General features: G+C 33.0%; 77 protein-coding genes (1 of these 77 cut by a window edge). 41 read left to right on the top strand and 36 right to left on the bottom strand.

The annotated features are described in order from the left end of the window. Positions 1-3,389, top strand: a 3,389-nt coding sequence (locus FEF17_RS09545; RefSeq protein ID WP_139002097.1) for a fibronectin type III domain-containing protein, incomplete at its 5' end; no start/stop codon positions are given. 48 nt (positions 3,390-3,437) lie between these two features. On the opposite strand, the gene hisS is transcribed toward FEF17_RS09545, so the two are convergent. The 6 genes from hisS to rpsF form a co-directional block, all read right to left on the bottom strand. Continuing rightward, entirely contained in the window at positions 3,438-4,808 is a 1,371-nt protein-coding gene (gene hisS, locus FEF17_RS09540) for a histidine--tRNA ligase (RefSeq protein ID WP_139002096.1), read from the bottom strand. 142 nt (positions 4,809-4,950) lie between these two features. Beyond that, positions 4,951-5,421 (bottom strand): DUF6495 family protein, encoded by a 471-nt coding sequence (locus tag FEF17_RS09535; RefSeq protein ID WP_139002095.1) that lies wholly within the window; start codon positions 5,419-5,421, stop codon positions 4,951-4,953. A 55-nt stretch (positions 5,422-5,476) separates the two neighbouring features. Further along, positions 5,477-8,647 (bottom strand): outer membrane beta-barrel protein, encoded by a 3,171-nt coding sequence (locus FEF17_RS09530; protein ID WP_139002094.1) that lies wholly within the window; start codon positions 8,645-8,647, stop codon positions 5,477-5,479. A gap of 133 nt (positions 8,648-8,780) precedes the next feature. Continuing rightward, positions 8,781-9,227 (bottom strand): 50S ribosomal protein L9, encoded by a 447-nt coding sequence (rplI, locus tag FEF17_RS09525; RefSeq protein ID WP_139002093.1) that lies wholly within the window; start codon positions 9,225-9,227, stop codon positions 8,781-8,783. A gap of 13 nt (positions 9,228-9,240) precedes the next feature. Further along, positions 9,241-9,540, bottom strand: coding sequence for a 30S ribosomal protein S18 (gene rpsR, locus FEF17_RS09520; RefSeq protein ID WP_204244201.1), 300 nt, complete (start codon positions 9,538-9,540; stop codon positions 9,241-9,243). After that, a complete protein-coding gene (gene rpsF, locus FEF17_RS09515) occupies positions 9,540-9,878 on the bottom strand; it encodes a 30S ribosomal protein S6 (RefSeq protein ID WP_139002092.1) in 339 nt (112 codons plus the stop codon). Before rpsF ends, rpsR begins: the two co-directional genes overlap by 1 nt. Positions 9,879-10,073: 195 nt before the next feature. Between rpsF and FEF17_RS09510 the strand changes: the two genes are divergently transcribed. Further along, positions 10,074-10,769, top strand: coding sequence for a LytR/AlgR family response regulator transcription factor (locus FEF17_RS09510; RefSeq protein ID WP_139002091.1), 696 nt, complete (start codon positions 10,074-10,076; stop codon positions 10,767-10,769). 18 nt (positions 10,770-10,787) lie between these two features. Here the strand turns inward: FEF17_RS09510 and priA are convergent, their stop codons facing one another. The 3 genes from priA to nadC form a co-directional block, all read right to left on the bottom strand. Next, positions 10,788-13,241 carry a replication restart helicase PriA gene (priA, locus tag FEF17_RS09505; RefSeq protein ID WP_139002090.1) on the bottom strand — a complete coding sequence of 818 codons (2,454 nt, stop codon included), beginning with the start codon at positions 13,239-13,241 and terminating at the stop codon, positions 10,788-10,790. A gap of 22 nt (positions 13,242-13,263) precedes the next feature. Beyond that, entirely contained in the window at positions 13,264-14,217 is a 954-nt protein-coding gene (locus tag FEF17_RS09500) for a YihY/virulence factor BrkB family protein (protein WP_139002089.1), read from the bottom strand. An 81-nt stretch (positions 14,218-14,298) separates the two neighbouring features. Next, entirely contained in the window at positions 14,299-15,159 is an 861-nt protein-coding gene (gene nadC / locus FEF17_RS09495; protein ID WP_139002088.1) for a carboxylating nicotinate-nucleotide diphosphorylase, read from the bottom strand. Between the two features lie 125 nt (positions 15,160-15,284). Between nadC and rlmH the strand changes: the two genes are divergently transcribed. Further along, positions 15,285-15,758: a 23S rRNA (pseudouridine(1915)-N(3))-methyltransferase RlmH gene (gene rlmH, locus FEF17_RS09490; RefSeq protein WP_139002087.1), complete on the top strand. Its 474-nt coding sequence runs from the start codon at positions 15,285-15,287 to the stop codon at positions 15,756-15,758. On the opposite strand, the gene FEF17_RS09485 is transcribed toward rlmH, so the two are convergent. Further along, positions 15,755-16,054 (bottom strand): HPF/RaiA family ribosome-associated protein, encoded by a 300-nt coding sequence (locus tag FEF17_RS09485; RefSeq protein WP_139002086.1) that lies wholly within the window; start codon positions 16,052-16,054, stop codon positions 15,755-15,757. The genes rlmH and FEF17_RS09485 overlap by 4 nt on opposite strands. Positions 16,055-16,163: 109 nt before the next feature. Next, positions 16,164-17,723, bottom strand: a complete 1,560-nt coding sequence (locus FEF17_RS09480; RefSeq protein ID WP_139002085.1) for a tetratricopeptide repeat protein — start codon at positions 17,721-17,723, stop codon at positions 16,164-16,166. A 157-nt stretch (positions 17,724-17,880) separates the two neighbouring features. On the opposite strand from FEF17_RS09480, the gene FEF17_RS09475 reads away from it, so the two are divergent. The 11 genes from FEF17_RS09475 to FEF17_RS09425 all read left to right on the top strand — a co-directional run bounded on the left by FEF17_RS09475 (position 17,881) and on the right by FEF17_RS09425 (position 31,986). Next, positions 17,881-18,453, top strand: a complete 573-nt coding sequence (locus FEF17_RS09475; RefSeq protein ID WP_139002084.1) for a non-canonical purine NTP diphosphatase — start codon at positions 17,881-17,883, stop codon at positions 18,451-18,453. A 64-nt stretch (positions 18,454-18,517) separates the two neighbouring features. After that, positions 18,518-20,737, top strand: coding sequence for a RelA/SpoT family protein (locus FEF17_RS09470; RefSeq protein ID WP_139002083.1), 2,220 nt, complete (start codon positions 18,518-18,520; stop codon positions 20,735-20,737). Between the two features lie 26 nt (positions 20,738-20,763). Next, positions 20,764-21,216 carry a Fur family transcriptional regulator gene (locus FEF17_RS09465; RefSeq protein ID WP_139002082.1) on the top strand — a complete coding sequence of 151 codons (453 nt, stop codon included), beginning with the start codon at positions 20,764-20,766 and terminating at the stop codon, positions 21,214-21,216. 12 nt (positions 21,217-21,228) lie between these two features. Next, on the top strand, positions 21,229-22,503 hold the full coding sequence (locus FEF17_RS09460; protein ID WP_139002081.1) for an adenylosuccinate synthase: 1,275 nt from the start codon (positions 21,229-21,231) through the stop codon (positions 22,501-22,503). Between the two features lie 108 nt (positions 22,504-22,611). Next, the gene (locus FEF17_RS09455; protein WP_246046822.1) at positions 22,612-24,414 is read left to right on the top strand and encodes an OstA-like protein; all 1,803 of its coding nucleotides are present in this window, start codon (positions 22,612-22,614) and stop codon (positions 24,412-24,414) included. A 5-nt stretch (positions 24,415-24,419) separates the two neighbouring features. Further along, positions 24,420-25,622 (top strand): aspartate aminotransferase family protein, encoded by a 1,203-nt coding sequence (locus FEF17_RS09450; RefSeq protein ID WP_139002079.1) that lies wholly within the window; start codon positions 24,420-24,422, stop codon positions 25,620-25,622. Positions 25,623-25,749: 127 nt separating this feature from the next. After that, a complete protein-coding gene (locus tag FEF17_RS09445) occupies positions 25,750-27,138 on the top strand; it encodes a tetratricopeptide repeat protein (RefSeq protein WP_139002078.1) in 1,389 nt (462 codons plus the stop codon). A 51-nt stretch (positions 27,139-27,189) separates the two neighbouring features. Next, positions 27,190-28,113, top strand: coding sequence for a polyprenyl-phosphate transporter (locus FEF17_RS09440; RefSeq protein ID WP_139002077.1), 924 nt, complete (start codon positions 27,190-27,192; stop codon positions 28,111-28,113). Further along, complete coding sequence (locus FEF17_RS09435) at positions 28,113-29,129, top strand: DUF368 domain-containing protein (RefSeq protein WP_139002076.1); 1,017 nt, start codon at positions 28,113-28,115, stop codon at positions 29,127-29,129. Before FEF17_RS09440 ends, FEF17_RS09435 begins: the two co-directional genes overlap by 1 nt. Next, positions 29,098-29,862, top strand: a complete 765-nt coding sequence (locus FEF17_RS09430; RefSeq protein WP_246046821.1) for a shikimate dehydrogenase family protein — start codon at positions 29,098-29,100, stop codon at positions 29,860-29,862. Before FEF17_RS09435 ends, FEF17_RS09430 begins: the two co-directional genes overlap by 32 nt. 111 nt (positions 29,863-29,973) lie before the next feature. After that, complete coding sequence (locus tag FEF17_RS09425) at positions 29,974-31,986, top strand: DUF349 domain-containing protein (RefSeq protein WP_139002075.1); 2,013 nt, start codon at positions 29,974-29,976, stop codon at positions 31,984-31,986. 8 nt (positions 31,987-31,994) lie between these two features. Here FEF17_RS09425 and mazG read toward each other — a convergent pair whose 3' ends face one another. After that, positions 31,995-32,768: a nucleoside triphosphate pyrophosphohydrolase gene (gene mazG / locus FEF17_RS09420; protein WP_139002074.1), complete on the bottom strand. Its 774-nt coding sequence runs from the start codon at positions 32,766-32,768 to the stop codon at positions 31,995-31,997. A 120-nt stretch (positions 32,769-32,888) separates the two neighbouring features. Between mazG and FEF17_RS09415 the strand changes: the two genes are divergently transcribed. Further along, positions 32,889-33,416: a hypothetical protein gene (locus tag FEF17_RS09415; protein ID WP_139002073.1), complete on the top strand. Its 528-nt coding sequence runs from the start codon at positions 32,889-32,891 to the stop codon at positions 33,414-33,416. Between the two features lie 109 nt (positions 33,417-33,525). Here FEF17_RS09415 and FEF17_RS09410 read toward each other — a convergent pair whose 3' ends face one another. The 3 genes from FEF17_RS09410 to FEF17_RS09400 all read right to left on the bottom strand — a co-directional run bounded on the left by FEF17_RS09410 (position 33,526) and on the right by FEF17_RS09400 (position 38,248). Continuing rightward, entirely contained in the window at positions 33,526-35,793 is a 2,268-nt protein-coding gene (locus FEF17_RS09410; protein ID WP_139002072.1) for an aconitate hydratase, read from the bottom strand. Between the two features lie 180 nt (positions 35,794-35,973). After that, complete coding sequence (locus FEF17_RS09405) at positions 35,974-37,119, bottom strand: acyltransferase family protein (RefSeq protein ID WP_139002071.1); 1,146 nt, start codon at positions 37,117-37,119, stop codon at positions 35,974-35,976. Between the two features lie 4 nt (positions 37,120-37,123). After that, on the bottom strand, positions 37,124-38,248 hold the full coding sequence (locus FEF17_RS09400; protein ID WP_139002070.1) for an acyltransferase family protein: 1,125 nt from the start codon (positions 38,246-38,248) through the stop codon (positions 37,124-37,126). 37 nt (positions 38,249-38,285) lie between these two features. Between FEF17_RS09400 and FEF17_RS09395 the strand changes: the two genes are divergently transcribed. Beyond that, positions 38,286-39,434, top strand: coding sequence for a hypothetical protein (locus tag FEF17_RS09395; protein ID WP_139002069.1), 1,149 nt, complete (start codon positions 38,286-38,288; stop codon positions 39,432-39,434). A 113-nt stretch (positions 39,435-39,547) separates the two neighbouring features. Here the strand turns inward: FEF17_RS09395 and FEF17_RS09390 are convergent, their stop codons facing one another. From FEF17_RS09390 to FEF17_RS09375, 4 genes are read right to left on the bottom strand one after another with little or no spacing between them, the layout of a single operon-like run. Further along, positions 39,548-40,501, bottom strand: coding sequence for an AAA family ATPase (locus FEF17_RS09390; RefSeq protein WP_139002068.1), 954 nt, complete (start codon positions 40,499-40,501; stop codon positions 39,548-39,550). Between the two features lie 4 nt (positions 40,502-40,505). Next, positions 40,506-41,963: a peptidylprolyl isomerase gene (locus FEF17_RS09385; protein ID WP_139002067.1), complete on the bottom strand. Its 1,458-nt coding sequence runs from the start codon at positions 41,961-41,963 to the stop codon at positions 40,506-40,508. Next, the gene (locus FEF17_RS09380; protein WP_246046820.1) at positions 41,926-42,777 is read right to left on the bottom strand and encodes a peptidyl-prolyl cis-trans isomerase; all 852 of its coding nucleotides are present in this window, start codon (positions 42,775-42,777) and stop codon (positions 41,926-41,928) included. Before FEF17_RS09380 ends, FEF17_RS09385 begins: the two co-directional genes overlap by 38 nt. Further along, complete coding sequence (locus tag FEF17_RS09375) at positions 42,777-44,732, bottom strand: peptidylprolyl isomerase (protein WP_139002066.1); 1,956 nt, start codon at positions 44,730-44,732, stop codon at positions 42,777-42,779. Before FEF17_RS09375 ends, FEF17_RS09380 begins: the two co-directional genes overlap by 1 nt. A gap of 191 nt (positions 44,733-44,923) precedes the next feature. Here FEF17_RS09375 and FEF17_RS09370 point away from each other — a divergent pair, with 191 nt between their 5' ends. The 6 genes from FEF17_RS09370 to FEF17_RS09345 all read left to right on the top strand — a co-directional run bounded on the left by FEF17_RS09370 (position 44,924) and on the right by FEF17_RS09345 (position 52,971). Then, on the top strand, positions 44,924-45,163 hold the full coding sequence (locus tag FEF17_RS09370) for a hypothetical protein (RefSeq protein ID WP_139002065.1): 240 nt from the start codon (positions 44,924-44,926) through the stop codon (positions 45,161-45,163). Positions 45,164-45,301: 138 nt separating this feature from the next. Beyond that, positions 45,302-48,385: a SpoIIE family protein phosphatase gene (locus FEF17_RS09365; RefSeq protein ID WP_139002064.1), complete on the top strand. Its 3,084-nt coding sequence runs from the start codon at positions 45,302-45,304 to the stop codon at positions 48,383-48,385. Between the two features lie 6 nt (positions 48,386-48,391). Further along, complete coding sequence (locus tag FEF17_RS09360; protein ID WP_139002063.1) at positions 48,392-48,724, top strand: STAS domain-containing protein; 333 nt, start codon at positions 48,392-48,394, stop codon at positions 48,722-48,724. A gap of 114 nt (positions 48,725-48,838) precedes the next feature. Beyond that, on the top strand, positions 48,839-51,172 hold the full coding sequence (locus tag FEF17_RS09355) for a phosphatase domain-containing putative toxin (RefSeq protein WP_139002062.1): 2,334 nt from the start codon (positions 48,839-48,841) through the stop codon (positions 51,170-51,172). A gap of 4 nt (positions 51,173-51,176) precedes the next feature. Further along, complete coding sequence (locus FEF17_RS09350) at positions 51,177-52,526, top strand: ion transporter (protein WP_139002061.1); 1,350 nt, start codon at positions 51,177-51,179, stop codon at positions 52,524-52,526. A gap of 52 nt (positions 52,527-52,578) precedes the next feature. Then, positions 52,579-52,971 carry a hypothetical protein gene (locus tag FEF17_RS09345; protein WP_139002060.1) on the top strand — a complete coding sequence of 131 codons (393 nt, stop codon included), beginning with the start codon at positions 52,579-52,581 and terminating at the stop codon, positions 52,969-52,971. A 281-nt stretch (positions 52,972-53,252) separates the two neighbouring features. Here the strand turns inward: FEF17_RS09345 and FEF17_RS09340 are convergent, their stop codons facing one another. Further along, the gene (locus FEF17_RS09340; protein ID WP_139002059.1) at positions 53,253-54,818 is read right to left on the bottom strand and encodes a helix-turn-helix domain-containing protein; all 1,566 of its coding nucleotides are present in this window, start codon (positions 54,816-54,818) and stop codon (positions 53,253-53,255) included. 169 nt (positions 54,819-54,987) lie between these two features. Here FEF17_RS09340 and FEF17_RS09335 point away from each other — a divergent pair, with 169 nt between their 5' ends. Both FEF17_RS09335 and FEF17_RS09330 read left to right on the top strand, forming a co-directional pair. Then, positions 54,988-57,225, top strand: a complete 2,238-nt coding sequence (locus FEF17_RS09335; protein ID WP_139002058.1) for a fibronectin type III domain-containing protein — start codon at positions 54,988-54,990, stop codon at positions 57,223-57,225. A 199-nt stretch (positions 57,226-57,424) separates the two neighbouring features. Continuing rightward, the gene (locus FEF17_RS09330; protein ID WP_246046819.1) at positions 57,425-59,380 is read left to right on the top strand and encodes a glycoside hydrolase family 3 protein; all 1,956 of its coding nucleotides are present in this window, start codon (positions 57,425-57,427) and stop codon (positions 59,378-59,380) included. Between the two features lie 88 nt (positions 59,381-59,468). Here FEF17_RS09330 and guaB read toward each other — a convergent pair whose 3' ends face one another. After that, positions 59,469-60,941 (bottom strand): IMP dehydrogenase, encoded by a 1,473-nt coding sequence (guaB, locus tag FEF17_RS09325; RefSeq protein ID WP_139002057.1) that lies wholly within the window; start codon positions 60,939-60,941, stop codon positions 59,469-59,471. A gap of 230 nt (positions 60,942-61,171) precedes the next feature. Between guaB and FEF17_RS09320 the strand changes: the two genes are divergently transcribed. After that, positions 61,172-63,394, top strand: a complete 2,223-nt coding sequence (locus FEF17_RS09320; protein WP_139002056.1) for a TonB-dependent receptor family protein — start codon at positions 61,172-61,174, stop codon at positions 63,392-63,394. A 54-nt stretch (positions 63,395-63,448) separates the two neighbouring features. On the opposite strand, the gene FEF17_RS09315 is transcribed toward FEF17_RS09320, so the two are convergent. Next, the gene (locus tag FEF17_RS09315) at positions 63,449-64,312 is read right to left on the bottom strand and encodes a hydroxymethylglutaryl-CoA lyase (RefSeq protein WP_139002055.1); all 864 of its coding nucleotides are present in this window, start codon (positions 64,310-64,312) and stop codon (positions 63,449-63,451) included. A gap of 90 nt (positions 64,313-64,402) precedes the next feature. Between FEF17_RS09315 and FEF17_RS09310 the strand changes: the two genes are divergently transcribed. After that, complete coding sequence (locus tag FEF17_RS09310) at positions 64,403-65,098, top strand: spondin domain-containing protein (RefSeq protein ID WP_139002054.1); 696 nt, start codon at positions 64,403-64,405, stop codon at positions 65,096-65,098. On the opposite strand, the gene FEF17_RS09305 is transcribed toward FEF17_RS09310, so the two are convergent. Continuing rightward, positions 65,087-66,100, bottom strand: a complete 1,014-nt coding sequence (locus FEF17_RS09305; protein WP_139002053.1) for a quinone-dependent dihydroorotate dehydrogenase — start codon at positions 66,098-66,100, stop codon at positions 65,087-65,089. The genes FEF17_RS09310 and FEF17_RS09305 overlap by 12 nt on opposite strands. Positions 66,101-66,201: 101 nt before the next feature. On the opposite strand from FEF17_RS09305, the gene pepT reads away from it, so the two are divergent. Both pepT and FEF17_RS09295 read left to right on the top strand, forming a co-directional pair. Next, on the top strand, positions 66,202-67,437 hold the full coding sequence (pepT, locus tag FEF17_RS09300) for a peptidase T (RefSeq protein WP_139002052.1): 1,236 nt from the start codon (positions 66,202-66,204) through the stop codon (positions 67,435-67,437). A gap of 5 nt (positions 67,438-67,442) precedes the next feature. Continuing rightward, positions 67,443-68,042 (top strand): YdeI/OmpD-associated family protein, encoded by a 600-nt coding sequence (locus FEF17_RS09295; protein ID WP_139002051.1) that lies wholly within the window; start codon positions 67,443-67,445, stop codon positions 68,040-68,042. Positions 68,043-68,096: 54 nt separating this feature from the next. On the opposite strand, the gene yajC is transcribed toward FEF17_RS09295, so the two are convergent. The 3 genes from yajC to nusB form a co-directional block, all read right to left on the bottom strand. Further along, positions 68,097-68,384, bottom strand: a complete 288-nt coding sequence (yajC, locus tag FEF17_RS09290) for a preprotein translocase subunit YajC (RefSeq protein ID WP_139002050.1) — start codon at positions 68,382-68,384, stop codon at positions 68,097-68,099. Between the two features lie 12 nt (positions 68,385-68,396). Then, complete coding sequence (locus tag FEF17_RS09285) at positions 68,397-68,876, bottom strand: DUF1573 domain-containing protein (RefSeq protein ID WP_139002049.1); 480 nt, start codon at positions 68,874-68,876, stop codon at positions 68,397-68,399. Between the two features lie 83 nt (positions 68,877-68,959). Beyond that, positions 68,960-69,904, bottom strand: coding sequence for a transcription antitermination factor NusB (nusB, locus tag FEF17_RS09280; protein WP_246046818.1), 945 nt, complete (start codon positions 69,902-69,904; stop codon positions 68,960-68,962). 216 nt (positions 69,905-70,120) lie between these two features. Between nusB and FEF17_RS09275 the strand changes: the two genes are divergently transcribed. Next, positions 70,121-71,884: an ABC transporter ATP-binding protein gene (locus tag FEF17_RS09275; RefSeq protein ID WP_139002048.1), complete on the top strand. Its 1,764-nt coding sequence runs from the start codon at positions 70,121-70,123 to the stop codon at positions 71,882-71,884. Between the two features lie 154 nt (positions 71,885-72,038). After that, positions 72,039-72,422 carry a PUR family DNA/RNA-binding protein gene (locus FEF17_RS09270; protein WP_139002047.1) on the top strand — a complete coding sequence of 128 codons (384 nt, stop codon included), beginning with the start codon at positions 72,039-72,041 and terminating at the stop codon, positions 72,420-72,422. Between the two features lie 53 nt (positions 72,423-72,475). On the opposite strand, the gene FEF17_RS09265 is transcribed toward FEF17_RS09270, so the two are convergent. The 3 genes from FEF17_RS09265 to FEF17_RS09255 are packed head-to-tail and all read right to left on the bottom strand — an operon-like array spanning position 72,476 to position 74,752. Beyond that, complete coding sequence (locus FEF17_RS09265; protein WP_139002046.1) at positions 72,476-73,465, bottom strand: lysophospholipid acyltransferase family protein; 990 nt, start codon at positions 73,463-73,465, stop codon at positions 72,476-72,478. 57 nt (positions 73,466-73,522) lie between these two features. Continuing rightward, on the bottom strand, positions 73,523-74,413 hold the full coding sequence (locus FEF17_RS09260; protein ID WP_139002045.1) for a bile acid:sodium symporter family protein: 891 nt from the start codon (positions 74,411-74,413) through the stop codon (positions 73,523-73,525). Positions 74,414-74,416: 3 nt separating this feature from the next. Then, positions 74,417-74,752, bottom strand: a complete 336-nt coding sequence (locus FEF17_RS09255; RefSeq protein WP_139002044.1) for a tRNA-binding protein — start codon at positions 74,750-74,752, stop codon at positions 74,417-74,419. Positions 74,753-74,798: 46 nt separating this feature from the next. On the opposite strand from FEF17_RS09255, the gene FEF17_RS09250 reads away from it, so the two are divergent. Further along, the gene (locus tag FEF17_RS09250) at positions 74,799-75,356 is read left to right on the top strand and encodes a thioredoxin family protein (RefSeq protein ID WP_139002043.1); all 558 of its coding nucleotides are present in this window, start codon (positions 74,799-74,801) and stop codon (positions 75,354-75,356) included. Here FEF17_RS09250 and FEF17_RS09245 read toward each other — a convergent pair. Further along, positions 75,353-75,838 carry a GNAT family N-acetyltransferase gene (locus FEF17_RS09245; protein WP_139002042.1) on the bottom strand — a complete coding sequence of 162 codons (486 nt, stop codon included), beginning with the start codon at positions 75,836-75,838 and terminating at the stop codon, positions 75,353-75,355. The two genes, FEF17_RS09250 and FEF17_RS09245, sit on opposite strands and share 4 nt — an antisense overlap. Before the next feature lies 1 nt (position 75,839). Next, the gene (locus tag FEF17_RS09240; RefSeq protein ID WP_139002041.1) at positions 75,840-76,385 is read right to left on the bottom strand and encodes a YfiT family bacillithiol transferase; all 546 of its coding nucleotides are present in this window, start codon (positions 76,383-76,385) and stop codon (positions 75,840-75,842) included. Between the two features lie 136 nt (positions 76,386-76,521). On the opposite strand from FEF17_RS09240, the gene FEF17_RS09235 reads away from it, so the two are divergent. After that, on the top strand, positions 76,522-77,469 hold the full coding sequence (locus tag FEF17_RS09235) for an alpha/beta hydrolase family protein (RefSeq protein ID WP_139002040.1): 948 nt from the start codon (positions 76,522-76,524) through the stop codon (positions 77,467-77,469). A gap of 164 nt (positions 77,470-77,633) precedes the next feature. Here the strand turns inward: FEF17_RS09235 and FEF17_RS09230 are convergent, their stop codons facing one another. After that, entirely contained in the window at positions 77,634-78,566 is a 933-nt protein-coding gene (locus FEF17_RS09230; RefSeq protein WP_139002039.1) for a peptidylprolyl isomerase, read from the bottom strand. 114 nt (positions 78,567-78,680) lie between these two features. Between FEF17_RS09230 and FEF17_RS09225 the strand changes: the two genes are divergently transcribed. Continuing rightward, the gene (locus tag FEF17_RS09225; protein WP_170180989.1) at positions 78,681-79,199 is read left to right on the top strand and encodes a GNAT family N-acetyltransferase; all 519 of its coding nucleotides are present in this window, start codon (positions 78,681-78,683) and stop codon (positions 79,197-79,199) included. Here FEF17_RS09225 and FEF17_RS09220 read toward each other — a convergent pair. Further along, positions 79,196-81,400 (bottom strand): ATP-dependent DNA helicase RecQ, encoded by a 2,205-nt coding sequence (locus FEF17_RS09220; RefSeq protein ID WP_139002037.1) that lies wholly within the window; start codon positions 81,398-81,400, stop codon positions 79,196-79,198. The two genes, FEF17_RS09225 and FEF17_RS09220, sit on opposite strands and share 4 nt — an antisense overlap. Before the next feature lie 250 nt (positions 81,401-81,650). Between FEF17_RS09220 and FEF17_RS09215 the strand changes: the two genes are divergently transcribed. From FEF17_RS09215 to FEF17_RS09190, 6 genes are all read left to right on the top strand, one after another. Continuing rightward, complete coding sequence (locus tag FEF17_RS09215; protein WP_139002172.1) at positions 81,651-82,568, top strand: KpsF/GutQ family sugar-phosphate isomerase; 918 nt, start codon at positions 81,651-81,653, stop codon at positions 82,566-82,568. Next, the gene (tatC, locus tag FEF17_RS09210) at positions 82,568-83,392 is read left to right on the top strand and encodes a twin-arginine translocase subunit TatC (RefSeq protein ID WP_139002036.1); all 825 of its coding nucleotides are present in this window, start codon (positions 82,568-82,570) and stop codon (positions 83,390-83,392) included. Before FEF17_RS09215 ends, tatC begins: the two co-directional genes overlap by 1 nt. After that, a complete protein-coding gene (locus FEF17_RS09205) occupies positions 83,385-83,732 on the top strand; it encodes a carboxymuconolactone decarboxylase family protein (RefSeq protein WP_139002035.1) in 348 nt (115 codons plus the stop codon). The genes tatC and FEF17_RS09205 overlap by 8 nt, the downstream gene beginning before the upstream one ends. A gap of 90 nt (positions 83,733-83,822) precedes the next feature. After that, a complete protein-coding gene (gene lptB, locus FEF17_RS09200; RefSeq protein ID WP_139002034.1) occupies positions 83,823-84,563 on the top strand; it encodes an LPS export ABC transporter ATP-binding protein in 741 nt (246 codons plus the stop codon). A 356-nt stretch (positions 84,564-84,919) separates the two neighbouring features. Continuing rightward, positions 84,920-85,780, top strand: coding sequence for an SPFH domain-containing protein (locus FEF17_RS09195; protein WP_139002033.1), 861 nt, complete (start codon positions 84,920-84,922; stop codon positions 85,778-85,780). A gap of 33 nt (positions 85,781-85,813) precedes the next feature. Further along, positions 85,814-85,978: a type II toxin-antitoxin system antitoxin gene (locus FEF17_RS09190; protein ID WP_139002032.1), complete on the top strand. Its 165-nt coding sequence runs from the start codon at positions 85,814-85,816 to the stop codon at positions 85,976-85,978. Between the two features lie 21 nt (positions 85,979-85,999). Here the strand turns inward: FEF17_RS09190 and FEF17_RS09185 are convergent, their stop codons facing one another. Both FEF17_RS09185 and FEF17_RS09180 read right to left on the bottom strand, forming a co-directional pair. After that, positions 86,000-86,884, bottom strand: a complete 885-nt coding sequence (locus tag FEF17_RS09185; RefSeq protein WP_139002031.1) for a DUF808 domain-containing protein — start codon at positions 86,882-86,884, stop codon at positions 86,000-86,002. Positions 86,885-86,896: 12 nt separating this feature from the next. Next, entirely contained in the window at positions 86,897-87,622 is a 726-nt protein-coding gene (locus tag FEF17_RS09180) for a CDP-alcohol phosphatidyltransferase family protein (protein WP_139002030.1), read from the bottom strand. A gap of 177 nt (positions 87,623-87,799) precedes the next feature. Here FEF17_RS09180 and FEF17_RS09175 point away from each other — a divergent pair, with 177 nt between their 5' ends. Then, a complete protein-coding gene (locus FEF17_RS09175) occupies positions 87,800-88,870 on the top strand; it encodes a putative type IX sorting system protein PorV2 (RefSeq protein ID WP_246046816.1) in 1,071 nt (356 codons plus the stop codon). An 11-nt stretch (positions 88,871-88,881) separates the two neighbouring features. Then, a complete protein-coding gene (locus tag FEF17_RS09170; RefSeq protein ID WP_139002029.1) occupies positions 88,882-90,060 on the top strand; it encodes a lipoprotein N-acyltransferase Lnb domain-containing protein in 1,179 nt (392 codons plus the stop codon). Between the two features lie 10 nt (positions 90,061-90,070). On the opposite strand, the gene FEF17_RS09165 is transcribed toward FEF17_RS09170, so the two are convergent. After that, positions 90,071-90,451: the 3' end of an exopolysaccharide biosynthesis polyprenyl glycosylphosphotransferase gene (locus FEF17_RS09165; protein ID WP_139002028.1), read on the bottom strand. It continues 1,011 nt past the right edge of the window; 381 of the gene's 1,392 nt are visible here — the last part of the coding sequence; its start codon lies beyond the right edge, outside the window; its stop codon occupies positions 90,071-90,073.

The raw sequence follows: 90,451 nt of genomic DNA, 5'->3' as shown, positions 1-90,451 counted from the left end.
CTGGACTAACTAGCCCTGGCACACAAACAGGAATGGCAACACTTGAACAACGTATTGTTTCAGCGCCTTATACTCTTGATGGAAGTATTCAACCCAATGATGCTATTGAATTTAAAGTGGCTCTTAGTAATGATGATGGCCTTATTTATGAAGCTAACATTATTAAATACTATACGCCTACAGTGCTTTTTGAAGATGATGAAGAAACCAACGGCATCTCTAACTGGACTGCTTCTGGTGGCTCCTGGGGAACTACCTCTGATGCCTTTTCTGGTAGTGTTGCTATTACAGACTCGCCTTCTGGTGCTTATGCCAATAGTCAAAGTAATACTCTACAACTTAATAACAGTATATCTACTAGCGGACTTGTACAAACAGTGGTTCAGTATAATGCCAAATGGGATTTAGAACGTAGTTTTGATTATGTACAAATCGAGGCATCTACTAACGGCTCTACCTGGGCACCGCTTTGTGGAACCTATACAAAACCTGGAGCTCCTAATGCTAACAACACCTATTCGGGAAAAAGTTCTACTAGTAACAACTTCCAACCTGATGGTGAACAACTATATGATGGGGATACTCAAGATAAATGGGTGATGGAAGAAATTGTTATTTCCAGTTCAGAGAATAGTGCTTTCCACAATCAATCTACCGTGTTTTTAAGGTTTAATTTTAATACAGACTCTACCAATAGACAAGATAGCTACACCACTACTTTTGATGGTTTTGTGTTTGACGATTTTAGAGTTATTACTAACACCACTAATATCCCACAAACAATAACGTTTGACCCTATTAGTGACAAGTTTACTACAGATGTGCCTTTTCAAGTCAATGCAACGGCTTCTTCTGGATTACCAGTGAGCTTTTCTATGGTCTCAGGACCTGCTAGTGTAAGCGGAAACACAGTGACATTATCAGGAACTACAGGAACTGTTACCGTTAGAGCTAGTCAAGCTGGAAATAGTACTTACAACCCTGCTACTGATGTCGATCAAACATTTGACGTACTACCCGCGCCTTGCTTGCAACCTCCTACTGGATTAGCAGCTTCTAATATCGCTCCTTCTTCGGCTACAATTAGTTGGAATAATGTTAGTGGCGCAACTTATAATTATCAATATAGAGAGTTAGGATCTTCTACTTGGATAACACAGAATACGTCAAGCAATTCTATCGTGCTATCAAACCTAACACCTTCTACACAATACGAAGTTCAGGTTAATAGTATTTGTCCAGACACTTCTGAATCATCTTACAGTACACCAATTACATTTACAACAAATAGTATAAACTACTGCGCATCTTCTTCTGGAAGTAATAGCAGTGAATATATTGGACGCGTGCAGTTGAATACTATAAATAATGTATCGGGAGCTACTCTTTATTCAGATTTTACTAATATTTCAACCATTGTTGAAAAAGGTTTACAGTATACAATTACTATAACGCCAGAATGGACTGGACGCTCTAGACGTGAAGGCTACGGTGTTTGGATTGATTATAATTATGATGGAGATTTTAATGATGCTGGAGAACAAATATTATCTCAGGGTCCAACAAAAAGTAGCCAAATAAGCACAAGTTTTACGATACCTCAAACTGCATCTGAAACTTCTTTTAGAATGCGTGTTAGTATGAAGTATAACGGCACACCTACATCATGCGAATCATTTAGTGCTGGAGAAGTTGAAGACTACACCATTACTATTGAAAGCACAGGACCAGATGTTACACCACCTAGTGTACCAAGTAATCTGGTAGCTTCAAATACAACAGACACTTCCACCGATTTATCCTGGAATGCCTCTACAGATAATATTGGAGTAACAGGATATGATGTTTATCAAAATGGCGGTTTAATAGCCAATGTTTCTAATACTTCTTATCAAGTTACTGGTTTATCCCCCAGTACAGCTTATACATTTTATGTTATAGCCAGAGATGCAGCGGGTAATAGTTCAACTCAAAGTAATAATGAAAATATTACTACACTAGATCCTCCTGATACAGAAAACCCCACTGCACCGACCAATCTAGTCGCTGCTAATACAACAGAATTTACTACAGATTTATCTTGGACGGCTTCTACAGATAATGTTGGTGTTATAGGATACGATGTTTATCAAGATGGTAGTTTTTTAACTAATGTTTCGAGCACTACATACATAGTTACTGGTTTGTCTCCATCAACTGCTTACAATTTCTATGTGATAGCGAGAGATGCAGCTGGGAATAGTTCTCCACAAAGTAACGCGGTTAATGTCACTACCAATGAATTTATTGATATAGATCCACCTACCAACCCTAGTGGATTAGCAGCTTCAAATATTACAGATTCTAGTATTGATTTAAGTTGGAACGCATCTACAGATAATGTTGGAGTAACAGGGTATGATATTTATATAGACACTACATTTTTAGTAAATGTATCTAGCACCAATTACCAAGTTACTGGACTTAGTGAAAGTACAATTTACACGTTCTATGTAGTAGCAAGAGATGCTGCAGGCAATAGTTCTGGACAAAGCAATGCCATTAATCCGGCTACATTAGCTTCACCAACTTGTAATGATGGTATCCAAAATGGTGATGAAACAGGAGTTGATTGTGGTGGAACAGCATGTCCTGCCTGCCCTCCTAGTGATGTGATTTTGAACCAAGGATTTTTTGAAACTGGTCTAGACGGTTGGACCGATGGAGGCAATGACTGTGATAGAGTTCAAGATGCCTCAAGATCTTTCGAAAATTCCTTTTCAATAAGATTACGAGACAACTCTGGAGTATCTTCTTCAATGACTTCACCAACTTTTGATTTATCGCCTTATGATGAAGTGGGAATTAGTTTTCATTTTTATGCCAACAGTATGGAAAATGGTGAGGATTTATGGTTGCGTTATAATGATGGATCTGGGTGGTCAACTATTGCTACTTGGGCTAGTGGTTCTGGTTTTACTAATAATAGCTTTAACTTTGTTTCTGTAACTTTAAACAGCAATTTAGTTAATGGTGCCCAATTTAGAATACAATGTGATGCGGGAAATAATGGTGATCAGGTTTTTATTGACGCAGTAGAAATTATTGGATTTGGTGGTAGTGCTGCAGCCAAAGCTGGAGACAATAGTAAATTATTATCAATTCCTGGATCAAATAACAATAATGAACTATTTACCTTGTACCCTAACCCAGTAAAAGGAAGTACTTTAAATTTAAAAATAACTAACGCAGTGCAAGTTTCCTATCGTATTATTAATACTCTTGGGAAGGTTGTAAAAGTTGGATCAACAAGCAAAGAAATTGATGTCAGAAATTTAGAAGCTGGATTATATTTTATTGAAGCCAGAAATGGCAATAATATTGTTGCCAAGAAGTTTATAAAACAATAAGTTAGATAATTGTTATTTTAAAAGAAAGCCTCCTATATGGAGGTTTTCTTATTTTAATTTATGAATAAGTTCATCAATTGAAATTTTAGCTTGCACTCCAGATTGCATATTCTTTAAAGTATATTTTTTGGAATTAATTTCTTCCTCACCTACTAAAATGACGAATGGAATATTGCGCTTATTAGCATAATTCATTTGTTTTTTCATTTTAGCAGCATCTGGATACAATTCGGTATTAATACCATGTGAACGTAATTGCTTAATAGCTTTTAAACTGAAAAGCGCTTCCTTTTCACCAAAATTAATAAAGAGCACTTCAACATTATTTGTAACTGTTTCAGGAAATAAACCTAATTCGTCAAGTACTAAATAAATACGATCTAATCCAAAACTAATACCAACACCACTTACATCATTCAAACCAAAAATACCGGTAAGGTCATCGTAACGACCGCCACCACCAATGGAACCCATCTTAACAGTTTTTGGAGCGGCAACTTCAAAAATAGCTCCAGTATAATAATTTAGTCCTCGCGCTAAGGTAACATCTAGTTCCAAAGCAGCAGTAGATAACCCCAACTCATTAATAGCATTATTTATAAACTCTAATTCTTCAATGCCTTTTTTACCGGCTTCGGAAGTATTAAGTATTCCTTTTAAGTTTTCAATTTGAGAATTAAAAGAACCAGATAGCGCAAATAAAGGTTGTAATTTAGAAATTCCATCATCTGAAATTCCTTTAGAACGCATTTCTTCTTTAACCTTCTCGTCGCCTATTTTATCTAACTTATCAAGTGCAACCGTAAAATCGATTAGCTTATCGCTTGCACCAATAACTTCTGCAATGCCTGAAAGAATCTTTCTATTATTGATTTTTATTGTGATCCCTTCAAGTTTTAAAGCAGAAAAAACCGCATCATATAATTGAATAAACTCCACCTCTTGCCAAAGTGATTTACTACCAACTACATCCGCATCACATTGAAAAAACTCTCTAAAGCGTCCTTTTTGTGGTCTATCCGCTCGCCAAACCGGTTGAATTTGATAACGTTTAAAAGGGAACTCAATTTCGTTTTGGCGCTGTACAACATAACGAGCAAAGGGTACGGTAAGGTCGTAACGTAATGCTTTTTCTGATATTGAAGAGGTCAACTTTGTTGAATCTTTTTCAGAATAAGCCTGCTCATTTGCCTTGGAAAGATAATCACCAGAATTCAAAATCTTAAAAATCAAACGATCTCCTTCATCTCCATATTTCCCCATTAAGGTACTTGAATTCTCAAAGCTAGGGGTTTCAATGGGTTGAAATCCAAAGATTTTAAAAGCGCCACGAATCGTATCGAATATATAATTACGTTTTGCTACTTGTTCTGGATTAAAATCTCTAGTTCCTTTAGGGATGCTTGGTTTTTGAGCCATAATATGCCCGTGAAAACGGGTATCTCTTTAATAATTAATATCTATCCACATCATAACATGACACTAGTGATTGTGTGATGTGGGCAACGCAAAAATAATAGTTTAATTTGAAATAGATTTCTGCCTGCAAAGGAATGACAGATTAATTTATCAACTTATTAAAATAATTATACAATTCACCTTTGGTAATTACAGCGCCTTGTTCAATCATATTAAACTTATCCAAACTTTTATCATCTCCATAATCCTTATCGGCTTGTAAAAACTCCACACTGTCATCCATTAAATTCTCACGCAACCAATTATAACCTTCTTTTGTAGTAATATCAATAGCTTCATTCTTTACATTTATCACTATAGCGTGCATTTTTTGCTCACCTAATTGAAACAAGTACATATGCTGTGATGAAAAATGCTCTAAATACTCAGCTTTATTTAATACACCCTCCCAGATTAAATCACTAAAAACATCCAATTCTGTTTCTGCTAACTCTGGCTTATTGGCTTTTAAATTGGTCCACTCATCATGAGTAATGGATTGGGTAGCCAAAAAGTTGATAAATTCTTGATGCAACTCCTCAAACTGTTCTTTTGTAAGTCTTGAATATTTCATAATAAAAATGCGCTCCTAGTGGAGCGCAAATTTAATAATATATTATGGTTTTTACTTAGAAAATATATCGCAGTCCTACTTGCGCTTGCCATCTTGAAGCTAAACTAGAATCAAAACCGAATGTTTTCGCATTAGGCCCTCCATTGAAGGTATAAACAGGAGTTCCTCCCGAGGTATCAACACTTACCGGCGATAAATTATTTGGTTGCTCAATAACACCCCAATCTGAATTAATTAGATTCCCAAAATTAAGAATATCTAAACTAATCTGTATCGTGTTAGTTTTATCTCCACTAACTATAAAATTATAGTCTTGTAATATTTTAATATCCCAACGACCTCTCCAAGGAGCTAATGCACCATAACGATCAAAATAGCTACCTCTATTATCACTTAAATATTTATCTTGTTGAATAAAACGTTCAAAATCGTCAGCCATAGGTTGTCCACCAGAGAAATTCATTTGCTGAACTTCTGAAGCTGTAGGTATGTATATTAAGTCATTATTTTGAAAAGAGCTATCTCCATTAATGTTACCTGCATACGTATAATTAAAACGACCTCCTTGAGCATATTCGAAAAATGTAGAAATAGTTGTAGCCCATTTATCCTTAGCATAAGTCCATTTTTTACTACCTACACCAATAAATCTGTGTGTATCACCATATTTTGAAAACGATAATACATCATTATTTGCATTTCCTTGATTCGGATTAAAATCAAAGGCATCCCCAGTAATTTCTGCCTCAATTGAGTTTACATCTTTTGAATTTAAGTAATTATATGCAAAACTTGTATAAAATCCATTCTTAAAAGTTTTTTGTGCTTTAAAGGTTGCATTCCAGATACGACCTTTATCAGAATTTGTAAATACATAAGCATTATTACCCGCGTCTCCAGGTAAATAAACTGGACGATTATCACCAGGCGCACCTAAAGTTCCTGAAGGGTTTCTTAATCCCCAGTTTTGAACATGTGCCGCATTTAAGTCCTTTGTAAAAGATAAATCAGCAGTAAGTGTAATGCCATTTTCTAACCTGTGATCTGCACCTATATTAGTACGCCAAACTTGTGGCCATTGGTAATCTGGATCAATAAATTGAAGGAACCCATCATCTGCTCCACTAACTTGATTACCTAACCAAACAAATGGGAAACGTCCGGTAAACAAACCAGTACCTCCTCTTATTTGAGTTTTATTCTCATTATTTACATCCCAATTAAATCCAACTCTGGGTGAAATTAACCAATCATTACTGGGTAATGTTGTGGAATCGAAAGTAACTTCCTGATTTAAATTTGGATTAAAATATGATACTGAATTATCTCTCGTAGCACCATTATCAGTATCAATATATCTTTGAATTAACTCGGCAGTATTAAAATATAATGGCTTATCGAAACGCACACCATAAGTTAATTTAAAAGCATCTGTTATATTCCAGTCATCTTGCACATAAAATGATAATTGTCCAACATTAAGTTCTGCTAATTTCCAACCTCCATCATTACCAGCACCATTGGCATTAGAACTATCAAAAGCATTTTGTGTTGCCGACAAATACTGGTCCACTACACCTCCAGGTTGCGCATTATCCAAAAATGTTTGAACATCTGGATATGGAGCAAATATTCCGAAATAAGGAAAAATTCCGAAATTAAAAGATTCGTAGTTTACTAAATTAAACGAGTTTTTAAATTGGAATTTTTCAAAAGAAAAACCTACTGTGTAAGTATGATTACCCCTAACTATATTCAAATTATTTGTTAATTGAATTACTTTCTGGTCCAATTCATTGTTAATTGAAAAAGGCTCGTGACCAGCAATTATATAATTTGAACCTGCACCATCCTGAATAGTAATTACAGGTGCTGGCCCAGACAATGGATTTCTAAAATCATCAAAATGTGTATAACCAAATTGAAGTTTATTGGAGATATCATTTGGAAGTGTTGAGTTTAACTCAAGCTGAACAGAATTCAATTTGTTATTAATTTGATATCCTGAATTTTCAAATTGTAATGTTTGAAAACTAGGTCCTCTTGAACCCAAAGCAGTTGGATGCGCTGGCTTTTCCTTTGATGCATCTAACCAGTTATAAATAATAGCTAACCTATTATTATCATTGATATTCCAATCTAGTTTAAATATCCCTTTTGTAGATTCAGAATCATAAGTAAATCCTTGATATCTACCAGGGTCGTAACCCAAGGTAGTTAAGGCATTTTGAACCAACATAAAATCACTTGCAGTTACACGTGATTCATTAACTGCTGATATCAAATCTCCATTATTTGGCACCCACCCATTAGTTCCTAAATCCGTTCTTTCATCTTTTTCAAAATTGGCGAAAAAGAATAGTTTGTCTTTTATTATTGGGCCACCAATACTAAATCCGTATTGATTTTGTTCAAGATCTGAAGTTGCAACATCTTCACCATTAACTTCTCCTCCTGTTAAATCTTCATTTCTGAAAAATCCATACACAGTACCATGAAATTCGTTAGTACCACTCTTTGTAACCGCATTTACTGAAGCTCCTGTAAATCCAGATTGTGTTACATCATATGGTGCTAAAGATACCTGAATTTGATCAATGGCATCCAAAGAAATTGGCTGCGCATCTGTTTGCCCACCAGGTGTTGCAGCATCTAATCCGAAAGGATTATTAAAAATAGCGCCATCTAAAGAAAAATTATTAAACTGATCATTTCTACCACCAAATGAATTACCATTTGCAGATGGTTCTAATCTCGTAAAGTCTGAAGCGGACCTAGAAATTGTTGGCAAACGCGTTAGTTCACGTCGTCCGACACTAGTTTCTGCACCAGTTCTATCACTTCCAAATGTCCCTGTACCTCCAGTTCCTTGAATAACTACAGCATCTAATTGAGCCGCATCTTCAGTTAATGATACATCTAAGTTTTGTGTTTTACCAAGTGTTAAGAATACATCGTTAAAACTTTGTGTTTGATAACCTACATAACTAATAGTAATAGTATATGGCCCTCCAATACGTAGGTTTAATAAATTATACCGACCATCTATATTTGTAGCCGCTCCATATTTCGTACCAGTTGGTGTGTGCACAGCTAAAACATTTGCCCCAGGAAGCGGAGCTGCAGCTGTATCTAAAACTAGTCCTTTTATGTTTGATGTAGTGATTTGCGCAAAGCCAATTACTCCAAAAAACAAAAAGAACAATAACATTGAAAATCTTTTCATTTGATAAATTATTTTGAGTTAGTCTATTAATTACTTTGTAAGCATGGTATGTGTATACACAAAAGTAATATAAAAAAAAACCACTCTTATGAGTGGCTTATATTTATTTCGAGCTTTTATTAACTATTGTTAATTAATTTGCCTGTGCAATAACTTCAAATTCTAAATCTACAGATACTTCTCTATGCAAACGAATAACGGCAGTATATTTACCTAAACGTTTAACTGTAGTAACCGTAATAAATTTCTTGTCGATATCCTGACCTTCTTTTTCTAAAGCAGCAGCAACATCAATATTATTTACAGATCCAAATAATTTGTCACCAGTTCCTACTTTAGCAGGTATCTTAATTTCTAATGCCTTTATTGCTTCGGCAGCTTTATTCGCATCATCAACTATTTTCTTTTCTTTAAATGCTCTTTGCTTTAAGTTTTCTGCCAAAACCTTTTTTGCAGATACTGTAGCTAAGATAGCTTGTCCTTGAGGAATTAAAAAGTTTCTACCATAACCGTTCTTAACTGTTACAACATCGTCTTTAAATCCTAAATTTTCAACGTCTTGTTTTAATATAAGTTCCATTGTTATCGGTATTTTATTTTAATAAATCTGCTACGTAAGGCATTAAAGCTAAGTGACGTGCTCTTTTAACTGCAACGGCTACTTTTCTTTGATACTTTAAAGACGTACCTGTTAAACGTCTTGGTAAAATTTTACCTTGCTCGTTTATAAATCGCATTAAAAAATCTGGGTCTTTATAATCTACATACTTGATTCCAGACTTTTGAAACATGCAATACTTCTTAGCCTTGTTTGTATCAATATTTAGCGGTGTTAAATATCTGATTTCACCGTCTTTTTTTCCTTTTGACTGTTGTTCTATTGATGACATAATTAAGCTTTTTGTTTAAGTTTATCTCTTCTTCTCTCTGCCCAAGAAATTGCATGTTTATCCAATTTCACAGTTAAATAACGCATAAAACGCTCATCACGTCTAAACTCAACCTCTAAGGAGTCAATTACTGTACCTGGAACAGTATATTCAAATAAGTGATAAAAACCACTTTTCTTGTTTTGAATTGGATAAGCTAACTTTTTTAGCCCCCAATCTTCTTTTGATATCATCTTAGCTCCGTTAGAAACGAGAAAATCTTCGTACTTCTTTACTGTTTCCTTTATCTGATCTTCAGATAAAACGGGATTTAAGATGAAAACAGTTTCATAATGATTCATAAAAATCTATTTATTGTTAAAAATGGCTGCAAAACTAACCAAATATTTTCTATATTGCAAACATAACCCCGACTTATTAAACGTGCTTTTTAAATGTTAAAATTTTGTTAAATTAAGCACTTTATCGATGATTTTTGGTTTTTACCCGAATTTTTTGTACTATTGTCGATATCTTAACCGAAATATTAAAATGTTATGACTTTAAACTGTGTAGTAGTAGACGACTCAGCAATACAACGTCTCTCGATAGTTAAGTTAGTAGAGAATCACCCCTCTCTCAACTTAATTGCAGAGTACAGTAGTGCTTTAGAAACTAAAAATGGTTTAAATACGCACCAAGTTGACCTAATCTTTCTGGATATTGAAATGCCAGTTCTTAACGGATTCGAACTTTTAGACGTATTAAACAACAAACCCCAAATTATCTTTGTAACCGGTAAAACAGAGTATGCTTTTAAAGCATTTAATTATGATGCTACCGATTACCTTCATAAACCCATTACAAGAGAACGTTTTAACACTTCTGTAGATAAAGCTCTGGAGCAACATAAGTTGAAATTAGACTTTAATGAAGAAGAAGGTGAACACATCTTTGTAAAGAGTAATCTTAAAAAACGTAAAGTTTACATAAAGGACATTAAGTGGATTGAAGCCCTTGGTGATTATGTAAAATTGGTGACAGAAGAAACAAGTCTTGTAGTTTTATCTACAATGAAATCATTTGAAAAAGAATTACCAGAAAATAAATTTTTGAGAATTCATAAATCTTATATTGTTAATCTAGACAAGATTGACAGATTCAATAGTAAAAATGTTGAAGTTGGCGCTTACGAAATTCCTTTAAGTAGAAATAAGAAGACACAACTGGTTGATGCTTTAAATAATATTTAAATCAATCAGCAACTAAATTTAAAAGTTATCGACATTTAAAATTACTTTAACCGACCGAAAATCTTTTACACTAAAGAAGCTATTATTTATTTTAATGATAGCTTCTTTTGTTTTAGCTAAAGATTGCTCCTTAGGAATTTTAACCAAAATGTTTTTATGAAATTGATTTCTAATCCTGGCTATTGGTGGCGATTCTGGACCTAATATATTTTCTTTAAAAACCTGCCTAAGTGATTTAGCATACCAATTAGATGCGGTTTCTACTTTATTATACTCTTTATGCTTTAAAGTGATTTTTATCTGTTTATAAACTGGCGGGTATTTAAAATTATTCCGATCGTTCATTTGTTCGTTAAACATATCGATATAATTATTTGTAGACACTTGTTGTAATATATTATGATGCGGATTATAGGTTTGAATTAAAACCTTACCACGCTCCTCAGTGCGTCCTGCCCTGCCCGATACTTGTAACATCAATTGAAAACTACGCTCGTGAGCTCTAAAGTCTGGAAAGTTTAACATATTATCAGCATTCATAATACCAACTAGCTTTACATTTCTAAAATCTAAACCTTTGGTTAACATTTGGGTTCCCACTAAAATATCAATCTCTTGCTGTTCTAAAGCGTTTATAATTTTTTCATAACCATATTTTCCACGAGTGGTATCTAAATCCATTCGTGCTACTTTAGAATCGGGAAATAACAACTTTACCTCTTCCTCTATTTGCTCTGTACCAAAACCTTTATTATCTAAGTCTTGACTTCCACAAGCTATACAGTCTTGAATCATAGTCGAGTTATAACCACAATAATGACATCGCAATTGATTGCGATACTGATGGTAAGTTAAACTTACATCACAGTTCGGGCATTGTGGTGAATGACCGCAGATATTACATTCTACAATTGGAGAAAACCCACGTCGGTTTTGAAATAAGATGATTTGACACCCATCTTTTAACGTTTCTATCATTTCCTCAATAAGTCTATCGCTAAAATGCCCTTTCATGCGCTTTTTCTTCAGCTTATCTTTAATATCAACCAACTCAATATCGGGCATTAAAACATTATTAAAGCGCTTTGTTATTTCAACAAGACCGTACTTATTTTGTTTGGCATTAAAATAACTTTCTAAACTTGGTGTGGCAGAACCTAAAAGTGTCCTAGCTTGGTGCATATTGGCTAAAACAATTGCCGTATCTCTAGCATGATACCTAGGTGCAGGATCAAACTGCTTAAAGGATTGTTCATGCTCTTCATCAATAATTGTTAACCCCAAATTATTAAAGGGCAGAAATATGGACGAACGCGCACCTAATACTATTTTAGCTTTAGCGGAATTATGCAGCACATTATTCCAAACCTCAACACGCTCGTGAACTGAATATTTAGAATGAAAAATAGCCACTTGCTCACCAAAATAATTTTGAAGTCTTGTTATAAGTTGCGCTGTTAGAGCAATTTCTGGAAGTAAATATAAAACTTGCCTGCCTTCATTTAAAACCTCTTCAATAAGCTTAACATAAATCTCTGTCTTTCCAGAAGAAGTAACACCATGTAATAAACTAACATTATGGTTCTTAAAAGAATCTTTCAATTCTGACAGCGCATTTTCCTGATACGTGTTGAGTTGTTTTGATGCTTCATTATCTTCGCCTGAATACTCAACTCTATCCATTTGAATATAATACTCTTCCAAAACACATTTATCAATTAAAGCTTTTATTATCGATGTAGATGTGTTACTTCTTTTGGATAAATCCGAAACTTTCACGGGTTTTTTAGTCTGAGCCGAAATTGAGAATAAAGTCATCACAGCATCTCTTTGTTTCGGCGCTCGAGTCAAATCATCTAACAAGTTTTGGAGTGAATCTTGTGAAGAATAGTCAGCATGCAATTTTACATATCTAACCAATTTTGGTTTATATTTTTCATACACTTCTTCATGAACCGAAATGGCTTCTTTTTCAATAAGTCTTTTAATTACTGAAAGAACATTCTTCTTATCCAAAATATTAGAAACATCATGTATCTTCAAATTTGATTGATGGTGCAATGCCTCATAAACTAAAAACTCATCATCTTTTAAAATAGACTCATCAATGTTCGTTAAAGAACTTTTTGAAATCACTGTTTCACTTTCCAAGATAAAGGCACTTGGTAAAGCCGCACGCATCACATCGCCTAACGTACACATGTAATACTTTGAAATCCAATCCCAAAGTTGCAGTTGTTTATCATTAACAATAGGAGTTTCGTCTAAAATTTGTTGAATCTCTTTAGCCTCATAAGCAGAAGGGGCATCGTTATGAATATTATATACAATTCCTGTGTAGATTTTAGATTTTCCAAAAGGAACAGCTACCCGCATGCCTCTTTTTAAAAAGTCAGCTTCCGAAAAAGTTATACTGTAAGTAAATAACTTTTGAAGTGGAATAGGAATGATAACATCAATAAAGAAAGACATAATTAAAAGCTGTTTATTAAAATTATTCTTCTTTCTTAGGATACTTTTTCAAAAATTGTAGTGATGCATTTAGCTCATAACCCAACAACAAAATATTGGCATTTAGCCATAAGTAAAATAATAAAACTAATAGGGCTCCAATAGATCCGTAAAGTTTATTGAACTGTCCAAAATTTTCAATATAAATACCAAACAAATATGAGGTAAGCATAATCAGCAAAGTAGTAAATATTGCTCCAATTGAAAAGAATTTAGATTCACGCCCCTCTCTCGTTCCAAAATAGTACAACGTAGCAGTAGCAATGTAGATCATTAAAACAAAAAAGAGATACTTCACTACTCCTGTCCAAAACACCCCACCAGAATCAACTTGAAAACCTCTATCTTCAAGAACATGAAAAAACTCTTGAACCACATATATTTGAATATAACCAAGAACAATAATTGTTATTATTACTAAAAAAGCTAATATTAATGCAATACTTAATGCATATAAATATTGCTTAAACACATTACGTGTGAGTTGTTCGTGGTAAGAATTCTCAAAACCTGAAAAAACAGCATTAACACCATTTGCCATTAATAATATTGACAAAACAAAAACTGATGACAATAAGCCTCCCCGCTCAGTTTGGTCTATATTTTCAAAAATATTTTGAAAGAAAAAATCTGATGTACTTGGAGGCAAAAAAGATTCAAGGAATTGTAAAAACTCCATTTTAAAATCCTCTATAGGTACATAAGGAATAACAATTAAAATGAACAATAAAAAAGGAAAAATGGCAGTAAAGAAACTAAAAGAAATCGCGCTAGCCCGAGTTGTTAAGGCTCCTTTTACAATACCTATGATATAAAGCTCAATTAAATCATAAAACGACAAGCCTTCAAGACCTGGAAGTTTAATTCGCTTTAATAGACGAACCAAAATATTTAGTACAGGAATTTTATCTAGCTTGTCTTCAAGAGGTTTCGTCATTAAAACTTCAATTTGTTTTTCAGAAATTTATACATGCAATTTATATAAAAATCAACTAACAAATAAGCTCAAAAAAATAAATTAATTAACCGCCTTTAAACTCAGGTCCATATTATGAACCGAATGGGTCAATGCCCCACATGAAATATAATTAACGCCACATTCGGCATAATGTCTAATGGTAGTTTCGTTGATATTTCCAGAAGATTCCGTTAGGCATTTATCTCCAATTAATTTTACAGCTTTACGGGTATCTTCGTAGTCAAAATTATCAAGCAAAATCCTATAGACGCCTTCATTCCTTAGAATTTCTTCAACTTCCATCAAATTTCTAGCTTCAACCATTATATCCAAGTTCTTTCCTGTTTCTCTCAAATATTGCTTAGTGGTCTCAATCGCCTTGGTTATTCCCCCTGCAAAATCGATATGATTATCTTTAAGCATGATCATATCATACAACGCAAATCTATGGTTTTCTCCACCACCTATTTTAACTGCCCATTTTTCTAAAACCCTAATACCCGGTGTTGTTTTGCGGGTATCTAAAATTTTCGTCTTTGTTCCTTCAATTAAATCAACAAACATTTTAGTTTTAGTAGCTATGGCACTCATGCGTTGCATCGCATTAAGCACTGTACGCTCTGCCTTTAATATGGATTGCGACGGCCCCTCAACATACATTACAATGTCTCCGAAAGTGACTTCTGTCCCATCTTCTATTCTCACATCCAATTTTAAACTCTTATCGACATAAGCAAAAACTTTTTTTGCAAAATTAACACCACCGATAATCCCTTTATCTTTCACTAAGAGTTTAGCTTTTCCTCTAGCATTATCTGGAATACATGCTAATGAACTATGATCTCCATCCCCAACATCTTCATTTATAGCACTAGCAATTATACGTTTAACTTCAGAATCAAAGATTTCTTGTGTTATCATTTTTGAGAAAATTTGAAACAAAAGTAAGAAATTGATTTACGAAATTAAATTTTACATTTACGAAATTTTTAAATTTTGTTTGTTTAATTGCAATATTGATAAATTGTAAGGACTAAATTTGCTATATGACTATCAAACTGCTAGCTATTGGAAAAACTGATAATAAGGAACTTGTGTCACTAATTGAGGATTATAAAAAAAGATTAGGGTTTTATATCAAATTCACTTTGGAGATAATTCCGGACATAAAAAAAGTTAAGAATTTAAGTCAAGCGCAACAGAAAGAAAAAGAAGGTGAATTAATTTTAAATAAAATTAACACTACGGACGTACTGATTCTTCTTGATGAAAAAGGGAAAGAACTAAATTCAATAAGTTTTTCCAATTACTTACAAAAACACATGAATTCTGGCATTAAGCAACTTGTTTTTGTTATTGGTGGCCCTTATGGTTTTTCTCAAGAGGTATTAAAAAAAGCGAATGGGAAAATATCATTATCTAAAATGACATTTTCCCATCAAATGATTCGCTTATTTTTTGTTGAGCAGCTTTATAGAGGTTTTACAATTTTACGAAATGAACCTTATCATCATCATTAATGCGCTTTATAAACCTGTTTGCGCTTTTTAAGTTGTCTTTCTAAGTCATTAATTGTTTCTCTAACAGACACTTCAAAATTCCGTTCATTTGATGTAGCGAATATTCTTGGTCCGGGTAAGCTCAATTCTATATTACAAATCTTTCCATTAATAGGCTCTTTTTCATCTTTCTTAAAATGAACAGATGCACTTATTAAAAATTCATATTTATTTGATAATTTCTCTAACTTCTTTTCGGTAAAAACTGATAACGTATCGCTTTTATCTACTCCTACATACTGAAAATTCACTGTCATATTTATTAGTTTTAAATTATATACTCAAATTTAATAAACACTTAATCCATCAAAGATGATTTATGTCATTTAAATATAGATTTAACTATAATAATCACATTATTTTACTTTATAAAACCACTTCACTGACTGACTCATTCTTATTTAACATTTTACGAGCCTCTTCTAAACCTGTCAATGCTCTTAATCGTTTTGTTCCTTTCTTTAAAGCTTTTTCAAAATACGTAACAGCTTCTTCTGGTCTGTTTTTTTCCGTTAAATATTGACCATACAATTCGTTTGAAGGTACCATAATGTTTGGTGGTCCATAGCTATAAATTAAAGCATCTTCTAGCTTACATGATTCTAATAATAGCTCTTCTGTTTTTAATTGGTCATTTGTCAATAATGCAGCTAATGCTTGCAACTGCTTACTCATAACTCCGGCTGTCTGAACATCCTTTCTAGTTGGAATTGATCTATCAGCTGATGCACATAAACTAAACCCCTTACTTGCATTGTCAACCAAAAGTGATTCTTTATTTATTTTAGTATTTAATTCAGAAATTACAGAATTTAACTTTTCTAATTTTTTCTTATTATACGCCTTCATACCATCAATAAAATGATTCTGAGCTATAATCATGATATTTGTTCCAGAGGCATCTAGTTCAATATCTGCAATAGGATGATTCCAAAGACCAGTTTCTGCCAAAAATGTTCCTTTTAAAAATACCATATGAACGCGAGCTCTTTTTGATGGGTTTTCGCTGCAATACTTTTTCATATCCCAAACCATTTTTTCAGCTTTATCTACCTCTCCTCTTTGTAAATAGCCATATTGCAACCAATGAAAAGCATGATATCCTCGAGCATTATTATCAAGCTCTTTCTCTTCCATACGCTTAACGCTAGCTTGATAAGAATCAATATTTGAATCTACAACTTGATCCCACATGCCTAGTGCCACATAAATATGAGACGGCATATGCAGCGCATGACTTGCGTCTGGTGCAACCTTAGCATACGCATCAGCGGCATCAAGCGCCAAATGTGCATGTCCAGGGTCGTCATAGGAATGAATTAAATAATGTAAAGCCCCTGGATGTTGTGAGTTATTTTCTAAAACTTTGTTCGCAATTAAAGCCCCGGCACCATAAATAGAATCGTTTCTACCTCCAGATGCAGAACCGAGCAATGATAGGGCGTAAAAAGCAGCTATTTCATTATTATCGGAATAGTTGTCGTATAAATTGCTCATATGCTTCATATAAGCTTTGTCTCTTTCCTTTTTGGGTATTTTTTTGGTATATAAAATTTCAACGGCTTCCACTAGCCCTTCCTCAACAGAAGTCAATTTAATTTTATTTCGAACACCCTTCATTTTTTCTACTACATTCGAAGCTTCTTCAAAGTTTTGCTCACGCCATAAACTATGGTTATAAGTCATTGCTTCTCCCCAATAGGCCATAACCATTTTAGGATCTAATTTTTGAGCTTGCTGAAATGCTTCTCGGGCATCTATATATTCAAAACTGTGCAGTAGCAAAAGTCCCCTTTCAAATTGAGGAATAGCCATTTCCTTTCCGGTTACGTTAAAATCTATCACACCCAAATCTTCAAGCTGAGGTGCTTTCTTTTTACAAGAGAACACCAAAATGATAACTAATAAAACTAAATTTTGCCTCATTTTAAATAAATTTATTTAACAATTCTTGAATATGGAGCTACGTTAAAGATACTAAATATTTTAAGCTTGGTTCGAGAGGGTATGAAAAGAATTAACATAAATATTTTGTTAAAAACAAAATTCACCTATTTTTATTTTTGTTTCCAAAAAAGTTATTATGCATCTCGTATTCGCTACAAATAATCTTAATAAATTAAAAGAGGTTCAAGCTCTAGTTCCAGAATATATTAAACTTTTAAGTCTTGCAGATATTAATTGTAACGAAGATATTCCAGAAACAATGAATACCATTGAAGGTAACGCTATGCAAAAGGCTAATTATATAAAAACACATTACGGTCATGACTGTTTTGCAGACGATACTGGATTAGAGGTAGAAGAGCTCAATGGAGATCCAGGTGTGCATTCTGCACGTTATGCTGGTGTAGAAAGGAATGCCGATGACAATATTAATAAATTATTAAATGAGTTGGGAGATAACACCAATAGAAAAGCACAATTTAAGACTGTAGTAGCATTGACTCGAAATGATAGAATTTACACCTTTACGGGAATATGTTCTGGTGAAATAACAAAAAAGAGATATGGTACTAAAGGATTTGGTTACGACCCAATTTTTAAACCAAATGGACATCATCAAACATTCGCCGAAATGGATCTAAGAACTAAGAATAAAATTGGACACAGAGGTAAAGCAGTATCACAACTTGTGGAATTTCTAAGTAACTAAAATTAAATCTCAAAAAGTTAGACACCATCTTGCTTGTTTATATTCTTTATGGTACTTTTAATTTATGACAGAAGAAGCGATAGAAAAAGAGAACGCGGCAATTACCAAAGCTTATAAAGAGTTATTAAAAGTAAGTTACAGAACGCTTTCTAGTGATGACAAAAAACTTATTCGTAAAGCTTTTGATGTCGCGCTCGATGGGCATAGAGAACAACGCCGAAAATCTGGAGAAGCTTATATTTTCCATCCAATTGCTGTTGCTCGAATTGTAGCTCAAGAGATTGGTTTGGATGCAACTTCAATAGCCGCCGCACTACTTCATGATGTTGTTGAGGACAGTGATGATTATTCCATAGATGATATTGAACAGCTTTTTGGTGAAACCATTGCAAAAATTGTAAACGGACTGACAAAAATTTCCTCACTAAGCAAAGGGCAAGATATGGATGTCTCACTGCAAGCCGAGAATTTCAGAAAAATGCTTCTTACACTTAATGATGATGTTCGTGTTATTATTATCAAAATTGCCGATAGACTTCATAACATGCAAACCATGGATGCTATGCGTCCAGACAAACAGGTAAAAATAGCATCTGAAACCTTATATATTTATGCTCCTCTAGCCCACAGAATTGGACTCTATAATATCAAAACTGAACTTGAAGATTTAGGTTTAAAATATACCGAACCTGAAGTTTATAATGATATTTTAAATAAGATAAAAGAGAGCAAGCAAGAACAAGACAAGTACATTGTTCAGTTTAGTGAAGTTATTGAGAACTCTTTGAATAAAGAGAATATGAGTTACACCATTAAAGGAAGACCCAAATCTATTTTTTCTATTAGAAAAAAAATGTTGAATCAAGGTGTTTCTTTTGATGAAGTCTATGATAAATTCGCGATTCGTATCATATATGAAAGTGATGAGATTAATGAAAAATTCCTAGCATGGAAAATTTATTCCATTGTTACAGATCATTTTAGACCAAACCCAATAAGACTACGTGATTGGATTTCTTCACCTAAATCGACTGGTTATGAAGCATTACACATAACGGTTATGGGGCCTAAGGGACGTTGGGTTGAAGTACAAATTCGTAGTCAGCGTATGAACGAAATTGCAGAAAAAGGTTACGCTGCACATTACAAATACAAACAAAATGGAGAACGTGAGGATAATCTTGAAAGCTGGATTAATCGTTTACAGGAAGCATTGGAAAGTCCACAGCTAAATGCGGTGGATTTTGTTGAACAATTTAAGCTTAATCTTTATTCGCAAGAAATTTTCGTGTTTACTCCAAAAGGCGAACTAAAATCTTTACCTAAAGGTGCTACGGCTTTAGATTTTGCATTTAGTATTCATACCGAAGTAGGAATGAAAACACGAGGCGCAAAAGTCAATGGTAAATTGGTACCATTAAGCCATATACTGCAAAGTGGCGATCAGGTAGATATATTAACTGCAGAATCGGCAAGACCTAATCCCAACTGGCTCGATTATTCAACCACAGCTCGAGCTCGAGCTAAAATAAAATCTGCATTAAAAGAAGATCGTAAAATTGTTGGTGAAGACGGTAAAGAAATCTTAAGAAGAAAACTCAAACAACTTAAAATTGCTTTAAACGAAGAGAGCGTTAACGAGTTAGTGCGTTATTTTAAACTTAAAACAAGCTTAGACCTGTTTTATCGTATTGGTATTGGTTCGATAGATAATAAAATGCTTAAAGATTATGCTTCTTCTAGAAGTAATGCCTTTATGAGTTTTATTAAAAGTAAAATTAACCGAAAAACAACTATTTCTAGGGAAGAACTAGAAAAAGAAGAGGTTACAGCTAATTATGATTCTATTGTTTTTGGTAAAGAAGAAGAAAAATTAGACTACAAACTATCCAACTGTTGTAATCCCATCCCTGGCGATGAAGTTTTTGGTTTTCTAACAGTTGCCGATGGTATTAAGGTGCATAAAAAGAATTGTCCAAATGCTCTAAGCTTACAATCAAACTATGCCTACAGAATCATGCCTGCTAAATGGGTCGATTCCACTCAGCAAGAGTTTTTGGTAAAATTAGAAGTATCGGGTATAGATCATTTAGGCCTTGTAAATGAAATAACACAGATAATTTCTTCAAATATGCATGTTAATATGAAAAGCCTAAGTTTTGAAACCAATGACGGTCTTTTTTCTGGTAAAATTAATGTAATTGTAAAGAACAATACTATGCTAAAAAGACTACAGGAAAAACTTAAGAAAATTAATGGTATTGATAAAGTTACTAGAGTGTAAAAAAAGTGTAAATTTGCGTCGAAATTATGAGTACGAAATCCGATACCAAAAACCAAGACATCGTTAAAAGTGTATTTACTAGCTTTTTAGAAACTAATGGGCATCGTAAAACACCCGAGCGATACGCTATACTTCAAGAAATATACAATAACACTGAACACTTTGATATAGAGTCTCTATATCTTAGTATGAAAAACAAAAAATATCGCGTATCAAGGGCTACACTTTATAATACTATAGAATTACTTCTCGACTGTGGGCTTGTTAGAAAACATCAGTTTGGACAAAATCAAGCGCATTACGAAAAATCTTATTTCGATAGACAGCATGACCATGTTATTTTAACAGATACAGGCGAAGTTATAGAGTTTTGTGACCCTAGAATACAATCCATCAAGAAAACGATTGAAGAAGTTTTTGATATCGAAATTAATAACCACTCACTTTACTTTTACGGAAACAGAAAATCAACCAAATAATTTAATTTTACAATGGCAGTAGATTTACTACTAGGACTACAATGGGGAGACGAAGGCAAGGGGAAAATTGTTGATGTACTAACCAATAATTACAATATTATTGCACGTTTTCAAGGCGGACCAAATGCAGGACATACTCTAGTATTTAATGGAAGAAAACATGTACTTCATACTATCCCATCTGGAATTTTTCATGATGAAGCTACAAATTTAGTGGGTAATGGTGTTGTTATAGACCCTGTTATTTTTAAAGGCGAATTAGATAAACTAGCTGAGCAAAATGTAGACTATAAAAATTCCTTACTTATTTCTCGTAAAGCTCATATCATACTGCCTACACATCGCTTATTAGACGCTGCTAGTGAAGCTTCTAAAGGAAAAGCGAAAATTGGTTCTACACTTAAAGGTATTGGTCCAACGTACATGGATAAAACTGGAAGAAATGGTATTCGTGTTGGAGATTTAGAGTTAGCAAATTGGAAAGAGCGTTATAGAACATTGGCAGATAAGCATGAATCGATGATTGCTTATTATGATGTTGAAATAGAATACGATTTAAAAGAATTAGAAACAGAATTCTTTAAAGCCGTAGAGGTATTAAAATCCTTAAAGTTTATAGATTCTGAAGAGTATATATATCAAGCACAAAAATCTGGTAAGACTATATTGGCTGAAGGAGCTCAAGGTTCATTATTAGATATTGATTTTGGAACATATCCTTTTGTAACATCTAGTAATACAACTGCAGCTGGAGCTTGCACTGGCCTTGGTGTTGCACCAAATCAAATTGGTGATGTTTTTGGGATTTTTAAAGCTTATACAACACGTGTTGGTTCTGGTCCATTCCCTACCGAATTGTTCGATGAAGATGGAGAAACTATGGCAAGAGTTGGTAACGAATTTGGAGCCACAACTGGTCGCCCAAGACGTTGTGGATGGCTAGATCTTGTTGCTTTAAAATATGCCTGTCAAGTAAATGGCGTAACGCAATTAATGATGATGAAAGGTGACGTGCTTTCAGGGTTTAAAACCTTAAAAGTTTGTACTTCATATAAATACAAAGGAAACGTTATAGAACATTTACCTTACAATATAGAGCCAGAAAATGTTGAACCAATTTATTCAGAGTTTAGTGGTTGGAATGAAGACCTAACAGCTATGTCTGAAACATCGCAACTACCGCAGGCTTTAAATCATTACATTGAATTTTTAGAAAAAGAACTAGAAATTCCTATTACTATTGTTTCTGTTGGACCAGACAGAAAACAAACTATTTTCAGAAATTAAGGTTTATAATTTTTATAAACGAACGCTTCAAACTATTTTGGAGCGTTTTTTGTTTCAGAATACTTAAACATTATTTTAATCGTTATTTTTGCTTCAAATCAAAATATATTGAATTCCACTTTTCGCTTATTTACTATACTCATTGTTGCATTATTTTTTGCATTTCATTCTGTAGCTCAAAGCAAAAAAAAGATTGAAATTAAATACTCGGGTTTTTTAAATGTTGATGAAGTTAATTATCCAGGGGCTAAAATATTAACTCGCGATGATTCTGAGCAGGTCCATATTGCACACGAAAGCATAAATATGTGGTGTGATAAAGCTATTCATTACAGCAGTGATAATTTCATTGAAGCTTACGGTAACGTAAAAATGATCCAAGGTGACACCATTAACATGAATTCTAAATATGTTGAATACAGTGGTAAAACCAAACTCGCCTTTGCAAGTGGCGAAGTAATATTAACAGACCCTAATTCAACCATAACATCAGACACCCTCTACTTTGATCGTATTAAACAAGAAGCCTTTTACAGGTCGGGTGGAACCGTTGTAAAAGATTCATCCGGTACGATAACAAGTAAAGTTGGTAGATATTACATGAACTTAAAAAAGTATCAATTTGTTCATGATGTTGTTTTAGTTAATCCAGATGCAACTATAAACTCAAACTATTTCGATTTCTATTCCGATACCGGACATGCTTATTTGTATGGTCCATCAACTATTGTAACAGAAGAAAGTAAAACTTACTGTGAAAAAGGGTTTTATGATACCGAAAACAAGGTTGGTTACGCTGTTAAAAAATCTAGAATTAATTATGATAACAGAATCATAGAAGGTGATAGCCTATACTTTGATAATAATATAAATTTCTCATCTGCTACAAATAATATAAAAGTTACAGATACTATAAACAATAGTGTTGTCAAGGGACATTACGCCGAAGTTTTTAGAGGTGAAGAAAAGGACTCTTTATTCATAACTAAACGCGCATTAGCGATTACTGTTCAAGAAAAAGATTCATTATATATACACGCCGACACATTAATGGTAACGGGGAAGCCTGAAAAACGCATCACCAGAGCTTTTAGAAATGTAAAAATGTACAAGTCAGATATGAGTGGGAAGTCTGATTCTGTTCATGTAGACCATGAAACAGGTTTAATGAAATTTATTAATATTTCTAAATTTTCTTCTCCAGATCAATTTGCAACTGTGAGAAAACCTATTATTTGGAATATAAAAAATCAAATTACTGGTGACACGATTCACTTAAAATCGAATCCTGAAACTGAAAAAATCGATTCACTAATTGTTTTTGAAAATGCGTTTCTTATTAGCCGGGATACGCTAGATGCTGGTTATAACCAAATTTCTGGAAGACGATTAATTGGTTTATTTGATGATAATAATGATTTAAATCAAGTCGATATTATTAAAAATGCTCAATCCATTTACTACTTTAGAAATGACGAAGGTAAGTTGGTAGGAATAGATAAATCTAAATCTGGAAGTATTAAAATATTGCTCAGTGAAAAAGAAATTAATGAAGTGAGAAAACTAAATCAAATTGATGGTGATATTTATCCTGATAATGAGTTTCCCGAAAATCAAAAACTATTAAAAGGCTTCGATTGGCGTGAAGATGAACGTCCATTAGGAGTTGAAGATTTGTTTAGTGACGACCCTCCTTTAGAATTACCTATTATTAAAGGATTAGACGACTACATTCCTCAAGAAGAGTTTTTTGATGAAAATATGCTGGAACGGATTAATAAAGCTGATAAAGAATCAACAAGCAACGAGAAACCAAAAGCATCCAGAAACCTTCCAAAAACAGCTAGAATTAAGAATACGGCCTTGAAAGCTAAAAAAAATAAATTAATAGCACCTAAGACCAGTCAATAGCTAGTATGACCTCCGATTTCTTTAAATATCAGGCGCAAACAACACCACATCCGTTGGCAATGGAAATCTCCCATGCAGAAGGATGTTACATATATGATACCAAAGGAAAAGCACATTTAGATTTTGTCGCGGGCGTTTCAGCATGTCCACTCGGACATAATCATCCTAAAGTTATAAAAGCAATAAAAGACCAGCTTGACAAGTATTTACATGTTATGGTTTATGGTGAGTACATACAAAAACCGGCGGTTGAACTCACCAAACTTCTTTCGAAACACCTTCCCGAGTCATTAAAAAAAACATATTTAACCAATTCTGGCACCGAGGCCATTGAAGGAGCTTTAAAACTAGCAAGACGAGCAACTGGTAGAAGTGAAATAATAGCGGCAAAAAATGCCTATCACGGAAATACCATTGGAGCTTTAAGTATCATGGGGTTTGAAGAACGTAAACAAGCCTTTAGACCATTGTTACCAGATGTACGTTTTATTACATTCAACAATGCAGCAGAATTATCTCTAATAACAAATAAGACTGCCGCAGTTATTTTAGAAACTATTCAAGGTGGAGCTGGATTTATAGAACCAAAAGAAGATTACCTACATAAAGTAAGAGAACAATGTGATAAAGTTGGAGCACTCTTGATTTTAGATGAAATTCAACCTGGAGTTGGACGCACTGGAAAACTCTTTGGCTACGAGCATTATAATTGTATCCCAGATATTTTAGTAACTGGAAAAGGATTAGGCGGGGGAATGCCAATTGGTGCTTTTACAGCATCGCAAGAACTTATGGACTGTCTAATGGAAAACCCAAAATTAGGTCATATAACCACATTTGGGGGACATCCAGTAATAGCGTCTTCAGCACTGGCAACTTTAAAGGAGATAACCGAAAGCAGTTTAATGCAACAGACCTTAGAAAAAGAAAAACTATTGCGCACGCTTCTTGTGCATCCACATATTTCCGAAATTAGAGGAAAAGGACTTATGCTATCTCTAATTATGAATTCATCAGAACTTGCTAATGCTTTAATTCTTCAAACTAAAGAACGAGGTTTAATATTGTTTTGGCTTCTTTTTGAACCAAAAGCAGTAAGAATAACTCCACCACTAACCATTTCAAATGAAGAAATTGAGGAAGGATGTCGTATCATTCTTAGTGTTTTAAATAATATTAAGCAACAAAATTCTACTTCAATCTTCTGACAATCAAATAAAAACAGTTAACACAAGCATATTGTTCATTACTTTGTTAAAAACAATTGCCGAACATACACCAAAAAAAAGAATAGAACCTTAAATTTATTGAAGTAGAAACTTACTTATTGTGCCTATGGAGTTTAGTCATAACGACAACAACAACTTGCCACTTTCTAAATTTGAATCGATGTTAAAAACGAATAATGTTTTATTCTTCGATTCTGAAGAGTTTGAAAACATCATTCATCACTACCTAAATCAAGGTAAAATTGCGCTAGCTAAAAAAGCTATAAAATTAGGACTTAGTCAACATCCTACCTCCATAAATTTACGTCTTTTCAAAGTTGAAGTTTGTGTTTTTGAGGATAAATTAATTGAAGCAAACGAACTTCTAAATGTACTTTACAGTCTTGACCCTATGAATGAGGAAATCTTCATTCAGAAAGCCAATATACTTTCTAAACAAGACGAGCATCTAAAAGCTATTGACGTTTTAAAAAAGGCTCTGGAACTTACCGATGATGTTGTAGATATTTATTCATTAATTGGTATGGAATATCTGTTCTTAGATTCATTTGAAGACGCTAAAACATATTTCATGCGATGTTTAGAAGTAGATATTAAAGACTATTCAGCACTTTATAATATTATTTACTGTTTCGATTTCCTTGAGCAGCATTCAGATGCTATCGATTATTTAAATATATTCTTAGATAAGAATCCATATTGTGAAGTTGCATGGCATCAATTAGGAAAACAGTACTATGAGTTAAAAAAATATGAAAAATCTTTAACCGCTTTTGATTTTGCAATTATTTCAGATGACTCTTTTGTAGGTGCCTATTTAGAGCGCGGAAAAGTTTTAGAAAAACTAAAAAGGTATAATGAGGCGATAGAAAATTATAGTATTACCCTAAAGCTTGATGACCCTACTTCATATGCTTTACTTCGCATTGGCAATTGCTATGAGAAATTACAAAATGATGATTTAGCAGTTCAATATTACTATAAAACCGTGCATGAAGATCCTTTATTGGATAAAGGTTGGATTGCTATTACCAAATTTTACAACCGTAAAAAAAATTACCAAAAAGCGTTATACTATATAAATAAAGCGATTAATATAGATGCCGAGAATGTAATCTATTGGAAACTTTACTCTCAAATTAATCAGCGTTTAAATTTTTATGAAGAAGCCGAACGTGGGTTTAAAAAAACTCTAGAATTAGGTAATTATGAACTCAACACTTGGTTGTCTCGTGGTGATCTTCTAATAAAATTAGGCGAATTAGAAGCAGCTGTTTATAACTTTGAGCAAGCTGTAGAGTTTTATCCAGAAAATGCCGAATTAGAATATCGATTAGCTGGTTTATATTTTGCCCTTAATGAAAGTGACAAAGGCACCTTTCATTTAAAAAATGGCATCCGTTTCAATGAAGATTATGGATTCATTATTGAAGAACTTTTTCCCGAAGTTGCAAACAAAATTCTCGTTAAAAATTTACTAAAAGCAAATCTTTAAGGCAACGTTGTTCTAAAATGTATACCTTTGATTTTCGTTTAAAACCATGATATGCAAAGACGTTTGCTAGATTATATTATAATTTCTTTAAAAGGAGTTGCCATGGGTGCTGCCGATGTCGTTCCAGGAGTTTCTGGCGGAACCATTGCCTTCATTTCTGGTATCTATGAAGAATTAATCACCTCACTAAACAACATCAATTTTTCACTACTTAAAACTTTAAAAAATGATGGATTAAAAGCTGCATGGATTAAATTAAACGGCAACTTTTTATTAGCATTATTTGTTGGCATAGGAATAAGCGTCCTATCCCTTGCCAAGGGATTAGAATGGGTATTACACCATCACCCCATATTAATTTGGTCTTTCTTTTTTGGACTCGTTTTAGCAAGTATTATATTTGTTGGAAAGCAAATTAAAAAATGGACTGTTGCGGTTATTATTGGCTTAATTACTGGAGCATTAGTAGCTTATTATATTACAACAATTCCTTCATTAGCAAGCTCTAATTCTAGTAGCCTATTTTTATTTTTTGCTGGAGCTTTAGCCATTTGTGCCATGATTTTACCTGGTATTTCGGGAGCTTTTATTTTAGTTTTACTTGGTGCATATCAACCAGTTTTAGAAGCTTTGAATAATAAAGACATAAAAACTATTTTAATAATTGGCATGGGAGCCATTGTAGGATTGCTATCTTTTTCAAAACTTTTAAAATGGTTATTCAAAAATTACCATAATCTAACTTTGGCTATTTTAACAGGATTTATTTTAGGATCATTAAACAAAATATGGCCTTGGAAAAGGGTACTTAGTTATCGTACAAATTCAAAAGGTATTAAGGAGCCTTTTTTAGAAGAAAGTATCTCCCCGTTTTCTTTTGATGGTGACCATCAAATTACATTTGCTATAGCTTTAATGGTTGTTGGTTTTTTAACTATTTTTATTCTAGAAAAAATAGGTTCTAAAAAACAGTAATGCAAAGTACACGAACATTTACCGATAAACTTTTTTTAATTTTAAAGGGGTTAGGCATGGGAGCTGCCAATAAAGTTCCAGGAGTCTCTGGTGGTGTTGTGGCTTTTGTTGCCGGGTTTTACGAGGAATTTATTTACTCACTTCAAAAGGTTAACGGAAAAGCCTTCAAACTCCTCATTAACAGGCGTTTTAAAAGTTTTTTCTACTACATAAATGGTCGTTTTTTGAGTTTGCTTTTCTTCGGAATGATAGTGAGCTATTTTAGTGTTTCTAAAATTTTAGATTACTTAATTGAGCATTACGAATTATTTGTTTGGAGCGTTTTCTTCGGAATGATTATAGGCTCAATTTATTACATTAATAAAGATTTTAAAGATTGGAACTCAAAAACATTATTAGTTTTAGTAATAGGTATTATTATAGGTGTGGGAATTAGTTTTTTAGACCCTGCTAAGGAAAATGACAACCTCTGGTTTGTGTTCTTTTGTGGAATTATAAGTGTTTCGGGAATGACACTACCTGGTTTTTCAGGCTCTTTCATCCTCATTCTTTTGGGTAATTACGTATTATTACTTGTAGACTCAGTGAATGCTTTGTTTGATACTTTTTCAGATCTTTTACGTGGTGATTTCAGTTTTACAGCAAATTCAGAACGCTTAAGAATGATAAAGGTTTTAGTCGTTTTCACCTTAGGTTCTGTAACTGGTTTGGTAACATTTTCACATGTTTTAAATTATATTTTGAAACATTACAAAAACATCACGCTTTCAGCTATTATCGGCTTTATTATTGGTTCCTTAGGTGTAGTTTGGCCCTGGAAGAAAACCATTTATAAAAAGGATGAAGGTATTTATTTATTAGATTCAACGGGTGAAAAAATCATAGAAAACTACCAAAGGTATGTACCAAAATTAGAATTGGAAACTTTCTATGCCATAGCTTTTATTTTACTTGGAATTGTTATTGTTCTAGCATTAGAAGCTTATGGAAAAAATACAAGAAAACAGCATGCATAAATTAGGACTTTTAGGTAAAAACATATCTTATTCTTTTTCAAAAGATTACTTTAAAAAGAAATTTATTAATGAAGGCATTAAGGACGTAACCTATCAGAATTTCGATATAGAAGACATTTCATTATTCCCTTCTATAATAAGAAATACTAAAGATTTAAAAGGCATGAACGTTACTATACCTTATAAAGAATCCGTTATTCCTTATTTAGACAAATTAAATCAAAAAGCAAAAGCAATTGGAGCAGTTAATACTATAAAAATTACTAACAAAGGTAAATTGGTTGGCTATAATACCGATTGTTATGGATTTAAAAATTCTATCCAGCCTTACTTATCCAAAATGCATAAATCTGCATTAATTCTAGGAACTGGCGGAGCTAGTAAAGCTGTAATTTACACTTTACAAAAACTCGGTATTAAATGCAATTACGTATCTAGAACCAAATCTTCAAAAGTATGTTTTACTTATTCAGATTTAAATGAAGACGTCATTAAAGAACATCTTGTTATTGTAAATTGTACACCGGTCGGTACCTTCCCAAATATTAATGACTGTCCTGATATTCCATACGAAGCCATTACCTCAAATCATATTTTATATGATTTAATTTACAATCCAAATCAAACAAAATTTTTAAAGTATGGCACAGAGAAAAAAGCAATAACTATAAACGGTTTGAATATGTTAAAGCTTCAAGCCGAAAAGGCATGGTCTATTTGGAATATTGCATAAAAAACCCTCAATAAAAAGATTTAAACCGCTTCTCCGCTTTGTAAATATTGGAGTTGTTAGTATCTTTAGACTTTATAGCGCACATTTTTAACGACCCTAAACATTTTTATAATGTCTGAGATTGATAACCTGCAAAAAGCAGAAGGAGAACAAAAAGAATTAAATACAGATTTAAATAAACCAGAAAATCAAGAACTTACTGGCGACACTAATTTAGATTTGAAGAACACATCAGAAATTGAAGAGAGCCCTCAACCGGATACTGATGAGTCGACAATTACTACCGAAGATTCAAATAATTCTGATGATTTAGAAGACAACCAAGAATCAGATGAAGTTATTGATGAAATAGAAGCTTCAAATGCCGAGGATGCTGAAGATGAAGGTAACAAAGACCGCCATAAAATTGAAGTAAAGGAATACGATAAAATGTCGTTAGAGTCCTTAGCAATTGAGCTAGAGAAGCTTTTAAAGTCTGAAAAAATTCAAGCTATAAGATCACATGTTGATAATATCAATAGTGAATTCAAAACTAAATTTCAAGCATTAATTGACGAAAAAAAAGCCGATTTCTTAGCTGATGGCGGTAATGAAATTGATTTTTACTACTCCTCTCCTGTTCAAAAAAGATATAAAACTGCTTACAGAGAATACCGAAACAAATTAAACGAGCACTATAAAAGTCTTGAGAAAAATTTAAAAGAAAATTTAGCCAACAAACTTGAGATTATTGAGGAGTTAAAAGGATTAATAAATGTAGAAGAAAATATAAACACTACATACAAACATTTTAAAGAACTACAAGAACGTTGGAGAAACACAGGTGCAATTCCGCGAGACAAGTACAACAACGCATGGAATAGTTATCATCATCATGTAGAAATATTTTACGATTTTTTACATTTAAACAGAGACCTTCGCGATTTAGATTTTAAGCATAACTTAGAAAAAAAGCTTAAAATTATTGAACGTGCGGAAGAGTTAGCACAAAGTGATAATATCCCTAGTACCTTTAGGGAACTTCAAGAACTTCACAAAATGTGGAAAGAAGAACTTGGTCCTGTTGGAAAGGAACATCGTGAAGTTATATGGGAACGGTTTAAAGCGGCAACAAAATTAATTAATGATAAACGTCAACTCTATTTTAAAGAAATAGATAAAGTTTACGAGAAAAATCTAGAGAAAAAAGAAGAGATTATTTCTAAAATTAATGAAATAGCTGCAGAAAAAGTAAACTCGCATGGTGCATGGCAAAAAAAGATTAAAGAAATAGAATCCTTAAGAAACGATTTTTTCAATGCAGGCAAAGTTCCAATAAAAGTAAATGAAGCAACTTGGGCAAAATTTAAAGATGCGGTTAGAGCCTTTAACAGAAACAAAAATGCCTTCTACAAGGGATTAAAAAAAGAACAATATCAAAACCTTCAGAAAAAATTAGAATTAATTAAAATTGCTGAAGATAACAAAGACAGTGAAGATATAGAGGTAACCACTGCTTTAATGAAAAAAATACAAAGTGATTGGAAAAAAATTGGTCATGTTCCTCGAAAAGACAGCGATAAAATCTGGAAGCAATTTAAAGCTGCATGTAACCATTATTTTGATAAACTTCATACAGAACGTAATGCTTCCAATAAGGTTGAGTTAGACGCCTTTAACAGTAAGTACGAATTGTTAGATTCTTTGAAATCCTTAAAACTATCTGGTGATAAAATTAAAGATTTAGAAACCATAAATGCTCAGGTTACATCTTGGAAATCGATTGGTCGCGTACCTTATAACAAACGTTATATTGAAGGTAAATTCCATAAAACAATAGATTCTTTATTCTCGAAATTAGACATGGACAAGAACGAAGTCGAAATGATAAAGTTTGAGAATAAATTGGAAAATCTAAACAGCTCTGACAATAAAAGAGATCTCGATAATGAACATTCATTTATTCGAAAGAAAATTGATGAAGTAAAGCATCAAATTAATCAGTTAGAGAATAATCTACAGTTTTTCACGAATGTAGATGATGATAATCCACTAGTTAAAGAGGTACATACAAACATAAAAAATCATAAAGAGTCTTTAGAACTTTGGACTAGCAAATTGGACAAAATTAAGAAGCTATATTAGAAATATTTTTATAGTTTTTTAGCTTCTTCCCAAAATACATCCATTTCAGCTAAGGTCATGTCTTTAAGGGATTTATTCATAATTTTCGCTTTACTTTCAAGATATTGAAAACGTTTAGAAAATTTTTTATTAGTGCGTTCTAAAGCATTTTCTGGGTTTATATTTAAGAATCTAGCGTAGTTAACCATAGAAAATAACACATCACCAAATTCGGTTTCCATGGCTTCTTGATTTCCTGAAGTGACTTCAGTTTTAAATTCAATTAACTCTTCTTCTACTTTTTCCCAAACTTGGTTGGGTTCTTCCCAATCAAAACCAACCCCTGCTACTTTATCTTGAATCCTATTGGCCTTAACTAATGCAGGTAAACTCTTTGGTACACCTTCTAAAACGCTTTTCTTACCTTCCTTTAATTTTAGATTTTCCCAATTTCGTTTTACATCATCTTCGTTTTCAACTTTAACATCGCTATAGATATGTGGGTGTCTATCAACTAGTTTGTCGCAAATACTATGACATACATCAGCGATATCAAAATCGTTGGTTTCACTTCCTATTTTAGAATAAAATACAATATGCAGTAACACATCTCCCAGCTCCTTTTTTATTTCACTTAAATCGTGATCTAAAATAGCATCACCAAGCTCATACGTTTCCTCTATAGTAAGGTGACGTAAGCTTTCCATAGTTTGTTTTTTATCCCACGGACATTGTTCTCGCAACTCGTCCATAATGGTTAATAACCTATCAAAAGCTTTAAGCTGGTCTTGTCTTGAATTCATTTCGAAAATTTTGGTAAAAATACAATTTTGACAGTCTGAATGTTGAAGAAAATAATTAATTTACATAAATTCAATTATCATTAAAGAATTATTTTAATTAATTTATGAGGTAAACTTAAAATGAAGCTAACAATTTACTTTACTTTTTTATTATCATCCTTTTTCGGTTTTAGTCAAAACAAATTTATTTTTAAAGAAAATGGTTTAACTCCAAAAGTCATTTCATCTAATATTGTTCGCTTAACTGAAAATGAAATACATAAAAAATCTCTCGAGTGGATTAAAATAACTCCTAAAAATATTAATCTCGCATCTCATCTCTCAAATAATAACAATACTATATATTTAAATGGGCTTGAAGACAATGCCATACGCGTAGGTAAGCAATTCTATCATTTGAAGTACACAGTAAAAATTAGGTTTGAGCAAGGTAAATACAACTTTGAGCCAATACTAATTCAAACAAAGTTAAATAGTAAGTACGATTTAGGATGGACAGATTTTAACATCAAAAGCGGTTCTTCTTTTTTTAAAAATGGAAGAATTATTAAAAAAACACAATCCTATGTTAAAGATATTCCAGCTATACTCAATAAATTAAATAACGATTTAAATAATTATTTAAAAATAAATAGCGGTAAAGAGTGATTTTTTTAATAAGCCTTAAACTTTATTAAATCTCAACAAAAACCTTATTTGATTAAATAAAAAATCCAGCCTCTAACGACTGGATATTTTAATTATATAGACTTAAAAATTAAGCGTTCTGTTTCTTAATTAAATTAAGAGCTGACCCTTCATTATACCAAGCGATTTGAGAATCGTTGTACGTATGATTCAGTTTGATAGTATCTTTAGATCCATCTTGGTGAATTACTTCCAACGTTAATTGTTTTCCTGGAGCAAACTCATTTAAATCTATGAAGTTGAATGTATCATCTTCTTGAATTAAGTCGTAATCGGTTTCATTAGCAAAGGTTAAACCTAGCATCCCTTGTTTCTTAAGGTTTGTTTCATGAATACGTGCAAACGACTTAACAATTACCGCTGCGACACCAAGGTGTCTTGGTTGCATTGCAGCATGCTCTCTGGAAGATCCTTCACCATAGTTGTGATCTCCAATAACAACTGTTTTAATACCTGCTGCTTTGTATTGACGCTGTACATCTGGCACACCGCCATACTCTCCTGTTAATTGGTTTTTAACAAAATTAGTTTTTTGATTAAATGCATTTACTGCTCCAATTAATGTGTTATTTGCAATATTATCTAAATGCCCTCTAAAACGCAACCATGGACCTGCCATAGAAATATGGTCGGTGGTGCATTTTCCAAAAGCTTTAATTAATAATTTAGCTCCAGTGATTGAGTCTCCTAATGGTACAAATGGTGTTAATAATTGCAAACGTTCTGAACTGTCATTTACAACAACATTTACATGACTTCCATCTGCTTCAGGAGCTAAATACCCATTATCCTTAACATCGAAACCTTTTGGTGGCAACTCCCATCCTGTTGGTTCATCTAGCATCACTTCTTCTCCATTCTCGTTAATTAACTTATCTTTTAACGGATTAAAGTCTAAACGACCAGCTATAGCTATTGCGGCAGTTAACTCTGGAGACGCTACAAAAGCATGTGTATTTGGGTTACCATCAGCACGTTTTGCAAAGTTTCTATTAAACGAATGCACGATACTGTTTTTTGGCGCATTTTTAGGATCGCTATATCTTGCCCACTGACCAATACACGGTCCACAAGCATTTGTAAATATTTTAGCATCCAATTTTTCGAATACCTCAAGAATTCCGTCACGCTCTGCTGTATAACGCACTTGCTCAGATCCTGGGTTAATACCAAATTCTGCTTTTGTTTTTAATCCTTTATCTAAGGCTTGTTGTGCAATAGAAGAGGCTCTCGATAAATCTTCGTAAGATGAATTCGTACAAGATCCTATTAGACCCCACTCTACTTTAATTGGCCAATCGTTAACTTTTGCCTTCTCAGTCATAGCAGAACCAACTTCTGTAGATAAATCTGGAGTAAAAGGTCCATTTAATAACGGTCCTAATTCAGACAGGTTAATTTCAATCACTTGATCAAAATATTGTTCTGGGTTATCATAAACCTCAGGATCAGCAGTTAAATAATCTTTCACAGCGTTTGCTGCATCAGCTACATCTTCTCTATCTGTCGCTCTTAAATAGCGTTCCATAGAATCATCATAACCAAATGTAGATGTCGTTGCACCTATTTCAGCACCCATGTTACAAATGGTTCCTTTACCAGTACATGACATAGCCGTAGCTCCAGGTCCAAAATATTCTACTATAGCTCCAGTTCCTCCTTTTACAGTTAGAATTTCAGCTACTTTTAATATAACATCTTTAGGCGCGGTCCATCCAGAAAGTTTTCCAGTTAATTTAACCCCAATTAACTTAGGAAACTTTAATTCCCAAGCCATACCTGCCATAACATCAACAGCATCTGCACCACCAACACCAATGGCAACCATACCTAAACCACCTGCATTTACAGTGTGAGAATCCGTACCAATCATCATACCTCCAGGGAAAGCATAATTTTCTAAAACCACTTGATGAATAATACCAGCTCCTGGCTTCCAAAATCCAATACCATATTTGTTCGATACAGACTCTAAAAAGTTAAAAACTTCGCTACTTACATTATTGGCATGTTTTAAATCAGTTGCAGCACCTTCTTTCGCTTGAATTAAGTGGTCGCAATGTACCGTTGTAGGCACAGCAACCTTACTCTTTCCTGCTTGCATAAACTGTAACAGCGCCATTTGTGCTGTTGCATCCTGACATGCAATTCTATCTGGAGCAAAATCTACATAATCCTTTCCTCTCTCAAATGCCTTGGTTGGATTCCCATCCCATAAGTGATTATACAATATTTTTTCAGAAAGTGTTAATGGTTTACCAACTACTTCACGCGCCTTGTCAACACGCTCTGCCATCTTGCTGTAAACACCCTTAATCATATCGATGTCAAATGCCATATTCTATATTTTAAATGGTTGAAATTTTAAAGTGATGCAAAGTACAAAATTAATGCAAAGAATTAAAAATTAACATAGCAATACAAAGCCTATTTATATTAATTTATTATTGTTCTATTATAATTTGATATGATTTAATTTATTTCAGTTTTTAAAGTTAAAAACTATCTAATTATCAACTTAATTCTTTAAAAATGATTTAATACATTTTGAATCTCTTAAATTGGTAATTGGTCTTTCAAAAAACAAGTAAATTCCCTTTGATAAAAAATAAGTAAGAAGCAAATAAAGTATTAAGCATGCTATGCGTTGAAATAGATTCATACTTTGAAAATCTAAAAGTAACTGCATAATGTATAGAATGAAGGTGTAATGCAAGAGATACATAGCATAGGAATATAAGCTTACACGTTGAATAAAATTAGACATTACCTTTTTGGGTGGTTTTAAATAATATAAAAATGGTAACATTAAACTTATCGCTATAGAGTTAAGTGGCAGGTATAACACATTCCAATAAAAGGGATAAGCTTCAATACGCATACCAATTAGCGGCAAAACAACTAAAACAAAAAACCAAAGAAACAAACCAACGACGAAAAGGTTTTTTCGATGTATTTCAATGACTGTTTTTCTCTCGTTAAAATAATATACTAAAATAAAACCGTAAAAAATAGCGTCTAACCTATAGATTACAATGGCTTTTAAATTCGAATTCCACAATTCTAAGGACTGTATATCATTGACTGTTTTTAAGTAATAATAAACCTTAGATCCTAGGAAAATTATTGATAAAAAAACTGAAACTCTTAAAAAGAACTTTTCTTTATTAATTGAACTTTTATTTAACATTTGATAAAAAATAAAAATACAAAAAGGAGCTAATAGGTACGCAAACTCCTCAACCGATAAACTCCAAGATTCTGGAAAGAATGGGATATGATAATCGGAGAAATTCTGGAGAAATAAAAAATACTTCCAAATGGTTTCGGGTAATTTAAAACCTATAATAAGTGCTACTATAATATTTACAATGAGCATTAAGTAATACAATGGCAAAGTTCTAAACCAGCGTCTTATCCAGAAATGAAGCATCTCTTTTTTAGAGAATTCTGTTGTTTCTAAAAGCCTTAAAAGTATACCACCAATCAAAAAACCGCTTAAAACAAAAAACACCTCTACACCCTGCACACCAAATACTTGTACGGCATTAATTAGAGTATTGTTATAACCTTGAAAAATATACAAAGCATGAGAACAAACAACCATAGCAATAGCCATCGCTCTCATTAGGTCCAGTCCAAATATTCTTGATTTTAAATTCATAAGATTATCTTGGAAATCTTCTATCTCTAAGTTTCAAAATAGGCCTTTCGAAATAAAGATATATAACATTAGAAACCACAGTTGTAACAAATAAAAATAACAATACTATTAGTGTTTTTTCGATTGGCCCCAAAACCTTTAAGTTCACCAACAACTCTATATTTAAAAGTACCAATGAATAATTCACTAAATATATGGCATAAGACCTTGTGCTTATAAACTCAACAATCTTTTTACCAAAAATGGTTCGCCTTAAATGTAAAAAATAAGGAAACAATAGCATTAAACTAAAGGCAACCATTTGCAAATACACCAATACATAGAACCACAAATGAGATTGAGGTAAGAGGTTAAAAACATAAATTATTACATGAAGCACGGCAAATACAACTAATCCCGCAATCAAGAATATATTTTTATTATATTCAAAATATGTTGGGAATTTTTTCATAAAGAAGACCGCAATAAACCCATAGTATATGCTATCCATTCTATAAATTACAACCTTTCTAAATGATAAACTCCAATCGTGATAATTCTCTACGGACGCATTAAAATTATAACTAAGTTTAAGCCCTGTTAATACCATAATTACTATAACTGTGCTTAGTAGAAACAGAAAAGGTTTGTTTTTATTCTTAAATGAAATTATCAAGAAAAAAATTAAAAAAGGCAACAGCAAATAGGCATATTCTTCTATTGACAAACTCCATGCTTCTGTGAAAAAATCAGGGTGTCCCCAAGAAAAATTTTGAATAAATAAACTGTATTGAAATAATTCTTTTGGTATCAATATACCAACCAGAAAAGCCACAATTATATTAAGACATAAAACTAGAAAATAATTAGGCAGCGTCCGCAACCAACGTCTTTTCCAAAACTTAAATAAAGCTGACCATTTCAAATCATCGGTATTTATAATTTTAAGTAAAATACCACCAATTAAATAACCACTTAAAACAAAAAACAAATCTACTCCTATGGCTCCTAAAATTCTAAATCCATCAATAAGCGTTGAAGTGCTATCTGGGAAAAGTAAAAAAGTAATATGAGATACAAGCACCAAACTAATAGCCAAAGCTCTTAAACAGTCTAAACCTAATAATCTAGAAAACGTTGGTGGTTGCATTAAAATATTAGTAATTTTGATTATAAATAAGACCTAGGTGACTTTAAAAAAGTGGCACAAAATCTCAATCCTTTTTCTAGTATTAATTGCTAGTATTGGTCTAATATACTATTTTAATTTATCTAACAGACATAAAGCAATTGTAAAAACTCGAACGCTTCATTTTTTAAAAATCATTGATTCCGATTGGCAAAAAACTAAAACTAATGAGCTTTTAAAATTCGAATCTCCAGACCTGCCTGTTGACGGTATTTATAAATCTATGGAAGGTCCAAAAGCCTTTAATTCCTTTTATTTAGACCAATCTAAACAAGATCTTTTATGGATGACAGGATTTAAAGTTGAAGCTAAAGATGGTAAAACAAATCAACAACGCTCAAATGATTTTGTCTGTCATATGAATGTTGATTATATAGAACAAGAACATCATGTGCGTTGGAACTTATTAGACAGAATAAATAGTCAATACCCCAGAGTTATTTCACTATCTCATGGCGTAGAATCGGTTGATTTCCCAGAAGGTTATGGTTTTCCTTTTTTTAGTGATGAACGATTTTTTGTCATTACGCAAGTACTTAATCATAATGTAAAAGATTCCATTTTTCTTGTAAAACATGATATTTCCATTAAATACAAAAAGGAAAAAACTATAAAACCGCTACTTCCAAAAACGGTATATATGATGTTACCCTTTGACGAAAATGATCCATATAGTATTGAAGGAAAAGATTTAGGGAAATCTTGTATTCCAGTTGAAACTAAAAACCATACCTATTTTGATAAAGATGGGCGAGCTCTTTCGGGTCATTGGAAACTATTTAAAGGAAAGCAATCTTTTTCGTTTGATGCTACCCAACAACTAGCTTTAAAAGACACCATGCGTTTACATCAAATCACACCTCATTTACATCCCTTTGCAGAACAGTTTGTTTTAAAAGACATAACATCGAATACTATAATTTATAAATGTGATGTAACGAATCATAAAGGAAAAATAGGCCTTACAAAAACGCCCACTTTTTCAAGTAAAGATGGCACTTTAATGTATCCCAATCATAAATATGAAATCACCTTATTGACGAATAATACAACCGACGAACTTCAAGACATGATGGCAAGTATGTTTCTCTTTTTTCATGACGAAGAAATGGAAATGAAAATTAGCGAATTTTACGATGAACGTTAATTTGGAATTTCAACCTGCCAAAAGGCTAAACTTACATGAACTATTGGCAGAATTAATTAAGAATAAATATTAAAACCGCTCGTGACAATTCAAAATTTATTTTTGGAACGTTATTAGAATAAACTTTTAATGATTGCCTCCTCAGTAATTCCTTCAGCTTCCGCTTTGTAGTTTTTAATTATTCGGTGTCTTAAAATACTGTGTGCTACTGCTTGCACATTTTCAATATCTGGTGAAAATTTACCATGAATGGCAGCATGAGTTTTTGCCGCTAAAATAAGGTTTTGTGAAGCTCTAGGGCCCGCGCCCCAATCAATATAATTTTTAACCAAGTCTACAGCTGCTTCACTATCCGGTCTTGTTTTACCAACTATAGAAACAGCATATTCTATAACATTATCTGCAACTGGAATACGACGGATAAGATGTTGAAAATCGATAATTTCTTGGGCTTCAAACAATGCATTCACTTTAGCCTGTGTATCAGTGGTTGTTGCTTTAACAACTTCAACTTCCTCACTAAATGAAGGATAACCTAAATTAATTGCAAACATAAAACGGTCTAACTGTGCTTCGGGCAAAGGATAAGTTCCTTCTTGTTCAATTGGGTTTTGAGTAGCCAATACAAAATAGGGCAAATCTAACTTATAATGATGTCCTGCCACAGTAACCGCACGTTCCTGCATAGCTTCTAATAAAGCTGCTTGTGTTTTAGGTGGTGTTCTGTTAATCTCGTCAGCTAAAATTATATTAGCAAAAATAGGTCCCTTTATAAACTTAAAATGCCTGTCTTCATCTAATATTTCACTACCAAGAATATCACTAGGCATTAAATCTGGTGTAAATTGAATACGCTTAAAGTTTAGTCCTAAAGCTTGTGCTATGGTATTAACCATTAAAGTTTTTGCCAATCCAGGAACACCTATAAGTAGAGAATGTCCACCTGAAAAAACAGAAATTAAAATTTGGTTTACTACGTCATCTTGTCCAACGATGACTTTAGCTATTTCTGTCTTTAATTCTTTATACTTATTTACAAATCTTTCAATTGCAGCAACATCAGACATAGACTTACTTTTTTAACCAGTTACTTGAAAATTCACAATCTCTATTCTCACCGCCAATTTTTATGTAAGTATCCATGATTTTTTCGGCTTGCCACTTTTCAATTGCCTTTACACGTTTATCATTAAGTGTTAAATCCTTAATCTTTAAAAAGTCGCGTGCATAATCTGCTTCATGCTCATCAATTCTATCTGTAACCCTCAATATTTTAAAACTAAGATTTCCTTGTCTGTCTTGTTCTTTTAAAACCAAACTGACTTCTTCATCTTTTAGATTTTGAATTTGAGAATATAGCTCAGGATCCATTCTAGTAAGCTCAAAATTATAATCCTGTGTTGCTGGGTTAATAAGTTGCCCACCATCATTTCTTGTTTCCTTTTCATCACTAGCTTCCCTAGCCGCATCTGCAAAAGAAATATCTCCATTAACGATACGCTCTCTAACCTTTTCAAGTCTTTCTTTAGCTTCTTGTACAGCAGAATTAGATACTTCTGGTATTAAAAGAATGTGAGCTACATCATATTCCTGTCCTCGAATTTTTTCTAATTGAATAATATGAAAACCAAAATCGGTTTCAAACGGCTCAGATATTTCACCTTCTTGAAGCGAAAATGCCACTTGTCTGAACTCCTTAACCATTCGAGGTTGCTTTTTATTCAATGTATATTTTCCACCTTTACTTGCAGATCCAGGATCATCTGAATACAATACAGCTTTCGATCTAAAACTTGCTCCATTCTCTAATATATCAGCTTTAAACTGCTTTAGTCTATCAATCACCTTTTGTTTTTCCTCTTCAGATACTTTTGGTTCTGCCACAATTTGAGCTACTTTTAATTCGGTACCAAATGTTGGACGCTCGTCTGTAGGAATGTTATTAAAAAACGTTCTTACTTCCTCTGGAGTAACCTCTATCTCTTCCACAATGTTAGACTGCATTCTTTGAGCTAACTGATTTGCTTTGTTAATTTCGAACATTTCATCTCTAAAACTTTGCTCATCATCTTTTTTGTAAAAATCTAAAAGCTTTTGCATATCACCATTTACCTGCTGTAAAAACTGTTCTATTTGATAATCTACATTCCTTCTAATTTCAGCATCAGAAACCGTTAAACTATCCTGAATCGCATGATGTGCATAAAGTTTATCCTCTAATAGCTTTCCAAACAACTGGCAACGCTCTATGTCTTTAGTATTTACACCTTGTGCTTCTAATTGTAAATATGCTTTATCTACATCAGAATCTAAGATAATGTAGTCTCCAACAACAGCGGCAACACCATCAACTTTAATGGCTTTAAAACCATTTACCGTATCCTTTTCTTTTACTACCTCTTCAACAGGCTTTTCATCTTCAATTATTTCTTGTGCAGAAGTAATATTCCAAACAAAAAAAGTAGTACATATTAGACCTATAATTTTATGATTATTTAAAAATTTCAAATTGCTTGTTTTTAATGGCATCTTTTGTAATATCTTTTTCTAATTGTCTTATCAGTTCTAACTTCCTTTGGTTAATTACTATTTGATCTATAGTAGGTTTTACATACTCTAAAGGAGCAGTTTCACTTCGTAATAAGACATCATTAATTTGCATCAAATATACTCCTAATGAGTCTTTGAGTTGTATAAAATTAGATTTTTTTAACAGTTCATTTTTATTTTCAGATTGAAGCACTGGTATTTTCTTCAGGACTTGATTCACTTTGACCCAAATTGAATCGTTTAAAGAGTAGGATTTAAACTGAATAGCTATAGAATCGAGTTCCCTTCTGTCTTTTGTATTAAAGCGCTTAAATTGTTCTTCAATCTTACGAAGATTAAGCATATTATTCTCCAAATAAACATATCTAAACTTAATGAGTTCTTCGTTTAACTTAAATGCCTCTTTATTTTCTTCGTAATATACTGCAGCCTCTTCTTTGTTAACTGCGGTGTCAATGCTTCGTTTTACCAAAGCCTCTAAATAGGCTTTAGTATATAAATCGTTTTTATATTGATTGACAAGTTTATTAAACGTCTCAAGTTTATTGTCACTTAAATTAAGTTTAGCACCATCCACCAATAACTGTTGCGTAGCCCACCGATTAATAAAATTTTGAACTAAAAGCGTACTATCTTCTTTAGAGGTTTCTGCCGACACTAAATCACTAATATCCTCAAGATATAAGTAAGAATCATTAACTCTAGCTACAGGCACGCCATCTTCTGTCTTCTTGAAAAAAGAACAAGACGAAAGCACAAAAAAATATATAATAAGAATTACAGAGCTACGCACTATTGATTTTTAATTTGTTCCTTAACAGTTTGTAAAGCGGCTTCATTAATAATTACAGAATACTTGTCTCGTAATGTATTCAACCACTTCTCTTCTTTGTGGGTTTGATAATCTGAAATCACTGTACCCTTAGCATCTTCAAAAGATTGCATATCCTTTGGAAGAATTTCTTTTACCTGCACAACCACATAACCTGTATTGTGACTTTGTATTTTAGAAATTCCTTGAGCAAAAACGAAATCCTCAGGAAGTGCTTGATGATTCGCCGCCATAATACCTGAGGTAAAAATAACGTCAACTTTATTATTACTATTAACTAGGTTTTTAATTTTATCGAGATCCATACCTTCCTCTAATAGTTTCGACACTTTTTTTAGTGTTTTCTGCTTATTTGACGAGGCAACTACGGCATTAATACGCTCAGGAATAAAATATTTATTCTTATTCGCTTCATAGAAATCTTTAACCTCAATAGAGTCTGTTTTTGCAGCATTCCATATTGAAGTTTCCATAAGATCAAACAATAACAAACCGTCTCGGTACTCTCCAACAATATCGGCGAATTCTTCATTTTCATACTCCAAATTGTCTTCTTGGTACTTAACCAAGTTGGTATTCAAGAAGGTTTCATAATTGCTTTCAGCAATCTTCCTAAGTGTTGTTCTGCTTCTATTATGACGCTGGTTTTTCACCAAATAATCACCAAAATCGATGTAATTTAATTGCTTCTTTCCAATTTTAACCAAAGGCTTATCTCCAGAAAAATCTTCTGGAAGCACCCATTTTCTTGCAAAGAAATCATTGTTAAGAATGGATGTAAAATAATCAAGAGCTGGTTGCTCATTACTTATATTGTAACGTTTTTTTAGTTTTGAATGAAGCGCTTCATCAATAATTTTAGAGCGGTCGTCACGTTTTACTTTAACCTCAAGTTCTGGTTTGATTTCTTGAAACGGTGCCACTGGTTTTTTTCCATATAACTTTACAATGTGCCAACCAAACTTCGATTTAAAAGGTGTTGAAACTACACCAATGGAATCCAACCCAAAAGCTACTTCTTCGAAAATAGGGACACTAAGTTGTCCGCCAGAAAACGGTTTTAGTTTTCCTCCTCTTGGTGCTGAATTTTTATCTTCGGAAAACTGTTTTGCTAAAGCTTCAAAATCCTCACCTTGCTGGATTTTTTTATAAATTTCTTGAATTCTTTCTTCGGGATTTCCGCTTAAAGAGTCTTTGTTTTGTAAAGTCAGCATAATGTGTGCTACAGTACGTTCACCACGTGCTTTACGTTTATCGAAAACCTTAATAAAATGATAACCAAATCTGGTTCTAAACGGTTGGGAAATTTCACCTACTGGCGTATTATAGGCTACATTCTCAAATTTATAAACCATCTTAAAACCGGTAAAGTACCCAAGCTCTTCACCATAAATGGTCTTTCCGTTATGGACTTCTTTCCTAACTTTTTCAAAACCTTCACTAAGCGCTCTTTCTCTTAATTTTAGTACTTGATTATAAGCTGCTAATGTATCTGCTGGCGTAGCGCTCTCATCGACTCTTACCAAAATATGGTTGGCTTTAACGTCATTTGAAATACGCTCATAAGCTTCTTCAACCAAAGCCTCTGTAACCTTGGAATCTGAAATATAACTCTTAGCCAACTGCTTTCTATAATTACCTAACTCCCTTTGGTAACTTGGTTTCTCATGAAAACCTAATGCCTTAGCTTCTTTTAATTTTAATTTGTAGTTTGTGTAGAGCGTTAAATATTCATCTACATCTTTTTGCGACTCGTCTTGGACTAAATCTAAATTCTTATTGTAAACTCTTAAAAATTCTGAAACGTACACGGGTTCCTCCGCTACACTAAAAAGAATATCTTCATTACTTGTTTGTCCATAATTTTTAACCTGAAATATTACGAATACAAAAACTAAAATATACTTTAACTTCATTTGCTTATTTTTATTTATAAGAATCACAAAAATACTAATATAAACCTATAATACAAGTTGTTTAACAAACGATTAAAACATCCAAATATTATTCTAAAATTAAGTTATAAAACGCGTGGAATCCAACCTATTTTTTAACCCATTCTTAGTGTTTAAAATAACTTATATTTGACCTAAACTAAAACCCTTATATGCGCCAATTAAAGTTAATTTGGGATTTTCGTGGCCCCCATGGAGCTCTTACTGCAGACCATCATTTAATTCATTTAAAAGAATACATAACCATTGAAAACCTAAATATTTCAATTACTGGAGTAGACCATATAAACGATATGCATAGCATTGCTTACCTAGTTGTTGATGAAGACCAGATGAAACCTATTCGAGATGCTTTAAGACCGCATCGAGGGCAGGTTTACCTCACGCCTTAACTTATTGTTATCACCAAGTTTATTTTTTAAAAATATTTAAGGTGCTCTATTTGTAAAAACATTAAGTATATTTATTGAGGTATTGCAAATAAACACAATTGCGTTTATTTCCTAGTTGGCAGTAATTTTTAAAAAAATATGAAATTAAGAACTAAAATAATAATGGCCTTTGTTTTTATTGCCGTTGTTTCTGTTTGTACAATTGGTTTTGTAGGAATAGCTACTGGTAAAAAAACAATGGAAAATGAAGCGTTTAATAATCTTACAGCGATAAGAGAATTAAAAGCAAATCAGGTTGAAGCTTATTTCGAACAGACTAGAAATGAAGTACAAAGTTATTCAGAAAATTTAATGGTAATTGATGCGATAAATGACTTTCAGAACTCTTTCTTTAAGATAGAAATTAAAAATCTAGAAGAAGCCGATATAGATTCTTCATTAAAAGCCCATTATAAAAATGAGTTTTTATCACATTTAGATTCGAACTCTATAACAACACCTTCTTTAGCAGAATATTTTCCTATTGAAAAGCAGACTCAATATTTACAATATTTATATATATCAAATAATGCATATCCAACAGGAGAAAAACAGTTATTACTGAAAAGTAATGATAATAGTTCGTATTCAGCTATTCATTCAAAGTATCATCCTGTATTTAAAAGTTATCTTGATAAAATTGGATTTTATGACTTATTTCTAATAGATACAACCGGTCATATTGTATACACTGTTCATAAAGAAATTGATTTTGCAACATCAATTAATGATGGTGCTTTTAAGAAAACACATTTAGCTCGTTTAGTTCAGAATGTACTTGAATCGGATCAAAAAGGATATACTAATATAGTTGATTTTGACATGTATCCACCATCCTATAACGAGCAGGCCTCCTTTATTGCAACTGCAATTTATGATGGGGAGAAAAAAGTAGGTGTTTTAGCCTTTCAACTTTCTATTGATCGCATTAATAATATTATGACAGATAACCAACAATGGAGTAAAGTTGGTTTAGGAAGAACAGGAGAAACATACATAGTTGGTAAGGATTTACTGATGCGCAACCAATCCAGGTTTTTAATTGAAGACAAGGTTAATTATGAGGAGATGTTGCAAAATATTGGCATTTCCAATGATACTATCAAACAGATAATAAAATTTAACAATTCTATTGGCTTACAAAAGGTGTCAACGGTAGGTGTTAAAAATGCTATAAATGGAAAAACTGGAACTAACATGTTTAATGATTATAGAGGCGTTCAGGTTCTTTCTTCTTATAGACCCTTAAAAATAAAGGATGTAGATTGGGTAATAATGAGTGAAATAGATAAAGATGAAGCTTTTTTGGAACTAAATGACTCTTTTATTCAAATGTTTTATTGGACCATTATTATATTAATTATGATTTTTGTTCTTGCTGTTTATTTCTCTAGAAAATTAACCAAACCAATTGTAAAGCTGACAAAAATTTCTAAAGAAATGGCGGATGGAAATTTAAGCATTGAAACAGGATTAGTAAGAAAAGATGAGATTGGTGTTTTAGCAAATAGTTTTGATGTTATGAGTAAATCCATTAAACAAATGATGGATGAGTTAGAAGACACAAATGCTTCGCTAGAAAATAAGGTAAAAGATAGAACAAAAGAGGTCGAAGAATCTCATAATAAAATCAAATCGATAATTGAGAATGCGAATGATGCTATAATCACCATTGATGCCAACCAAATAATAACACAATTTAATCCCGCTGCATGCCGATTATTTGGATACGAGGTTAATGAAATAATTGGTCAATCACTTCTACAAATTCTACCTCCGAAAGCAAAGGCAGATCATCACAAACATATAGATGAGTTTAAATCATCTTCAGTTTCATCAAAAAGAATGGATGAGAGGCCGGATGTGACCGGTATGAAAAAAAATGGCGAAATATTTCCAATAGAGGCCAGTATTTCAAAACAACAATATGGTGATGAAATGTTTTTTACTGCTTTTGTTAAAGATATTACAGAAAGAAAGGAAATGGAAAGGCTCCTTGCAGAGGCTAGCCAAAGAATGGAGGATGAGTTAAATGTTGGAAAGGAAATTCAATTGAGTATGCTCCCTCTTATTTTCCCGGCATTTCCAGATCACTCCGAGTTTAATATTTTTGCAATGCTTGAATCTGCAAGAGAAGTAGGAGGTGATTTTTATGATTTTTATTTTATTGAAAAAAATAAGTTTTTATTTTCTATAGCAGATGTTTCTGGAAAAGGTGTGCCTTCTGCATTATTTATGGCGGTTTGTAAAACACTTATTAAATCTAGAGCTAACGAGGATAATTCGCCTTCAAGCATTGTAACTTTTGTCAATGATGAGTTAAGTAGAGATAATAAAACCTCGATGTTCGTCACCCTCTTTTTATGTATTATTGACTTATCTACGGGTGAGTTAAAATATACTAATGCCGGGCATAATCCTCCATATCTAAAAAGGGTAAACGGGGAAATTGAAACACTAGATACCTTACATGGTCCGGTAGTAGGTGCGGTAGAAGATTTTGTTTACAAAGAGGACAGATTGAAAATGCTTGCAAATGATAAATTAATCCTATTTACAGATGGAGTGAATGAGGCAATGAACATCAAAAATGAGTTATACTCTAATGATAGAATAATTAAAAATATAAAAAAATGGAATAAAAATACTCTTGAAGAGAACTTAAAAGGCCTTTATAATTCTGTAATTAAATTCCAGGGAGAAGCCGAACAAGCAGATGATATTACGATTTTAGGATTTGAATATCTCGAACCCATACTTAATGAAATCATTTTTTCTAAAACACTTACTATAAAAAATCAGATGTCTGAAATTGATTTTGTAAATGAATTATTTAATGAGTTTTGTGAACAAAACGGAGTTCCTAGTGCCGTTTATAGAAAATTTAATATCGCATTTGATGAAATCATAAATAACATTGTTTCTTATGGTTATAATGACAAAAAAGAACATAAAATAAAAATAATCATAAATATTACCGAAGATCATTTAGTGGTCTCTATTGAAGATGATGCAATTGCATTCAATCCACTTAACTTGGCTTCCCCAGAAACGGATGCAAGTATTGAGGATAGAGAGATCGGTGGTCTTGGAGTCCATATGGTTAAAAAATTAATGGATAATGTGAGTTACAAAAGATATATTAAAAAGAACTTAACAACATTGTATAAAAAACTTAAATAAATAATTATGAATATAACAATTACAAAAGAGGGTGATATTTCAATATTATCATTAACTGGAAGTTTAGACACAAATACTTCAAAAGGTGCAGAAAATGAAATGAATAAATTGATTGAAGAGGGGCGTACTAAATTATTAATTGATCTTTCAAATTTAGATTATATAAGTAGTTCTGGCCTAAGAATTTTATTATCAACTTCTAAAAAATTAAAACCTATTGGAGGAGAGATGCGAATAAGTGGGTTGAACGAAACTGTAAATGAAGTATTTGAAATTTCTGGTTTTACCATGATTTTTAATGTATTTAAAACACTTGAAGAAGCAAAAGCAAGTTTTTAATTCGATAACGGGCGGAAACACCTTTTGATATTTGCCCATTGTTGTAAAAAGAACATAAAACCTATTTGCTAAACTAAAGGCAAAGCCTGTCGAGGCAACAAATATTATAATTATATGAAGTCGATACTAATAACTCAATGTCTACAAAATGATTTTGTAAAGCCAATAGGGAAGTATGATCCATTGCCTAATTTATTGCATGTTGGTTATGACGAGTCAATCAGATTAATGGGATTAAAGCCATCAGAAGGGCCCATTACAAATACTATGAAATGGGCTTATTCCCAATCGGAAGATGATATGGAGATTATTCATATTAGATCTTGGTATAACAAAAAAGATCCCACACAAATCAAGCATCTCGAAAAGTTTGGAGACCATTGCATTGCTTTTTCAGAAGGTGCGAAATTTGCTTTTAGTCTTGATAATTACCCTCGCATTACTACCGTAATTGATTCAAATAGCTTAAATGATTTTCTCAATCCAGAATTTACCGAGATTTTAGAGGGATACAAAAACGAAACATTAAGAGTTGGACTAATGGGGGTATGGACTGAGGCAAAAATCTCTTACCTAGCTTATGATATAACAACACGTTATCCTAATTTTGAGATTGCAATTTGTTCTGCTTTAACAGCAGGTTCTTCCAGGTCTCAGCATTATATGGCATTAAGTCAACTGGAACGTCTTTTAGGTGTTCGGATTTTTTCTTCAATTGGAGAGTTTACTAATTTTTTAAGTGACACTAAAATTGAAATTCCATTACCAATGCCCAAATTGGTTGACATGCCATTTATAGAAATGGATAATATTTCTTTGGAGGAAATTGAAGATACAGATCTTAAACTGATTAGATATCTCTTCAGAGACTGTAAATCAATATATCTTAAAACATTAACTGGTGGATACTCTGGGAACATTGTATTATCAGTTGAAAGTGTAGATATACATGGCCATAAACAAACCCCCCATGTTCTAAAAATTGGAGAACAGAGCGAAATGGGAAAGGAAAGATCGTCTTTCGAAAAAGTAGAAAATGTTTTAGGCAACAGTGCCCCAAGAATTAGCGATTTTGCTGATTTAAATGGTAGAGGAGCATTAAAGTATAGATATGCTGCTATGGGTGATGGATTTTCAAATACATTTCAGAAAATGTATTGCTCTGGTTTATCTCATGAAAAAACTAAAGCATTTTTAACTTCAATATTTAAAGAACAACTTGGTCGCTTTTATTTTGCCGCTGAACTGGAAGCTCAAAATTTGCTTGGTCATTATTTGTTTAAACCAGATTATGCACCAAGAATGAAGGTAAAAATTGAAAAGGTTATTGGTAGCAAAGCTGACGAAGCTAATTTGACTTTACCTACAGGTGATTCATTTCCCAATCCTTACTATTTCTTTAAAGATGAATTAGAGGAATTAATTCCAAAAGCCACATTTTCAAGTTACTTCTCCTATGTGCATGGTGATTTGAACGGAGCTAACATAATAGTTGACGCTCATGAAAATATATGGCTAATAGACTTTTTCCATACCGGACAAGGACATGTACTTAAAGACCTTATAAAACTTGAGAATGACTTGTTATATATATATACTCCAGTAAACAATGAAGAAGATTTACGGCAAGCTATAAAGTTAACCCACTTGCTTCTAAAAGTTCAAGACTTAAGGCGTCCATTGCCAGAATTAGATTCTAATGAAATAACGAACCCTGAAATGATTAGAACCTACGAAACGATAAAAATACTTCGTTCTTTTTATCCAGATCTAATACGTGATGATAGAAATCCATTACAGTTATTAATTGGGCAGATGCGTTATTCTGGGCATACCTTGTCCTTTTTTGAATCAAATAATTGGCAGAAATTATGGGCGCTCTATGCTACAGGTTGGGCTGGTGATGCGATAACTAAACAAATAAAAGCAAGAGGCCCTTTAAGGATAGATTACATTAATGAAAAATATACCAAAAAAGGTAAAATTGGATTGACAATCTTACCTGGCCGTAAAGATAATAGTCGTTTAATGGAAGAAGATGTGCAAACACTTAAAGATAAAGGTATTTCACATGTTATATCTTTAATAACCAGTGAAGAATTAATAAGATACGGCGTAGAGGATTTAATAACAGAATACGATAATGCTGGTTTTATTACTAAAACATTTCCTATAATTGATCAAGGAGTTAGTTCCTTAGAGGAAACAAATGAGCTTATCTACTGGATAGATGAAAACTTAGAGAAAGGAGCAAATATTCTGATACATTGTGTAGGAGGACTTGGTAGAACTGGTCTTGTTTCCGCCTGTTATTTGATTCATCAAGGAATGTCAGCTCAAGACGCAATTGACGAAGTCCGATCAGTACGTTCAAAAAGAGCCATTGAGTCAGAAAGTCAGGAACTATTTGTATATAAATATAAGAAAATGCAAACCCCAATGAATTAGGTTGATGATTAGTGAAAAGTCTAGATTTCGTTTTATTTGGAATATCTTATTACTACTTCTTGTTCCACTAAGCTGTATTTTAATACCGCTTAATACAGTGTTTTTCGAGGCCAGCGAAAGAACTATACTCTTAATTTACCTCATTGATGCTTTCTTCTTAGTAGATATCATCATGAATTTTTTTACTAGTTACACTGCCGACGGACAGGAGGTAACTAATAAAAATAAAATAGCCAAAAAATATCTTCTATCATACTTTGCATTTGATCTAATAGCCAACATCCCAATATTGTATGCCTTTAGTGCGGATGCATCTTCGTTTTTGCTGATGTTTCCTATTTTCAGATTGTTTAGACTTGTGAAAATTATTGCAATTATTAAATCTTGGAGAAAAACACTTTGGAATTACAGCAGTTATTTAAGGATTATCCAATTTGTCGTGTTCATGGTTGTTATTATCCATTGGATTGCATGTGGTTGGTATTTAACAATAAGACTTGACCATTACCCTGATAACTCGTGGTTAGCAACAAGTCATTTTACGGGATCTGACCCGATATCTCTTTACATATATTCTTTGTACTGGACAATTATTACTATGACTACAGTTGGTTTTGGAGACATTACTCCAATTCGTAATATTGAAATTGTGATTACAATAGGTGTGGCTTTGCTTGGAGCATCTTCATATGCTTTTATTATTGGAAATTTAGCTTCTCTTTTCACTAAAATAAATGAAGCAGAAATAAAATATAAGGATAAAGTTCAGGCTGTTAACCAGTATTTATCTCATAGAAATGTCCCAGATGATTTTAATCATAAGATTAGAGAGTATTATGAATATTTATGGACAAGATATAAGGGACATGAGGAAAAGCACTTTTTTAAAGACCTCCCAATTCATTATCGACTTGATATACTGCACTATCTGACTAAAGACTTTCTTGCAAAAATTCCATTATTCAAGGATTCCTCTCAAGCGCTACAAAATGAATTATTATTGTCTTTGAAACACCAAACTTACCCTCCGGATTGTTTCGTTATTAGAAAAGGTGAGATAGGGAATGAGATATTTTTTATTGCAGAAGGCCAATTAAAAATAGTATCTCAAAATGGGAAGAATTATAATGACTTTAGTATGGGTGATTATTTTGGAGAAATGTCTTTAATACTAAACGAAAAAAGAACAGCTTCAATAGTTACTCTTTCTTTTTGTGATCTTTTTTGTTTACACAAAGAAGATTATGTCAGAATAAAAGAAAAATATCCAGAGTTTAGAAAAGTTTTAAAACTAATATCTAATAATCAAAGCTCAATGCGCTCAGAATTTATTCTGGATGATATTATCTTATGATAATTTGTTTTTTATTAAATTAACAGAAATAATAACATGCTAAAAATTAACAATGGATAAAAAAGAAATACTTCAACAGTTAATGTTGGAAGATAATTTAGGCCCAGATTCTGTATTTTACAGATATACAAAAAAGTCTCATATTTTAAAAAACAAGGATGGATCGTTAGCCATAACCGCTAATAGAAATCCTCCAGAAATGGTTATCGATTTATATAATGGACAAGGGCATACTTTTAGAGCTGATAGTGTCGGACAAGGTCTTTCATTTACAACTAAAGCGGAACAAGACTATTGTACAGATGAATCTGTATCTGTTAAATTAAAATTAAAAGATATTCTTGACCAAGGTGGTTTGATTTATAAAGTCATTTCTCTTCCAGAATATGTTCGGGCATACTATTTTACAATTCCGGAGGGTTCCGTTAAAGTTCAAATTAATTAAAATTGTTGCAAAAAAACTACAGCCAACAACGTGTATAATTAATTGCTTTGGCGAGTGCTTATCTGGAAAATTCCTTCGGAATTTTATCGCGTTCGTTTTTGTTTACTAAATTAGTTGCTTAAACACGCAACTAACCATACACAAGACCGTTGTAGCCAATTAAACAAAAGATGCTACCTAACCTATAGAACAGGATCAAACTTAGAATGTTATTTATTTTTTAACTTCATTCACCAAATATTTCATAAAACTTAAATCAAATAGTTTTCAAAGGAAAATTTTTAGTATTTCAACTTCTTTAAATAGCTTGCTGAAAATCCCGTATAATTTGCAATTTCTTCTATACTTCTTCCCTGAATTTTCAATTCTTTTGCTTTTTCCAATCTTAGACCTGTAATCAATTTACCAGGTTTACTAGGTTTAACTAAACTATAAAGAACATTATTATTGATTTTAAAGTGTTCCGAAATCGATTCAACAGTTACATTACTTAAATTTTCTTCAATATAATTTAGAATAGTTTGTTTGGTAATATTTTTTTCATCTGAAATAATGATTCTCTTCTTTCGATACCAATTTACTATTAACAAACCAAGAGAAACAATCAATAAACCAAGTATTATATATATAAAACTCTTTTTAACGTTGATTTGATCTCTAATTATTTCATTGTCAACAACGTTTTGCAACCCACTTTCTGTTATCTTAATAATACCATTTGTACTACCTAACTTAATCGTATCTCCTTCTTTATATAGGGCCATTTTATTAAATTCAACACCATTAAATATGTGTACAAATTTGTTTGTGCCAGATTTTAAATAGTAAAGACCATTTATGGTGCTTATTAGTAAATCATTATTAGTAAGCACCAATAGGGAATATGCATTACTTAAGCCCCTTATCACTTTTTTTTCATCCTTAAGATAATTATATATCACAAGTGAATGATTTGTCAAGATAAAATATTCGGAATTTACCTCATGTGGAATTACCATACCATCAACAATAATATCAGAAAAACTTGTTAATTGTATTAATTCTTTCGAGCTAAAACCATATCTGTAAATTTTGTTCTTCTGAGCAAAGGTTACTCTATTAGTATAACCCTTTTGAAAAACTTCTATAATTACCGGAGCATTGTTGTCTTCATTATTGAATATTTTTTCAGCTACCTCTAAAGAATCATTCAAAACATATAATCCTTTAGTAGTTGATAATAAAAAACCTTCAGAATTTAACTTTTTAATATCCCTAGAGAAACCAATAGTATTATCCCCTATTTTGGTTTCACCGCTAACTTCATTGGAATAAACGATTGGTTTCTGACCCCTTGAATACTTAACTAAGCCATCATAACAAATATAAAATGTAGAGTCTATTTCTAAAATTTTACCTGAGCTGTAAGTAGGTACTTTCAGTTTTTCACCAAAACAAAAGACACCATTGTAAGTTGCTATACTATTTGGAGAAAAGGATCTAATACTGTACCCCTCCATTTGAAGAGAAAAGGGTAGTCTCTTAAAGATAAAAAGGGCGTTTTTACAAATTATATAAATATAGTTTTCCTTTTCAATTGATTGTTGCCAATATTTACTATATGAATTCGGAAGTAAGTCACGATATTTATAGTGTCTATCAACACTGCCATTTTTCGACACCTCTAACTTACCTTTCGTAAATCTAACATATCCCGCATTATCATTTAGCTTAATTAAGCTATTATCTATTATCTTAAAAGTTCCTTGACTTGTACCTATTAAAATGTTACCATCTTTATCCACAGAAAAATTATAATGAACTTTTGTTCCATAAAATTTTTCTAATACTATGTCACTAGCACTCAATTTGAAATTAAGAGTGCTAAAAAATATAAGTATAACAATTTTTATAGTCGTAAAAGACAATTTTTAAAATTTTATAAATATTATCTAAAAGAAAATAAATATAAGAATAAATGCTTTAACTATTATTTAAATATAAGTTTATAAAATTGCTTTACTAAAAAAGTATTCTATGAAAACAATTATTCTAAAATCTAATAAGATAATTTTTGTTTTAATCATTAGTATAGCAAACTATGGGTTTTCACAAACAACATTTACGGTAACATCAACTGAAATAGAAGGCCCAGGTTCATTTCTTCAGGCCATACTGGATGCTAATGCTAATCCTGGTGAGGACACTATTGAATTCACTCCCGGTTTAAATGTAAATGCCATTTTTCCGGATTTTACACTTGCTAATCCCGACATGGCAATAATTAACGAATCTGTGATAATTGAAGGTAATGGGAGTGTTATTAATGGAAAGCAATGGTGGATAGCCGCTAATGGAACCTCAAATCCATTAGGAGCTTGTCCTGCAAGTATAGGAAGTACACAAATTGTGTTTAGAATGCCAAACTTTTTAAAGGTTGGAACTAGTAATATTGATAATTCAGGTATAGAAGTAACCATTAAAGACCTTACTATTAAACAATTTAATTCTATAGGAAAAGTAGCTGACTATGCAACTTTAAATTTGGAAAATTTCAAGGCACAAGACATATGGTCTACCCTAAATTGTACCGCGAATGGTGATGCAATGATCTCTGTTTTTGTTGGTGCATCCTTGTCAATAAAAAACTCAACATTTCTCCAAATTGAGAATTGGAATGATGAACCAGATGGTAATGCTGCCATTCTCACGGATGCAAATGCAGGAAACTTAACTATTGAAAACAGTGTGTTTTACGATTTAAATTTTCAAGAAACGAAAAGCGCGATATCTTGGATTGGCGCATCATCTTCTACCGTAAACATTGTTAGCTCCAGATTTATGAATGCTGGAGGGATACGAATACTTGGTAGTACTAATCTTACAAATATTGTTAACTCTACATTTACGTTTGCGGATGGAACTAATGTAAGATATGGTGAACGTATTGTGAATAATTCAAGTGGACCTATGAACATTATTTCATCCTCTATAAGGTGGAATGCAAATAGTTGTAATACAGAATGTTTAAATTACCCTTTTACATCGCTTATTCATAACAGTGGTACCGGTAGTATCAATCTAACTGAATCTGCTGTTGGCTTCAATTTTCCAGAAACCTCAGGGATAATCATACCCACCTTAGAAGGGACGGGAATTACCGCTGATGACAAGACATGGATAGAACCTTCAGCGAGTCAAGATGCTAATGCTTTACAGACCATTACTACACAGCCAAATTTAATCACAGCCTTACCTGGTTTTGTACCACAAGTAAATACGACTACTGCTTATCTTGATACCGAATTACTAAACCCTGATGTCTCAGGTGTTTTAATTGACGTGATTAACACTCCCTTAATCAACCCTATTACAGGCTCACCAATAACTGTTGATGCATTAGGTAATGATAGGTTTGATGCGAATGGTTTTCGTGATATTGGCGCCATTCAATTGGCACTAGCTCCGCTTTTAAGTCTAACTTCTACAGGTGATGGCTCAGGAACCTTAAACTGGAATGAACCACTACATCATAATAATTTACCTATTCTAAGATATGAAGTTACCTATTCAGAAGCGGGAGGGGGGAGTCCAAGTACGGTTACAGTCGATCTACCTAACCTGACAGCAACAGTTTCTGGACTAACAAATGGTACTGAATATGACTTTAAAGTAAGAGCTATATATAACAATGGCGGATCTGAAGAGAATGGCCCTTACAGTAATATTGTATTAGGCACGCCATTTGGAAGCTTGGAAACTCCTACGCTAACTGCGACACCAGGAGATCAACAAGTAGCACTTTCATGGAATCTTCCTGTTTTAGGTGGACGTAACTTTGAAAGTTATTTATTGGTATGGAAAGTAGATGGAAGCCCCGATTATGATAATTCACAAGTTATTCAAGACCCAAATCAAACTGCAACAACTATAACCAATTTAGTAAATAACACAACTTATGAGTTTGCGATTAAAGTTCGAGCTTCAGGTGAATTTAGTGTGTATGATATTACTACTGCAACACCTAGTGCTTCACTAGGAATTGAGGAACTATCAAATAATGTGGTTTCCTTTTATCCCAATCCAGTTAACGATGTTGTAAACATTAAATTAGATGAAAGCTTTAAAGCTAAGTTATTTGATATTAACAGTAAATTGATTCTTGAAGTGAACAACAAAAAACAGATTGATATTTCATTCTTGACTAGTGGTATGTATTTCTTAAAGATTGAAAGTGAAGATAAAATTTATTCAGGTAAAATTTTAAAGGAATAAAGGCTCTGAAATGCCACAAGCAACTGATTCAACAAATTAACTGGCTACAACAAGGTATAAAAGCAATAGCGGTTTAGGTATAAACTTGAACCGTTTTTTGTTTTAATTCAGTATCTTTCTATCAGAAAGATGGTAGCTTTTTTTCCGCTACTTCTATTATACTAAACGTTACAGTCAATTAAAAGAAAAAAAATGCCATATGAGTAAAATTAAGGTATACTATATAATGTCGGCTTTCCTATCAATAAATATAGGATGTCAAAACCTAAATCAAATTACAGGTAACAGAAAAATTCCAGCGATAGCTCTTGAAAAATCAAGTGTAAAAACAGAAATAGCAGGTCGTGTTTATAGAGACTTGAATAACAACGGGAAACTTGATATTTACGAAGACATCAACCAGCCAATCGAAGCAAGAATCAAAGATTTAATGAGTCAAATGAATTTAAAGGAAAAAGCAGGAATGATGTTCATCGACGGTGCTCCCGTAAGCGAAGACGGAACATTGGAAAGTAAAAAAGGTGTGACAGGGCCGGCGGCCAGAAGGCCACCAGCTATACAGAATATTGATGAATCATTGATGAATCATTTTAATGTATGGGGATTACCTGATAATGTACACACCATTGCCACATGGTATAATAAACTTCAGCAATATGCAGAAAAAACTCGCTTAGGAATACCAGTAACCATTGCTTCTGACCCTCGTCATCATTTCAGTAAAAATATTTTTTCATTGGATGCCCGCGGGTTTTCCCAATTTTGTGAGACGACTGGATTAGCAGCTATCGGTGATGAAAAATTAATGAATGATTTTGCTGAAATCGTCCGTCAGGAATATTTGGCAGTGGGAATTCGAGAAGCATTGCATCCTCAAATCGACCTAGCAACTGAACCAAGGTGGCCAAGAATTAATGGAGGTTTTGGTGAAGACGCCAAGCTTTCTGCAAAACTTGCAAAAACTTATATTGAAGTGATGCAGGGTGGTAAGTCACTATCAGAAAATGGTATCGCATGCATGACCAAACATTTTCCTGGAGGCGGACCTCAAAAGAATGGTTTGGATCCTCACTTTGAATTTCAGCAAGGTCAAATTTATCCAGGCGAAAATTTTGACTATCACCTCATCCCTTTCGAAGCTGCGTTTGAAGCAAACACTTCCGCAATTATGCCTTATTATGGCATTCCGGTAGGGCAAACTGATGAAGATGTGGCTATGTCTTTTAATAAAATGATAATAACGGAATTGCTTCGTAAAAAATATAATTTTGAGGGAATTGTATGTGCAGACTGGGGCTGCATTACTGATGTTCCCTTAGGGCCTGATGTTGTTTGGCCAGCAAGAGCATGGGGCGTAGAACATTTGAGTGAAGTTGACAGAACATTGAAGATCATTGAAGCGGGTTGTGATCAATTTGGAGGAGAGGCTCGTCCAGAATTAGTGATACAATTAGTTAAAGATGGAAAACTCTCAGAAGAACGCATCGATACCTCTATAAAAAGATTGCTTCGGCAAAAATTCCAATTAGGTCTTTTTGATAATCCTTTTGTTGATGAATCAAAGGTTAATGAAATTGTTGGTAAAGAAGAATTTGTTCAATTAGGGATACAAAGTCAGCAAAGGTCAATGACTTTGTTGAAAAATGATGGTTCGACTTTACCTCTTTCCATAAATAACCTGAAAATTTATATAGAAAACATGGATAGTACTATTGTTTCCGAATATGCAACTGTCGTAAATACTCCTGAAGAAGCTGATTTTGCCATCATAAGATTGAATACGCCTTGGTATCCTGTTGAAACCAACAATTTTATAGCCAGAGGTTTCCATCATGGCGATTTGGATTTTAAAAGAGAAGAAAAAGAAAAAATCCTTCAATTACTCAAAACAGTTCCCACTATAGTAAATATTTATTTGGATCGTCCTGCTGTTATTCCAGAGATCGCCAATAGATCAAAAGTATTGATCGCAGATTTTGGGGCTAGCGATAAGTCGGTTTGTGAAGTGCTATTTGGAAATACTTCCCCAGAGGGTAAATTACCTTTTGAATTACCATCATCCATGGAAGCTGTTGCCAATCAAAAAACGGATGTTCCATATGATAGTGAGAATCCACTTTTTCGCTTTGGTTTTGGAATTAAATATATAAAATAAAGAAAAAACTGACTGCAACAATGTGTGGCTATCAATGTTCGCATTCGCTTTACATTACACTGCAGCTACACTCTCGTCTCAAACAAACCTACCTCGAATAATTAGGGGATTCTTTCGTAATGGTTACATCGTGTGGGTGGCTTTCGTTAATACCACTAGCAGTAATTTTTACAAACTGCCCATTTTCTTTTAGTGTTGCAATATCCTTGGCCCCACAGTATCCCATGCCTGCGCGTAAACCTCCAATAAATTGGTGGATGCTTTCGTATAAATCGCCTTTATATGGTACGCGACCCACAATGCCTTCTGGTACTAATTTTTTAATATCGTCTTCAACATCTTGGAAATAGCGGTCTTTACTTCCTTCCTTCATGGCTTCCACAGAACCCATTCCTCGGTAAGACTTAAATTTTCTTCCTTCGTAAATAATGGTTTCACCAGGAGACTCTTTAGTTCCGGCCAAAAGTGATCCTAACATCACTGTATCTGCTCCAGCTGCAATAGCTTTTGGAATATCACCTGTATACCGAATACCACCATCTGCAATTACAGGAACACCAGTACCTTTTATAGCTGCAGCTACTTCTAATACTGCCGAGAACTGGGGAAAACCAACACCTGCAACCACACGAGTCGTACAAATTGACCCTGGACCAATACCTACTTTTACAGCATCTGCTCCAGCTTCTACTAAGTATTTTGCCGCTGCACCTGTTGCTATATTTCCAACAATAACATCTAAATCTGGAAACTTAGACTTAACTTCTTTCAAAACACTTACCACACCTTTAGTATGTCCATGCGCTGTATCAATAACAACGGCATCAACACCTGCTTTTACTAAAGCTTCTGCTCGGTCTACTGCATCTCCAGTTACTCCAATAGCAGCTGCTACGCGCAAACGTCCATATTTATCTTTATTAGCGTTAGGTTTTTGACTTAACTTTGTGATATCTCTAAAGGTAATTAAACCCGATAACTTAAAATTATCATCAACTATAAGAAGTTTTTCTATCTTATGTTGTTGCAAGATTTTTTCTGCATCTTGTAAAGACGTTCCCACTGCTGCAGTTACCAAATTTTCACTGGTCATAACCTCAACAATAGGGCGTTTATTATCGTGTTCGAAACGTAAATCTCTATTAGTAACTATACCTTTTAATACACCTTCATCATCAACAATTGGAATACCACCAATACTATATTCCGCCATGTATTTCTTAGCATGTTTAACCTTTGCTTTAAGGGGTAACGTTACCGGATCTATAATCATACCACTTTCTGCACGCTTTACCTTTTTAACCTTTGCCGCTTGCGCTTCAATAGCCATATTCTTGTGCAATACACCTATACCGCCTTCTTGAGCCATGGCAATTGCCATTTTACTTTCGGTTACGGTATCCATGGCAGCCGAAATAACAGGTACATTAATAGTAATGTTACGTGTAAATTTTGTTTGAATATTAACTTCTCTTGGAAGGACTTCGGAAAAAGCAGGAACTAATAAGACGTCGTCGTAAGTAAGACCCTCGCCTACTATTTTATTTTGATGTGCAGTCATGTTGCAATTACAATTATAATTGCGTGCAAATTTACACATTTTTTAGAGACTACTTGTCAAATATTTAGAATAATATAAACACCAAACAAAAAATTGATTTACCTAAAAAACTCATAGTCAATATGGTATAAATTTTATTTTTATTTATTCTAAATAAACTTTGTCAAAGTAAAATTCATTGTTATTTTTGCCTGCGAAATAAATCGTTATTTTTAATCAGTCTAAATAAAATGAAAATTAGATTTACCCTAATCGCACTGCTACTTTCAAGTGTTATTGTTGCTCAAGAGAAAGAAGAAAGACAAAAAGATTCCATTCAAAAACTAGATCAAGTACTAATTAGCACACAAGTTATTTTTGGAAATAAATACGAAGCAAAAAATAGAACTGGTTCGTCCTACTATATTTCTCCAGAAGAACTTGCTAAATTTAACTATACCGATATTAACCGTGTTTTACGCTCTGTTCCAGGTGTAAACATCTATGAAGAAGATGGCTTCGGGTTAAGACCTAATATAAGTTTAAGAGGAACATCACCTGAGCGAAGTGCCAAAATATCTGTAATGGAAGATGGTGTTTTAATTGCTCCTGCCCCATACAGTGCTCCTGCAGCCTATTATTTCCCGTCTGTGGCGAGAATGCAAGCCGTTGAAATTTTAAAAGGAAGTAGCCAGATACAATATGGTCCTTTTACAACGGGTGGCGCTATTAACTTAGTAAGTACGCAAATACCAAATAACTTCCAAGGTTCCTTAAAGGCGAGTTACGGAAGCTTTAACACGGGGCAAATTCATGCAAAGCTAGGAGATAGTAAAACGAATTTCGGGTATTCCTTAGAGTTTTTGAACTTTAATTCTGATGGCTTTAAAGACCTGCCTGATGGCAGTGATACAGGTTTTGACAAAAATGACTTTGTTGCTAAATTTAGATTAAATTCTAATCCTGAAGCTGCTATTCGTCAAGCAGTGAACTTTAAGTTTCAATACTCTGATGAAGTTTCAGATGAAACCTATTTAGGTTTATCTCAGGAGGATTTTGATATGGCACCTTTAAGTAGATATGCAAGTTCTCAAGATGATAAAATGACCAATGACCATATTCAGTTTTCGGTTAGCCATGAATTAGAGTTTTCTAAAAACTTTAGAATTACAACTGACGCTTATTACAATGGGTTCTCAAGAAATTGGTATAAGCTTAATGATATTGTTTTTAACGGAGATAAGGTTAGTATAGCTTCGGTTGTTGAAGATCCTAGCGCTTACCCTGATCATTTTGCTATCGTAAACGGAAGTTCAAACTCTGATGCAGATGCTATTCTTTTAAAAGCAAACAACAGAAGATACAAATCTCAAGGTGTACAAACTAAATTCGATATACATTGGGCTGGCACCAATGTATTCCACGACCTTGAAATTGGTTTGCGTTACCATTACGATGAAGAGGATCGTTTTCAATGGAAAGATGGCTACAACATTATTAACGGCGAAATGAATCTTACTTCGGCAGGACCTGGTGGAAGTGATGCCAATAGAATTAGTAGTGCTAATGCCTTTGCAGGATCTATCCTTTATAAACTGAAGTACAATAAGCTAACTTTAACTCCTGGTATTCGATACGAAAATATTGTCTTAAAACGTGAAGACTATGGTACCGCAGATTTTAGTAGATCTGGTCAAAACCTAGCAGTAAGAGAAAACAATGTCGATATTTTTATTCCTGGAATTGGTTTCAATTATAAATTCAATACTTACACTTCGCTTTACGGTGGTGTGCACAAAGGGTTTTCACCTCCGGGAAATTCACCCGACCAAACTTCTGAAGAAAGTATAAATTACGAATTAGGTTCTCGCTTTAATTTTAAAGGCTTAAGGGGTGATGTTGTTGCTTTTTACAATGATTATAGTAACTTATTAGGTAGTGACTTAGCTGCAACAGGAGGTACTGGATCGTTAGATCAATTTAATGCAGGTGAAGTTGCCGTTAGAGGTTTAGAAGTTTTACTTAACTACGATTTATTAGAAAAAAACACCAGATTTAGCTTTCCAATTACATTAGGTTACACATTTACAGATACCGAGTTTTTAAATAGTTTTGGTAGTGATGACGATTTATGGGGAGAAGTTACTGAAGGTGATGAATTACCATACATTGCAAAGCATCAATTTAATGCATCAATAGGGTTGGAAAATAAATTATTTGAACTAAATGTAAATGGTCGTTTTAATGGTTCGTTTAGAACAACAGCAGGAACAGAGAAGATTACAGATGAAAATGGTGTAACCTCAAATTTCATTCTAGATTTTTCAGGTAAATACCATATCAATAAAAACCTAAGTATCACTGGAAATATTATTAACTTATTGGATGAAACATACGCTGTATCTAGAGTCCCAGCAGGTTTACGCCCAGGACATCCTTTTGGTGGATATGCAGGTCTAGAATTTAGATTCTAAAAATAAAACTAATAGATTAAAAAAGGTACTGAGTTTCAGTACCTTTTTTTTTATTTAGTGGTATTCATTGAAAATCTTTGAAGCTTCATTATAAGCACTTTCAAAACTAAGTGCATTTAGATTATTATTCTTATTAGAGGTAAAATACGATAACAATTTTTCTGTAGGCATGTTACCAGTAAGTTCATCTTTAGCCATAGGACAACCTCCAAATCCTTGAATAGCTCCGTCAAAACGATAGCAACCTGCTTTATAGGCAGCATCTACTTTTTCATACCATGATGACGGTGTTGTATGTAAATGAGCTCCAAATTCGATATTGGGATAAAGCGGAATTAAATTTGAAAACAAATAGTTGATACTTTCTGGATTTGAGGTGCCAACTGTATCACTAAGGGATAAAATATTAACACCCATACGGGCAAGCTTTTCAGTCCACTCTCCAACAATATCTACATTCCAAGGATCACCATAAGGATTTCCAAAGCCCATTGAAATGTAAACTACAACTTCTTTATTCGATTTATTGGCTATTTCTAAAATCTCAGAAAGTGTATCAACAGACTGTGCAATGGTTTTATGTGTGTTCCGCATCTGAAAGTTTTCTGAAATAGAAAAAGGGTATCCTAAATAATCTATTTCTTTGTGCATAGATGCATCATTTGCACCGCGAACATTTGCAATAATTGCAAGAAGCTTACTAGTTGTTTTGCTAAGGTCTAATTTAGATAAAACCTCTGCAGTATCCACCATTTGAGGTATGGCTTTTGGGGAAACAAAACTTCCAAAATCTATAGTATCAAATCCCACGCGTAATAATGATTGAATATACTGTACCTTCTTCTTCGTAGGGATAAATTGTTTTATCCCTTGCATAGCATCACGAGGACATTCAATAATCTTAACAGGACTTGACATACTTAATTTTAAATCGGGATAAAAATACCATAATTTTTGTAAGGAAGCATTATAATGTAACGACTACAAATGCTCACTTGACCATTTGAAATGAAAAACATTATTCTATTATTTTTATTAATTGGAACCTTTTTATCTTGTTCAAATTCTGATGATAACACAAACCCCGTCATAACTACAAAAACCATTGCGACCTACAACATAACTTTCACTAACTTTTGGAATGATTCAGATCACGGACCGTTACCAAGCAGCCCACATTGGTCGCCATTAGTCGGTGTGAACCATAATAACCAAATTACTTATCTAGAAAAGGATAGTAACGCAAATCAAGGTATTGAAGATATTGCTGAAGATGGTGTTAGCACAAATTTTAATAATGATGTTTTAACCAGTATTGCTAATGGAACCTCTGAGCAATACATAGCTGGAGGGGGTTTATTTTTATCAAACGGAGATACAATTGAAATCAATGATTTAGAAATTAGCGAGGACTTTCCTCTACTTACACTAGTTTCAATGATTGCACCGAGTCCAGATTGGATGGTATTTGTAAATGGACTTAATTTAAGAAACGAAAGTAATAACGATTGGAAATCGTCGGTAAATTTGGATTTATTTGTTTATGATTCCGGAACAGATAGTGGCTCCACTTATGCTTCTCCAAATGCTGATATCACACCTCATTTACCAATATCTAGTCTTAAAGGAACTTCACCTTTTAATGATGAGAAAGTAGCTACTCTAACTATTACGCTTCAAAGTATTGAAACTTTAAGCAATTAGAGCTTTATTAATTTCTTTTATAAGCTTTGGGCCTTCATAAATAAATCCGGTATACAACTGAATCAAATCAGCTCCAGCTTCAATTTTATCTAAAGCATCTTTAGCTGAGTGAATACCTCCAACACCAATAATTGGAAATGCTTTATTACTTTTTTCAGCTAAAAATCGAATCACTTCAGTAGATCTATTAGATATAGGCTTACCACTTAAACCACCTGTTTCCTTCTTATTCTCAGAAATTAAACATTCTCTTGAAATGGTTGTGTTTGTAGCGATTACACCATCGATTTTTGTTTCAGCTACAATGTCTATAATATCCAATAATTGAGAGTCTGTTAAATCTGGGGCAATTTTTAACAGAATAGGCTTTTGAGCATCCTTTTTGGAGTTTTCAACCTTTAAAACCTTTAATAATTTAGTCAAAGGTTCTTTATCCTGTAATGCTCTTAAATTTGGTGTATTGGGAGAACTTACATTTACAACAAAATAGTCTACAAAGTCGAACAAAGCGTTAAACGATATTTTATAATCATCAACCGCATTTTCATTAGGTGTTAGCTTATTCTTGCCAATATTCCCACCTATTAAAACGCCTTTATTCTTTTTAAGTCTTTCAACAGCCTCTATAACACCTCCGTTATTAAAGCCCATACGGTTAATAATAGCAGCATCAGATTTTAATCGGAACAATCTTTTTTTAGGATTTCCAGGTTGTGGTTTAGGGGTTAATGTCCCTATTTCTATAAATCCGAACCCAAAATTTGACAACTCGTTAAATAGTTTGGCATCCTTATCAAATCCTGCTGCTAAACCCACTGGATTGCTAAACTTCAAACCAAACAATTCGCGCTCTAGTTTAGCGTGTTCAACACTATATATAAATTTTATTATGCCTGAGACTAAAGGAATTCTATTTATAAATCGAATAATGGAAAAGGTGAAATAATGAACCTTCTCTGGGTCGAAGCAAAATAAAATAGGTCGGATAATTAGTTTGTACATAGTGCCATAAATTGTGATGCAAAAATACCATTCATTTCTTAAAAAATAGCAGGATGTTATTTGAAAATTAATAGTATTTTAGTGCATATATTTCCTTCAACATGCAGCACATTATAGATAGATTTATCAGTTACGTTACTATAGATACCGAGTCCGACCCAAACTCAAATACGACACCAAGTACAGCAAAGCAATGGGACTTGGCAAACAAACTAGCAAAAGAGTTAAAAGCTATTGGAATGCACGATGTAACTATTGATGACAATGCATACATTATGGCAACTTTACCCAGCAACGTAGATTATGATGTTCCTACCATCGGTTTTATTTCGCATTTTGACACGTCTCCTGATTTTTCTGGCGCTAATGTTAAACCCCAAATTCATAAAAACTATCACGGTGGCGATATTCTTCTAAATAAAGAAGAAAATATTGTGCTTTCTCCAGACTATTTTGAAGATTTACGATTATACATAGGACAAACTTTAATTACAACGGATGGCACTACCCTTTTAGGTGCCGATGATAAGGCCGGAATCTGCGAAATTGTATCTGCTATGGAGTATTTAATAAATAACCCAGAAATTAAACACGGTAATATACGTGTAGGCTTTACTCCGGATGAAGAAATAGGACGTGGTGCACATAAATTTGATGTTGAGAAATTTGGTGCTGCTTGGGCCTACACAATGGATGGTAGCCAAATTGGAGAGTTAGAATATGAAAATTTTAATGCTGCCAGTGCTGTGGTGACGATTAAAGGTAAAATAGTGCATCCCGGTTATGCTAAAGGGAAAATGATTAATTCCATGTACATAGCTCAAGAGTTTATAAACTCTTTACCGCGATTAGAAACACCGGAACATACTGAAGGTTATGAAGGATTCTTTCATTTACATTTTATAACAGGTGATGTTGAAGAAACAACTTTGCAGTACATTATTAGAGATCACGATAAAAGACATTTTGAAGCCCGTAAAGAAGTGATGCAAAAACTAACTAACGAGCTCAATTCACAATATGGAAGAGAAGTTATTAAAACAGAAATAAAAGACCAATACTATAATATGAAAGAAAAGGTAGAACCTATTATGCATATTGTAGATATTGCCGAAGAAGCTATGAAGCAACTTGGTATTGAGCCTTTAATTAAAGCTATTCGAGGCGGCACAGACGGCTCACAGCTCAGTTATATGGGGTTGCCTTGTCCTAATATTTTTGCTGGGGGACATAACTTTCATGGACGTTATGAATATGTTCCAGTAGAAAGTATGGTTAAAGCTGTTGAAGTAATATGTAAGATTGTTGAGTTGGTGGCAACAAGGAAATCCATCTAAAAATTATGCAAAAAGTATATTCTGTTGAAGAATACATAGAAGAACATGGGCATTTTAAAGATGCACTCAATACGTTACGCGACATTATCAACTCAACAGAATTAGAAGAATCTATAAAATGGAATGCACCAGTTTATTCTTTAAATGGTAAAAATGTTTTAAGTATAGGCGCTTTTAAAAATCACTGTGGTATATGGTTCTTTAATGGTGTGTTTTTAAAAGACGAACAAAAACTACTTGCTAACGCACAAGAAGGAAAAACAAAAACGATGCGGCAAATGCGTTTTGAAAATACAAACGACATCGACAATAAGGCTGTTTTGTCTTATGTAAAAGAAGCTATTGAAAATCAAAGACTTGGTAAAGAAATAAAGCCAGATAGAACAAAAAAGGAAACGATTATTCCCAAAGAATTACAACAGGTTTTAGAAGATAACACTAAATTAAAAACAAGTTTTAATGCTTTATCCAATTATAAGCAGCGTGAATATTGTGATTATATCGCGTTTGCAAAACGTGAAGCCACAAAACAAACACGTTTAGATAAAGTTATTCCTATGATACTTGAGGGTGTTGGGCTAAATGATAAGTATAAAAATTGCTAAATAAAAAAGCCTCCAAATGGAGGCTTTTTTATTTAGAATTGTTGCAATTCTATTTTATTTTGCCGGTGCATTAAGTTTAGAACTCATCTCCATAGAAATGGCAGACTTGTCAAACTTTAATTTCCCAGCCATCGTTTCTATTACACAACTATTGTCTTTGTCGTTCAAATCGGAAACCTTACCGTGCAAACCACTTTTAGTAACCACTTTATCTCCTCGTTTTAATTCTGCAGCGAATTTCTTTTCTTTTTTAGCACGTTTCATTTGTGGTGCAATCATAAAGAAATATACAACTACAAACATTAAAATAAAGGGCAACATAGACCCAATTCCTTCTCCCATCTTTTCTTAAATTTAGCTTTGTGCCGCAGCAGGTTTTGCTGCATTTGGATCTGGTTTAACGAAAGCCGTAATCTTAACAGTTTCTGTTCCTTTTTCTGTATTTGCAGTTACTGTAATAGTTTTAGAAACCTTATTAGTACCACTACCATTAAACTTTACCGTAAATTCACCAGATTCTCCAGCTGCTAATGGCTCCCTGCTCCAATCTTTAGGAACAGTACATCCACAAGAACTCTTAATATCTGTAATTACTAAAGGTGCTTCTCCAGTATTGGTATACTTAAATACAGTTTCTACTGGTGTTTTAGCCTCAATTTCACCAAAATCATGCTCTTTCTTATCGAACTCAATTACTGGAAATTTAGAAGCAACAGCATCTCTTTCGGCAGCTTGTGCAACATTAGCTTCTTCAATTTTTTTAGACGCATCTTCTTTACATGACACAAATGCGATCATGCATAATGCAGAAAATCCTAAAAATACTTTTTTCATGATATTCATTTTTTTAATTTGGTTTGTAAAAATAGCAATTATTTAATCGTTTTAAAATTTTTTGCTTACTTCTTAACACAAAATTACAACAGTCCTCTTCCTATTTTGTTGAGTTTGTCGTCTTTTTGATATTCCTTCACTAGTTTATCGAGAATACCATTTATAAAAATACTACTCTTTGGTGTAGAGTATTCTTTAGCAATTTCCAAATATTCATTTATCGTTACTTTTACTGGAATTGAAGGAAACTCTTTTATTTCGCAAATAGCCATCTGAAGTAATACAAAATCAACATTAGCAATTCTATCTGAATCCCAATTTTGGGTTTTCAATTCAATCTCTTCGTTTAAGGAATTAGCGTTTAACAAGGTCTTTTTCAATAAATCGACAGCAAATTGTTTGTCTTCATCGTCTTTGTATAGCTCAGGTGTAAAGGTGTTTTGACTTCCGTTTGATTTTGCTTTTCTGAGTATTTTTAAAATCGTAGTATTAACAGTTGGTAAATCATCTAACCAAGTTAAATTTTTGTCTTCCAAATAATCGTAGAGCTTATCGTTGGGTGCAACAATGTCTTTAAAAACATCAATTACAAAATTTTTATCTTCCTTGAAGGTAGATACTCTAGTTTGCATATAATCTGTATACAAATCTGAATTTAGAATCGCCTTAAAAATGATATCTACGTACTCTGCATCTAAGTCCCAATTTGTTATTTTATGATTATCAAATCGCTCTTTTAACAAAGAATTGTTTTTAATAATCTGTAAGAGCTCATTATTAACAAACTTCTTATTGGGATTTTTGTCTTCTTGAGTAGCTAAATGTTTATTTTGTTTTTTTAGTAAATCTGCTTCGGCTCTTTTTTGAACTTCAATGAGTAGTGATAATAAAAGCAGGTACAAACCGTACATATTATCAATGCTAAACAATAAAAACTTTTGATCTTTCGATAAATCATCACTTTCGCTTCCTTTAAAGGCGTAAATAGATTGCATTACTTTAACGCGAATATGTCTTCTGTTTAGCATGATTACAATGAACTTAAATTACAAAATGACTTTTAATTGATGCATTTACATGGCAAAAATAATACTATTTTAAAAAAGTCTGTTGAATTTATCGTTTTAATTAATCCTTTCAGGACTTTAGGTTATTTTTAACAAGTCCTTGACTCTTTACCAATATTTATAACCGAATATTACCTTATCTTTGCTAACTCATTTTTAGAATGCACCAATACTTTAATGAAAGAATTACAACACTTAAATAAATACTTTTTAAAATATAAATTCTATTTAATTGTTGGCATTATTATAACAATTGCGGCTAGAATATTTTTACTCTTCACTCCTCGTTACGTAAAAAAAATATTTGTAGCCATTGAGAGGGGTTCAAGCGGAGAAATAAGTAAAGAGGTATTTAAATACGAATTATCAGAAGCCATTGCATACATAATTGGAGCAGCTGCAATTGGTGCGATCCTAACCTTTTTTATGCGGCAAACCATTATTAATGTGTCTCGTTATATTGAATACGATTTAAAAAATGAGATATATGCCCAATATCAAAAGCTATCTTTAAATTTTTATAAAAAAAACAGAACAGGCGATTTAATGAATCGCATTAGTGAGGATGTTGGTCGTGTACGCATGTATGCAGGGCCAGCCATTATGTATAGTATTAATACTATAGCGCTTTTTGTAATTGTAATTATTTACATGATTAACGCTTCTCCTAAATTGACCCTATACACGATATTACCATTGCCAATTTTATCGGTTATCATCTATAAATTGAGTAAGGAAATACATAAACGAAGTACTATCGTACAAGAATACCTATCTAAATTATCAACTTTTACACAAGAGTCTTTTAGTGGAATTTCTGTTATAAAAGCTTATGGCATAGAACCGCAAACATCGTCAAATTTTATTACGCTTGCGTCTCAAAGTAAAGCAAAGCAAATTAGCCTTGTTAAAGTACAAGCTTGGTTTTTCCCTATGATGATTTTGCTTATTGGAGCGAGTAACCTTCTCGTCATTTATATAGGTGGTATGCAATACATAAATGGCGAGATAGAAAGTTTAGGTACCATTGCAGAATTTATTATTTACGTTAACATGCTTACATGGCCAGTAGCCACAGTTGGCTGGGTAACATCCATAATTCAGCAAGCAGAAGCTTCGCAGAAACGTATTAATGAGTTTTTGAAGATTAAACCAGAAATAACAAACACCACAGAAGCCACTACAAACGCTTCTGGAAATATTGTTTTTAACAATGTTTCTTTTACTTATGATGACACGAATATTCAAGCTCTTAAAAATGTAACCTTCAGTATAAAGCAAGGAGAAACGTTAGCAATTTTAGGAAAAACTGGCTCTGGAAAATCGACCATACTAGATTTAATTGGACGTTTATACGACATTGATTCTGGTAGTATAAAAATTAATGATATTAGTCTTAATAAGCATAATTTAACCAATTTAAGAGATAGTATTGGTTATGTACCACAAGATGCTTTCTTATTTTCAGATACCATAAAAAACAATATTAAATTTGGGAAAGAGACTGCAACAGAAGATGACGTTATTAATGCTGCAAAAAATGCCCAAGTACATAAAAACATTATTAAATTTAATAATGGCTACGACACTGTTTTAGGAGAACGCGGCATTACCCTATCTGGTGGTCAAAAACAACGGGTATCTATTGCTAGAGCCATAATTAAGTCTCCAGAAATACTTTTGTTTGACGATTGTTTGTCTGCAGTTGACACGGAAACCGAAGAGAAAATTTTAAAAAACCTAAACAAGATATCTAAAGGAAAGACCACCATAATAGTTAGTCACCGGGTGTCTTCAGCCAAAAATGCTGATAAAATAATTGTATTAGACGGTGGTGAAATAGTTCAGGAAGGAACGCATGAAACCCTTGTTAATATAGCTGGTTATTACAAAGATCTTTATTTGAAACAGCTTAGTGAAAACACTTCTGGTACTTCATAATTACTTTTAAACCTAGTAATTATTAAATCTTTATTAAATAAAATGCAATAAAAGTGAGTATCTAAAAAAGAAACTTCAAAAAATGTTGGTTAGTTTCGGTTTTTTTTAGATTTTTGATGAACACAATGCTAATTCAATAAAATTCAAATTAACTATGAATAACAATGATATGATGGAGAGAGAGGAAATTTTTTCGAAAGTACTTAGAGCAGGAAGGCGCACCTATTTTTTTGATGTTAGAGCGACGAAAGCTGAAGATTATTACCTAACAATTACAGAAAGTAAAAAGTTCACAAACGACGATGGATCTTTTCACTACAAAAAGCATAAAATATACATTTACAAAGAAGACTTTGCTGAATTTAAAGAAATTTTAGCAGAAATGACTGACTATATCATAAGTGAAAAAGGTGATGAAGTTATTAGTGAACGTCATCAAAAAGATTTCAAAAAAGAATATGATGAAACTCCTACTGCTACAGAAGAAGCTCCAAAATCTTCAGATAGTTTTACAGATATAGATTTCGATGATATTTAGTAAATTTTAGTAAAAAATACTATGAAGCTGCAAACAAAAAATTGCAGCTTTTTTTATACTTTAACTGCCAATAAAGCAAGAATTATTGTTGCCACCAAATAACCCATAGCAATGGTCCATCCAAAACAATATGCTAGGGTAAAAACCAGTATAAAAATCCATAATGGGACTAATGTTATGGCTAATGCAAACCTAAAGGTAGATATGAATTCAATTTCCTTTATTTTTGGCTTAACTCTAAATCTCCACACAACATAAGGACCTATTAGGTTCGTCTTTAATAAAAATTTTAAAATACGTTTCAAACCTAAAGCGTTGTCTTTTTGTTTTGGTTTACAATCCTGAAAATTACTTTGCAGACATTTATTAACCTCAGTAGGCTTTAAAAAATCGACATTGAGTTGATTTAACTTTTCAAGATTTAAACTATACTGATTGCTCGGTATATGGGTTGTTAATTTTGAAAGTTCAAGTTGAATTCGGGTTTTCAATTTTACTATACTGGTATTCTTGTCTTTAAAAACAAAATCTTTCGCTCGAATTGGTTCTCCATAATAAATGGCAGTACTATCTGGAAAACCCATTGAATTTATAAAATTTAATCCAACGGGTATTAAATGTAAATCAGTATCTGGGTATTTATCCAATGTATCAAACACAATGCGCGTGAAACCCTTACTTAATGGACGAACCGTTCTAACTATATTATGGCTCCCTTCTGGAAAAATCAAAATAGCCTCATTCTTACTTAATAAGTAGGAGCACCTATTAAAAATAGCCGTATTATTGGTTAAATTACTCCAACCATCTCTTATTCTATAAACGGGAAGCATTTGCAAGCTCGCAAAAATTTTACTGATGAAAGCTTTTTTAAATACACCAGCTCTCGTTAAAAAATATAAAAACCGATTGCAATTGGTAGCAATTAAGAGCGGGTCTAATAGCGCATTTTGATGATTCGCCAAAAAAAGAACTGGTTTATCTTTTGGAACATTATTTAAATTAAAAACTTGTATTTTTTTAAAATAAAAGAATAAACCCAATTTTAAATATGCCCTTACACTATATAACCAAAGTCGTTTCAATACTACCAAATATTTTTATTTTTTAGACCAATAAAAGGCCAAGATTAATCCAGAAATAATATGCCAAATCCCCCAAAATGCAGCTAGTATGGCCATTCCTCCTAACCCTTCAAAAAAAGTAAAGATTAGTAATAACCCCAAACCAGAATTTTGTATTCCTGTTTCTATGGCAATTGTTTTTTGATCTTTAAAAGATAGACTAAATAATTTTGCTAGAATTAGTCCTAGAACTATTGCAAGAATATTATGAGACACCCCTAATAACAAAACATGATGTATATAAGCATTAAAAACATCTATATTGTTTGAAAATGCAATAACAACTATTGTCACAAAAACTATAATTGACAAAGGTTTTAATACTTTAGAAAGTTTAAATGCTAGTTTTTCAAACTTATATCTTACAATCATACCCAATATTAAAGGCACGCCTAAAATAAGTAACACCAATTCTAAAAGCTGTAAAGGATTTAGTGCCACCTCTTTCAATAATTGCGCAGTAGGGCCATATAGGTTACCATATATCTGAAAATTAAACGGTGTCATGAAAATGGCAATTAACGTAGCAAAAGCAGTTAAGCTAACGGAAAGAGCAGTATTCCCTTTAGCCAAATGCGTCATGAAATTTGATATATTTCCACCAGGGCAAGCCGCAACTAATAGCATCCCTAAAGCAATGCTGGGTTGCGGTTTTATTAAAACAATAAAACCAAAGGTTACTAATGGCAGTAATATAAATTGAGAAACGACTCCAATTACAACTAGCTTGGGGTGCTTAAACAAACTTTTAAAGTCATTTAAGGTAATACCGAGAGCTACTCCAAACATAACAACAGCTAATGCTATGTTTAAAACCCAAAGCCCCGTAGTATCAAAATTTATTTTAGCAGTATCTATATTTTGCATACGTTATGCTACAGTACTTCCATTCTTCACTTTTGTTTCTGGATGTAAAAGAATAACGTCTTTATCCTTAACAACTCCCAGAACTAAGCATTCACTTTTAAACTTAGCAATTTGTTTTTTTGGAAAGTTTACAACGGCAACTATTTGTCTTTGAAGCAAATCTTCTTTTTTATAAAGTCTCGTGATTTGAGCTGAAGACTTCTTAATGCCTAAATCCCCGAAATCAATAGTTAATTGATAAGCCGGATTTCTAGCTTCAGGAAAATTATTAACTTCAATAATGGTTCCTACTCGCAAATCCACCTTGGTAAAATCTTCAAAAGTAATTGTGCTGTCCATTTTTTAAAAATACAAATTTTAACGAACTTTGATAAAAATAAAGACTATGGCTCGTACCCCTTCAAATATGCTTCCGTTAGGAACTATTGCTCCAGATTTTTCACTTCAAGATACAGTTTCAGATAAAATACTGAATCTTAACGATTTAAAAGGTTCAAAAGGTACTGTTATTATGTTTATTTGTAACCACTGTCCTTTTGTAATTCATATAAATTCTGAATTGGTTTTACTTGCAAACGATTATCAATCCAAAGGAATTTCTTTTATCGCAATTTCTAGTAACGATGTTGAAAATTACCCACAAGATGGACCGAACAAAATGAAAAGACATGCTGTTTCTGAAGGTTATCCATTTCCTTATCTTTATGATGAAACACAAGATATAGCAAAAGCATATGATGCAGCTTGCACACCAGATTTATATCTTTTTAACGCAAACTTGAAACTCAATTATCGTGGTCAACTTGATGATTCAAGACCTGGTAATGGAATTCCTTTATCGGGTAAAGATTTAAGACATGCTATAGAATGTTTACTGGGCGGTATAGAAAATACTGAAACTCAAAAACCCAGTATTGGGTGCAATATTAAATGGAAACTTTAAACTAGTTTTAACTGCCAAATACCAACATTATGCCACTTACCAAATTTAAAACCAACTTCTTCTAAATTGGCAACCTGTTTAAAACCAAATTTCTCATGAAGTTTAATACTCGCATCATTGGGTATAGTTAAAACACCTAAAACCGTATGTAATTTAGTTTGTTTTAGTTGCTGTAATAGTTCGGCATATAGCTTTGTGCCTATTTGCTTTCCATGAGCATTATGTCCAACGTAAACCGTTGATTCTACAACAAAATCATAAGCCGGTTTAGGTCGAAATCTACTTCCGTAGGCGAAGCCTAAAATCTCATTGTTTTCAAGGTAAACCAGAAACGGATAATCTGTCTTAATTCTATTAACCTTATCTGAAAAAGTTTCGATTGAAAGTGGTTCAATATCAAAAGTAACCGAAGTATTTACTACATAGTAATTGTAAATTTCGAGTAGCTCCTTAAGATCATTTTTATGAAAAGACCTAATCATTTTACAGCCAACCTTTTCGTTTTAACAAGTTCTCAATATGCGCATAATGGTGATTACCGTGCCATGCGTAAACGCCGATATTAACTTTTAATAACACTTCAGAATTAGTTTCTGGATGCATAAAAGATTTGTTTAAATCTTCATCGCCTAAGGACTTTAATAAATAAACCAATTTATAATGAACTGCTTTTAAATGTTCTAAAGACATTTGTATAGGCGCTGTTTTGCTATCGCTTAACTCAGCCCAATCAGCTTCGTTGTATGCTTTAATGAGTGGTTTATCCTCTGTTAATGCCCACTTAAAGCGTGTATAACTGTGATGATGACTATCAGAAACATGATGAACCACTTGTCTAACGGTCCACCCATCCGGTCTGTAACATGTGTCTAATTGCTCCTTTGTTAGGTGCTTAACCAATGCTTCAAAACGAATAGGAAACTGTTCTAAAACAGTAATCCATTCCTTAATTTTATTTGAAGTAATGTTATCGGGCAGTTTAAATCTTCCTATTGGGTATCGTAAAAATTCGAGTTCTTCTTTTGTCATGCTTAAAGATATTAAATTGAAAGTTTATCAAAAAGTAATCCTCAAATTTATATCTTTAACTTGATTTAATATGAGACTATTAAATTAAGAACCCTATTTCTCTAGCCTAAATTTCCTATTAATTAAAAAAGTAACTATGAAATGTCTATTTAAAATAGCCTTAATTGTTTTTGTTGTCCAAACAGGATTTGCTCAAAATGGAAGGTTGCTTCATAAAGATATAGTTAATCTTCCTGATTCGATAAAACAAAAATTTCTTGAACGGAATAAGTTTAAAACAGTTTTTACCTCAACAAAACTATTTAAAATCACTTATGAATCTAATGGCTTAAAAATAAATGGATATCTATCAACACCAAAAGAGTCAGGATCTTACCCAGTAATAATTTACAATAGAGGAGGTAACAGAGATTTTGGAGCATTTAATGACATTGGAGCAACTTATGTCCTTCGTAGCATGTCCCAATGGGGTTATACCGTTATTGCAAGTAACTATCGTGGCGGTGGCGGCAGTGAAGGCATGGAAGAATTTGGAGGCACAGACGTTAATGACATCCATAATCTTATACCATTATTAGACAATTTAAAAGAAGCTGACACTTCTAGAATAGGAATTTATGGATGGAGTCGAGGCGGTCTAATGACTTATCGGGCAATTTCTGAATCCTGTAAATTTAAAGCAGCAATAATTGGAGCTGGTATGGCAAATAGCTTTAGGAATATAGAAGAAAGGCCCGAAATGGAAAAATATGTTTTTTCGGAATTACTTCCAAATTATAAAACTAATAAGGAAGCCGAATTAAAAAAACGTTCGGCTATATATTGGACCGATAAACTTTGTAAAACCACGCCAATTTTATTATTACACGGCTCTGGTGATTGGCGTGTCTCTCCAAAGGACGCATTAGACATGGCAGATTCTTTATATGCAAAGAAACACCCTTTTAGATTACATTTTTATGAAGGCGGCGATCATGGTCTTTCAGAGTATGACCAAGAGGTAAACGAAAACGCGAAAGATTTTCTTGATTACTATGTAAAAGACCTAAATACGCATCCAAATATGGAACCTCATGGAAGATAGAATAAAATAAATACTAATCAATTATCCAGCGATTAACGAAAACAGAAAGAGATATTCATTTAATTAAAATGAATACCTCTTTTCGTCTACTCTTATCATAAAACACCTAACATTCAAGTTAAACTACATCGAGAATCACTTAAATATAAAATGTGATCTTAAAACTATTTCACATCCATCAATTCCACATCAAAAACAAGAGTTGCATCTGGTGGTATAACACCACCTGCTCCAGCACTTCCATACCCTAAATGACTAGGAATAACTAAACGTGCCTTATCACCTACTTTTAATAAGCCAATACCTTCATCCCATCCTGGAATAACTTGTCCTACTCCTAGAGGAAAATCGATTGGAGCGTTACGCTTATATGAAGAATCAAAAACAGTCCCATCAGATAACTGACCTTTATAATGCACAGATACCGTTTGTCCTTTTTCTACTTTGATTCCATCACCGTTTTGAATAATTTGATAACGTAATCCACTCTCAGTTTTACTAAAGCCTGCAGCAATTTTTTCAAGTTCTGCTTCTGCTTTTGCTTTTTCTTCAGCTAATCTTTTTTCTCTTGAACCTTCAAACGTTCTAAAAGCCTCAACAGCATTAAAAGATTCAGCTTCTGAACCAACTCTTACAATCTCTAAACTCTCGATAGCATCTCCTTGAGCGATAGCATCAACCACATCTTGTCCAATTTCAACTTTACCAAAAACAGTATGTTTATTATCTAACCAAGGTGTTTCAACATGGGTTATAAAAAACTGACTTCCGTTGGTTCCAGGTCCCGCATTAGCCATAGATAAAACCCCTGGCCCATCGTGTTTTAAATCTGAATGAAACTCATCATCAAACTTATACCCTGGATTCCCAGCCCCAGAACCTTGCGGACATCCTCCTTGTATCATGAAATCTGGTATAACTCTGTGGAATTTTAACCCGTCGTAATATGGTGTCCCTTGTGGCTTTACAGCGTTCTCTACATTACCTTCAGCCAAAGCAACAAAGTTGCCTACGGTTCCAGGTGTTTTTTGATATTCTAAAGCGACTAAAATTTCGCCTTTTGTCGTATTAAATTTTGCGTATAATCCGTCTTGCATGATTCTATTTTTTTTAAGAAAGTGCAAAGATAGAAAACTAAGTTAGAAGTATATAGGCTGCGTTAAAAAGTATTTATTAAAAAATAGATATATTTAAATAATAAATTAAGCATAGTGAATATTTTAGTTCGAAAAGCAACTGTTAAGGACGTAATTCCTTTAGCCCTCTTAGCGCGAGTAACATTTAGAGAAGCATTCGGTCATCTGTTTCATAATAATGAAAACCTTATTAGTTATTTCGCAAAATCATTTTCTATTGAAGCTTTGACAAAAAAATTAAATGATGACAATAATGTATATTGGTTAGCTTTTTTAGATAATCTTCCTGTTGGATATGCCAAATTAATTAAAAATTCGCCTTCTAAATTTATAGAGGATGAAAAAGTTTCAGAACTACAGCGTATTTATGTGCTTAACGACTTTTTAAATCGTAAAATTGGGCATTTATTACAAAATGAAATTTTTGAAGAAGTAAAACGAATAGAATCTAACTATCTATGGCTTTCTGTTTATGTAGATAATCCTAAAGCTATTAGATTTTATGAACGCTATGGATACCACAAATTAGGAACACATATCTTTGGTATCTTAAATCAGAATTTTGAATTTTCGGTAATGAGTAAGGCCTTTTAATTAGCTACTTCACTAATAAACTTGATTCTAAACAATCTTAGTTCTTCGTCGTCATAATCGCCATCAAACTCTTCAATGGCATCATCTATATCATCTGTTTCAGACTCCATAAAATAATCATGAATTTCTTCTTGCTGATCTTCATCTAAAATATCATGTAACCAATAATCAATGTTCAATTTGGTTCCAGAATAAACGATTACTTCCATTTCTTTTATAAAATCTTCCATAGACATCCCTTTGGAAGATGCAATATCGTCTAATGGTAATTTTCTATCAATGTTTTGGATAATATAGAGTTTGAGTGAAGAATTACTTCCAGTAGACTTAACCACCATATCATCGGGACGGATAATATCATTTTCTTCAACATAATTGGCAATTAAATTAACGAAGTCTTTACCATACTTTTTCGCTTTACCATCACCAACACCATGCACATTCCCTAACTCTTCAACAGTAATTGGGTATTTTAAAGACATATCTTCAAGCGAAGGATCTTGAAAAATTACAAAAGGCGGAACGCCAAGTTTTTTAGCGTTCTTTTTACGTAAATCTTTTAACATGCCCATTAAAACCTCGTCAGCCACTGCTCCACCACCTTTAGCCGCAGTAATAATACTACCGTCTTCCTGCTCGCCTTCGAAAATATGATCTTCGGTCATCATAAAAGACACTGGCTTATCAATAAATGATCGACCAGAATCATGAAGTTTTATGACGCCATAGGTTTCAATATCTTTTCTTAGATAACCTGCAACTAAAACTTGTCGCAAAAGTGCCATCCAATATTTATTGTCTTTATCTTTTCCTTTACCGAAAAATGACTGCTCGTTCGTTTTATGTGAATTAATTAAGGCATTTTCTTTACCAACAATCACATTTACCAAATCCTTAGATTTATATTTTTCGTTTGTTTTATTAATCGTTTCTAATAATAGTTTTACCTCTTCTTTTGCTTCATGTTTCTTTTTTGGGTGTCTTACATTGTCATCCATATCGCCACCTTCACCAGTTTCATTATCAAACTCTTCTCCAAAATAATGAAGAATAAATTTTCTACGGGAAATTGATGTTTCCGCAAAAGCCACAACTTCTTGCAAAAGGGCTTGCCCTATTTCTTGTTCTGCAACAGGTTTACCAGACATAAATTTCTCTAACTTTTCAATGTCTTTATAAGTATAATATGCTAAACAATGACCTTCTCCACCATCTCTTCCAGCACGTCCTGTTTCTTGATAATAGCTTTCTATACTTTTTGGAATATCATGATGAATAACAAAACGCACATCGGGTTTATCTATCCCCATTCCAAAGGCAATGGTTGCTACAACAACATCTATATCCTCCATTAGGAACATATCTTGATGGTTTGATCTAGACTTGGCATCTAGCCCTGCATGATACGGTACAGCTTTAATACCATTAACTTGAAGTACTTGGGCTAATTCTTCAACACGTTTTCTGCTTAAGCAATAAACAATACCAGATTTACCCTCATGCTGTTTAACAAAACGAATGATATCGGCATCAACATTCTTGGTTTTTGGCCGTACTTCATAATATAAGTTTGGTCTATTAAAGGAGGCTTTAAATGTTTTTGCCCCACCAATTCCAAGATTTTTAATAATATCTTCTTGTACTTTTGGTGTTGCTGTTGCCGTTAAACCAATAATTGGAATATTATCACCAATACGACCTATAATGTGCCGCAAGTTTCTGTATTCTGGTCTAAAGTCATGACCCCATTCACTTATACAATGGGCTTCATCTATCGCCATAAAAGAAATTTTAACCGAACGGAGAAACTCTACATTTTCTTCCTTTGTTAGAGATTCTGGGGCAACATAAAGAAGTTTAGTAACCCCATTTACAATGTCTTCTTTTACCCGTTTTACCTCTGTTTTATTTAAGGAAGAATTTAATACATGGGCAACACCTTCTTCATCAGACACACCGCGAATGGCATCTACTTGATTTTTCATTAATGCTATTAGAGGAGAAACTACTATTGCTGTCCCCTCCTGCATTAATGCAGGAAGCTGGTAGCAAAGGGATTTTCCTCCACCAGTCGGCATTATTACAAACGTATGATTTCCAGATAATATACTCTCAACAACCCCCTCTTGCAACCCTTTGAATTTAGAAAATCCAAAATATTTTTTTAGTGCAGCGTGTAAGTCACTTTTTGCCGTCAACATGAAATAAATACAATTAATTTATGCTTTTAAAGACCTATTAAACACTTAAAATGCCATTAATTAATTTAGTAATCTAATAGAGAACCCTCATTTTTTTTTCGTTAGTTTTGTAACGAAATTTTTTAAATCAAATAAATTTTTATTTGACTAACATTAAAGATAACAAAATCTTTAAAAGCATCAACCATAAAAATAATAAATTTTGAATTACAAAGATTCTATCATTAATACTGCGAAACAAACTATTGAAATGGAAAGTCAATCTATTTCAAACTTGTCTAATTTGTTAAATAGCGATTTTTCTGATGCAGTAGAATTGATTTATAAATCGAAAGGACGAGTCATTATTACAGGAATTGGAAAGAGTGCTATTATAGCTAATAAAATAGTAGCTACATTAAATTCTACAGGAACACCTTCTGTTTTTATGCATGCTGCGGATGCTATTCACGGAGACTTAGGATTAATTCTAAAAGATGATGTGGTCATTTGTATTTCAAAAAGCGGTAATACACCAGAAATCAAGGTACTAGTTCCATTAATTAAAAGTGCTAAAAACAAAATGATTGCACTAACTGGAAATAAAGATTCCTTTTTGGGTCTTAATGCCGATTATGTTTTAAATACTTATGTGGAAAAAGAAGCTTGTCCCAATAATTTAGCTCCAACTACTAGCACAACTGCCCAATTGGTTATGGGAGATGCACTGGCTGTTTGTTTATTGGAATTAAGAGGATTTTCGAGTAATGATTTTGCCAAATACCACCCAGGCGGTGCACTTGGCAAAAAGCTATACCTAAGGGTTCAAGATATTTCGTCTGCGAATGAAAAACCTGAAGTATCCAGTAATACAGGTATAAAAGAGGTTATCATTGAAATTTCTGAAAAAATGCTTGGAGTTACGGCTGTTATTGAAAATGACAAAGTAATTGGCATTATTACTGATGGAGATTTGAGGCGAATGCTCTCGAAATCTGATGATTTCACATTGTTAACAGCAAAGGACATTATGAGTAAAAACCCTAAACTTATTGATGCTGAAGCTATGGCAGTAGATGCTTTAGAGGTTATGGAAACCAATGGCATCTCGCAATTACTGGTTGAAGATAATGGCAAGTATGCTGGAGTCGTTCATTTACACGACTTAATAAAAGAAGGAATTATATAATGGCTAAAAAGAACATTAACGAGATGTCTTTTTTAGACCATCTGGAAGATTTACGCTGGCATTTAATAAGAATTGTAATGTCGGTGGTTATCGTTGCCACTTTCGCGTTTATTTTTAGCAGGTTCATATTCAACACCATTATTTTTGCTCCACTGGAGATGAGTTTTCCAACTTATGATTTCTTATGTAAAACAGCCACTTTTATAAATTTTGACACAACGTTTTGTAATGAAAAAATTCCTTTGATATTACAAAACAGAACTATGGCAGGACAGTTTTCTGCAGATATATGGACCGCAATTTTAGGAGGTTTTGTTATCTCCTTCCCTTACGTTATTTATCAACTTTGGAAATTTATTAGTCCCGGTTTACATGCCAATGAAAGAAAACATTCTCGTGGTTTCATCATTATTTCGTCAATGCTATTTTTTATTGGAGTATTATTCGGTTATTATATTGTAACTCCATTATCCATAAACTTTTTGGCTAATTACAGTATTTCTGAAATCGTAGATAATCAGATAGATATTAGTTCTTATATCGCACTTGTTCGTTCATCTGCTTTGGCTTCAGGATTAATATTTGAGTTACCTATTATCATTTACTTCTTAACGAAAATTGGATTAGTAACTCCAAAAATACTAAGGAAATATAGAAAATACGCTCTTGTTATTGTACTTATACTTTCTGCGGTAATTACACCACCAGATATTGCAAGTCAAGTAATTGTAGCAATTCCTATTTTAGTATTATATCAAGTAAGTATTTACATTTCTAAAATTGTTATTAGAAATCAAAAAAGAAAAGAAAAACAGCATGCCTAATATAGTTGAAGAATTTAATGACTATCGCGAAAGAATGAATGATAAAATTCTTTCTGATAATAATAAAGTGATAAAGCGTATTTTCAATCTGGACACCAATGCTTATCTTGAAGGGGCTCTTGATATTAAAACCAAAGAATTACTTGGTTTAGTAGCCTCGGCGGTACTCCGTTGTGACGACTGTGTTAAATATCATTTAGAAACCAGCTATAGAGAAGGCTTAACTAAAGAGGAAGTTGTTGAAGCATTAAGTATAGCAACATTGGTTGGCGGTACTATTGTAATTCCTCATTTACGTCGGGCCTATGAGTTTTGGGATGCTTTGGAACAACAAGGTTAAAAAAACGATAAAATTATCTTAGCTAAAAATGGTCTTCTATATGATTTTACTATTTTTAGCGTTTAAATCTCGATTATCGAGTAAATGCATATGATTTTAAAAGCCGAAAATTTAATGAAGTCCTATAGTGGACGGAAAGTAGTTAAAGATGTTTCTCTTGAAGTAAAACAAGGTGAAATTGTAGGGCTTTTAGGTCCAAATGGTGCTGGAAAGACAACATCTTTTTATATGATTGTTGGACTTATTAAACCCAATGGGGGCCATATTTACCTAGACGATCAGGAGATAACTAAATTCCCAATGTATAAGCGCGCTCAAAATGGTATTGGATATTTAGCTCAGGAAGCTTCGGTTTTTAGAAAATTAAGCATTGAGGATAATATTTTAAGTGTGTTGCAACTTACTAAACTTAGTAAAAAACAACAACATGATAAGATGGAATCTCTTATTGAGGAGTTTGGGTTAGGACATATTCGCAAGAATAGAGGCGATTTACTTTCTGGTGGAGAACGACGTAGAACAGAAATAGCCCGAGCTTTAGCAACGGACCCAAGTTTTATTCTTCTAGATGAACCATTCGCAGGGGTAGATCCAGTAGCTGTTGAAGACATTCAACGTATTGTTGCCCAACTTACCAAAAAAAATATAGGCATTCTTATTACCGATCACAATGTACAGGAAACATTGGCAATTACAGATAGAACGTATTTAATGTTTGAAGGTAGCATCCTTAAAGCAGGTGAACCAGAAGAACTTGCCAATGATGCTATGGTTCGTAAAGTCTACTTAGGACAGAATTTTGAGTTGCGCAAAAAGAAAATTCGAGATTAGTTAGTTTAGCTATTGGTATAAATCAATTTCATTTAAAATAATTTGCTCTTCATATTTGGAGACACTTTATGCTAGGCACTATTTTGAAAAAAACTATTCAGTAACTCTATATTCCAGAATAATAAAAAAACCGATCATTGTTAGCCTTGAGAGCAGTCGAAGGGTCTCAAATAATCAAAAGTTTAAAAGGGTTCGACTGCACTCAACCAGACATTGAACGATAAGAATCTAGAATTAATCATGTTACGTTTATTTTTATATCAATCTAACTTTAAAACAAGCAGAAAAATTTTGAGTATTAAAAGATTTATTATATTTTTATGATATCATAATAATATCATTTTAAATTTTTAATCATGAAACAAGAAAAAATTATTACTCCTGCCAATGGATATCTTATGCTGTTCATTTTTTTAATTCTGTTTTTTGGAGGTATCGCATCTATTATAATAGCTGAGAACTTAATTTTTATCATATCTGTAATTCTAGCTATATTTATTGCTCCTGGATTTATAATGGTTCAGCCTAATAACTCAAGAGTATTATTACTTTTTGGGAAATATGTTGGCACCATAAATAAAAATGGTTTCTATTGGGTAAACCCATTTTACACCAAGAAGAAAATATCCCTACGTGCTAGTAACTTTGACAGCGAACGATTAAAAGTAAATGATAAATTAGGAAACCCTATTATGATTAGTACGATTTTAGTTTGGAGGGTTAAAGACACTTACAAGGCAGCCTTTGATGTAGATAATTTTGAGAATTTTGTGCGTGTACAAACGGATGCGGCTGTTCGTAAACTGGCTAGTATGTACCCTTATGATAATTTTGCTGATGAAGGACATACGGAGGATATTACCTTACGATCTAGCGTAAATGAGGTTAGTGAAACATTAGAAAAAGAAATAGATGAGCGCTTGTCAATTGCAGGTATTGAAGTTTTGGAAGCTAGAATAGGCTATTTGGCATATGCGCAAGAAATTGCAAATGCCATGTTAAAGCGTCAACAAGCAACGGCCATTGTAGCAGCCCGACATAAAATAGTGGAAGGCGCAGTTAGTATGGTTGAAATGGCCCTTGAAGAACTAGGCAAGAAAAATATTGTCGATTTAGACGAAGAGCGAAAAGCCGCAATGGTAAGTAATCTAATGGTTATTCTTTGTGGTGATAAAGACGCTTCTCCTGTTTTAAATACAGGTACTTTAAATCATTAAGCAATACATTTACAATTTAAATAAAGAATTTAAATGGCAAAGAAAAAGGCTTTTGCACTGCGCATAAATGAAGAAATGCTAAAGGCTATTGAAAAATGGGCTGCGGACGAATTCCGCAGCACAAACGGTCAAATAGAATGGATGCTAAATGAAAGTCTAAAAAAAGCTAAACGATCTCCAAAAAACAAAGATGATTAAATTTTCAAAGTAAATTCCAATTTAAGAATACAATTTACTTTTAGTTGTTTTGATAAAATTTACCAATAATAAAGTAAACAGTCCTACAATAAGCCCTACAATAAATTCAATTAATATAGAGGGCAAATTTATTTGCACTACAAAGTGATGAATAAATTCTATATGATGTACAAAAATACCTCCAGCAACTAAAATTAAGGCTATAGTGCCAATTACCCCTAAACTCTTGATTACTATAGGCAATGCCCTAATCAATAAATTTCCAAGATGATTTAAAAAACCTTTTTCATCACCTAATTTAACTAACCGATAACCAAAATCGTCCATTCTAACAATTAAAGCTACAATACCGTACACGCCTACTGTAGCAATAACACATACAATTGTTACCACTAAAACTTGAAACAAAATTTCACGCTCCAAAACAGTACCTAATGCTATAATAACTATTTCCACAGATAAAATAAAATCAGTAAAAATAGCGGACTTAATTTTCTTTTTCTCAGCAGCTTTTTGCTCCTCTTGTGTTAAATTCTTTTTAACATAGACTCGATATTCATTATTTTGATTTTTATGAAAAAAATAATGATAAATTTTTTCAGCGCCCTCGTAGGCCAGATACAATCCGCCAAGAACTAAAGCTATAGTTACAGCAATTGGAATAAAAGCACTTAACAGAAATGCTATTGGCAATATAATTAACTTATTTAATGCAGAACCCTTTGTAATAGCCCAAAGCACAGGCAACTCTCTTGACGCAACAAAACCTGTAGCCTTTTCAGCGTTTACCGCTAAATCATCACCTAAAATCCCTGCAGTCTTCTTGGTAGATATTTTACTCATTACAACTACATCGTCCATAAGAGCTGCTATATCGTCTAATAATGCAAAAAAACCTGATGCCATCTTGTCTTGTAATTATTTAGTAGTAAGATTATCTAAAATTGACATTCCAAGATATAATAATATAATAATTGGAATAGCTGCAAAATGTAACACAATAAGCAACACTATGCACAAAATCAAGAAGATATAACGTGAAGCATTAGTTTTAAAACTGTAATCTTTAAACTTTAATGCAAACAATTTTAAATTAGAATTTAAAATCCAGCAACTAAAAATAGTTAGACCTATTAAAAACCATTTATTTAAAATAAGGGCATTTATAACATCATTATTCTGGAACTCTAGTATTAGTGGCAAAGACAAAATTAATAAGGCATTTGCCGGTGTTGGAAGCCCCTTAAAAAAGGTTTGTTGTTCCGTATCAATATTAAAATTTGCCAATCTATAAGCTGATGCTAAAGTTATTGCTAAACCGAGTAATGGAATTATTGGTAGATAATTATCAGTTGAAAAATCAATTTCTCCCCAATCAGATTCAACAATCTCTAATAACTTAAACATTACAATCCCAGGAACCAAACCGCTGGTTACCATATCAGCCAACGAATCTAATTGTAAACCTAAATTACTCTGTGCATTGAGTTTTCGAGCAGCAAAACCATCAAAAAAATCGAAAAAAATGCCTAGAAACACAAAAAGAGCAGCGGCAATAAAATTATTATTCACCGCATAAATAGTTGCAACACAACCACATAATAAGTTTAAAAGTGTTAAAGCATTTGGTATGTATCGAATCATAAATGACGTAAATATATTTTGTAAAAATAACAAACTATTAATGTCTTAAACAAGTGTTAGACAATATCTATTCTAAATATAAGTTTATAGACTATAAAATCAAGGATTTAAAACGATACAGTCTTTTTATATTATGATTAAAAAGGTATAATGTGCATCTTTGTAAAAAAATTGCGATTGAAAGTATTCTTAACGACATTACTTAGTGTTTTAGTTCTGAGTTTGGCAGCTCAAACAACCAGAAAATACTCTAACGAATTTATGAATATTGGCGTTGATGCTGCCGCTCTTGGCATGAGTAGTGCTGTAACTTCGCATACTGCAGACGTGAATTCTGGCTACTGGAATCCTGCTGGTCTTTTAAAAATTGAGGATAACCAATTGGCACTGATGCATTCAAGTTATTTCGCAAACATTGCAAATTATGATTACGCCGCTTTCGCAATGCCTATAGACGACAGAAGTGCTATTGGTGTTTCAATTATTCGATTTGCGGTTGATGATATCTTGAATACAACGCAGTTAATAGACGAACAGGGAAACATTAATTACGATCGTATTAGTCTATTTTCTACCGCCGATTACGGTTTAACATTTTCTTATGCGAGGTCGCTTCCAGTAGAAGGCTTGAATTATGGGGTCAATGCTAAGGTCATTAGACGTATAATTGGGGATTTTGCTTCTTCATGGGGCTTTGGTTTAGATGTCGGAATACAATTTGAAACAAACAACGATTGGAAATTTGGGTTAATGGCGCGAGATATTACTACCACGTTTAATGCTTGGGCAATTGATGAAGATGAATTTGCCACCATACGGGATGCTGTTGAAGGACAAAATCAAGAGCTACCCGAAAGTACAGAAATTACAATCCCTAAATTGCAAATTGGTGTTTCTAAACTCATGACCTTCCATTATGATTATACCTTATTGACGGCTGTAAATTTGAATGTTCGATTTGAAGAGAATAACGATATTTTCTCATCCTCTTTCGCAAGTATAAATCCAGCTCTAGGGTTCGAATTTGGATATATTGATATGGTATATTTAAGAGCTGGTATGGGTAATTTTCAAAATGAGTTGCAAATTGACAACACCGACCAATTAACGTTTCAACCCAGTTTTGGTGTTGGCTTTAAGTATAATGGTGTTCAAATTGATTATGCATTTACCGATATTGGAGATCAAAGTGTCGCATTATACTCAAATGTTTTTTCCTTGAAACTCGATTTCAGTATCTTTAGATAAAGTAATATAAGATGCTAAAAAAACTACTTTTTCTTACCTCAATATTATTTATTTCATTTGTTCAAGGACAACAAAACCAATTATTGTCCGCTCAAGCCGAAATAAGTGTATTAACCATTGGTCCAGGAGCTTCACTTAATGACGCTTTTGGCCATAGTGCTTTCAGAATTAAAGATCCAATAAAGGGAACCGATTTAGTTTTTAACTATGGCGTTTACGATTTTAACACACCTAATTTCTATCTAAAATTCGCTCAGGGCAAACTAAATTATTTAATTGGCTTAAATTATTATGAAGACTTTTTTGAAACCTATGTATCCCAAAACAGAACAATTAAAGAACAGGTTCTAAATGTATCTTCTTCAGAAAAACAAAAACTTTTTGACTACTTATTAAACAATATAAAGCCTGAAAACAGAGCTTATTTATATGATTTCTTTTATGATAATTGTGCCACCAGAATTAGAGATGTTTTAGAAATAACAACAGATAGCAAGATAGTATACGAAAACCCAGAAAGTTATAAGGCAGAAACTTTTAGAACTTTAATTCATAGTAAATTAAATAGTAATTCATGGGGAGCGCTAGGAATCGATATTGCTTTAGGTTCTGTAATTGATAGAGAGGCAACCGCAAGAGAGCATATGTTTTTACCCGATTTTATTTTTGATTTTTTTGAAAGTGCTAAGTTCACGAGTACAGATGAGAGGCTAGTTAAAAATACCAACATCTTATTTGAAAAAATTGATCAACCAAAAGCTGACAATTTCCTTACTAGTCCTCTACTTATAAATGGAATCTTAAGCTTACTAATCATATTTTTAACCTTTAAAGATTCAAAAAAAGCAAGACGAAGCAACTGGTTAGATGTTCTTATTTTTGGATTTACTGGAATACTTGGTGTGTTTATTATTTTGCTATGGTTTGCAACCAATCACCATGGCACACACCAAAACTACAATCTACTTTGGGCGTTTGCGCTTAACCTTTTAGTAATTTCACAACTCTTTAAAACCAAAGCATCAGCTTGGTTTCATAAATACTTAAAGTTTTTACTTATTATGCTTTGTCTTCTGGCACTGCATTGGATTATTGGCGTGCAAGTTTATGCCATTACCCTAATTCCTTTTTTAATCGCTTTAGTTATTCGATATATTTATTTAATAAAACACTTCGGTAATAGCCAATAGGCATTTTAAACTACTGCCCTCTAAAGAATATAACGGCACTCATTGTTTTTATTAAAATATTAAAATCTAAGAAGAAGCTGCGGTGCTTAATATAATAAAGGTCGTATTGTAACTTAAGCAAACTATCATCCACTGTTGAAGCGTAACGCGTATTCACCTGTGCCCATCCCGTTAAACCAGGCTTGATGATATGTCGGGTTTCATAAAACGGTAATAATTGTGATAATTCACGAACAAAATGCGGCCGTTCTGGGCGTGGTCCAATTAAACTCATCTCGCCTCGAAGAATATTAATAAATTGTGGTATCTCGTCGAGTCTCGTATTCCTTAAAAATTTACCAAACATCGTAATTCTTGAATCATTTTTAACAGCCCAAACAGCACCCTTCTG

Origin of the sequence: Hyunsoonleella aestuarii (assembly GCF_006148925.1) — a bacterium.
GTDB classification, from domain to species: Bacteria; Bacteroidota; Bacteroidia; order Flavobacteriales; family Flavobacteriaceae; genus Algibacter_D; species Algibacter_D aestuarii.
Note: the sequence above shows the minus strand (reverse complement) of the source record. Positions and strands in the feature narration are given on the sequence as shown.

Excerpts from the sequence above, each read along its gene's own strand:
- FEF17_RS09500 (WP_139002089.1), bottom strand. The coding sequence starts at position 14,217 with ATGACGAAACCTCTTGAAGACAAGCTAGATAAAATTCCTGTACTAAAT.
- FEF17_RS09275 (WP_139002048.1), top strand. The coding sequence starts at position 70,121 with ATGAAAGAATTACAACACTTAAATAAATACTTTTTAAAATATAAATTC.
- FEF17_RS09335 (WP_139002058.1), top strand. The coding sequence starts at position 54,988 with ATGAAAACAATTATTCTAAAATCTAATAAGATAATTTTTGTTTTAATC.
- FEF17_RS09460 (WP_139002081.1), top strand. The coding sequence starts at position 21,229 with ATGGCAGTAGATTTACTACTAGGACTACAATGGGGAGACGAAGGCAAG.
- tatC (WP_139002036.1), top strand. The coding sequence starts at position 82,568 with ATGGCTAAAAAGAACATTAACGAGATGTCTTTTTTAGACCATCTGGAA.
- rlmH (WP_139002087.1), top strand. The coding sequence starts at position 15,285 with ATGACTATCAAACTGCTAGCTATTGGAAAAACTGATAATAAGGAACTT.
- FEF17_RS09245 (WP_139002042.1), bottom strand. The coding sequence starts at position 75,838 with ATGATTAGGTCTTTTCATAAAAATGATCTTAAGGAGCTACTCGAAATT.
- priA (WP_139002090.1), bottom strand. The coding sequence starts at position 13,241 with ATGTCTTTCTTTATTGATGTTATCATTCCTATTCCACTTCAAAAGTTA.
- FEF17_RS09535 (WP_139002095.1), bottom strand. The coding sequence starts at position 5,421 with ATGAAATATTCAAGACTTACAAAAGAACAGTTTGAGGAGTTGCATCAA.
- FEF17_RS09240 (WP_139002041.1), bottom strand. The coding sequence starts at position 76,385 with ATGACAAAAGAAGAACTCGAATTTTTACGATACCCAATAGGAAGATTT.
- FEF17_RS09470 (WP_139002083.1), top strand. The coding sequence starts at position 18,518 with ATGACAGAAGAAGCGATAGAAAAAGAGAACGCGGCAATTACCAAAGCT.
- FEF17_RS09285 (WP_139002049.1), bottom strand. The coding sequence starts at position 68,876 with ATGAAAAAAGTATTTTTAGGATTTTCTGCATTATGCATGATCGCATTT.
- FEF17_RS09230 (WP_139002039.1), bottom strand. The coding sequence starts at position 78,566 with ATGCAAGACGGATTATACGCAAAATTTAATACGACAAAAGGCGAAATT.
- FEF17_RS09360 (WP_139002063.1), top strand. The coding sequence starts at position 48,392 with ATGAATATAACAATTACAAAAGAGGGTGATATTTCAATATTATCATTA.
- rpsF (WP_139002092.1), bottom strand. The coding sequence starts at position 9,878 with ATGAATCATTATGAAACTGTTTTCATCTTAAATCCCGTTTTATCTGAA.
- rplI (WP_139002093.1), bottom strand. The coding sequence starts at position 9,227 with ATGGAACTTATATTAAAACAAGACGTTGAAAATTTAGGATTTAAAGAC.
- FEF17_RS09345 (WP_139002060.1), top strand. The coding sequence starts at position 52,579 with ATGGATAAAAAAGAAATACTTCAACAGTTAATGTTGGAAGATAATTTA.
- FEF17_RS09415 (WP_139002073.1), top strand. The coding sequence starts at position 32,889 with ATGAAGCTAACAATTTACTTTACTTTTTTATTATCATCCTTTTTCGGT.
- FEF17_RS09195 (WP_139002033.1), top strand. The coding sequence starts at position 84,920 with ATGAAACAAGAAAAAATTATTACTCCTGCCAATGGATATCTTATGCTG.
- FEF17_RS09480 (WP_139002085.1), bottom strand. The coding sequence starts at position 17,723 with ATGAGGCAAAATTTAGTTTTATTAGTTATCATTTTGGTGTTCTCTTGT.
- FEF17_RS09170 (WP_139002029.1), top strand. The coding sequence starts at position 88,882 with ATGCTAAAAAAACTACTTTTTCTTACCTCAATATTATTTATTTCATTT.
- nadC (WP_139002088.1), bottom strand. The coding sequence starts at position 15,159 with ATGATAACACAAGAAATCTTTGATTCTGAAGTTAAACGTATAATTGCT.
- FEF17_RS09450 (WP_139002079.1), top strand. The coding sequence starts at position 24,420 with ATGACCTCCGATTTCTTTAAATATCAGGCGCAAACAACACCACATCCG.
- FEF17_RS09305 (WP_139002053.1), bottom strand. The coding sequence starts at position 66,100 with ATGTACAAACTAATTATCCGACCTATTTTATTTTGCTTCGACCCAGAG.
- FEF17_RS09475 (WP_139002084.1), top strand. The coding sequence starts at position 17,881 with ATGCATCTCGTATTCGCTACAAATAATCTTAATAAATTAAAAGAGGTT.
- pepT (WP_139002052.1), top strand. The coding sequence starts at position 66,202 with ATGCAGCACATTATAGATAGATTTATCAGTTACGTTACTATAGATACC.
- FEF17_RS09370 (WP_139002065.1), top strand. The coding sequence starts at position 44,924 with ATGCGCCAATTAAAGTTAATTTGGGATTTTCGTGGCCCCCATGGAGCT.
- FEF17_RS09310 (WP_139002054.1), top strand. The coding sequence starts at position 64,403 with ATGAAAAACATTATTCTATTATTTTTATTAATTGGAACCTTTTTATCT.
- FEF17_RS09400 (WP_139002070.1), bottom strand. The coding sequence starts at position 38,248 with ATGCAACCACCAACGTTTTCTAGATTATTAGGTTTAGACTGTTTAAGA.
- FEF17_RS09350 (WP_139002061.1), top strand. The coding sequence starts at position 51,177 with ATGATTAGTGAAAAGTCTAGATTTCGTTTTATTTGGAATATCTTATTA.
- guaB (WP_139002057.1), bottom strand. The coding sequence starts at position 60,941 with ATGACTGCACATCAAAATAAAATAGTAGGCGAGGGTCTTACTTACGAC.
- FEF17_RS09355 (WP_139002062.1), top strand. The coding sequence starts at position 48,839 with ATGAAGTCGATACTAATAACTCAATGTCTACAAAATGATTTTGTAAAG.
- FEF17_RS09435 (WP_139002076.1), top strand. The coding sequence starts at position 28,113 with ATGCAAAGTACACGAACATTTACCGATAAACTTTTTTTAATTTTAAAG.
- FEF17_RS09180 (WP_139002030.1), bottom strand. The coding sequence starts at position 87,622 with ATGATTCGATACATACCAAATGCTTTAACACTTTTAAACTTATTATGT.
- FEF17_RS09385 (WP_139002067.1), bottom strand. The coding sequence starts at position 41,963 with ATGCCATTAAAAACAAGCAATTTGAAATTTTTAAATAATCATAAAATT.
- FEF17_RS09215 (WP_139002172.1), top strand. The coding sequence starts at position 81,651 with ATGGAAAGTCAATCTATTTCAAACTTGTCTAATTTGTTAAATAGCGAT.
- FEF17_RS09315 (WP_139002055.1), bottom strand. The coding sequence starts at position 64,312 with ATGTCAAGTCCTGTTAAGATTATTGAATGTCCTCGTGATGCTATGCAA.
- FEF17_RS09320 (WP_139002056.1), top strand. The coding sequence starts at position 61,172 with ATGAAAATTAGATTTACCCTAATCGCACTGCTACTTTCAAGTGTTATT.
- FEF17_RS09295 (WP_139002051.1), top strand. The coding sequence starts at position 67,443 with ATGCAAAAAGTATATTCTGTTGAAGAATACATAGAAGAACATGGGCAT.
- FEF17_RS09530 (WP_139002094.1), bottom strand. The coding sequence starts at position 8,647 with ATGAAAAGATTTTCAATGTTATTGTTCTTTTTGTTTTTTGGAGTAATT.
- FEF17_RS09445 (WP_139002078.1), top strand. The coding sequence starts at position 25,750 with ATGGAGTTTAGTCATAACGACAACAACAACTTGCCACTTTCTAAATTT.
- FEF17_RS09270 (WP_139002047.1), top strand. The coding sequence starts at position 72,039 with ATGAATAACAATGATATGATGGAGAGAGAGGAAATTTTTTCGAAAGTA.
- FEF17_RS09430 (WP_246046821.1), top strand. The coding sequence starts at position 29,098 with ATGGAAAAAATACAAGAAAACAGCATGCATAAATTAGGACTTTTAGGT.
- yajC (WP_139002050.1), bottom strand. The coding sequence starts at position 68,384 with ATGGGAGAAGGAATTGGGTCTATGTTGCCCTTTATTTTAATGTTTGTA.
- FEF17_RS09250 (WP_139002043.1), top strand. The coding sequence starts at position 74,799 with ATGGCTCGTACCCCTTCAAATATGCTTCCGTTAGGAACTATTGCTCCA.
- FEF17_RS09330 (WP_246046819.1), top strand. The coding sequence starts at position 57,425 with ATGAGTAAAATTAAGGTATACTATATAATGTCGGCTTTCCTATCAATA.
- FEF17_RS09510 (WP_139002091.1), top strand. The coding sequence starts at position 10,074 with ATGACTTTAAACTGTGTAGTAGTAGACGACTCAGCAATACAACGTCTC.
- FEF17_RS09185 (WP_139002031.1), bottom strand. The coding sequence starts at position 86,884 with ATGGCATCAGGTTTTTTTGCATTATTAGACGATATAGCAGCTCTTATG.
- FEF17_RS09390 (WP_139002068.1), bottom strand. The coding sequence starts at position 40,501 with ATGTCTGATGTTGCTGCAATTGAAAGATTTGTAAATAAGTATAAAGAA.
- FEF17_RS09440 (WP_139002077.1), top strand. The coding sequence starts at position 27,190 with ATGCAAAGACGTTTGCTAGATTATATTATAATTTCTTTAAAAGGAGTT.
- FEF17_RS09425 (WP_139002075.1), top strand. The coding sequence starts at position 29,974 with ATGTCTGAGATTGATAACCTGCAAAAAGCAGAAGGAGAACAAAAAGAA.
- FEF17_RS09260 (WP_139002045.1), bottom strand. The coding sequence starts at position 74,413 with ATGCAAAATATAGATACTGCTAAAATAAATTTTGATACTACGGGGCTT.
- FEF17_RS09485 (WP_139002086.1), bottom strand. The coding sequence starts at position 16,054 with ATGACAGTGAATTTTCAGTATGTAGGAGTAGATAAAAGCGATACGTTA.
- nusB (WP_246046818.1), bottom strand. The coding sequence starts at position 69,904 with ATGCTAAACAGAAGACATATTCGCGTTAAAGTAATGCAATCTATTTAC.
- FEF17_RS09465 (WP_139002082.1), top strand. The coding sequence starts at position 20,764 with ATGAGTACGAAATCCGATACCAAAAACCAAGACATCGTTAAAAGTGTA.
- FEF17_RS09235 (WP_139002040.1), top strand. The coding sequence starts at position 76,522 with ATGAAATGTCTATTTAAAATAGCCTTAATTGTTTTTGTTGTCCAAACA.
- FEF17_RS09205 (WP_139002035.1), top strand. The coding sequence starts at position 83,385 with ATGCCTAATATAGTTGAAGAATTTAATGACTATCGCGAAAGAATGAAT.
- FEF17_RS09220 (WP_139002037.1), bottom strand. The coding sequence starts at position 81,400 with ATGTTGACGGCAAAAAGTGACTTACACGCTGCACTAAAAAAATATTTT.
- FEF17_RS09405 (WP_139002071.1), bottom strand. The coding sequence starts at position 37,119 with ATGAATTTAAAATCAAGAATATTTGGACTGGACCTAATGAGAGCGATG.
- hisS (WP_139002096.1), bottom strand. The coding sequence starts at position 4,808 with ATGGCTCAAAAACCAAGCATCCCTAAAGGAACTAGAGATTTTAATCCA.
- lptB (WP_139002034.1), top strand. The coding sequence starts at position 83,823 with ATGATTTTAAAAGCCGAAAATTTAATGAAGTCCTATAGTGGACGGAAA.
- FEF17_RS09190 (WP_139002032.1), top strand. The coding sequence starts at position 85,814 with ATGGCAAAGAAAAAGGCTTTTGCACTGCGCATAAATGAAGAAATGCTA.
- mazG (WP_139002074.1), bottom strand. The coding sequence starts at position 32,768 with ATGAATTCAAGACAAGACCAGCTTAAAGCTTTTGATAGGTTATTAACC.
- FEF17_RS09410 (WP_139002072.1), bottom strand. The coding sequence starts at position 35,793 with ATGGCATTTGACATCGATATGATTAAGGGTGTTTACAGCAAGATGGCA.
- FEF17_RS09255 (WP_139002044.1), bottom strand. The coding sequence starts at position 74,752 with ATGGACAGCACAATTACTTTTGAAGATTTTACCAAGGTGGATTTGCGA.
- FEF17_RS09375 (WP_139002066.1), bottom strand. The coding sequence starts at position 44,732 with ATGAAGTTAAAGTATATTTTAGTTTTTGTATTCGTAATATTTCAGGTT.
- FEF17_RS09365 (WP_139002064.1), top strand. The coding sequence starts at position 45,302 with ATGAAATTAAGAACTAAAATAATAATGGCCTTTGTTTTTATTGCCGTT.